94 protein-coding genes and 6 pseudogenes (2 of these 100 running past the window's edge) are annotated in these 115,343 nt (G+C 42.1%); 54 read left to right on the plus strand and 46 right to left on the minus strand.

Going from position 1 to position 115,343, the window contains the following annotated elements; genetic code table 11:
• Together EGC80_RS06485 and EGC80_RS06490 are read left to right on the plus strand one after the other, a co-directional pair.
• Positions 1–435: the 3' portion of a hypothetical protein gene (locus EGC80_RS06485; RefSeq protein ID WP_164839430.1), read on the plus strand. The gene continues 36 nt to the left of window position 1, outside the view; the window shows 435 of its 471 coding nt (coding positions 37–471); its start codon lies off the left edge, out of view; its stop codon occupies positions 433–435.
• A gap of 133 nt (positions 436–568) precedes the next feature.
• Positions 569–1,728 (plus strand): IS3 family transposase gene (locus EGC80_RS06490; RefSeq protein WP_407695556.1). Its coding sequence is split into 2 segments (ribosomal slippage): positions 569–842 and positions 842–1,728, totalling 1,161 coding nucleotides; the frame shifts between segments, so codons are not numbered across the junction.
• Here EGC80_RS06490 and EGC80_RS06495 read toward each other — a convergent pair.
• Positions 1,725–3,271 (minus strand): IS3 family transposase gene (locus EGC80_RS06495; protein WP_233768604.1). Its coding sequence is split into 2 segments (ribosomal slippage): positions 1,725–2,809 and positions 2,809–3,271, totalling 1,548 coding nucleotides; the frame shifts between segments, so codons are not numbered across the junction. The genes EGC80_RS06490 and EGC80_RS06495 overlap by 4 nt on opposite strands.
• A gap of 641 nt (positions 3,272–3,912) precedes the next feature.
• Here EGC80_RS06495 and EGC80_RS06505 point away from each other — a divergent pair.
• Positions 3,913–4,500, plus strand: a complete 588-nt coding sequence (locus EGC80_RS06505; protein WP_124014354.1) for a hypothetical protein — start codon at positions 3,913–3,915, stop codon at positions 4,498–4,500.
• Here EGC80_RS06505 and EGC80_RS06510 read toward each other — a convergent pair.
• Positions 4,497–5,656 (minus strand): IS3 family transposase gene (locus EGC80_RS06510; protein WP_407695556.1). Its coding sequence is split into 2 segments (ribosomal slippage): positions 4,497–5,383 and positions 5,383–5,656, totalling 1,161 coding nucleotides; the frame shifts between segments, so codons are not numbered across the junction. The two genes, EGC80_RS06505 and EGC80_RS06510, sit on opposite strands and share 4 nt — an antisense overlap.
• 145 nt (positions 5,657–5,801) lie before the next feature.
• Here EGC80_RS06510 and EGC80_RS06515 point away from each other — a divergent pair.
• From EGC80_RS06515 to EGC80_RS06550, 8 genes and pseudogenes are all read left to right on the plus strand, one after another.
• On the plus strand, positions 5,802–6,278 hold the full coding sequence (locus EGC80_RS06515; protein WP_124014068.1) for a hypothetical protein: 477 nt from the start codon (positions 5,802–5,804) through the stop codon (positions 6,276–6,278).
• 4 nt (positions 6,279–6,282) lie between these two features.
• Positions 6,283–8,022, plus strand: a complete 1,740-nt coding sequence (locus EGC80_RS06520; RefSeq protein WP_124014069.1) for a hypothetical protein — start codon at positions 6,283–6,285, stop codon at positions 8,020–8,022.
• Between the two features lie 84 nt (positions 8,023–8,106).
• Complete coding sequence (locus EGC80_RS06525; RefSeq protein ID WP_124014070.1) at positions 8,107–9,147, plus strand: hypothetical protein; 1,041 nt, start codon at positions 8,107–8,109, stop codon at positions 9,145–9,147.
• Between the two features lie 1,064 nt (positions 9,148–10,211).
• Positions 10,212–11,687, plus strand: a complete 1,476-nt coding sequence (locus EGC80_RS06530) for a TolC family protein (protein WP_124014071.1) — start codon at positions 10,212–10,214, stop codon at positions 11,685–11,687.
• A 1-nt stretch (position 11,688) separates the two neighbouring features.
• Positions 11,689–12,660, plus strand: a complete 972-nt coding sequence (locus EGC80_RS06535; protein WP_124014072.1) for an HlyD family secretion protein — start codon at positions 11,689–11,691, stop codon at positions 12,658–12,660.
• A gap of 6 nt (positions 12,661–12,666) precedes the next feature.
• Positions 12,667–13,863, plus strand: coding sequence for an ABC transporter permease (locus tag EGC80_RS06540; protein ID WP_101033837.1), 1,197 nt, complete (start codon positions 12,667–12,669; stop codon positions 13,861–13,863).
• Positions 13,863–15,017 carry an ABC transporter permease gene (locus tag EGC80_RS06545; RefSeq protein ID WP_124014073.1) on the plus strand — a complete coding sequence of 385 codons (1,155 nt, stop codon included), beginning with the start codon at positions 13,863–13,865 and terminating at the stop codon, positions 15,015–15,017. Before EGC80_RS06540 ends, EGC80_RS06545 begins: the two co-directional genes overlap by 1 nt.
• 73 nt (positions 15,018–15,090) lie before the next feature.
• Positions 15,091–15,249, plus strand: a pseudogene (locus EGC80_RS06550) (DUF2238 domain-containing protein); the annotation flags it as partial.
• Positions 15,250–15,415: 166 nt separating this feature from the next.
• On the opposite strand, the gene EGC80_RS06555 reads toward EGC80_RS06550, so the two are convergent.
• From EGC80_RS06555 to EGC80_RS06605, 11 genes are all read right to left on the minus strand, one after another.
• Positions 15,416–16,204 carry an alpha/beta fold hydrolase gene (locus tag EGC80_RS06555; RefSeq protein WP_124014074.1) on the minus strand — a complete coding sequence of 263 codons (789 nt, stop codon included), beginning with the start codon at positions 16,202–16,204 and terminating at the stop codon, positions 15,416–15,418.
• A 119-nt stretch (positions 16,205–16,323) separates the two neighbouring features.
• On the minus strand, positions 16,324–17,820 hold the full coding sequence (locus EGC80_RS06560) for a methyl-accepting chemotaxis protein (RefSeq protein WP_124014075.1): 1,497 nt from the start codon (positions 17,818–17,820) through the stop codon (positions 16,324–16,326).
• A 69-nt stretch (positions 17,821–17,889) separates the two neighbouring features.
• Entirely contained in the window at positions 17,890–18,453 is a 564-nt protein-coding gene (locus tag EGC80_RS06565; RefSeq protein ID WP_124014076.1) for a chalcone isomerase family protein, read from the minus strand.
• Positions 18,454–18,595: 142 nt separating this feature from the next.
• The gene (locus EGC80_RS06570) at positions 18,596–19,456 is read right to left on the minus strand and encodes a hypothetical protein (RefSeq protein ID WP_124014077.1); all 861 of its coding nucleotides are present in this window, start codon (positions 19,454–19,456) and stop codon (positions 18,596–18,598) included.
• Between the two features lie 102 nt (positions 19,457–19,558).
• Positions 19,559–20,728, minus strand: coding sequence for a DUF5692 family protein (locus tag EGC80_RS06575; RefSeq protein ID WP_124014078.1), 1,170 nt, complete (start codon positions 20,726–20,728; stop codon positions 19,559–19,561).
• A gap of 80 nt (positions 20,729–20,808) precedes the next feature.
• On the minus strand, positions 20,809–21,699 hold the full coding sequence (locus EGC80_RS06580; protein ID WP_124014079.1) for a hypothetical protein: 891 nt from the start codon (positions 21,697–21,699) through the stop codon (positions 20,809–20,811).
• 1,058 nt (positions 21,700–22,757) lie between these two features.
• A complete protein-coding gene (locus EGC80_RS06585) occupies positions 22,758–23,774 on the minus strand; it encodes a formate dehydrogenase subunit gamma (protein ID WP_124014080.1) in 1,017 nt (338 codons plus the stop codon).
• 48 nt (positions 23,775–23,822) lie between these two features.
• Positions 23,823–24,419, minus strand: a complete 597-nt coding sequence (fdh3B, locus tag EGC80_RS06590; protein ID WP_101033847.1) for a formate dehydrogenase FDH3 subunit beta — start codon at positions 24,417–24,419, stop codon at positions 23,823–23,825.
• Between the two features lie 28 nt (positions 24,420–24,447).
• Positions 24,448–27,306, minus strand: a complete 2,859-nt coding sequence (locus EGC80_RS06595) for a molybdopterin-dependent oxidoreductase (RefSeq protein ID WP_124014081.1) — start codon at positions 27,304–27,306, stop codon at positions 24,448–24,450.
• Between the two features lie 18 nt (positions 27,307–27,324).
• Positions 27,325–27,522 (minus strand): twin-arginine translocation signal domain-containing protein, encoded by a 198-nt coding sequence (locus tag EGC80_RS06600; RefSeq protein ID WP_101033849.1) that lies wholly within the window; start codon positions 27,520–27,522, stop codon positions 27,325–27,327.
• 726 nt (positions 27,523–28,248) lie between these two features.
• The gene (locus EGC80_RS06605; protein ID WP_206191884.1) at positions 28,249–29,322 is read right to left on the minus strand and encodes an alcohol dehydrogenase family protein; all 1,074 of its coding nucleotides are present in this window, start codon (positions 29,320–29,322) and stop codon (positions 28,249–28,251) included.
• A gap of 69 nt (positions 29,323–29,391) precedes the next feature.
• On the opposite strand from EGC80_RS06605, the gene EGC80_RS06610 reads away from it, so the two are divergent.
• The 11 genes from EGC80_RS06610 (at position 29,392) to EGC80_RS06660 (ending at position 37,906) form a co-directional block, all read left to right on the plus strand.
• Positions 29,392–29,955 carry a TetR/AcrR family transcriptional regulator gene (locus EGC80_RS06610; RefSeq protein WP_124014082.1) on the plus strand — a complete coding sequence of 188 codons (564 nt, stop codon included), beginning with the start codon at positions 29,392–29,394 and terminating at the stop codon, positions 29,953–29,955.
• 239 nt (positions 29,956–30,194) lie between these two features.
• Positions 30,195–30,413, plus strand: coding sequence for a DUF6500 family protein (locus EGC80_RS06615; protein ID WP_101034791.1), 219 nt, complete (start codon positions 30,195–30,197; stop codon positions 30,411–30,413).
• Positions 30,414–30,740: 327 nt separating this feature from the next.
• Entirely contained in the window at positions 30,741–31,634 is an 894-nt protein-coding gene (locus EGC80_RS06620; protein ID WP_124014083.1) for an MlaA family lipoprotein, read from the plus strand.
• A 3-nt stretch (positions 31,635–31,637) separates the two neighbouring features.
• On the plus strand, positions 31,638–32,039 hold the full coding sequence (locus EGC80_RS06625; RefSeq protein ID WP_101033852.1) for an ATP-binding protein: 402 nt from the start codon (positions 31,638–31,640) through the stop codon (positions 32,037–32,039).
• A 6-nt stretch (positions 32,040–32,045) separates the two neighbouring features.
• Positions 32,046–32,375 carry an STAS domain-containing protein gene (locus EGC80_RS06630; RefSeq protein ID WP_101033853.1) on the plus strand — a complete coding sequence of 110 codons (330 nt, stop codon included), beginning with the start codon at positions 32,046–32,048 and terminating at the stop codon, positions 32,373–32,375.
• Positions 32,368–33,165, plus strand: a complete 798-nt coding sequence (locus tag EGC80_RS06635) for an ABC transporter ATP-binding protein (protein WP_124014084.1) — start codon at positions 32,368–32,370, stop codon at positions 33,163–33,165. Before EGC80_RS06630 ends, EGC80_RS06635 begins: the two co-directional genes overlap by 8 nt.
• Entirely contained in the window at positions 33,165–33,959 is a 795-nt protein-coding gene (locus EGC80_RS06640; protein WP_101033855.1) for an MlaE family ABC transporter permease, read from the plus strand. Before EGC80_RS06635 ends, EGC80_RS06640 begins: the two co-directional genes overlap by 1 nt.
• A gap of 12 nt (positions 33,960–33,971) precedes the next feature.
• Positions 33,972–34,421, plus strand: coding sequence for an outer membrane lipid asymmetry maintenance protein MlaD (mlaD, locus tag EGC80_RS06645; RefSeq protein WP_101033856.1), 450 nt, complete (start codon positions 33,972–33,974; stop codon positions 34,419–34,421).
• The gene (locus EGC80_RS06650; protein WP_124014085.1) at positions 34,421–34,996 is read left to right on the plus strand and encodes an MlaC/ttg2D family ABC transporter substrate-binding protein; all 576 of its coding nucleotides are present in this window, start codon (positions 34,421–34,423) and stop codon (positions 34,994–34,996) included. Before mlaD ends, EGC80_RS06650 begins: the two co-directional genes overlap by 1 nt.
• Positions 34,997–35,005: 9 nt before the next feature.
• Positions 35,006–36,163, plus strand: coding sequence for a PP2C family protein-serine/threonine phosphatase (locus EGC80_RS06655; protein ID WP_124014086.1), 1,158 nt, complete (start codon positions 35,006–35,008; stop codon positions 36,161–36,163).
• A 1,407-nt stretch (positions 36,164–37,570) separates the two neighbouring features.
• The gene (locus EGC80_RS06660) at positions 37,571–37,906 is read left to right on the plus strand and encodes a hypothetical protein (RefSeq protein ID WP_124014087.1); all 336 of its coding nucleotides are present in this window, start codon (positions 37,571–37,573) and stop codon (positions 37,904–37,906) included.
• A 36-nt stretch (positions 37,907–37,942) separates the two neighbouring features.
• Here EGC80_RS06660 and EGC80_RS06665 read toward each other — a convergent pair whose 3' ends face one another.
• Complete coding sequence (locus tag EGC80_RS06665) at positions 37,943–38,893, minus strand: IS110 family RNA-guided transposase (protein ID WP_124012293.1); 951 nt, start codon at positions 38,891–38,893, stop codon at positions 37,943–37,945.
• 623 nt (positions 38,894–39,516) lie between these two features.
• On the opposite strand from EGC80_RS06665, the gene EGC80_RS06675 reads away from it, so the two are divergent.
• A complete protein-coding gene (locus tag EGC80_RS06675; RefSeq protein WP_124014088.1) occupies positions 39,517–40,185 on the plus strand; it encodes a hypothetical protein in 669 nt (222 codons plus the stop codon).
• A 672-nt stretch (positions 40,186–40,857) separates the two neighbouring features.
• Here the strand turns inward: EGC80_RS06675 and hmpA are convergent.
• A complete protein-coding gene (hmpA, locus tag EGC80_RS06680) occupies positions 40,858–42,039 on the minus strand; it encodes an NO-inducible flavohemoprotein (protein ID WP_124014089.1) in 1,182 nt (393 codons plus the stop codon).
• 186 nt (positions 42,040–42,225) lie between these two features.
• Here hmpA and norR point away from each other — a divergent pair, with 186 nt between their 5' ends.
• Positions 42,226–43,806, plus strand: a complete 1,581-nt coding sequence (gene norR / locus EGC80_RS06685) for a nitric oxide reductase transcriptional regulator NorR (protein WP_124014090.1) — start codon at positions 42,226–42,228, stop codon at positions 43,804–43,806.
• A gap of 140 nt (positions 43,807–43,946) precedes the next feature.
• Positions 43,947–44,705 carry a DUF1499 domain-containing protein gene (locus EGC80_RS06690; RefSeq protein ID WP_233768605.1) on the plus strand — a complete coding sequence of 253 codons (759 nt, stop codon included), beginning with the start codon at positions 43,947–43,949 and terminating at the stop codon, positions 44,703–44,705.
• Between the two features lie 483 nt (positions 44,706–45,188).
• Here EGC80_RS06690 and EGC80_RS06695 read toward each other — a convergent pair whose 3' ends face one another.
• The 4 genes from EGC80_RS06695 to EGC80_RS06710 form a co-directional block, all read right to left on the minus strand.
• Positions 45,189–46,433 (minus strand): MFS transporter, encoded by a 1,245-nt coding sequence (locus EGC80_RS06695; protein WP_124014092.1) that lies wholly within the window; start codon positions 46,431–46,433, stop codon positions 45,189–45,191.
• 261 nt (positions 46,434–46,694) lie between these two features.
• Positions 46,695–48,167: a group II intron reverse transcriptase/maturase gene (gene ltrA / locus EGC80_RS06700; RefSeq protein ID WP_124012858.1), complete on the minus strand. Its 1,473-nt coding sequence runs from the start codon at positions 48,165–48,167 to the stop codon at positions 46,695–46,697.
• A gap of 689 nt (positions 48,168–48,856) precedes the next feature.
• Complete coding sequence (ltrA, locus tag EGC80_RS06705) at positions 48,857–50,329, minus strand: group II intron reverse transcriptase/maturase (RefSeq protein WP_124693462.1); 1,473 nt, start codon at positions 50,327–50,329, stop codon at positions 48,857–48,859.
• A 987-nt stretch (positions 50,330–51,316) separates the two neighbouring features.
• Complete coding sequence (locus EGC80_RS06710; protein WP_124012660.1) at positions 51,317–53,107, minus strand: flavocytochrome c; 1,791 nt, start codon at positions 53,105–53,107, stop codon at positions 51,317–51,319.
• A 397-nt stretch (positions 53,108–53,504) separates the two neighbouring features.
• Here EGC80_RS06710 and EGC80_RS06715 point away from each other — a divergent pair, with 397 nt between their 5' ends.
• Entirely contained in the window at positions 53,505–55,472 is a 1,968-nt protein-coding gene (locus EGC80_RS06715) for an ATP-binding protein (RefSeq protein WP_124012659.1), read from the plus strand.
• Positions 55,473–55,475: 3 nt separating this feature from the next.
• Positions 55,476–56,855: a sigma-54-dependent transcriptional regulator gene (locus tag EGC80_RS06720; protein ID WP_124012658.1), complete on the plus strand. Its 1,380-nt coding sequence runs from the start codon at positions 55,476–55,478 to the stop codon at positions 56,853–56,855.
• A gap of 184 nt (positions 56,856–57,039) precedes the next feature.
• Here EGC80_RS06720 and EGC80_RS06725 read toward each other — a convergent pair whose 3' ends face one another.
• Positions 57,040–57,462 carry a VOC family protein gene (locus EGC80_RS06725; RefSeq protein ID WP_124012657.1) on the minus strand — a complete coding sequence of 141 codons (423 nt, stop codon included), beginning with the start codon at positions 57,460–57,462 and terminating at the stop codon, positions 57,040–57,042.
• Positions 57,463–57,521: 59 nt separating this feature from the next.
• A complete protein-coding gene (locus EGC80_RS06730) occupies positions 57,522–58,316 on the minus strand; it encodes a Crp/Fnr family transcriptional regulator (protein WP_124012656.1) in 795 nt (264 codons plus the stop codon).
• 519 nt (positions 58,317–58,835) lie between these two features.
• Between EGC80_RS06730 and EGC80_RS06735 the strand changes: the two genes are divergently transcribed.
• From EGC80_RS06735 to EGC80_RS22655, 9 genes are all read left to right on the plus strand, one after another.
• A complete protein-coding gene (locus tag EGC80_RS06735) occupies positions 58,836–59,729 on the plus strand; it encodes a DmsE family decaheme c-type cytochrome (protein WP_269801262.1) in 894 nt (297 codons plus the stop codon).
• Between the two features lie 14 nt (positions 59,730–59,743).
• Positions 59,744–61,738: an MtrB/PioB family decaheme-associated outer membrane protein gene (locus EGC80_RS06740; RefSeq protein WP_124012655.1), complete on the plus strand. Its 1,995-nt coding sequence runs from the start codon at positions 59,744–59,746 to the stop codon at positions 61,736–61,738.
• A 32-nt stretch (positions 61,739–61,770) separates the two neighbouring features.
• Positions 61,771–64,317, plus strand: coding sequence for a DMSO/selenate family reductase complex A subunit (locus EGC80_RS06745; protein ID WP_101033870.1), 2,547 nt, complete (start codon positions 61,771–61,773; stop codon positions 64,315–64,317).
• A 13-nt stretch (positions 64,318–64,330) separates the two neighbouring features.
• Positions 64,331–65,008, plus strand: coding sequence for a DMSO/selenate family reductase complex B subunit (locus EGC80_RS06750; protein ID WP_101033871.1), 678 nt, complete (start codon positions 64,331–64,333; stop codon positions 65,006–65,008).
• A 75-nt stretch (positions 65,009–65,083) separates the two neighbouring features.
• Positions 65,084–65,740, plus strand: a complete 657-nt coding sequence (locus EGC80_RS06755) for a TorD/DmsD family molecular chaperone (protein WP_233768606.1) — start codon at positions 65,084–65,086, stop codon at positions 65,738–65,740.
• A 10-nt stretch (positions 65,741–65,750) separates the two neighbouring features.
• The gene (locus EGC80_RS06760) at positions 65,751–66,203 is read left to right on the plus strand and encodes a hypothetical protein (RefSeq protein WP_124012653.1); all 453 of its coding nucleotides are present in this window, start codon (positions 65,751–65,753) and stop codon (positions 66,201–66,203) included.
• Between the two features lie 1,001 nt (positions 66,204–67,204).
• Positions 67,205–68,113 carry a haloalkane dehalogenase gene (locus EGC80_RS06765; protein ID WP_124012652.1) on the plus strand — a complete coding sequence of 303 codons (909 nt, stop codon included), beginning with the start codon at positions 67,205–67,207 and terminating at the stop codon, positions 68,111–68,113.
• 288 nt (positions 68,114–68,401) lie between these two features.
• A complete protein-coding gene (locus EGC80_RS06770) occupies positions 68,402–69,013 on the plus strand; it encodes a sigma 54-interacting transcriptional regulator (RefSeq protein WP_267898641.1) in 612 nt (203 codons plus the stop codon).
• Positions 69,014–69,049: 36 nt separating this feature from the next.
• The gene (locus EGC80_RS22655; RefSeq protein ID WP_233768608.1) at positions 69,050–69,166 is read left to right on the plus strand and encodes a helix-turn-helix domain-containing protein; all 117 of its coding nucleotides are present in this window, start codon (positions 69,050–69,052) and stop codon (positions 69,164–69,166) included.
• Positions 69,167–69,333: 167 nt separating this feature from the next.
• Here the strand turns inward: EGC80_RS22655 and EGC80_RS06775 are convergent, their stop codons facing one another.
• Both EGC80_RS06775 and EGC80_RS06780 read right to left on the minus strand, forming a co-directional pair.
• Positions 69,334–72,429 (minus strand): efflux RND transporter permease subunit, encoded by a 3,096-nt coding sequence (locus EGC80_RS06775; protein WP_124012651.1) that lies wholly within the window; start codon positions 72,427–72,429, stop codon positions 69,334–69,336.
• Between the two features lie 4 nt (positions 72,430–72,433).
• The gene (locus EGC80_RS06780; protein ID WP_124012650.1) at positions 72,434–73,624 is read right to left on the minus strand and encodes an efflux RND transporter periplasmic adaptor subunit; all 1,191 of its coding nucleotides are present in this window, start codon (positions 73,622–73,624) and stop codon (positions 72,434–72,436) included.
• Positions 73,625–73,829: 205 nt separating this feature from the next.
• Between EGC80_RS06780 and EGC80_RS22390 the strand changes: the two genes are divergently transcribed.
• The 5 genes and pseudogenes from EGC80_RS22390 to EGC80_RS06795 all read left to right on the plus strand — a co-directional run.
• Positions 73,830–73,979, plus strand: a complete 150-nt coding sequence (locus tag EGC80_RS22390; protein WP_164839431.1) for a hypothetical protein — start codon at positions 73,830–73,832, stop codon at positions 73,977–73,979.
• Between the two features lie 188 nt (positions 73,980–74,167).
• Positions 74,168–75,004, plus strand: a complete 837-nt coding sequence (locus tag EGC80_RS22880; protein WP_308199818.1) for a TolC family protein — start codon at positions 74,168–74,170, stop codon at positions 75,002–75,004.
• A gap of 24 nt (positions 75,005–75,028) precedes the next feature.
• Positions 75,029–75,562, plus strand: a pseudogene (locus EGC80_RS22885) (TolC family protein); the annotation flags it as partial.
• Complete coding sequence (locus EGC80_RS06790) at positions 75,559–76,767, plus strand: efflux RND transporter periplasmic adaptor subunit (protein ID WP_124012649.1); 1,209 nt, start codon at positions 75,559–75,561, stop codon at positions 76,765–76,767. The pseudogene EGC80_RS22885 and the gene EGC80_RS06790, both read left to right, overlap by 4 nt.
• Before the next feature lie 3 nt (positions 76,768–76,770).
• Positions 76,771–77,097: pseudogene (locus tag EGC80_RS06795) on the plus strand (efflux RND transporter permease subunit); the annotation flags it as partial.
• A 13-nt stretch (positions 77,098–77,110) separates the two neighbouring features.
• Here EGC80_RS06795 and EGC80_RS06800 read toward each other — a convergent pair.
• On the minus strand, positions 77,111–78,142 hold the full coding sequence (locus EGC80_RS06800) for an IS630 family transposase (protein WP_124012034.1): 1,032 nt from the start codon (positions 78,140–78,142) through the stop codon (positions 77,111–77,113).
• Positions 78,143–78,185: 43 nt separating this feature from the next.
• Between EGC80_RS06800 and EGC80_RS06805 the strand changes: the two genes are divergently transcribed.
• From EGC80_RS06805 to dauA, 4 genes are all read left to right on the plus strand, one after another.
• Entirely contained in the window at positions 78,186–81,056 is a 2,871-nt protein-coding gene (locus tag EGC80_RS06805; RefSeq protein ID WP_124012648.1) for an efflux RND transporter permease subunit, read from the plus strand.
• A 123-nt stretch (positions 81,057–81,179) separates the two neighbouring features.
• The gene (locus EGC80_RS06810; RefSeq protein ID WP_124012647.1) at positions 81,180–81,875 is read left to right on the plus strand and encodes a response regulator transcription factor; all 696 of its coding nucleotides are present in this window, start codon (positions 81,180–81,182) and stop codon (positions 81,873–81,875) included.
• Positions 81,876–83,192, plus strand: coding sequence for a sensor histidine kinase (locus tag EGC80_RS06815; RefSeq protein WP_124012646.1), 1,317 nt, complete (start codon positions 81,876–81,878; stop codon positions 83,190–83,192).
• Positions 83,193–83,571: 379 nt separating this feature from the next.
• Positions 83,572–85,314 carry a C4-dicarboxylic acid transporter DauA gene (gene dauA / locus EGC80_RS06820; RefSeq protein ID WP_124012645.1) on the plus strand — a complete coding sequence of 581 codons (1,743 nt, stop codon included), beginning with the start codon at positions 83,572–83,574 and terminating at the stop codon, positions 85,312–85,314.
• Between the two features lie 175 nt (positions 85,315–85,489).
• Here the strand turns inward: dauA and EGC80_RS22530 are convergent.
• A pseudogene (locus EGC80_RS22530) lies at positions 85,490–85,678 on the minus strand (hypothetical protein); the annotation flags it as partial.
• Positions 85,679–85,838: 160 nt separating this feature from the next.
• Positions 85,839–86,630: a substrate-binding periplasmic protein gene (locus EGC80_RS06830; RefSeq protein ID WP_164839432.1), complete on the minus strand. Its 792-nt coding sequence runs from the start codon at positions 86,628–86,630 to the stop codon at positions 85,839–85,841.
• A 196-nt stretch (positions 86,631–86,826) separates the two neighbouring features.
• On the opposite strand from EGC80_RS06830, the gene EGC80_RS06835 reads away from it, so the two are divergent.
• A complete protein-coding gene (locus EGC80_RS06835) occupies positions 86,827–87,840 on the plus strand; it encodes an NAD(P)H-quinone oxidoreductase (RefSeq protein WP_124012642.1) in 1,014 nt (337 codons plus the stop codon).
• Positions 87,841–88,200: 360 nt separating this feature from the next.
• Positions 88,201–88,635: a hypothetical protein gene (locus EGC80_RS06840; RefSeq protein WP_124012641.1), complete on the plus strand. Its 435-nt coding sequence runs from the start codon at positions 88,201–88,203 to the stop codon at positions 88,633–88,635.
• 118 nt (positions 88,636–88,753) lie between these two features.
• Here the strand turns inward: EGC80_RS06840 and EGC80_RS06845 are convergent, their stop codons facing one another.
• The 6 genes from EGC80_RS06845 to cutA all read right to left on the minus strand — a co-directional run bounded on the left by EGC80_RS06845 (position 88,754) and on the right by cutA (position 95,684).
• Entirely contained in the window at positions 88,754–89,167 is a 414-nt protein-coding gene (locus tag EGC80_RS06845) for a DUF2391 family protein (protein ID WP_101033880.1), read from the minus strand.
• A complete protein-coding gene (locus EGC80_RS06850) occupies positions 89,157–90,191 on the minus strand; it encodes an aldose epimerase family protein (protein ID WP_124012640.1) in 1,035 nt (344 codons plus the stop codon). Before EGC80_RS06850 ends, EGC80_RS06845 begins: the two co-directional genes overlap by 11 nt.
• A 31-nt stretch (positions 90,192–90,222) precedes the next feature.
• Positions 90,223–91,365: a galactokinase gene (galK, locus tag EGC80_RS06855; RefSeq protein ID WP_124012639.1), complete on the minus strand. Its 1,143-nt coding sequence runs from the start codon at positions 91,363–91,365 to the stop codon at positions 90,223–90,225.
• Between the two features lie 235 nt (positions 91,366–91,600).
• Positions 91,601–93,265 carry a cation:proton antiporter family protein gene (locus EGC80_RS06860; RefSeq protein WP_124012638.1) on the minus strand — a complete coding sequence of 555 codons (1,665 nt, stop codon included), beginning with the start codon at positions 93,263–93,265 and terminating at the stop codon, positions 91,601–91,603.
• Between the two features lie 236 nt (positions 93,266–93,501).
• Positions 93,502–95,361: a protein-disulfide reductase DsbD gene (locus tag EGC80_RS06865; RefSeq protein WP_124012637.1), complete on the minus strand. Its 1,860-nt coding sequence runs from the start codon at positions 95,359–95,361 to the stop codon at positions 93,502–93,504.
• Positions 95,358–95,684 (minus strand): divalent-cation tolerance protein CutA, encoded by a 327-nt coding sequence (gene cutA / locus EGC80_RS06870; protein ID WP_101033885.1) that lies wholly within the window; start codon positions 95,682–95,684, stop codon positions 95,358–95,360. Before cutA ends, EGC80_RS06865 begins: the two co-directional genes overlap by 4 nt.
• A gap of 205 nt (positions 95,685–95,889) precedes the next feature.
• On the opposite strand from cutA, the gene EGC80_RS06875 reads away from it, so the two are divergent.
• Positions 95,890–96,540, plus strand: a complete 651-nt coding sequence (locus EGC80_RS06875; RefSeq protein ID WP_124693463.1) for an FxsA family protein — start codon at positions 95,890–95,892, stop codon at positions 96,538–96,540.
• Between the two features lie 164 nt (positions 96,541–96,704).
• Here the strand turns inward: EGC80_RS06875 and EGC80_RS06880 are convergent, their stop codons facing one another.
• Together EGC80_RS06880 and EGC80_RS06885 are read right to left on the minus strand one after the other, a co-directional pair.
• Positions 96,705–97,085 (minus strand): hypothetical protein, encoded by a 381-nt coding sequence (locus EGC80_RS06880; protein WP_233768610.1) that lies wholly within the window; start codon positions 97,083–97,085, stop codon positions 96,705–96,707.
• Between the two features lie 87 nt (positions 97,086–97,172).
• Positions 97,173–98,615 carry an MATE family efflux transporter gene (locus EGC80_RS06885; RefSeq protein WP_124012635.1) on the minus strand — a complete coding sequence of 481 codons (1,443 nt, stop codon included), beginning with the start codon at positions 98,613–98,615 and terminating at the stop codon, positions 97,173–97,175.
• Positions 98,616–98,826: 211 nt separating this feature from the next.
• Between EGC80_RS06885 and EGC80_RS06890 the strand changes: the two genes are divergently transcribed.
• Together EGC80_RS06890 and groL are read left to right on the plus strand one after the other, a co-directional pair.
• Positions 98,827–99,117, plus strand: coding sequence for a co-chaperone GroES (locus EGC80_RS06890; protein WP_101033888.1), 291 nt, complete (start codon positions 98,827–98,829; stop codon positions 99,115–99,117).
• A gap of 57 nt (positions 99,118–99,174) precedes the next feature.
• The gene (gene groL, locus EGC80_RS06895; protein ID WP_124012634.1) at positions 99,175–100,815 is read left to right on the plus strand and encodes a chaperonin GroEL; all 1,641 of its coding nucleotides are present in this window, start codon (positions 99,175–99,177) and stop codon (positions 100,813–100,815) included.
• 447 nt (positions 100,816–101,262) lie between these two features.
• On the opposite strand, the gene EGC80_RS06900 is transcribed toward groL, so the two are convergent.
• From EGC80_RS06900 to EGC80_RS06925, 7 genes and pseudogenes are all read right to left on the minus strand, one after another.
• The gene (locus EGC80_RS06900; protein ID WP_124012633.1) at positions 101,263–102,723 is read right to left on the minus strand and encodes an anti-phage dCTP deaminase; all 1,461 of its coding nucleotides are present in this window, start codon (positions 102,721–102,723) and stop codon (positions 101,263–101,265) included.
• A 188-nt stretch (positions 102,724–102,911) separates the two neighbouring features.
• A pseudogene (locus EGC80_RS06905) lies at positions 102,912–103,066 on the minus strand (IS4 family transposase); the annotation flags it as partial.
• Positions 103,067–103,360: 294 nt separating this feature from the next.
• Complete coding sequence (locus EGC80_RS06910) at positions 103,361–104,332, minus strand: retron St85 family RNA-directed DNA polymerase (protein ID WP_124012632.1); 972 nt, start codon at positions 104,330–104,332, stop codon at positions 103,361–103,363.
• 121 nt (positions 104,333–104,453) lie between these two features.
• Positions 104,454–105,407, minus strand: a complete 954-nt coding sequence (locus EGC80_RS06915; protein WP_206191832.1) for a retron St85 family effector protein — start codon at positions 105,405–105,407, stop codon at positions 104,454–104,456.
• Positions 105,408–105,680: 273 nt separating this feature from the next.
• Positions 105,681–106,013, minus strand: a pseudogene (locus EGC80_RS06920) (IS4 family transposase); the annotation flags it as partial.
• A 122-nt stretch (positions 106,014–106,135) separates the two neighbouring features.
• Entirely contained in the window at positions 106,136–106,264 is a 129-nt protein-coding gene (locus EGC80_RS22820; protein WP_267898633.1) for a hypothetical protein, read from the minus strand.
• A 235-nt stretch (positions 106,265–106,499) separates the two neighbouring features.
• The gene (locus EGC80_RS06925) at positions 106,500–107,567 is read right to left on the minus strand and encodes a nuclease-related domain-containing protein (RefSeq protein ID WP_124012631.1); all 1,068 of its coding nucleotides are present in this window, start codon (positions 107,565–107,567) and stop codon (positions 106,500–106,502) included.
• A gap of 189 nt (positions 107,568–107,756) precedes the next feature.
• On the opposite strand from EGC80_RS06925, the gene EGC80_RS06930 reads away from it, so the two are divergent.
• Entirely contained in the window at positions 107,757–107,993 is a 237-nt protein-coding gene (locus EGC80_RS06930) for a helix-turn-helix domain-containing protein (protein ID WP_124012630.1), read from the plus strand.
• Positions 107,994–108,071: 78 nt separating this feature from the next.
• On the opposite strand, the gene EGC80_RS06935 is transcribed toward EGC80_RS06930, so the two are convergent.
• Positions 108,072–108,560 (minus strand): TIGR00645 family protein, encoded by a 489-nt coding sequence (locus EGC80_RS06935; protein ID WP_124012629.1) that lies wholly within the window; start codon positions 108,558–108,560, stop codon positions 108,072–108,074.
• Between the two features lie 337 nt (positions 108,561–108,897).
• On the opposite strand from EGC80_RS06935, the gene EGC80_RS06940 reads away from it, so the two are divergent.
• The gene (locus tag EGC80_RS06940) at positions 108,898–109,302 is read left to right on the plus strand and encodes a hypothetical protein (protein ID WP_124012628.1); all 405 of its coding nucleotides are present in this window, start codon (positions 108,898–108,900) and stop codon (positions 109,300–109,302) included.
• 268 nt (positions 109,303–109,570) lie between these two features.
• Here the strand turns inward: EGC80_RS06940 and EGC80_RS06945 are convergent, their stop codons facing one another.
• From EGC80_RS06945 to EGC80_RS06960, 4 genes are all read right to left on the minus strand, one after another.
• Positions 109,571–109,849, minus strand: coding sequence for a DNA polymerase III subunit epsilon (locus EGC80_RS06945; RefSeq protein ID WP_101033900.1), 279 nt, complete (start codon positions 109,847–109,849; stop codon positions 109,571–109,573).
• Between the two features lie 185 nt (positions 109,850–110,034).
• Positions 110,035–111,135 carry an alpha/beta hydrolase gene (locus tag EGC80_RS06950; protein WP_124012627.1) on the minus strand — a complete coding sequence of 367 codons (1,101 nt, stop codon included), beginning with the start codon at positions 111,133–111,135 and terminating at the stop codon, positions 110,035–110,037.
• A 42-nt stretch (positions 111,136–111,177) separates the two neighbouring features.
• Complete coding sequence (locus EGC80_RS06955) at positions 111,178–111,951, minus strand: SDR family oxidoreductase (RefSeq protein ID WP_233768611.1); 774 nt, start codon at positions 111,949–111,951, stop codon at positions 111,178–111,180.
• 33 nt (positions 111,952–111,984) lie between these two features.
• Positions 111,985–113,451: a flavin-containing monooxygenase gene (locus EGC80_RS06960; protein WP_124012626.1), complete on the minus strand. Its 1,467-nt coding sequence runs from the start codon at positions 113,449–113,451 to the stop codon at positions 111,985–111,987.
• 198 nt (positions 113,452–113,649) lie between these two features.
• Here EGC80_RS06960 and EGC80_RS06965 point away from each other — a divergent pair, with 198 nt between their 5' ends.
• Together EGC80_RS06965 and EGC80_RS06970 are read left to right on the plus strand one after the other, a co-directional pair.
• Positions 113,650–114,657 carry an AraC family transcriptional regulator gene (locus EGC80_RS06965; protein WP_124012625.1) on the plus strand — a complete coding sequence of 336 codons (1,008 nt, stop codon included), beginning with the start codon at positions 113,650–113,652 and terminating at the stop codon, positions 114,655–114,657.
• 292 nt (positions 114,658–114,949) lie between these two features.
• On the plus strand, positions 114,950–115,343 hold the 5' portion of the coding sequence (locus EGC80_RS06970; protein WP_101033905.1) for a hypothetical protein. The gene runs 122 nt beyond the window's last position; 394 of the gene's 516 nt are visible here — the first part of the coding sequence; the start codon lies at positions 114,950–114,952; its stop codon lies off the right edge, out of view.

Here is a 115,343-nt window from a genome sequence, read left to right on the forward strand (position 1 = left end):
AGAATAGTGGCTATTGATTCATTCGACCAAGCCGACTGGATAGCGATTGGCGATAGAACCGACTGTCAACATATAATAGAGAACCATCCTAGGCTGTTGAGATCGTTGGACTTCGGTGATACTGATTATCCGAGTGCTGTAGGTGCAGTATTGAAAAGTATGTATACCTACCAGCGTCACGCTATTGATGACGTAATTTCATTCCTTGATGAGCACTTTCCTGAACCAAATACAGTTTCTGTTTCAACTTCGCCAACGTCATCTACAAAAAAAGTGTTTTTCATCCCTACTATATTTGAACTTCCTGACTCAGAGGTTGAAAGCGATCTTGTATCTATAATGATGCCATTCGCTGGTTTTGATGGCGTTCATCAAGGAATCATTAAAGCCTGTACTAATGCAGGGTATCGTTGCCAACGGTGTTTTTCAAGGTAGTTGGCACTCTTTACTTAAATTTTAAGCTGCATTTCTTGTTTCTGTTTCAGACTTCTTATCTGGGTTTGTAATGGTCTAATGAAACTGTAGAGATTTATAGCTTAAAATAAGCAAAATCTTAAAGGTATTTATTATGATTAGAAAAACTAAAATCACTGTCAGCCCTCTTCAAAAATTAGAATATGCCAAGCTGATGGTCGAACAGGGTTACACGAACAAGCAAATTGAAGATATGTCAGGTGCAGGTAAATCTGCGGTGTCTAGATGGAAAGTGCAGTACCAGGCTGAATTAGCCGGTAAAACACCGAAAAATGTCAAAGCATTAACTGAAGAACAACGAAGAATACAGCTTCTAGAAGCCCAACTAAAACAAGCCATGAGGGATAATGATATCTTAAAAAAGGCTGCAGCTTTCTTCATTCGAGACAATCAAAACTTAAAATGATGCGCGAAGTAAAGAAAGCAAACCCAGGCTTTAAAATGAGTGAATTATGCCGAGTATTCGAGATCAGTTGTAGTAGTCTCTATTACAAACCGATCCCAAAAAGCGTTGAAAAACAGGCTCAGATACAATTGATAGAGCAAGCTTTCTCTGAGTCACACTCGACGTATGGCAAACGTCGAATACAGGCTGATTTATTAGATTTAAATTGTAAGGTTGGGGTTTACGCCATAGCTAGCGTAATGAAAAAATTGGGATTAATAGCGATTAAGCCAAAGAAAAAGCATTACTATCCAAATCAAGGTGAGGAGCAAGTTTACGCACCTAATTTGCTTAGACGACAGTTTAACCCTACGACTTATAATACCCATTGGGTGGGTGATATTACCTATATAAAATCACATCAGGGGTGGAGTTATTTAGCCTGTGTACTTGATTTAGGGACCAAAGAAATCGTTGGGTATGCCTTATCAAGCCAACCCAATGCAGCGTTAGCGACAGCGGCATTAAATAACGCGATACAACGTCAGAGGCCAAATACACAGGAGTTGATGTTTCACTCAGACCAGGGTTGTCAGTACTCAGCTAAGGTGTTCAGAGAAAAGCTAAAGCACTTAGGCATTGAACAAAGTATGAGTCGTAGAGGAAATTGTTGGGATAATGCGGTGATGGAACGATTTTTTAGGAGTTTAAAGACTGAAAGATTAAACCGTTTAGCTTTTACCAATCACAGCGCAGTAGTGAGCGTGGTTGAGCAATATATTCAGTTCTACAATTACAAACGCAGACATTCGGCAATAGATTATAAGACGCCACATCAGAAATATAATGAGTTAAAAAAAGCGGCTTAAAATCTCTCCAGAAATACTTGACCATTACAGTTCAGTGTGACTTCACCTACAGCGTCACAATTCCTTATACCGTTTGGCCAGCGTTTAGGATTTCTTGACCTCGCTTCCTCTAGCACTATCTCACGCTTAGATAAAATAGTCCTGTCTTGCATCGCATGACGCTCACTCGGTGACACAAAGTTGAGCTTGCTGTGTTTATGCTTAGTATTGTACCAAGTCACAAATACTTCGACCCATTCTCGTGCTTCGGTGATGCTTTTAAAGCCAGAGCTAGGCCATTCTGGCCGATACTTTAATGTTCTAAACAGCGACTCGGAGTAAGGGTTATCGTTACTGACACTCGGGCGGCTTAATGACGCGGTAACGCCTAACTCTTCAAGCTTGGCTTTCATTGTTAACGACTTCATCGGAGCACCATTATCTGAGTGCAATACCAGTGGCTTCTTAAAGCATTGCTCACGCAGCATATTGCGTTGCATTAACTCGGCCGCTAGCTCACCACATTCACGTTCATGGACTTCATAACCCACAACCTTACGGCTATAAATATCCTCAAACATATATAGATAATAAAAGCGTCCTTTGATGACCGAAGCTAAATAAGTGATATCCCAAGACCACACTTTGTTCGGCCCATCTGCAACATAAGCATCTGGTTTACTTCTTTTTGTTATGCTTTGGCTTCGTCCACGTCGATTTAATTGAGCATTGGCTTTTAACACTCGGTAAAAACTCGACTCTGAAGCGATATAGACCCCTTCATCAAGCAGCGTCGGCACGATTTGTGAGGGAGGTAGACTCGCAAACCTTGCCTCATTCGAGGTTGCCAGTATCAGCTTTTCCTCGTCATCACTAAGCTTGTTGGCTGGCTCCTGTCTTACCGCCGAGGGCCTTAAATCAGCTTGTACTTTTCCTGCTCGATACCAGCGCCGATACGTCCGCTTACTTAGCTCTGCTTCAGCGCAAGCCTTGTAAAGACGTGCACCGTGGGCATACGCTTCTTGTATTAAATTCACCAATGTTATGCGCTTAGGCAAAGGCGTTAACTCTCCTCGTTGTCGTCCTCCCAAAGCGCATTGAGCTTTTTTCTAAGCACCAGTAAAGCCGCTGTTTCTGCTAACGCCTTCTCTTTGTAGCGTAGCTCTCGTTGCAGGGATTTGATTTCTGCTTTGTCTGATTTGGCTTGCTGCTTAATCGTTTTGGCTTGAACTTCACTTGTCGTAAAGCCCCCTAAACAATCTTGTTTCCACTGCTGAACTTGTTCTCGAAACAAACCATTTTCTCGGCAATATTGGCTTACTTCAGCTTCAGACATTGGCGCTGTTTCAATGAGAACGGCAAACTTAGCTTCGGCCGACCAATCATTACTGGTCAATTTTTTACCTGGCACTGGGCGACCCTCTTTTTTAGCTTTATCGCGCCAATGATACAGGGTTTGGTAGGCGATCCCTTCACTACGTGCCACTTCCATGACGGTCATATTGTGGGGAGGCAATAACTTCTTTAAAACTGCTTCTTTACGTTCAGATGAATATCGTGCCATTGAGCTCTCATTGACCGCCCCCTCTATTTAATTATTGGATGATTTTAAGGGGTGACAACAATCCTGACACAGGGGGCCAAAGAGCTGACGATATATGGGAGCACTCCTCAATACTTCAAGACATTTTCTCATTGATATACAGGTCTAAAATTGTAATAGCTGATTTTTCAAATCGAAATCCAAATGTTATGTATGAAGTGGGGATTGCACATACTCTTGGGAAAATCGTTATACCAATAAGTCAAACTCTAGAGCATATTCCATCAGATTTACAGGGGCATCGGGTTCAGGTATACCTAAAAAATGGAGAAGGGATTGGTAATTTAACGGATAAATTAACTCAAAAGCTAAAATGTATATAGAGTACTTGTATGGTGCCTAAGCTGTTGCATGTTTTTGTTTTTCAATAAACGATATGTTCTAGCAGATTCAGGGCTATGAAAACGCCAACATAAGTAAAATGTGTCCGAATCTCTAGCTGCTTGACTTATAAACCAAGAATTGTTGCTGTTACGCAGGATTTTATGCTGATGTTTACTACTTCCTGTTTTTTATTGACTTTTTTGCATGTAGTCACTGTATAATTTGTGCAGAGCGAGTAATATGCGCAAATAATAATCATCGAATACTAAGGTAGTAAAATGGAATTAGCTATGTCTGAAGAGCCTAAAGCGAGTGCTCAACCTCAACCTCAACCTCAACCTCAACGGATTGTAAGTACCGTTTTACATCAGATTGATGTGGAATCGAAAAACTGCCATCTCATACCTATATCGGGTGTGGATTCAGATTTAGAGGGGTACTTGTCTGAATTACTTGAGGAGATTAATGAAAAAGAACAGAAGCGTGCTTACGGTTTTGTCAGAGAAACCACTGAGTTTTATAGAGCGCTTGAATCATACAATCAAGATCAAGACCTATCTATTAATCTATTTGCTTCCAACATTGCAAATCGGTTACTTGATAAAGAGGTGGAGACGGATAAGAATTATGGTCATTTAGGTAAGAGTGGTAAAGGTCATGTAAAAAAGGGAAGTTTTTTACAGTTTTTGTATCGAGAGGGTTCATTAATATCTTATCTGGGTGTAAAACTGGAACATCAGGTTTTCCTTGATGAAGTTGATTTTAAAAAGAAAATAGGTCTTTCTGTCGCTAATAAAATATATAAAGCTTGTAAAGTCGATTATGATGCGGATTGTAATGGTCAAGTATTTCTGGAGAGATTTTAAGCCGCTTTTTTTAACTCATTATATTTCTGATGTGGCGTCTTATAATCTATTGCCGAATGTCTGCGTTTGTAATTGTAGAACTGAATATATTGCTCAACCACGCTCACTACTGCGCTGTGATTGGTAAAAGCTAAACGGTTTAATCTTTCAGTCTTTAAACTCCTAAAAAATCGTTCCATCACCGCATTATCCCAACAATTTCCTCTACGACTCATACTTTGTTCAATGCCTAAGTGCTTTAGCTTTTCTCTGAACACCTTAGCTGAGTACTGACAACCCTGGTCTGAGTGAAACATCAACTCCTGTGTATTTGGCCTCTGACGTTGTATCGCGTTATTTAATGCCGCTGTCGCTAACGCTGCATTGGGTTGGCTTGATAAGGCATACCCAACGATTTCTTTGGTCCCTAAATCAAGTACACAGGCTAAATAACTCCACCCCTGATGTGATTTTATATAGGTAATATCACCCACCCAATGGGTATTATAAGTCGTAGGGTTAAACTGTCGTCTAAGCAAATTAGGTGCGTAAACTTGCTCCTCACCTTGATTTGGATAGTAATGCTTTTTCTTTGGCTTAATCGCTATTAATCCCAATTTTTTCATTACGCTAGCTATGGCGTAAACCCCAACCTTACAATTTAAATCTAATAAATCAGCCTGTATTCGACGTTTGCCATACGTCGAGTGTGACTCAGAGAAAGCTTGCTCTATCAATTGTATCTGAGCCTGTTTTTCAACGCTTTTTGGGATCGGTTTGTAATAGAGACTACTACAACTGATCTCGAATACTCGGCATAATTCACTCATTTTAAAGCCTGGGTTTGCTTTCTTTACTTCGCGCATCATTTTAAGTTTTGATTGTCTCGAATGAAGAAAGCTGCAGCCTTTTTTAAGATATCATTATCCCTCATGGCTTGTTTTAGTTGGGCTTCTAGAAGCTGTATTCTTCGTTGTTCTTCAGTTAATGCTTTGACATTTTTCGGTGTTTTACCGGCTAATTCAGCCTGGTACTGCACTTTCCATCTAGACACCGCAGATTTACCTGCACCTGACATATCTTCAATTTGCTTGTTCGTGTAACCCTGTTCGACCATCAGCTTGGCATATTCTAATTTTTGAAGAGGGCTGACAGTGATTTTAGTTTTTCTAATCATAATAAATACCTTTAAGATTTTGCTTATTTTAAGCTATAAATCTCTACAGTTTCATTAGACCATTACAGATGGAATCCCTCAGAGTGTCTTTGTTTATGATACCAACACTAAACCTTCTCATTATTGGTGGAGTGACTTCCTTGAATTGAAAGAGCTGCGAACTAATGCTCTAAATACCGAAACTGCCTCTAAGGAAGTTTTGAGGGAAGTAGATAGACTTAAAAAATCCTTCCCTGTAGACCATAATATTCTCAGAAATGCAACTATCGCAGCTTTTAAGCAAAATGGTGAAATGAAATATGATGAGTTTATAGAAAATACGTTTGGTAACTACGAACCAGTAGATAAAGAACTAAAAATAAAGCTGCCAAAATTAAAGGAAAAGTTAGGCAAGTTGCCTGAGAAAAAAAACTTTGACACTCGGTTTACTTTGGCTCCAGAGCTGGTTAATTTCAAGCGGTCAAACTACGTATTGTCAACGGAAATATCTCTTGTTGTTGAGGGGGGGATTGAAAATATGGACGATAAAATTTGGTCAGAAATAACAGCTTCAGGTAAAGAGTTGGTTGTCATAAACTCACCTGAAGGGTTTAAACGTTTCACTAAGAAAGAAAGAGTTTAGATTAATGCTTTACGACTTTTTTTCTGTAAATACCTCTCCATTTAACCTAGAGGTTAAAGAGACCTTTGAGCAGCTCTATATAAAGGCTGTTTTTAATAGGCCGCAAGGTGCATTTGTCACAAAGCTGTTCGATGAACTGAAATCGCTCTCTATTAGGGATAGCTTTGAGCTGTTCTTGGATATTTCTGGCGCTTCCGTCAGAATATCGAATACATCACCAGAAAGTCTGCAAGTGTTGACTAAACACCTCGAAGACAATGACGATGACGATGACGATGAATGTGAAATTATAGTTAATATTAAAAAGGTCATTAACGACAACACTGTGTCTGTGTATTTTATGGGGGTCTTCGCAAAGTATCTGAGCATTTCTCCACTGAAAGATATGTTTGTGACACTTTCGGCCATTCACAATGGGAAGTTGTTGTTTGAAGTTTTTTCAACAATTATGCCGTTTTATTCAAGTGGGATGTATTTTTACCAGTCTGGTCAGCCAATAGTTAAATCAGATTTTTTGAATGACAAGAAAAGATATGCTTTCTTGGAGATGCTTAGTGAGAACTCCAATGTAATGGATGTTAATTTAAAAGTTCTACCTAGTGATTTTTATTTGGTGGTTAATGCTGAAAATCAGGTGATTAACAAATTCTTTAGTAAGGCTTGTGGGGTGCTATCCCTGATGTTTATGGCTAATACTTCAGGATTCAAATCTGAGAATGAGCTTGCCTACAGAATTTGTGGCTTTAAAACTATATCTTGTGAGTCGGTGGTATTCTCGGATGTGGAAGTTGATAGTGAAGTGCTTTACAAACTAATGTCATGGTCATTCGAAGGTGGAAGTTGCGCAGATAAAATTGGTTTATTGAGAAATGTACTTTCTATTCACCTAGATGATAGTGGCAGCATAAAATTTGATAATGAGGTTTGGAATACCGTTAGATCTAATTACCAAATATATCTCAAGGGAAATATTCAAAATTATTTGGATGTGAAGAATAAAATTGGCGAGATTATCATTGAATCAACAACTAAAACGTACGCTATTGCGGATGATTTGCTGGATGTTTTCAAGAACAATGTATTTGTTATATTAACATTTATATTGACAGTGGTTGTTGTCAATGGAGTTAAGGACAACGGGAGTGAAAATATTTTTTCTGGTGTCTACTTAGCTGTTGTCGTCATACTTTGCCTAGTATCATCGATGTGGTTAGTAATGACAGCGCATGAGGCTAAAAAACGATTTGAAGCTGCTTCAAAAACAATCAAGGAAATCCTAAATCTTAATTACAAAAAGATAATAATGGATAGTGAAATTGATGACTCTGTTGACCCAGTGTTAGCAAATAATAAAGATTATCTTGATACCCAGATAAAAAGGTATGTTCGATGGTGGATGGCAACGGCTTCAATTGTCGTTATCTCTTTTATTATTGGATATTTTACTCTGGGAAAGCCTAAGTCAGCAGACTCACTAAATGATGCTAATAAAGAGAAGGCCGTTTTAACTTCTCAGAAGGCAGGCGATACTAAGACGGTAGCAGACACCCTGAAGGCTGTAGACCCCCAGAAGGTAGTAGATATCCCGAAGGTAGTAGAAACCCCGAAGGTAGTAGAAACCCCGAAGGTAGTAGACCCCCAGAAGGTAGTAGACCCCCAGAAGGTAGCAGATGCGAAGAAGTTAGCAGATACCAAGACGGTAGCAGATACTAAGACGGTAACAAATACTAAGACGGTAGATTGAGAACCAATAGAGTCTTTATTGTGTCAGTTTAGCTAAATTGTTCTTAATGCCTGCTTTCACTATAAATCAAATGGTGGTGGTTTTATGAGGTATGTATATTTTCCATCAAGTGACGATATCGTTGTTGGATATAGTTTTGAGCCTGAACATAGTCGTAATGATTTCTATTATGTGAAGGTCTTAGTTATAAAGCCAGATTATAAGCTTAAGTGGTACGATTATAAGTTTGGTTATCAAGTCGCTCATTTCAAATCTTATAAAGAAATCATTGAGTTTGTTGACAAAAGCAATCTGGAATTGGATGTGGCCAGCTCTCTTGACTCTGTGCAACTAGATGGCGCTATTTTGAATTCCATTAAGTTGAAGATCGAAAAAGAGGTTACTAGAAGTTTAAGGTTAGCTAATGAAGAGCAGTTGATGCTTAGTCAGGCACTCTTAAGAAATCAAAATTACCCACGACCTAATAGTGAAGACTTGATTGTAAAATACGAATCTAGCAGGGAGCCATTGATGGCGGCTTTGAGTACTTATCCGTATACAACCGTTGTTTCTATTCCTAAGTACAAATTAACTCTGTTTAGATATGGTGAATATGATTGGACTACAACCAAGAGAACAACTCAAAAAGAGTTAAAATTATTTCACAGAGCAAAAATCGCTGAAGGTTTTGGTATTAAACCCGATGTTCACTGGGGGAGAGCCAAAGCCGAAATCCGTAATATTCTGCTGCCTAGGGCGAATAAGCTCTTACAGCTTGCAGGTGTTAAGAGAATGCTTGATGACGCCTTAAGAGAGGGGAAAAAAGTTTTAGTTTGTGGAGGTTTTATATTTTGGTATGAAGATAATTTGCTTGAATGGCAAATCAAATCAACGCCAGAAAATTCAGCAAGCGATTCAATGGAAACGATTTGGCATGAGGGAACTATTGTATCTAAGAATCACGGTAGGATTGTTGTGCTTCCTCATATCAAGAGTTGTGGTGAAAAGGTAAACGGTTATACAAAAAATGCACCAAATGATGGAGAAGCGATAAAGCGTCACACCAGTGATTATGTCGAATTACCATTTGAAGTCTTAAAAGGTGATCTAATGTTCGATTTATTTGGTGAATTAAAGTACGAATAGATGCAGAAGGAAGTAGCTAGTCTATTATCCATTGTGTAAATCTAAAGCCATAAATTTAAAGGTTATGCCCTTGATATTTACGACTTCAATTAAAGTGTAAGTATTGGTAGCTCCTATTTGGTCTTGAGTTCCTTATTTGATGACGCATTCACTCACTCACTCTCTCTTTATTTTTCTAATTTACCGTGAACTACCTTTTTAACCAAAGACAAACTTGAAAATGTAAAGACAAATTTAACATAGAATGATTTAAGCCACGCCAGTCGTGGCTTTTTTGTGTTTGAAAATCAATATCGGTTGTGTGTGTTATGTGGGGTGTAAAGTAAATGAGTCTTATATGCTTCGTTTTGTAAAAAAACGACCGATGAGCTGCAAAGCAAAAATGGTAAGCTCGATGATACGAGTGATTTAGCCATACTCATTGTTGATGAGATTGGCAATTCGGTTGATTTACCCTATCGTTATTTATTCGCTATACGCGAGATGTTTGCGACTCAAACAGTGCTCAATCTCGGCAAGAATATCTTTAAACTATATTACTGGGCTGACGAGAACCCTTGCAAGGTCTATGAATGTATTCGTTCGGGGTATGTTGTTATTATGTTGCCAGCAAGCGTAAAATGCATAACGAAGATGATCTAAATAAAGTTCGACTTTAGTACTAAATTAGCGGTCAAGTTGAGGCTGCAGATGTTTCAAAACCTGTTAGTAATGTACTGTGATAGTTAACACTCGCGGGTCGTGTTTAAAGATTTGGATATTCTGGTTAATATACAGAAAACAACTCCTCTAAACGCCTGTGATTGCTACCGCATTACGCCACTCGCTTTACGTTGGTCAATCGCGTTTTGGCGACTAGCTGCAACATGGTTTACTATTACTCCTGATATTCGTTCTTGTCAGTTGCCACAGCTTATAGGTGGTAATTTAGGTGTCAAGGTCGTCAATTTTGGAAAAAAGTAGCAACTAAAAACTGACCTATTGATTTAACATATGGAGCTGCATGGCCTATGGGAGTATACTTGGCGCTATATTTAGAGTTTAAGCTCTAAAAAAGGATGAGTATGAATTTTTATGATCAAAGCCGCGCCCTACTTGGGCGCTTTAATTTAGCCAAAGTGCAGCTTAAAAGCCTTACTCGTCGTCTGTTTAGCAGTCCAACGAGGAATCTGGCTACTTTAGCATTTACGGGTGTTTTGACTGTTGTCAGTCAGCCGCTGCTTGCCGATGAGGTAGTCGCTTTGTCATTTGCTAAGGCGTGGCAACAAGTACAAAGAGTCAGTGATTCACAGCAGGCCCAATCGGCTCAAGTCGCCCGAGCAAAAGGGCTCGAAGAGGCTGGTGAAGACATGGACTGGCCATCGTTACAGCTCACTAGCAGTTATTCCTTACTAGAAAAACCCTTAGCTCTGGATGTGGCCGATCTTGGGATCGATGCGACAAGCTTACCGCCAGCTCTGGGTCAGATGTTAGGGGCACTGCCGAGTCAGTTTGCCTTTTCAGAGCAAGATATTTTTCGCACTAGCTTAAAAGCCATGTGGCCTATTTATACCGGTGGTCAGATCACCGCGGCTCAAGGGATACATAAGGCCAAAGTGGAGGAGAAAAAACAGCAGCAGGCCTTGGCGACAAGAGAGTTATTTCTTCTTCTCGTGAATCGCTATTACGGTGTTGCTGTCGCTAAAGCTACGGTGGAAACTAACCAGACCTTAGTCGATTCCTTAGCTGTGCATTTAGATCATGCCACTAAGCGCGAACAGCAAGGGCAAATCGCCAGAGTCGAAGTGCTCAATGCTGAAGTGGCATACAACAATGGCAAAATTAATTTAGCCAGCGCAGTTCGCCAATGGGAAATGGCCAATATTGCTATGGCACGTATGCTAAAGCTGCCTTCGGTAAATTTATATTCGGCACTTTTCATGCTCGATGAGTCGCCTTCTTTGCCTTATTTGTCGCAACTAACCCTAACGCAGCACCCAGCACTAAAATTACTTCAAGCGAAGGAAGCTCAAGCGGAAGGGCTGATTGATGTGGAAAAAGGCTTGTATAAGCCTAAGGTGTTTCTGTACGGTAACTATACCTTGTATGAAGATGACAGCACTTTATCCCATATTGAGCCAGACTGGATGGTAGGTGTTGGCCTGACTATGCCGCTTATTAGCCGAGACGGGCGCAGTGGTAAGGTTCGGGCGGCCAAGAGTGCGTTGCTGCAAGCTCGTTATACTAAGGCACAAACTCAGCAAGATCTCAGTTTGCTGCTCGATCAAAACTACCGTCAACTGTTACAGGCCGAGGAAGAAAGTCAGTCCCTCGATACCAGCTTAGCTTTAGCGAAGGAAAACCTACGATTAAGAGACATTGCCTTTAATCAGGGATTATCGACTTCCATAGACAGGGTTGATGCTGAAATCAAACTCAAAGCCGTGCACACTCAGCAATTAGCTGCCAAATATCGCTACCTACAGGCCTATGCGAGTCTGATGACGATAAGTGGTCAGCTTGATAAATTTATTAATAATAGCAACAGCTTGGAGAAATGATATGCAAGCTAACCGTATTCTAGCCCCCGTGGCGTTAGTGGCTTTAGGCTGTATTCTTGCCTACGGCCTGCACCTTGCATTTGTGCCAAAACCTTTATTGTTACAGGGGCAAATTGAAGCCAGAGAATATAATATCTCTTCCAAAGTACCTGGGCGCGTAGAGCAAGTGCTGGTTAGGCGTGGGGATAAAGTTAAAGAGGGTGATCTGTTATTTGCTATTAGTAGCCCAGAGCTTGATGCTAAGTTACTGCAGGCTCAGGGTGGTCTCGACGCGGCAACGGCTATGCAGCAACAAACCATTAATGGTGCGAGGCAACAGCAAATAACGGCAGCCAAAGAGCAATGGTCAAAAGCCAAAGCTGCGACAGAACTGAGTGCCAAAACCTATCAACGAATTGAAAACCTGTTCGATGAAGGTGTTGTTGCACGGCAAAAGCGCGATGAAGCTTATACACAATGGCAGGCCGCCAAATATACCCAGCAAGCAGCCTATGCCATGTATGAAATGTCTTCCGAAGGTGCGCGCGTCGAAACCAAAGCCGCAGCAGCAGGTAAGACGCGTATGGCAGAAGGTGCGGTTAACGAGGTGAATGCGATTTTAGCCGATAGCCAAATGCGCTCACCTAAAAAAGCTGAGGTGAGTGAGGTGTTATTACAAGCCGGTGAGCTAGCACCGAGTGGATTTCCTGTGGTGAGCTTGATTGATATGCAAGATGCCTGGGCGGTATTTCAGGTGCGTGAGGATCTGCTATCTGAATTTACCTTAGGGCAAAACGTTCGCCTAGCACTGCCTGCACTCAAACAGAGTTACCCCTTTCAAGTAACACATATTAGCGTGATGGGAGATTTTGCTACTTGGCGTGCCACCGAAAGCGGCCATGATTTTGACATGCGCACCTTTGAAGTTGAACTGCGGCCTGTTGAGCCCATCTCTGGGCTACGTGTTGGCATGTCAACCTTGATCCAGTGGTAACCGATAATGCGCCCCCCCCTTAGTGCGTTAGTCATCAGAGAGCTTAAGGCCCTATGGCAAGATCCTTGGCAGCTGGCCTTGGTGAGTTATTTGCCATTAGTTGGGATCTTCATGCTCTGGTGGTTATTTAGTGCCGGACTGCCCCGAGCTTTACCTGTGGCTTTGGTTGATCAAGATATGAGTCAGCTAAGCCGCAGTTTAGGGCGTAACTTAGCGGCAAGCCCGGTGATCACCCCTATTAGTTATCCTGATTTACTCAGTGCACAACAAGCCATGAAAGAGGCGGAAGTATATGCCATGGTTGTGTTGCCCTATGGGCTTAGAAAGGATTTGCTCACAGCAAAACAGCCTGTTATCGACATTCGTTACAATGGACAATTTCTGCTGGTGGGTAAATTACTGGTAAGCCAAATCCAGCAAAGTTTAGGGGCGGGATTGTCTGAACTTGCGGGGATCAAGCAGATGGCCGCTGGGGTGCCTAAGGTCAAGGTAGAAACTCGTCTTAGGCCGGTGGCTAGCCAAGTGACGCCTTTATTTAATATGAACAAGAGTTACCTAGTGTTTTTATTGCCGCCAGTGTTAATTGCCCTCGGGCAGTTATTAGCTATGCTAGTGTTTGCCAACTGTTTAAGCCGCGAGGTGCGTTTAGGCAAGCTAACGCAATGTTATCGTGCCGGTATTTGGCGGGTAATCGGGGTTAAGTTTTTGCTGTACACTCCATTGCTTATTTTACAGGGTAAACTTATTTTAGCCGTTTTATATCAATATCTTGCCTTACCTTTGGCGGGTAAGTTTGGTCAGTTATTGTTGGCACAATTCCTTATGATTTCGGCGGTATGGTTAATTGTGTTGGCGATCTTCTTTTTACTCTTAGATGCCACCCGACTTGTGAGTTTTTGTACCGCATTATTTGCCCCAGCATTCCCCTTTATGGGCATTACCTTTCCCACTCAAAATATGCCGGTTTTAGCCCAATGGTGGCGTCAAATTATGCCTTCAAGCCACTATATTGAAACCCATGTTGGGGTGGTTAGTTATGGCCAGAGTTGGTTTAATATGCTGCAACAAGTGGCCAGTTACTGGGGGTTTTTATTGCTTGTTCCTGTGATATTTTATTTAGTTAAGCGGCAAAGAAAAGCCTTGGCTGTGATGAGCACTGCCGATAAGCCCGATGATATTACGCAACCATCAAGGGGCATCTAATGCAGTTTTGGCAGTTAGTCTACTTAGATATTAAGCACCTAATAAAAGATAAAGCCATTTCATTAACCTTATTTGGTGGGGTGATTTTTTATGCATTACTTTACCCTTTGCCTTACCTTAATCAGGTGGCGACTGAGCAAGAAATCGTTTTGGTGGACTTAGATAAATCGAGTCTTAGCCGCACTTTGGCCCGCCATGTGGATGCCAGCCCTAAGATAGCATTGGCCGCGTCATTAGATTCTATAACCAGCGCCCAGGAGTGGATTGAAGCCGATAAAGCCCATGGTTTACTGGTGATCCCTGAAGGTTTTCGTCGGAATTTAATTTTGGGTAAAGGGGTAACCTTAAGTTATAGCGGCGATGCTAACTATTTCTTAATCTATTCCGCGATTGCCGGAGGTTTAGTGGCCTCAGGGCTAGATATGGCTAAACAGGTGCAGTTTGTGGATTTATTAAGTGCAGGGGTTCAGGCCAAGCAGGCAGAATTATCCCTCAATCCAGTGACCCTTAATGCTGTGCCTGTGTTTAACCAAAGTTTAGGTTACCTTCCCTATGTGGTGCCCGCGGTATTATTACTGGTATTGCATCAGACGCTACTGATCGCCAGTGGCATTTTGGGGGCAGGCCAATGGTTGCATGACGGTTATTGGCAGCAAGTGTCGGCGCTAGAGTTAGTCTGTGGCAGAATTGTGGCACTCCTGTGTATTTATGCTTATTTAACCAGCTTTTACCTAGGATTTTGCTTTTATGCCTATGACTTGACACTGCAAGGCTCGCCCATAGAGTTAGCCCTGTTGATTAGTGTCTTTTTATTGGCAACCGCGGCCGCAAGTGTGGCGTTTAGTTGCCTATTTACTCGCAGAGATTTACCCACTCAAGTGCTGTTGCTTATTTCTATGCCGATATTGTTTGTTTCAGGCTTTGTGTGGCCATTAGAGCTTATTCCAACACCTTTGATCTGGCTGTCGCAAACCATCCCCGCCGTACCAGGCATGATGGGGCTGCTTAAGCTCACCCAAATGGGCACCGACTGGCGCAGCTTGCTAGGACTTTGGCTTCAGCTGTGGGGATTATTTGTTGTTTTCTTTGTCTTTGCTATTATCGGGGTTAAGTATCGCCAGCGGCAATTTAAGTTATCGAAAAACTATCATTAGCCTTTGAGCACAAAGAAAATAACATATCCACTCTGTTGTTCTGCTTGTTTTATTTTTTCACTCATCAAGGTTAATAGCGCTAGCAACAGGTGAAAATGCCGAGGCCTTCTTGGGCGCTCAAGGTTATATTTGGGATACACAATCAGATATGGCGTTGGCGTTAGTCGGCGCGCTCAACGCACTGGTGATATTGAGCATTCCCCATGATAAGCAATTACACGCTGTGGCCTAGATTAAACCGCGGTAAAGACTTTCAATGAGTATTGCCGAGCATAAACAAAAAAGAGGCGCATTTAATGCTCCTCTTTTTTGGTTAACTGGCGTTTTTTATGAGCAAGACGCTCAAAGCACCTATAAACAATAAATGTTTGTTATTATTCCTTTAAGGCTGAAGGCGCTTAATGCTCTAACCATTCGAGCATGACCCGATTAAACTCCTCTGGCTCTTCTGCCATGATCCAATGGCGGGTATTGAAAGGAACCACCTTATTACCTGGAATACACGCCATCTTGTGTTCCCATTCCTTAGAATGGAACATGCCGGGCTTGTTCTCGCCATACATAAATAGCAGTGGGCAGTTAACAACGAGTGGCAGATTGCCTAGGGGCTTACCGGTGAGGGTTTTGCTCCATTTCCAGTAATAGGAATAGGTCATGGAAGAGGTAATTAGCTTTTGATCTCCAGGGGCTTTTAACATCTTGGCCATCTTGCGTGTCATGGCATCACCTAAGCTGCCGCCTAGTTTCCAGGCCAACGCCAGCCACATCTGGTAGCTGAACATGAATAGCTTCACTTTAAGGCTTAATTCATGTTCTATTGATCCTGCATCACCAATGTCTACCCCAATGATTCTATTTACTTTTATTTCATTCCTTAGGTAGAACTGGTAACCAAAGAAGCAGCCCCAATCGTGCAGCAACAAAGTAACGGGCTGACCATCGCTAACAGCATCGACGACTGAATTAATTTTGCTAATAATTTCTTCTAGTGAATACATGCCTCTGTTGGAGTCGAGTTCATAGCCTGGCAAGGTAAAGCGCACACAGCGGTATTTATCTTTGAGCACCTCAACTTGTTTGTCCCACAGCCTGTAGGTATCGGGCCAACCATGGATCATGACGATGGTTTCTTCGCCGCTGCCTTCTATGATGACGTCAAGATCATCGACTTTTATTATGTTACTCATCCTCTTCCCTTTCTATTGAGTAAATGCCTGCATTATTTGCTTAAATCCGCTTGATAGGGATTGGCATTAAAAATTTTATTTAACGTAACCTAATGGTGTAGCACTGATGTTATTCACTCTTATGAGCCATTAGCCGATGAACTTTTATCTTTTACTAGGGGCTTGTTGGCACTGCTATTGACGCAGGCATCTAAGCTTTCAGCCAGTACATTTAAGGCGCTCACTTGTTGAGTGAGCGCGGTCCCTTGGGCTGCTACTGAGTCTGAAATATGGTGTGTATTAACCACGCTGGTGGCCACGTGACTGCTGGCACAATTTAATTCGTTTAAGGCAAGCACTTGCTGGGACATAATATCTGCAAGCTGGTTGATATCCCCAAGGACTGGAGTAATTTGCTCAAGGATGCCCGAAACTTCGGTGGCCGTGTGTTGTATCACCTTTTGACCTTGAAGTACTTGCTCCTTGCTATTGTCCAGAAGTGTGCGAATTTCAATAGCTGAGTGTCTACTCTTAGCTGACAGCTCTCGTACTTGATCTGCAACCACAGAAAAGCTTCGGCCCTTGTCACCTGCTCTGGCGGCTTCGATAGCAGCATTGAGTGCCAGCAAGTTAGTTTGATCGGCAACCGAGGAGATAAGATCCGCGACGGACATAATTGCTAGGTTGCTATCAAGAATATGGTCAATTGCCTGGGTTGATGCCAGTAAAGAGCTAGCACTTCGTTCAGCTTGAGTGCTAATGACTTGGCTGCGCTCTTTAAGGCCGCAAACAAATTGCTCTGACTGGGCGATGTCTTGAGTCATCTGCTGTAATTGTTGGTTCATTTGCTCTGTGGCACTGGCTTGGGCATCACAGTTAGTGTTTAGTGAGGTCACTTGGCTGTGAAGTGCATTGGCTTGCAAGGCAAGCGACCCGGCCACTTGGTTTAATTGGTTTGCATTATCACCGGCACTGCTTAGCACCCCCGAGAGTTGTTCTTCCCCAGCTAAAGATTTCGCTGCAGCTTGCTGCATTTGTTGCTGAGATTCTTGAGTGAGCTTATGGGCTTTTTGTCGCTGAATCGCGGTAAAACCTTGGGCGATGACAATCACAATAAGCGGCAACAATACACCAGCCCAGGTTTCCAATTTGGCTTGGTCTGCAGTCAGGATTAGATGAGGTAGTGGGATATCAGCTAATACGCGCATTAACATAGCACTGGTTGCAGCTATGACGACTAGGCTCCAGATGACGGCGTTGATTAATCGAGTTGTAAGAAAAATCGCTATGATGATCAATGGGATCCAAAAAGCTTGTGCCGATATAGGCCCACCACTTTGATACACAAGATTGAGGGCGTGTAGCACTACGCCAGCAAGGCCCAGATTAATCGCCAGCCAAGGGCTGCGAAGCCACTTAATTAACAAACCTGCGCCAATTTGTGTGATGACCACACCAACAGAGGTGTATAACAACAGTTGGTTTTCGTATTGGTTCCACTTCATTATGCTGTAAAGGCCAGTACAGATGGAGAGTAAAGTGAAAAACAACAGCGTGTCGATATTGCGAAGCTCATCAGAGCCCCAGCTGTGGAATTTGGGTAAAAAGGCACTGCGCCAGAGGGTGAAGGGGGTCATGGCTTATCCTTTTCCGGTGGTAAAAAGTGAGCAAGTCGCCTTGCTCACTCACTTATAGGGCAGGTATGGTTATAGATCTAACATGGCCTCTTTTAGATCATCATCAGTAGGATCTTCACCCAGCCAGATAGCCAGTAAAGCTTTTCTAAAGTCTTCGCCTTTGGTGACAGAGAGTTGCTTGTCGTTTTTATAGCTAATTACCCCTTGGCCAACGATGCTGACTAAGGTGAATTTATCTCCGGTTTTAATCGGCTCAGCAAAAGTGGCAATAAAGGCACTAATACCACTATCTATGGCCGAAGTATCGCCATGGGTAGCGAGCTGGAAACCATCATTCATGGCATCGGTCATTTTTTCTGAGGTGATCATATCTGAGGTGATATTGAGCTGGATAACCACAGGCGTTTGGCCATTAATCACCATTTTGGCATTGTCTGTTTGGGTTAAGGTAAATAGCGAGCCTACATATAAATCCATGAAGAATTTACTGCGAACGCCGGCACCATTGAGTTGCAAATGTTGTTCTTGCACTGTGAGGGTGTCGGGCAAGGTAACATCGCCGATCTGAGTATCGGCAAAGGCTGAGCTGCTACATAAGAGGACTAGGGCTAACCCAAGAGATTTTTTTATCATGATGAACTCCAATTTATAGATAAAACAAGGTTTTGATAACAAACGTTTTAGACTGCTAACTGCATAGACAACATAAGATCTAGCTAACAATTATGTTGAAACTCGTCAAGGTGGGCAGCACTGATGCTGCCCACCTTGATGATTAAAATGCTTGGTTGTATTCAACCCAGTAAGAGTCATCAGTGTCGTCACTGTTGTCAGTTTTGTAGTTGAAACGAATGTTTTGGCGCTGGTTCATTTGATAGGCGACGGCGATTTCACCTTGGAAACTTGGCATTTGTAGGCCGCCATCGCTCACGTCATCATGCCAAGATTTACCTTGTAGTTCTTCGGTGTAACAAGTGCTTAACAGTACCCAGAAGTGCTCAGAAAGGGTGTAACGGGTGTAGATCATACCTGTCATCACTGTTGATGCTATGTCGATACCACTGCTAGACATGTTAGTGGCGGCAGCCTCTTCTGGTGGCAGCAGTTGCGACATATTGTCTTCAACTACCACGGCGCCGGCATACAGAATTGGCCATATGTATAGGTCTTTGGTGACGGGAATGGTCATCACAGGACCCGCTTGGATGACAGCATAGTTACCGTAGAAGGGATGGTCACCAAACACGGCATCGGCTGACCAGCCTATACCATTGTTAGTGTTAATTGTGCCGTAACGTAGACGGAAAGACCGTTCAATCTTAGTATCGTTAAAGGTTGGAACTGATCCATAGGTAGGGTGAGAGACCATGCCACTAAACTTAGGGGTGTCGGCATCTTCATCGAAGACGTTTTTCGCTTCGAAAATTATCCCGCTTTTTTGACCGCTGGTGGCGGTCTTTTTAGACAACATCAACTGACCTTTGATGTTAAAACCATCGTTACCATAGGATGCGCCAACTGAGGTAGACACGTCTGTGGGGTCAGACATGTCAATATCATTTTTTATCTCTTCGGCAATGGCGCTAGCAGAAATTATTGAAGAAAGGATTGCTATAGTAAGTAATTGTTTTTTCATGTTTTACTCCAGAATCTTATCATTATTATTAATGTGTTTTATTAACGTATGGTCAAGCAGTGGAACGGTGGCATCAGCAGGGGAAGTGACTGATGCCCTGAGTTAAGCTAAGTTAAGTTGGTGATTTTTCCATTTTTTACTAAAGAAAACATAAGCATAAGCACTATTGATTAGGAAGCTGGCAAGGCCTGCCGCTAACATAAGTTCATCATTACGGGGTAAAGGCACTACGTTGCTTTCGTACATAAACGGAAAGCAGAAGTAGTACATAAACGAGCCTGCCAACGTAAATGCGCGGGCTTGTAACCAAGTGCCTTTTTTCACAAACAGGGCCGGTAGGGTCGCCGCAAGCAACACCATGGCTTGGGCTGTGGCAGAACCGGGGAAATTAAGGTAGACAAAAACGATATTCCACACGTCGTAGGCGATGATCCAGAAGGTGGTCATGGCAGGCCAGATCATGTCTTGTTGTTTGCTCTTGTCGGCGGCAATCATGGCCCAGCCAGTCAAGGTGATGATGGAGAGCACGCCACCAATGGCATTTAAGATATTGGCCATATTACCCATAGTGAAATCTTGGGTCACGGCTTCGGCAATGTTAACGGCTAGGAAGGCAGCTGCGCCGAACTTAGCCCATTTTATATTCCCCATCTTAGTGAATCGTATTAAGGTGAATAGTCCAGCAGCGAAGATAACTGAATAGAGTTTTACCCATTTAAACCAGTAGGTGATGCCGTAGCTTGACCAGAGTGGAATAAGGACGATGGGCAGCAGGAACCAGAGTACGTAGTTACTCCATTTATAGCGGCGACATATTTCATTGAGTAGCATCAAACCACACAATACAAACAGAACATGGATGACAGCACGAACCATGTGCCATTCGTGGATCTTAAACTTGTCACCATCGAGGCTAAATTGGATTTGGCTGTCGTCGATGAACGTTAAACGGGCACCATCAAAATCAGTGATTTCATTGCCTGGGGTGCTAGTAATGACTAGCTCGCCTAAATGTTCATGCCATTGTTGTTGCTCAACCTTGTTAAACCCGCCAGATTGTTTCATGACGTTAACGTGGTTATTTTCAGTGAACTCTAGGCGATAGAATAAACTGCCTTCACCGGGTTTTCCGTCTCTTGTGCCTTGCCAGACTTCCCCTTGAAGCTGCAGTGCATCTTGGCTTTGGGTGTCTGCAATGGCTTGCTGAGCACTGCCGGTGCCAAGGAGCAATAGCAGAGACAAGGCCATGGATTTGAGTGTGATAAATTTCATATGCTTCCCCTCTTAGCGTGAACTCTTGGCAGTGTTGGCGTTGGCTTAAGCGTTTTGGCTTAAGCCAACGCCTTGCAGTACTAGGCCGTTTGTTTAACGAGTTTTGGTTCAAGGTCGCTAATTAAGGGCGCAGGATTGTCACCGCAGGGAGGTTCGTTTGTTGGGCTGGTTTTCTGCTTGTAGAAGTACCAGATTGCAAACGGGATATGCAGAGCCAAGTTGACAGCGCCCCAAACCCATAACACATTGTCATTAGCCCAGCTGCTGGAATCCATCAGGGGAGTGAATATGTCGGAATTGGATCTTATCAAGATGTGAAAAGCTAAGGTGTAAACTCGCGCTATGATATATAGCTCTGGACGGCCTTTGATGATGGGGTAAAGCTCAGCCGCCATCAAAATACAGAAGGAGCTAGCGAAGAAACCAGGGTTTTCACCGAAGACGAAAGCTAAGTTCCAAGTGGTGTAGAGGAAGTTCCACGCCGCCGTTGAATAGAGCAGAAGATCATTTGGCTTGTCTCTGCCTATAACCCAGAACTGACGCTTACCATTCTTATAGCGAGGGAATGGAATTGTGATACATAAGATGAAACCACAAATAGCGTTGAAGTAGTTTGCCGTTGCAAAGTCTTTTAGCGTCGCTTCAGCAATGTTAAGGAATAACACTGCATAGAGCACTTTAAGTACCCAATCACCACGGAAGAAAGACAGCACCCGGTTTGGGTTATCGTTATAGAGCCAGGCAATCCTAGCACCACCGACAACAATAGCCGTTGGTAATAAAACGCTAACTGATTTTGCCCAGCGAAACCAGCCGTCTAAGTGATCAACCCATAAAGGGGCGGTGAGTAGGGACAGCACCCAAAACACTGCCGTTAGTCTTGGTGTCCGGCGCATGCCTTCAACCAATAAGAGTAAGAAAACGATGTAACCACTCATAGATACAACATATTGCCACACGGGGATTTCCATAATGCCTCCAGATAGCCCATTGAAAGAGTTTAACAACTCTATAACTAATTAGAGCTTATACTCTAAATTAGAGCATATACTCTAGTTTGTTGGAGGTTATGACTGTGATCTAGCTCTCATTCGTTATATCTCTGTTTGTATTTTTAGGTTGATTTTGAAATTTTGTGATCTAGTGTTGGTTTTTTGGTGGTAAATGTACTTTAAACGTTACTTTATTAGGTTTAACTTAGGTTTAACTTAGGTTGAACTTAGGTTTTTTTAGTGTGTTTAAGAGATATCTTTGGAGGCGGTAGGAAGGGATCGGTATTATATTTAAGCGCCAATAGGTACAAAAGGAGCCCTTAGGCTCCTTTTTTGATCTACAGGATTAATCTCGAGGATTGACCATATTGTTTCTTGGTTTGCATAGACGATGCTCGCGGCACCTGCTGAGCGGTCACGTTGAGGAGCTCAACGACCAAAGTCTTTAGCGTTCTCACCACCAGAGTTTTTAGCGTTCTCACCACCAGCTTCACCAATGTTCTGCGCTCTGTCACATACGTGAACTTTACGTAGATGCTGTAGAGCGTCTTTAGCCTACTTTCTGGTAAATCAGCGGTTGTTACTTGATCCTATTACTGGATTTGACCAATATAACGGCTGTCTATGTTAACTTCGTTAGCGATAGCACTAACGATATTACCCACACCATGTTCACGACCCATATCGATAACATAAGGTTTTATCTTCACATCTGGGTTATTGTTAAGGCTGTCGGCGTTGCCAAAACCTGTCTATGAAGTTTATATAATCCATTTTTATATTGCCTATTAACTACAATGATATTGGCAAGTAACATGTTTGTGTCCTAGCAACAGGCTGACGCTTAACCAATATAACTTATTGAATCGTTCTGCCAGTGAAAAAGTTTATTAAGCAGTTGATTAAATTCATCTTATACTTGCTCTCTTTTTGAACTAAAACCATTAGCTCCTGTCATAAAAAAACACCTTGCCAGTGACCTGACAAGGTGTTTGATTTATGCAATAAACGTGTGTGTTAACACCAGTATTATTGGTTTACTCTTTGTATTTTAATGTGCCATTGGCTTTAATTTCGTCGTACCACAAGTTATGGTGCTGTGAAGCCCAGTTTTCGTCGCAATAGCCCGAGACCATACACTCCATACCGCCTTCACTGAGTACGGTCGCCATCCAAATATGCACTATGGTAAACGCGACAATAATCACAGCGCTGACGCCATGTATAAGCAGCGCAAGCATTGACCATATTCGTGGTAAATCAAGTGTAGGGAAGACTAACATTATCCCGGTCACACTGATGCAAAGACCGAAAATAGCTAAGCTCCAGAACCACATTTTTTCACCCGCATTGGCAAACCCACTGTCTGGGTGTTTACCTTTAAACGGGCCAAAGTTAATGTAGCCACCGACTACTAAAAACCATTTTAAATCATACAGTTTAACGGTTTGTAGTGGCATCCACTTGATAACACACGCCAGCCAAGACACCATAAAAATGGGGCTAGACCAATCGTGGCTAAACTTGCTAAAGGCGATTATTCCTGCCCAAATATCGTCGCCGACATACGGGGCTAAGAAATGGCGTCCAAGCATAATGACCAAACCAGTTAACATCATGATTAGGCACGATACGGCCATAATCCAATGCAACCAAAGATCCGCTTTGCTCCAACGAAAGACCATTTTGCCGGAAAAGCCTTTACTCAGTGTAGATGGACCATTAACAAAGTAAAAGACTAAAAAGGCTACAAAAACCCCGACAAAAGCTAGGCCTAGTAACGGTTTTAGATAAGTATTTCGTAATATTTTGCCTTCATTACCCGCGACATTTATTAGAATATCAGCATCTACACCTTTATATGTGCTGTAGCCTGATTCACCGGCTTTTATTGCACGCCAGAGATCGGCATCACTGGTCATCGACTTTGCTTGTTGCTGGCTTGATTGTTCATCGGCGGCATACACAGGCACTGTAGCCAACCCCAATCCCATACACAGAACCAACAGAGCAAATATCCTGCGCAATGATTTGTTTAACATTAACGTTAACATTGTCACTCCTTAAAATGGCTGCGAACAAGGTCGCAGCCCATGCTCTGATTAGATTATTTCGCCTGTTTTAGGATCGTAACCCCAAATTGCATTGGGATTACCACGTGCTGCCATGCGCTGACGATAAATGTCAGATACTATGCCAGCGTCGCCCGCAAGTAATGCCTTAGTCGCACATAACTCGGCACACATGGGTAATTTACCTTCTGCGATACGGTTTGAACCGTATTTTAGATGCTCAGCTTCTGAATGATCTTCTTCTGGGCCACCGGCACAGAAGGTACATTTATCCATTTTGCCGCGGCCACCATAAGTACTCTTTTGCGGGAACTGCGGCGCACCAAATGGGCAGGCATAGAAGCAATAACCACAACCGATACACGTATCTTTGTTGTGTAGCACGATGCCGTCTTCGGTACGGTAGAAACAATCTGCCGGACACACCGCCATACAAGGTGCATCGGTACAATGCATACATGCGACTGAGATAGACACTTCACCAGGAACACCGTCGTTCAGTGTCACCACGCGACGACGTTGAATACCCCACTCTAAAGCAGAGTCGTTTTCGTTTTTACAAGCTGTGACACAACCGTTACATTCGATGCAGCGCTTGGTATCACATAAAAATTTCATTGTAGCCATATTGGCAATTCTCCTCGCTTAACTGCAATTACGCTTTTTCAATCTGACAAAGCGATGCCTTGGTTTCCTGCATTTGAGTTACAGGGTCATAACCATAAGTCAATGCCGTGTTAGCAGATTCACCAATAACGTAAGGCACTGTGCCTTCTGGGTAGTTAGCCGCTAAACTTTCGCCATGCATGACACCGGCAAAGTGATAAGGCATCCAAGTCACACCAGGCTTAACGCGTGGCGTTACCATGGCCTTAATCTTAATGCGTCCACCTTCAGCGCCTTCTAACCATATTGAGTCACCATCGCGTAGTCCGCGATCCGCTGCATCCGCTGGGTTAATTTCAACAAACATTTCTTGCTGTAATTCTGCCAACCAAGGGTTAGAACGCGACTCTTCACCACCGCCCTCATACTCAACTAAACGGCCAGAAGTCAGTATTAAAGGATATTTAATAGAACTATCATGCTGTTGAATTGATTTATATAAGGTCGGTAAACGGTGAACTTGCATATCATCGTAAGTGGGATATTTAGCGACTAAGTCACGACGCGGGGTATACAAGGGTTCACGGTGGATAGGCACTTGATCGGGGAAATTCCACACGATACAACGCGCTTTAGCGTTACCATAAGGGCTACAACCATGCTTCACCGCGACACGCTGAATACCGCCAGAAATATCGGTTTTCCAGTTTTTGCCTTCAGCATATTGTTTCTCTTCAGCCGTTAAATCATCCCACCAGCCAAGCTGTTTAAGCATGCCTGAAGTGAACTCAGGGTAACCGTCTTGGATTTCTGCACCTTTAGAGAAGCTATCTTCTGCTAATAGATTTTTTCCTTGGTATTCAACACCGTAACGGGCGCGGAAGTTACCACCACCCTTTGACACATGTTTACTTGTGTCATACAAAATTTGAGTACCTGGATGTTTCTGTTCTGGTGTTCCCCAACATGGCCAAGGTAAACCGTAGGTTTCACCTTTTACTTCGCCACCGGCAGCTTCTAGGGTCTTATTGCTGAATAAGCCCCAGTTTTGGGTGTGTTGCTTAATACGCTCAGGGCTTTGGCCCGTCATACCAATAGTCCACATACCACGGTTAATTTCGCGAGTAATGTCTTCTATCACCAACATGTCGCTTGAATCTTTAGCGATACGCTTGGTGTACTCTTTATCAAAGCCCAGCTTTTGCGATAAGCGGTACATGATTTCAAGGTCAGTTTTCGATTCAAATAATGGCTCGATCACTTTTTCACGCCATTGTTGGCTACGACCAGAGTTAGAGACTGAACCCTCTGTTTCAAATTGAGTCGTTGCAGGTAACAAGTACACGCCATCTTGACGACGGTGCATAACTGCTGCCATGGTTGGGAATGGATCAACCACTACCACAGTGTCCATCTTGTCTAGTGCATCACGTACATCAGCCTGACGAGTTTCAGTGTTAACCGATTGTCCCCAGAAGAAGCCCATACGCACACGGTCTTTCTGAGCTAAATGCTCAGGCGTTTCTAACACACCATCGTGCCAGCGAGAACATGGAATACCCGGGGTATTCATTGGTACACGGCCTAAATATTTGTTTTGATCAAAGCGTGATTTAACCCAATCTAAATCTAGGCTCCAGACATTGGTCCAATGTTCCCATGCGCCAGAGGTTAAACCGTAGTAACCCGGTAGATTATCGAATAATAAACCTAAGTCAGTCGCGCCTTGTACATTATCGTGACCACGGAAGATGTTAGTACCACCACCTGAGACACCCATGTTGCCAAGCGCAAGCTGTAAAATACAATAAGCACGTGTGTTAGCATTACCCACGTGATGCTGAGTACCACCCATACACCAAATAACGGTACCTGGACGGTTATCAGCCATTAGTTTAGCGGCTTGGTAAACTTCTTCTTCGCTACAACCTGTGACACTGGCCACTTCTTTAGGTGGGAACTTCTTGGCTTCTGCACGAATGGATTCCATTTCGAAAACACGTTCTTTAATAAAGGTTTTATCTTCCCAACCATTTTCAAAGATGTGCCATAACATCCCGTAGATAAACGGAATGTCAGTACCAGGACGTAGGCCACAATGTAGGTCTGCGTGTGCAGCAGTACGGGTAAAGCGAGGATCGACAACGATTAATTTAGCGTTGTTTTTCTCTTTTGCGATCATGATATGTTGCATTGCAACCGGATGCGCCTCTGCAGGGTTAGCACCGATAAAGAAGATTGCATTGGCATTTTGAATATCATTAAAAGAGTTAGTTTGCGCACCGTAACCCCAAGTGTTAGCAACACCGGCTACCGTGGTAGAGTGACAAATACGAGCACAATGGTCGATGTTGTTCGTGCCCCACATGGCGGCAAATTTGCGATACATGTAGCAGCCTTCGTTCGAAAACTTAGCGCTACCCATAAAGTAGATCGAATCAGGACCTGACTCTTTACGAATATCCGTCATCTTGTCGCCTACTTCGTTAAAAGCTTGCTCCCAAGATATTTTTTTCCACTTGCCGCCGACCAATTTCATTGGGTATTTAAGGCGTTTTTCACCGTGACCATGTTCGCGTAATGCCGCACCTTTAGCGCAATGTCCACCATTGTTAAATGGGTGATCGAATGCAGGCTCTTGACCAGTCCACACGCCATTTTGTACTTCGGCATATACACCACACCCTACGGCACACGCACTACATACAGTACGTTTGATTTCAGTGGGTGCATTGTGGGGCACATCTTTGGCTTCAGCACGACGGATCATGCCAGTGCCCATCATTGATGCTGCCGCAATACCGCCGGTGGCAACACTCATTTGCTTCATAAATTGACGACGATTAATACCAAGCTTGTTTGAAGCTTCATTGGTAGGAGCCGTGATTGATTTGCGAGTTAATTTCATCGCTTAAATTCTCCTAAACTAGCCGCGTAAGCTATCGTAATAATTGCGAATGTGAGTTGTTTCTTGATAGCCTTTAGTGCGAGAAGTGCTAGCACTTTTTTCTGTTGCATTAGCAATATTCATGCCAGTTGCGGCAATCGCGACACTTGCTGTACCACCAATAGTGATGGCTTTTAGTAAAGACCTGCGATTCAAATCAAGTTGTTGCTTACTCATTAAATCTCCCATCGAAACGACTATTTTCTGCAACATGTTGTAGAGGTTGCATTTTTGTTGTATAAAAATGAATAATCACTACATATATATGTAGTGCTTATTTTCGCGGTCATACTAAAAGAATGAGAATAGGCTTAATTGATCTATATTAAGAATGTGGAGGTTTATTCATAAAAAAGCTAAAAATGTTTGCCAGATCACACTGGTGACTGTTCACTAAAACAGCAGCGATATAAAATCAATAGTCAGCGTCTGGCGAACGACGTCTTGCCTAGATTAATGCACCAGGGAAAGAGGCTGTTGAGATCGCAGTTTGGGTAGGATAATAGCTCTAAGCAGGGTTAAATGTTATCGAATGGTGTTAGCCCATTCGCTTTAGCCGCAAGCGTCTTAAGCAAGCATTGCTTAAGACAATCAACATCTTTGGGTAGGCTATCAGGTACAATTTTCTTAGAATGATTATATCAAATATCAGCCTAAACAAGACCAATACCGTGATCTATATGCTGGCGTTAAGCATAGATGCTGTTAAGGATCTCTTGAGTAGCGCGGCCGGATTGCTGTGTAGCAGGCTGATTGATTAGCTATCGGTATTAGTCGGTAATTGGCCCTGCGATTAACCATCTTAATCAGCAAATACACAGCCGTATAGTACCAGCGAGAAGTGCGTTGCATTCTTGTTTAACACTAGCGGGTTAGCAATAGCGGGTTAACACTAGCGATAAATTAGCTTGGCAGTAGGACGAATTTGCCAAAATGCTGTTTTTTCAAAAACTCAGTTTGAGCTTCTACAATATTTTCCAAAGCATATGTTCTTGCGACCAAAGGTTTTATTTCATTGTTTTCAATGTACCTTATTAGGTTGGGGAACACGGGTTCATCCCATGCCGTTGTACCGATCAACCCAATATCTTTTAAATAGAGTTGGCGAAGGTCTAATGACACAATCGGTCCAGCTATAGCTCCTGAAGTCACCAAGCGTCCACCGCGTTTTAATATTTGCAGAGCACGGCCGAACTTATCACCGGCCACATTATCAATAACGACATCTATTGATGATTCACCCAACTCCTTAACGAGATTTGCCTCACGATCAAAGACACTATCTGCGCCCATTTTTTTCAGCTGGGCATGGTTTTTTAATGATGCGACCGCAATGATGTGCGCGCCTCGACGTTTCGCTAACTGAACAGCCGCTGAACCTACGCCGCCAGAGGCTCCCATAATTAACACTCGCTCACCTTGGATAACCTGTGCTCTATGAAGCATGTTTTCTGCGGTGCCGTAAGCACACGGTATGCTCGCCAATTCATCATTTTGCCATGTTGAATCAATAGGGAAAACTTCTGTAGCCCGCACTTTCACGTATTGGGCGAATGCACCATCAAAGTCAGATGCCATCCAGATATTGTCCAACGAATCAAATCCATTTACCCGGATACAAGGTCGAATTAACACTCTCTTGCCAACAAGATGTTGATCGTGGTTCTCTGCTGTTTTTAAGACCTCACCACAACAATCTGTTCCCTGGATCAGCGGAAATGGTGTTGCCGCATTCCAGCCTCCATCAGCTAACGCTTGTTGATCCACGTTGTCGGCCATATTATTGGTTGACTCACTCACCTTGGCAGAATACCAGCCTAAACGGGTATTAATTTCGGTGTTGTTCACACCCGCTGCGAGCACACGAACGAGAACTTCATTTGCTTGCAGTTCTGGAATGGGGACATCTTTATAGACCAGTTGCTCCATTCCGCCACTGCCCATGGTCACAACGGCTTTCATTGTTTTATTCATCATTAGCACATCTTTCCTATAGAATGGTATTCGTTGTATAGTGGTCACTATACTTGCATGTAGAGGCGAAAATTGTCAAAAAAAAATGATATAATGCACACCGCTGAAAAGTTATTTTATGAAGAGGGTTTTCATCGCACAGGTGTTGCAAGGATAGCTTCAAAAGCAGGGACAACGCAGAGAACGCTCTATAAGCACTTCCCGTCCAAGGAAGACTTAGTTCTATGCATTATGGGTGAACGTGAGTCTCGCTACTTTCAAGATTTTGCTAGATTAGCGCGCTTAAATACATCTCACTTCCATGCACTGATCCCGTTTTATTCATTGCTGAATTGGTTAGAGAAAGAGGCTAGTCATGGCTGCTTTTACATGCACGCTTTAGCAGAATATAAGGGTAAGCACTCACGTATCGAGAATTTCGTCTTGGAGCACAAGCAGCGAATGCGAGTCGACCTTACTCAACGCTTACAGCATGACGGTATTTCTGATGACGATTTGGTTTCAATATTGATAATACTACTCGAGGGCGTAACCGCTATATCTGCAATTGGCTCACCTCGTGAGAACTGCCTGCAGGTGATCAAACAGGCTGAATGGATAATTAAGCAGAGTGCTAAAATCAAACACAATCAATAGCCTTGAGTATGACTGCAATTATGTTCAATGAGTTAATGTCGATTTTATAGCAGTCATAACCGTGGCGGTAGCTTTTTGGGCGCGACGCTAACGAAGAATTGACCGTGATATACCACTTTTTAAAATATCTGCAGATAATTTTTTGCGATGGCGATATCCTATAAACACCATCTGCTGATGGCTATACACTATCCGAGACAAACTATCCGAGACCCGAGGCAAACTACCCGAGATAAATGATGAGAGATGAATTAAGAGCTAAAATTATCGACGTTTGTGATAAAAAAATTGCCAGTAAAGGCGATAATGTGGGGTTGTCATTTTATGCTTTTTTTGCCAATAAAAATGATAATCCTGAGCTACTGATGGAAGTGGCGACATGGTGGATCCAGACTCATCAATTAGATCATTTCGTTAAGGCTGATAAAATTAAACAAATGATTAATAATGGCTTGTAATGATCTGCAGCACTTATGCGCGTTAAGTTATTCACAATCGGTTATGAACAACCCATCATGAACAACCCGTCATCAACCAACTAGTCATCAACAAACGATCAACGAGCATGTTAAGCCATACCTTAATGGATAAGGTGGGTCATTTAGCTGATTCGATCACGACATAAGTTATTTTTGAACGATCAATCAAACTTGTATTAATGGTTTCAGTGGTTTTAATGTTATATTTCCAATCTTGAGTATCGTAAACGATAGTAAATGTTGTGCTCAATACCAATATAGAGAGCAGATACTTTTGAATAAAAGCCGGAGGAATGGGTGGCAGTAATGGGTCGACTATTAGTTATTATGTTCACGCTACTGTTTTTAAGTGGATGTGCTAGCACCTCCACACCGGGTGATCCACTAGAATCGGTTAATCGAAAAAGTTGGTATTTCAATTACCAGATAATGGATAAACATCTGCTAAAACCCGCCGCCGAAGGTTATGAATATGTTCCTCTTTCTATCCGAAATGGTGTGACGAACCTGCTATCGAATTTAAGTGAACCGCTCTACGCCGTGAACAATCTTCTACAAGGTAAAGTGACCGACAGTGGCAGCACAGTGTTACGATTTGTATTGAACACAACAATTGGTCTTGTCGGTATTTTTGACCCCGCCACTGGCATGGGATTACCTAAGAAAGAAGAGACCTTTGCGCAAACATTTGGTGCATGGGGGATCGGTAATGGGCCTTATATTATGTGGCCTGTTTATGGCGCCAGCACGGCACGCAATACCGTCGGTGATTTTGTTGATATTTTTGTCTATCCTTTATCTATTCTTTCATTTGAGCAAAGAGCCGGTAAATTTGTAGTGGAAGGTTTAGACAGTAGGATTGAATTTCAGCAATATGAACCCATATTAGACGGGTCGTTAGATCCCTATGGCTATGTTAAAGATGTCTATCTGCAACGGGATGCGCACTTGGTCAATGATGGCCAGACCGATGAGATTGAGACTGATGAGTTTGACTTAGAGTTTGACATGGAGCTTGATGACGAACTATTAGGTGACGAACCACTTGATAACGAATTAGTAGATGAACAACCTTTAGATATTAAAACGTTAGAGACCAAACCATTAAATAACCAAGCAGTAGACGATAAACCGATAGACGACAAACCAATAGATGACAAAAAAGTAGACGACAAAACTCATTTCGAGATAACGGACTAGCCAATGTCAAACATCAAAACGTTTTCCTCTTGTACGAGTGAATTAAAAAATATTCGCGGATTTGTGATAGATGCTTGCCGCGACTTTCCTTTTAGCGAAGGTAAAGTCAATGAAATCGTATTAGCCGTTGATGAGGCTTGCGCCAATGTTATTCGTCATGGTTACCACATGTCGAGCAAAGGCTGTTTAGAACTAGTGATTAGCAGTCATGATGATCATGCGCTATTTGTGATTAAAGATGTGTGTTCGCAGATTACTGACAAGCAATTAACACCGACAGAAAATGATTTATGTAAACCCGGTGGATTAGGCCTTTGCCTGATCCATTATGTGGCAGAGAAAGTACGACTTATCCCGCATAAAGGTAAAGGCAATTGGTTAGAACTGACGGTTAAATTTAAGTGATATAAAATGAATATTGAAATTGAAACACAGAACAATTACCAAGTGATTAAGCTTTATGGTGAAGTGGATCTGAACAATTCGCGCAGTATCAAACTCGACATTATAAAATTAATTAAGAGTAAAAATAACATCATTGTCGATTTCACCCATCTGCAATATATCGACAGCTCAGGTATGGCGTCACTGGTTGAGGCGTTCAATGAAGCCAGAGAAAACGACACTGAGTTTCATATAGCTGGTGCCAACGGTTCCCCTCTTCAAGTACTGCAATTAACCCGGTTAAACACAGTATTTAACTTAGTAGATTCAGTAGCAGCTGTGAGTAACAATGGTTAAACCAATCATTACCGTAGAACATTTGTTTGCCCAATATGGCGACACCCATGTACTCAAAGATGTCAATTTAGAGGTCAAACCCGGAGAAATTCTGGTGGTGATGGGCGGATCTGGCTCAGGAAAAAGCACCTTGTTCAACCATATGCTTGGGCTTAAAACCCCGACTTCAGGCACTATCATGATTGATGGTGTGAATATTTTTACGGCCAAAAATAAGCCATTACGCAACTTACGTCAAAAAATGGGCGTGGCGTTCCAAGGCGGCGCACTGCTCAGTTCATTGACGGTGGCCGATAATGTCAGGCTACCCTTAGAGCAAAATACCGCTTTAGATACTCAAACCATTGATATTATGGTGCGGATGAAGCTTGAATTAATGAATATGGCTGGCACTGGTCATCTTATGCCCTCTGAGCTGTCTGGCGGCATGCTCAAGCGAGCCGGATTAGCTCGGGCGGTGATTATGGACCCTAAGTTACTGTTTTTTGATGAACCTTCTGCAGGGCTTGATCCCACCACCGCGGTAGAATTGGATGAGCTTATTTTAACCCTAAGAGATGCGATGAACATGACCATAGTGGTGGTGACTCATGAGCTTGAAAGTGTGTTTAAAATTGCCGATCGCGTGGTGGTATTATTTGCCGGAGAAGTAGTGGCTAACGGCACCGTTGATGAGATTAAAAATTCGCCAGATGAACGCATTCAACACATGATCAACCGTCAACCTAATACTCACAGAGATGATGGTGAGGTTTACCTTAATCGATTGTTAGATAAGGAAAAAACTTGATGTCGACCTTATTTGATTCGGTTAGTAAATTGGGCGCGGCAACCCGAAAAAACATTGATAGTTTAGGCTTAGCGACGTTATTTTTACTGCGCATTGTTAGCAGCCTATTCACTGGGCGGGTGTCATTTAAGCAAGTGATTAAGCAAATATATTTTATTGGTAATCGATCGTTAATCGTCATTATTGTGGCAGCATTATTTACCGGTATGGTCGTGGCACTGCAGTTTTACGATACCTTAGTGCGATTCGGCTCGGTAGATTTATTAGGGTCGGCAGTAGCCTTGAGCCTGATTAAAGAATTGGGCCCGGTGATGACCGCGTTAATGGTGATTGCACGGGTAGGGTCTGCGACCTGTTCAGAAATTGGCATTATGCGTAATGAGCAACAATTTGATGCGCTTGATTGCATGGCGATTAACAGTTACCGCTATGTAATGTTGCCAAGACTGCTGGCTGCGTTGATTTGTGTCCCTATCCTGACGGCCGTGTTTGACTTGGTGGGTATTGGCGGTGGTTATATTGTCGGCATACACATTCAAGGAGAAAGTCCTGGTGCGTATATTCAAGGTGTGATGGATACGATTAGCTTTAAAGATGTGTTAGTCGGTCAAATAAAGTCGTTGGTATTTGGTTTATTCATTATGTGGATACCCTTGTATTACGGCTATTATTTACACCGGAATCAAAAGAATATGGGCGCAGAGGGGGTCAGCAATGGCACCACTCAGGCGGTGGTAATGAGTGCAATTATTATGTTGTTTAGTGACTATATCGTTAGCTCATTAGCGCTTTAACTAGAGGTAACAATGAAAAACAATTACGTCAATTTTCTCGTCGGCCTATTTGTGTTAATCGGGAGCGGGGCCTTGGTATTTATGTCTGTTACCATTGGCGGGGCATCCATTTCTAATAGTGGTCAATATACCTTAGTTGCTAAATTTGAAAATTCTTCAGGTTTGAAAGAAGGTGCCTTTGTTGAAATGTCTGGTGTACGTGTTGGATTAATTCAATCAATTAATTACGACCCCAAAGCGTATGAATCTGTCGTTAAGGTGTCATTAGATAATTCGATTACCGTGCCTGATGATTCCGTGGCCGCTATTCGTACATCCGGTATTATCGGCGACAGATTTCTTAAAATTGCCAGCGGTGGCTCAGATATCAATATGACCGATGGTGATGAGTTTATTGATACTGAATCATCAATCAGTATCGAAGAGTTAATTAGCAAGTATATGTTTAGTCAGGATAAATAATGAAATCGATAATTTTTTTAATCATGTTGTTAGTGATGCCGTCTTTAGCTTTAGCGGCTCAAGAACCAACGGATCGCGTTAAATTAGGTGTGGCTGATATTATAGGTATTGCATCTGATAGTGCATTGTCAGCGGAACAGAAAAAACAATCACTCAGTAATGTGATTGAAAAGCATGTTGATCTACAAGCCTCAGCCCAACGGGTGTTAGGTAAGTATTGGAGACAAGCAAACGATACCGAAAAACGCCAATTTATGCTGCTATTAAAAGGTGTGTTAGTCGATACCTATATTATATTATTAGAGGAATATGATAACCAAACGGTCGATTACACCAGTGAAACTATTAAGAAAAAAGTCTATGCGACGGTTGATACTGAAATTCATACCAAAGAGAATATTATTCCGGTTTCGTATCGACTTTATCAACGTAATAATGAATGGAAAATTTACGATTTTGTCGCCGAGGGCTTGTCGATGATCCGTACATTTAGCAATGACTATCGAAGAACGTTGAAACAAAGTGGTGTCAGTGGGTTAAATGAAGCCCTTGCTGCTAAATTAGCCCAAAAGTAAGGTTTTCCTTTGAGCATAGATAAAGCGCTAGCCAACAATATCATTGATGAAACCTTATGGTTTAAAACCACTTTGGCAGCCACATTAAGTGAGTTTAATTATTACTTAATTAAGAAGAATGGCCAAATTAGCTGTAATTTTTCATCCCTGTGTGATGATCATTACAGCAGACTCTATACGCAGTTTACCGCCATGTCGTTGCAACATAGCCTTGCTGAAATAATGCCATTAAATGATGATGGCAAGACATGTTGGGCGCTGCCCTTTGGTAAAGAATCGAGCTTATTTGATTGTATCATTTTGCTCGATTTACCTGCCGGCGTTGAGTCGCATCATGTTAGTGCCTTGTATTTCAAGCTACTGTACCAGTTAAAAAGTTTTCAATTTTCAGAAGCCTCTTCACAGCTTAATGCTGCTCAAGTGTGGATCCGCGACGAAATAGATGAGATTTCGCGCTTGCAACAGCTAATGTTGCCAGACAAAGGTATCGAACTCAGTTCGGTCAAAATGGCTTATACCTATAAAGCGATGAAAGGCGCCGGAGGCGATTATCTAGATATTGTCGATTTGGGTAAAAGTCGCCCGGACGTCCGAGGCGATGTAGGAATGATTATTGCCGACGTATCGGGTCACGGCCCCGCCGCGGCAGTAGAAACCGCCATGATAGACGCCATACTGCGAACCTTTGAGCCAAAAGATTTAAACAGCAGTTCTTCTGAAGTACTCAATTATATCAATCAACATTTTTTCACTAAAAAGCCTCGCGGCAGTTTTCTAACCGCGACAGTGTTACGTTATAATTTCAAAGAAAAAGAACTTATTTATGCTAATGCCGGTCATCCCCACGCGTATTTGAAAAAAGCCAATAGACTCGTAGCCCTAGATCAAGGCGGCATTCCCATTGGTGTGCTGCGTGAACAAAACTGGGATACCTATAGTGTCAGCGTTGATGTAGGTGATATTTTGTTTGTGTATACCGATGTGGTTATTGAAACACAAAATGCTCAAAAAGAGTTATTCGGTTTCGATCGTTTAGAAAAAGCCATCAGTGCTGCGCCCGATCAACCCGAGGCGATGCTGGAATATCTTGAACAGCAAATGAAACTGTTTTGCGGTTATTCCGAATTTCAGGATGATTTGACCATGTGTGCTATCCAGTTTATTTAAGCTCAACTAACCAGTAGTGCGCGCAATAGCAGGCTTCTAATATCTCATCACAAGGTGGCTGACTTTGCATAAACTAAACAAATTGAATACGATTATGTGGTTTATTAAAAACCTCTGTTAGCGTGTACATCCATGCCGAGTGCTTGGAAGTCATGTTGCCAAATTGATAGCAATAGTGGACGATCCTTATATAAGGGTATATTTCAACATCAGTTTTACGCATGGATGCCGTATTAGGGATGGTTCCTCTCATCACCCATTTGTAGGTAATTTATCATTTTCCGATACTAGACGTTATTCGGGTAAGCAGTCTGCCAGTAATCTGATAACACAGTGAACCAGAAATGTGTTCATTCTAACTGGAAGTTTAGGCTATGGCCTGCGGCCACTAACGTCGTGGCGCTTCGCCCACACCAGACCAAGAGGAAACCAACGGCTGTTCCCTCTTAACTCTTTTTAAATGAATTGGCCCAGCCGCCCCGCAACATTTTCCCAATTGACTTAAACAACAGAGCGAAAAGGTCGCCATGGGGATTGATCCAGCTTTTAACTTCGTTTGTAGGCTGCTTCGGACCATCTTGTAATAAAAAGTGAAAATGCTAACGCTTCCGATGGTACATCCTGTACCGCGAAAGCTAGCCTGACATCCATGTCAGGCTCACGCATTCTTTTATAAAGAGTCTTCAACGTCCTCAAGTTCAGAGTTGAATCACACCAATTGCAAGCAAGGTATGCAAATCATTTATGCCCTATTATGTGTTTAGGCTATGGCCTGCGGCCACTAACGTCGTGGCGCTTCGCCCACACCAGACCAAGAGGAAACCAACGGCTGTTCCCTCTTAACGCTTTTTAAATGAATTGGCCCAGCCGCCCCGCAACATTTTCCCAATTGACTTAAACAACAGAGCGAAAAGGTCGCCATGGGGATTGATCTAGCTTTTAACTTTATTTGTAGGCTGCTTCGGCCCATCTTGTAGTAAAGAGTGAAAATGCTAACGCTTCCGATGGTACATCCTGTACCGCGAAAGCTAAGCTCACATCCATGTGAGCTTCACGCTATTTTCTTCAACGCCCTCAAGTTTAAAGTTGAATTTGTACATTTTTAAGTCAAAAACCAACTCGGTTTTGCCCCGTTCCGTGTCAGTAAGATATATCAGGGGCAAGGCAATAATCGATCAATGAAAAAGATTAAACATCATCAATCCCACCTTAAAAGGTGTTATCAAAACAGATAATTAGCCTAAAGGTTGTACAAATACCACTACCGCAAAAAAGTAAATTCCTATAGCATAAAACATACCGATTAATATGGATGTGGCATTGGCCAAGTCCAACAAGCGATTTGTGCAATGCAAACGGCGCAACGCACAAATACTAAAACGTTATGTTGCAAAAGGAAGATTCGAAATGAATGATGTTGCATTAGAAGGAAAACAAAATTTCGTCAAAAAACTATTTTTCGGTGGTTTTAGATTAGTTGATGTCTTTTGGGCTGGATTCGTTTTAATAAGCGCAATTATTAGTTTAATTGTTTCAAAATTAACAACGGTAGAGTCGCTAATTATCGGAGATTGTTTAAAGTCCGTTTATTTTATCTTGATTAGTATTGCAGTCTGGAAGTCTGCGAGTACATATCAAGGGAAAAAAACATGGTCAGTTTTAGCTAAAATTTTTTCAATACTAACCATTTTTGGCAGTATTTTTGCTCTTGGATCTTGGGCTATGTATGTTTCTTCAAACTAGCAACATAACAAGAGACTATGGCGTCAATAGTTAATTTTATGCTTTTGGCGCTTCCCATAAAACACCATCTCTTAGCATCGAATTTAAGATCACAACCATCTTCCTGATGCAGGCAATAATAGCCACTTTCTTTGGTTTTCCTGCAGCCACTAATCGCTGATAAGTCCCTTTAAAAACGGGGTTAGACTGTATCGCTGACATCATGGCCATGTATAAAACGGTTCTAACTTGATGTCGTCCTCCTTGGATTTTTCGGTGGCCTTTGAAGCGTCCACTTTCTTTATTCATTGGTGCTACACCGACTAACGAACTGGCTTCTTTGTTATTGATATAGCCTAATTCCGGTAGATTGCTGATGATTGACGCTGCGGCAATTTTACCTATCCCTTTCATGCTTTGCAGGATGAGGTTTTTAGCTTGATAGTCAGGGTTTGACTCGATGAGATTGACGATTTTAGTTTCAATTTTTGCAATCTGATTTTTAAACACCGTCAGGATAGGTTTGATGGTCATCGCAAGTTCTTTCGGAAGAATTTGAAGTCTATTCTTCTCCATAGTTTGCATGACCAGTAGTTGATTTCGTCTTCCGACCAAATCGCTCATAGCCTGCATGATATCGGGTTTTAGCGTTGATAGACGAGGTTTGATGGCCTCACTGTAATGAGCGATAAGTTGTGCATCTAGCTTATCGGTTTTAGCTCGTTGGCCAATTGCACCAGCAAAGCGTTTTATGTGTACAGGATTAGCGATAACGAAGGGTAAATTGGCATTAGCACAAGCGATGATAAAGGGCATTTCAAGCCTCCCAGTCGCTTCTATAACAATACGTTCAGGGTTGTGTTTTTTTATGAGTCTCACGGCTTCTTTGATGCCTTTATCATCGTTAGACACGGTAAAATAGATATCGAGTGGTCGAATATAAATGTCGAGTTGGTACTTGCCAGTATCGACACCGACGTTAATGTTTTGATTAGTTTTTGTTTTCATAATAAGCTAACTCTTGCTTGCAAATGCGGGTTCGAGACCCAGTAGACTATTCGAGTATTTTGCTTGGAGTCGTTTGTCGCGTTCTTTCTTGTTATCGGTCTCTCAATAGAGGATCCGTCATTCAATCGAACTACGACAAATGAAAGCTTTAGTTGCAGCTAAAGCCTGGGTCTCACATTACCCGAAACTGGGAATTATGTGTAATTAGGTGGGTTTATTATCCATACAAGAAAATAAATAAGGTCAAATACTGCTTGGCTTTTGTCACTACGTTCCAAAATTTTAGCCAAGCACCATTTGCCTGTTATTTTGGAGTTTAACTAAGCCGCTGCGCGGAGCCAAATCAAGCTTCAATTGACTGTATTACTCATATTGAATCAGCTAGACTTAAAAAAGATGTGATGGAACACCACAACGACAAAGGAATTTCAATGGAATACATACAAATCACGCAATATAAGCAGTTCGAAACTGCTCTACAGCCCAGAGCTAGCATCAAAAAAAGCAAATTCCTATAGCATAAAGCGTACCAATTAACCTGGACTCGGCATCGGCCAAGTCCAACAAACGATTTGTGCCATACAAACGGCGCAACGCATAAATACTAAAACGTTAGGTTTAAAATGGAATTTGTTAAACTTCTCATATTCACATTAAGCACTATTTTTCTTTCAAGCTGCGCAAATGTAAGTTACCACGTAGGTAGTGTTGCGGGTTTAACAGAAGAGTCAAAATTTGATCCCAATAAAACCTATACAAATTATGATAAAGCTGTTTCAAATACTTTAGAGTTTGATGAATTCGAAATCATGGTATGGCCTTATAACTATGTCAAAACGAATGGGCATTTTGAATTATTTTTTATTCCTATAGATCAACAAGGTTCAAATTCAGGCTCTGTAGGCGAAACTCCTTTTCAAGTTAGCATTAGTGTAAAAGGTGAGCTAAATACAATAAAGTTCATCCCTTTTAAATCTGTATTAAATAATGATGTCGGAGTTCAGTTGGTTAAATGGCGAGATCCCAAACCGTCTTGTAATTACCATTACACCGACTGGATCACTTTAGAGCCAAATACTATTCATGTAGTTAAAGATAGACAGAGAAACCAAGAAGAAAAATGTATGAAGCCAGGCTGGGTTGAATATTTACTTGCATTCAATTTAAAAACACCTAATCCTACAGAAAGGTTTAGTTTAGCTTTATCGTTTCAAGATATTAAAACTAATCAAATAATAAATAAAAAGCTATTTTTTAATGGTGCTAAGTTTGTTTCAACTCAGACGCATTAAACCTAACAAGAGACTATGGTTGAAATCATCATTTTTTAATCAAAATATCTACTAGAAAAGACTGAAGTTCTAGCTCATTTTTGTCCAAAAGTAAGTCAGCTAATTAGATTTGAGATTTTCCTATTTAGCTTTCATCTACAGACAACCATGCGGCTAAATCGAAGAGAGTTAAATTACCGGTGTAGATGAGTCAGCGAGTATCCAAAACAGGGATGTTTTGATTAAGCCCACATGGATGCGGATTGTAAAATCAAGAGCTGGCGCCGCGCTTAATCATCTGCACTAAGGTCACTCTTTCACATCCCTATGATCGCGACATTTACTACGTCCTGTAGCTCACATGTTGCAGGCAATTAGTAACAATGACGCTATGGTTTGAGTCAAGCTAAACCAATACCAAGTAAGCTGAGTTAATCAATACCTCAAACACACATTGGTCCAATAAGTGAGTTAGGGGAAGATCTCGATAAGCATATTAAAGATATAGGAGGATTTACTCGTGCCTCCTATATTTTTTGACCATTGGCATTACTTGATAATCTATATGTTCGGTATGTCATCATAACCGTTTTGGGACTAGATAAGATCAATTCTAAAGATTACTAAAAAGCCCTGACTGAATAGTCAGGGCTTTCTTATACTTTCTTATACTCTGTTATATTTGTTGGGCTCTTAAGCGGTTAACGCTTCAGCTGGGCCGAAGAATTCATAATGAATTTGGCTTTCTGGTACACCTAAGCTGGTGGCGATGGCCAATGCTGCTTTCATAAAACCAGTAGGGCCAAGCAGATAGAATTCTACATCGCGGTCTGCGGGTAGCTGCTCTGCAATCATTGAGGCATCAATAAACCCAGTCGCATGAGGTTGGCAATGAGGTTCTGGTTGACTGTAAACATACAGCGGCTTGATATGTTCATGGACAGAGGCCAGTTGGTCAACATGTTGTTTAAAGGCGTGCACATCGCTATTAAGGGCCGCATGAATAAAGCGAATATCACGGCCTGAACCGGCTTCAGTATTGAGCATACTGATCGCAGGAGTAATGCCCACACCGCCAGTCAATAAAATTAACGGTTTGGTGTTTTTACGTAAGGTGAAATCGCCACTGGGTGCACGTAACTTCACTTTATCGCCTAACTGAATCTTGTCATGTAAGTGATTTGATACCACACCATTGGGTTCAAGTTTGACACTAATTCTTAAGTGATCTTTACCGGCCGCGTCAGACAAGCTGTAGTTACGACGCATCGGTATTCCGCCGATATCATCAAATACCAGCGTCAGGAATTGTCCCGCTTCAAAGCTTGGAATGCCGTTGTCATCTTGTGGTTGAAAGTAAAATGAGCTGATTACTGAGCTTTCATCCACGCGTTTGACTAAAATAAACTCTCGCTCGCCACGCCAACCACCTGGCTGTTGCTCTTTAGCTGTATAAATTGACTCTTCTGCGGCAATCAAAATGTTGGCTAATTGGCCATAAGCTTTGGCCCAAGCGTCCATCACTTCATCTGTCGCAGCATCACCGAGTACGGCTTTAATGGCTTGTAATAAACAACTGCCAACAGCGTCATATTGTTCAGGTAAAATGCCTAATGCAACATGCTTTTGAACGATTTTACTGACCGCTTCGCTTAGGTTTCCCAATTCATCAATATTGGCGCCATAAGCAATAACCGCATTTGCCAGTGCTTTAGGCTGAGTGCCTTTGCCTTGGTTCGTTTTATTGAAAAATGGCAATACTTCTGGATACTGGGCAAACAGTAATGGGTAAAAATGGCTAGTGATGTCATTAGCGTAAATTTGCAGAGCCGGAACGGTGGCTTTAATGATTTGAACAGTTGCAGTGTCTAACATTAATGATTTCCTTTAGGGAGTAAAATAGCGATAAGCTTCAATCAATTACCTTGTCTATCCAGACACTGCACAGAACACGCCAATATTTATCCACCTGATTTATAAGGTGTAATTTTGTTAAGGGTTAATTTGACCTAGATCAATATATGTGTCAAATTAACCTAAATTGGGTTAATTTGACTTATTATGAATATTGCTCCCTTTATAGACATTGTAGAAGACTTAAATCGTGATCTTGTAAAATCTGAACGTTACTTGCGCCTGATTTTGGCGATTCAACGCGCGATACCATGTGATGTGGTGGCCTTGTTGAAGCTTAAACACGATCATTTGGTGCCTGTTGCGGTCGTAGGCCTTAAACAAGAGGCACTTGCGCGGCAATTTGCCATTAGTCATCATCCACGCTTACAGCAAATTTTAGCTAATCCACACATTACCCGCTTTGATGCTGAGTCGACACTGCCCGATCCCTACGACGGTTTAGTCGATGATGACAGTGAACAATTGCATGTCCATGACTGCATGGGCAGCACTATTTACATCGATGGTAAACCTTGGGGCGTGCTGACCTTAGATGCGATGCAAGCGGGTAGCTTTGATACGCTTAACCCAACAGAAACCCGTGCTTATATTGCCGCAGTGGCCGCTGCGATTAATACCAGTGAACATATTGAAGCGTTAGAAGTTAAAGTTGAGCGCAACCATCAAGTGGCGCAATACATGCTAGCGACCACGGGACCGTCGAGTATTATTGGTAACAGTGTCGCGGTCCGGGATTTATTGTCAGAGATAAATACCGTTGCCGGCAGTGACCTATCGGTATTAATTACTGGTGAAACCGGTGTGGGTAAAGAGCTGGTTGCCAAAAGCATTCATCAGCAATCACGTCGAAGTGAGCAACCGCTAGTGCAAATTAACTGTGCTGCATTGCCTGAAAACATCGTCGAAAGTGAACTCTTTGGCCATGTAAAAGGCGCATATTCTGGGGCAGTAAGTGATCGTCGTGGCCGTTTTGAACTGGCAGATGGTGGTACGTTATTTTTAGATGAAGTGGGTGAGTTGCCACTAGCGGTACAAGCTAAATTACTGCGTACTTTACAAAATGGTGAGATCCAGCGCGTCGGCAGTGACGATACCATTGTTGTTGATGTCAGGATTGTGGCGGCAACCAATCGTAATTTGCAGCTAGAAGTTAAAGAAGGCCGCTTTAGGGCTGACTTATACCATCGCTTGAGTGTGTATCCTTTGCCAGTGCCACCATTACGCGATCGCGGTAAAGACGTTATTTTACTGGCGGGCTATTTTCTAGAGAAAAATCAACATCAGCTTGGGGTGACTAAACTCAGGCTGCAACAAACCGCGATAGATCAGTTAACCCAATATCATTGGCCCGGCAATGTGCGCGAGTTAGAACACGTACTAAGCCGTGCGGCGCTTCGTGCCACTAGCGAGCAAGGTCGTCATGCCAGCATTATTAGTATCAGTCGTGTTCATCTCGGTTCCGAGTTTTCCCCGAGTCATTCTGTCGCACCAGCGATAGCCGAGGTTGATAACATCAGCGATAATCATTCAACTATCGAGTTATCACAGGTGTTAACCCTAGGATTACGTGATTCAACCGATGAGTACCAGCGGCAAGTGATCCAGACAGTATTAGCGGCCGAACGAGGTAATTTAGCCGCCGTTGCTAGGTGTTTAAAGCTGGATAGAAGTAATTTAATTCGCACCATGCAGCGCTTAGAGCTTGATCCTAACGCTGCGTATTAATCGTAAAAGAGCTACAAAGTCAGCCAGATTATTTGGCAAAATTATTTTTTATGTTTTGTTAGAAATTTATATCGATAATTTCAGGTCAATATAAGTTGGATTAAGTTAGCTCAACTAGAGTCTTCTAAAGGATAGGTGTGATGCAAAAAGATAATTTAGGCAAGGTCGCGTTAGTGGTTGCATTGGTCGCAGTGGCGATAGCGGCTTTAATGGTGTTTGGATCGTCAATGGGATTGTGGGAACCCATCGTCGGCTTTATGGCCAGCCGTAATTACAATAACCTGTTGGGTTATGTGGTAGTGGTTTTTTCGGTGCTGGCATTAGTCACCAGCTTTAGTGCTAAAAGTAGTGCTAAGCAAAACAGTCGCGCTAAGGTCAAAGGCATATTAACCTCGACAATAGCGTTATTACTGGGTTTAGCTATATTGTCACCGCGCATTATGGCGTTGGTTATCGAGCCGGTGAAATATCCACCCATTCACGATATTACTACCAATACTCAATCACCGCCGCAGTTTGAATTTTTAACTGACAGCCGCATTGGAGCAAGAAATAGTTTGGTTTATGGTGGAGAAGAGATTGCCGCGCAGCAACTAAAAGCTTTCCCCACTATTGGGCCTATAGCATCAGACTTATCGGTTGAAGCAGCTTATCAAAAGGCATTAACTGTCGCTAAAACCATGGGCTGGACTATTGTCGCTCAAGACCCAAAAGCACTGCGCTTTGAAAGTACGGCAACAACACCTTTTTTCAATTTTGCAGATGATGTAGTCATCGTTGTGTCTGCACTAGAGCAGGGCAGTCGTATTGATTTACGCAGCGTGTCACGGATTGGTATTGGCGATGCGGGTGTCAACGCGAAACGCATTCAAGAATTTAGTCAGCGATTCTCAAGATGATTTAAACGGTAGATTGTTACTCGGGAAGGGAGCATGAAAATGCTCCTTTTTTGTAGGTTTGATTAATGGGGTTTAACATAAAGATAAAATGAAATAGAGTCCCCATTCTGACATTGTATTGTGCATAGAATATACTTTAATGCTAAGGCATTTATGGACAAAAGTGCATTAGATCTCATACTCAAAATCTTATAATTCACATTACGGTAAGTATGGTAAAACTCTAAAGCTTAAGCCTGCTGGATGGTCTTTACTGAAAAAGGGATGGATCGACGTTCACTCTCGAAACAAAGAAGCTAACCAGAAAGTGTAACTTAGGATTTGCATTGCCGTAAGTCCTCGGCGCAAGCATTCTGCTTCGCTTATCGCCTAAAATCGTGGTCAAATTTAGTTAACCATAGATATCATGGTTAACATTTAATTTGGATTAATGGGCATTAGAACGCCATATCTTTTAATGTCTAAATGGTTGGTTTTTATTTTTTATTGGCAGAGATTTTGTTCCAGTGATTTATTTTTTTCGCCTGCTTTCCAGCCTGTTTCAGTTAAGAATAAAGCAAAGAGAGCAAATAGAATTGGAGCGAAACATGTCAACGACAAGGCGGTCTTGAGACCATATAGAGAGCCCAGCCAGCCTGTCAGAGCGCCGCCAACAGCACCTCCTAAACCACTCAATGAAAAGATAAACCCAGTCCCCATTGATACCGCGCGAGGAGACATGCCTGTCTTATAAAGTGTCGTTAACGCTAGAGGAACAAAGTTGTATGCGGCATACCCAGTGACAAAAGAGACTAAGGACAGTACTGTAATATTGTCGGACAACATCAAGCCATAGTACGAGAAAGGCAATACTACGCCGGAAGCAACAATAAGTGGCTTGTCATAGCCCAATGTTTGCGCAATTACAGGTGAAACTAAGCAAGCAATAGCAGAGCCAATAGGTATAAAACCAAGGATCATGCCCGCTTCCGCGGTTGATAATCCAATATTTTCAACCGCGTAGGTGGCCCAGAATGTGTATATTGCAATCCACGTTAACGACGTTGCAGGCCAGGCCAAAGCCAGAAGCCAGGTATTTTTATAAGCCAATGCCTCTTTCAGAGGCTGGAGTATAGGCACTTTTTCATAATGGGTTGATTGCCAAGGTTGATTGCACTCTTTCGCCACAAACATCCAAACGAACGCCAGCAAAAAAGCAAAGACCCCCATAGCTACCATGACTTCACGCCAGCCTGCCATCATAGCCAAAAACATCGGAAATGCGGCAGTTCCCAGAAGCTGTCCTGCAGGACCGGTAAACATTTCTATGCCGTTCACTGCACCCATTTTTTCTGTTGGGATCCACTGGATCTTAAACACCACCAACACAGAAACAATTCCTGCCGTTACCCCCATCACAAGCAGTCGACCAACAAACAGCATAAATGTGTTTGTTGCAAAACCTTGCAGAAACATACCAATGCCGAGAAGAACAAAAATGCTAAGCAAAACTATCTTCGGTTTTCCTTTACTGATCAGGCAAGTAATTGGAATGGTTAAAAGTCCCTTACCAATCCAGGCTATTGCACTCAGATACCCCGCGGTCTGCAGATCAAAGCCAATATCAGATCTCATATCAGGTAAGATCACACCAAAGGCAAAGTTTGTTAAATTAGCGACCATAAAGGCTAACCATGCTATCCATAAGATAGACCAGCCTCGGACAGGTATTTTACCCCCTCTGTTCATTGCCTCTGTTTCCCTTAGTCAATATTCAAATTAAACAGTCTGTAATGGTCAAGTTATTTTGGCCAATATGCTATAAATCAATCAGTCACTGATTCGGTGTTTATCATTAGATATAATGATGTCACTGGCAATAGCGCGTCACTCACTTTGGTCGGATAGGCGACACCTGTTACCAAGTGCCGCCCTCCTAAGAACCGTACGTGCAACTTTCACTGCATACGGCTCAAGCCTCCGCTAAGGCGTGTTCTGTTACCCAGCACCCTATATCGCAGCCAAGACGGGTTCGAACCATGAGTTTCTACCTTCCTTTGCCCGCTTGCGCGTACCTAAGTAAGCTGCATATTCGGGGTCGTAAGGTGTCGCTGCACTCCTGATTTTCACATGTCTTTGTATTAGCGTTTGAGCTATTTGGACAAGGTTAAACCGACAATCCATGTTCGCTATTTTCTGCCAACCATGAAATTGCCACTGTCCCTTACCATCCAAATAATATTTACGCCTCACCCAGTCTTTACTTTTAGACGGATGACGCCTAACTGCCCAACGCCATAACAACCAGAAAAGTTGATGGCCTACATAACCGAAAACTTGCTTAGCAACACAATGGCGATAATAGTTCGCCCACCCCCTCAGTTTCGGATTCAGTATTTTGATTAAATCGTTAACGGGTATTGTTGGATGTTTTCTGATGAATTCACGTAAGTTGCTCAGAAATGACAGAACGTTGCTCTTGCTCGGTTTAATGAGCAGTTTGCCGTTGTACTTCCTGATATTGAATCCCAGAAAGTCAAAACCATCATTGATATGAGTAATGTGTGTTTTCTCATCAGAGAGTGTTAAGCCCCTTTCCTGTAGAAAGCCAATGAGTTGCGGCTTGATTTCATTAACTAGGACTTCTTGCGAAGAACCTGTGATGACAAAATCGTCTGCGTATCCGATAAAGTTGACTCTATTCCCTGTTTTACGGGCAATAGACTTAACCAACTGTTCTAACCCAGCCAGCGTGAGCAACATAAGCGTAGGCGATATGATCCCACCTTGTGGTGTTCCTTCAGCTGTTTTATAGAACAATCCTTTATCAATATAACCACATCCAAGCCATTGTTTCAGCATTCGTTTATCTAATTGAATGTTGTCGATAAGCCATTGATGACCAATCTTATCGAAACAGGCTTTGATGTCACCCTCAAGAACCCATTGGCTAGAGCGCTTCATACATAAACATTTGAAGCACTGTGCAATTGCATCTGCTGCGCTTCGATTAGGTCGAAAGCCATAGCTATTAAGGTCGGCTACCGTTTCCGAAATAGGCTCCAAAGCGAGAAGATGAAGCGCTTGCTGCGCTCTGTCTATCATGCAGGGAATGCCTAAAGGTCTGAGTTTGCCGTTTTTCTTGGGGATGTAGATACGCCTGAGCGGTTTGGCATGATAGCCTTTTCGACTCAGTTGATTGACCGCAGTCATACAACGAGCATCACTGTTCCAAATGATGCCGTCAATTCCTGGTGTTTTGCTGCCTTTATTTTGAGAAACTCTTTTAACAGCAAGCAATTTTGCTGATGTAGAGTGGGTGAGTATCCACTGCAACGCTTTCGCCTTGCCGTGTTTACCTTCTCGGGTTGCTTTTGCAATGCGCATTTGAAGCTTTAATACATGTTGCTTAACCACTCTCCAGTTAATGGATTGCCATTGAGCATTGTCAGGAGATGCACTAACTTCGTTTGAAGCCATCATTTGCGTTTATCCTTGAATAAAGTTCTTCAAATCATCTTGCAACGGGAGACCAGCTAGAAGTCAGCTCGCTTTCGCGCCAGATAAAATCAGTATCCGCATTATTACAATGCGGCATTCGCTTTTTCTAGCCTCCTTTACCTGCATTACTATCGGTAGCCTTCACAGGTCACTTTCCCCAAAGGGAGTGATACAGGCTTACCCTGTTCCGTATGTCGCGCAACGTCAGGTTAGATGCCCACTCTAGTGCGGAGAGTTATTTGATCACGAAAGAGCACTGCCCAATCTCTTTCCAACTCTCGTGCCTTTTTGGCCACAGCGTATTAACCACTTCCGCTGATTCACGTATAACGCACCTTATATGGATTCACTTATGTTCATCGTACTGACACCCTAGCACTTACCCGATTGTGGTTATCAGGAGGAACGTCCTCTCACGATTTTGTTCCCATTCGGTATAAAACCGAATTTCGTTACATTGTCAGACTCGCTGCTTTATTCAGAGTCTTAGGGGCATCTGGTGATACAGATGGTTCACTCTTATCGCGGTGAACAGCGCTTCATACGACCTCAGGTCGCACGTCGGATAGGCGACACCTGTTACCAAGTGCCGCCCTCCTAAGAACCGTACGTGCAACTTTCACTGCATACGGCTCAAGCCTCCGCTAAGGCGTGTTCTGTTACCCAGCACCCTATATCGCAGCCAAGACGGGTTCGAACCATGAGTTTCTACCTTCCTTTGCCCGCTTGCGCGTACCTAAGTAAGCTGCATATTCGGGGTCGTAAGGTGTCGCTGCACTCCTGATTTTCACATGTCTTTGTATTAGCGTTTGAGCTATTTGGACAAGGTTAAACCGACAATCCATGTTCGCTATTTTCTGCCAACCATGAAATTGCCACTGTCCCTTACCATCCAAATAATATTTACGCCTCACCCAGTCTTTACTTTTAGACGGATGACGCCTTACCGCCCATCGCCATAAAAGCCAGAAAAGTTGATGGCCTACATAACCGAAAACTTGCTTTGCAACACTGTGGCGATAATAGTTCGCCCATCCTCTCAGTTTCGGATTCAATATTTTGATTAAATCATTAACAGGTATTGTGGGATGTTTTCTGATGAATTCACGTAGATTGCTCAAAAATAATAGAACGTTGCTCTTGCTCGGTTTAATGAGCAGTTTGCCTTTGTACTTCCTGATATTGAATCCCAGAAAGTCAAAACCATCATTGATATGAGTAATGTGTGTTTTCTCATCAGAGAGTGTTAAGCCCCTTTCCTGTAGAAAGCCAATGAGTTGCGGCTTGATTTCATTAACTAGGACTTCTTGCGAAGAACCTGTGATGACAAAATCGTCTGCGTATCCGATAAAGTTGACTCTATTCCCTGTTTTACAGGCAATAGACTTAACCAACTGTTCTAACCCAGCCAGCGTGAGCAACATCAGCGTTGGGGAGATTATCCCACCTTGTGGTGTTCCTTCAGCTGTTTTATAGAACAATCCTTTATCAATATAACCACATCCAAGCCATTGTTTCAGCATTCGTTTATCTAATTGAATGTTGTCGATAAGCCATTGATGACCAATCTTATCGAAACAGGCTTTGATGTCACCCTCAAGAACCCATTGGCTAGAGCGCTTCATACATAAACATTTGAAGCACTGTGCAATTGCATCTGCTGCGCTTCGATTAGGTCGAAAGCCATAGCTATTGAGGTCGGCTACCGTTTCCGAAATAGGCTCCAAAGCGAGAAGATGAAGCGCTTGCTGCGCTCTATCTATCATGCAGGGTATGCCTAAAGGTCTGAGTTTGCCGTTTTTCTTGGGGATGTAGATACGCCTGAGCGGTTTGGCATGATAGCCTTTTCGACTCAGTTGATTCACCGCAGTCATACAACGAGCATCAGTGTTCCAAATGATGCCGTCAATTCCTGGTGTTTTGCTGCCTTTATTTTGAGAAACTCTTTTAACAGCAAGCAATTTTGCTGATGTAGAGTGGGTGAGTATCCACTGCAATGCTTTCGACTTACCGTGTTTACCTTCTCGGGTTGCTTTTGCAATGCGCATTTGAAGCTTTAATACATGTTGCTTAACAGCCTTCCAGTTAATGGATTGCCATTGAGTGCTGTCAGAAGAGGCACTAACTTCGTTTGAAGCCATCATTTGCGTTTCTCCTTGAATAAAGTTCTTCAAATCATCTTGCAACGGGAGACCAGCTAGAAGTCAGCTCGCTTTCGCGCCAGATAACAACCTGTATCCATATCATTACAATGCGGCATTTGCTTTTTCTAGCCTCCTTTACCTGCATTACTATCGGCAGTCTTCGCAGACCACTTTCCCAAAGGGAGCAATACAGGCTTACCCTGTTCCGTATGTCACGCAACGTCAGGTTAGATGCCCACTATAGTGCGGAGAGCGTATCGATCACGAAAGAATACTGGACAATTTCTTTCCAACTCTCATTGCCATTTTGGCCACAGCGTATAAACCACTTCCGCTGTTTCTCGTATAACGCACCTTACATGGATTCACTTACGTTCATCATACTGACACCCTAGCACTTACCCGATTTGTGGTTATCAGGAAGAACATCCTCTCACGATTCTGTTCCCATTCGGCAAAAGCCGAATATCGTTACATTGTCAGACTCGCTGCTTTATTCAGAGTCTTAGGGGCATCTGGTGATACAGATGGTTCACTCTTATCGCGGTGAACAGCGCTTCATACGACCTCAGGTCGCACGGGCATGAACGTGTTAGTTGTTGTTTTGCTCATTTTAGTCAGTTCGATATCATCAGTATTCCATCGGTTAAAAATATCCCAAATAGAATCCTTGAGGCATTCAAGTTCGGTGAGCTTTATGTTTAATCTACTTACAGGATTGATTACTCATACATTTCCCTCTACATAACAAACATACACATTCCTCACCATGAAATAATAGACCTATACCGCGCTTCGGTTAATGAGCGGGATGAGTAATGATTTGCGGGGAACTGATATCAATCGTTAAATACGCATCTTAAATCAATCAACTCACTGAGAGTACGATGGAGATAAGTGCATTTATGTAAAAATTCGCCTATAAAAAAAGCCACAGCAATGAACTGTGGCTTACTGATACTAGCGAGTCAGTTAATTCTAAATCGATTAGTTCTTCTTAGAATATTTCGCTGCTTCTTCACCCGCTAAACGACCAAAGGTGACGATGTCTGAAATGGCGTTACCACCTAAGCGGTTTGCACCATGAACACCACCGGTTACTTCACCAGCGCCATATAGGCCAGGAATAACTTGCTTCTTAGCATCCATGACTTCTGCTTTAGTATCGATCATCACACCACCCATGGTGTGGTGAACACCAGGTGTTACTTCGATCGCGTAGTAGTTACCTTCGTTTAGTGCACGAGGTAAGTTTGGACGCTCAAAATCAGTGTCTTTACCGCTAGCGACTAAGCTGTTGTAACGCGCAACGGTTTCAGTCAACGCTTTACCGTCAATGCCTTCCATCTTGCCTAACTTAACTAAAGTATCCGCAGAAGGTGCAACACCTAAACCAATATACTTATCAATTTTAGACAGTGATTTACGAACAGAATCTTCGAAGATTAAAAACGCTGATTTGCCGGTTTGCCCCAAGATAGCCGCAGACGCTTTATCACGTGTAGTGATTTCGTTTACGAAACGCTTACCTTCACGGTTAACCAAAATAGCACCATTACCACGAACCGCTTCAGTGACCATTACGCCACCTTTAACAGATAGGGTTGGGTGAGCTTGGATATACTGCATGTCTTTCAATGCTGCGCCCGCATTTTCGGCAACATCAAGACCATCACCTACCGCACCAGGTTGGTTAGTAGAGATAAAGCCTTTTAGCTTAGGATCAAGCTTAGCGACACGTTCGTTATTTTTAGCGAAACCACCGGTTGCTAATACTACAGCATCCGCTTTCACCCAGTAGTAGCCTTTGTACATACCCTTAACGAGGATACCTTTGACATTACCACTGTCATCTTTAAGGATTTCGATACCACGAGTGTTCATGCGTATGTCGATATTGCGTTTCACGGCATTATCATAAAGCACTTGAACAATATGAGCACCAACACCAGCACCACCAGTTGGACGGTGTGCACGGTTAGCAGATGCGCCGCCCATACGACCGACATCATTTAAATCGGCGCCCATTGCGGTCATCCAATTAACAGAGTCTTTAGAGTGCGAGGTTAAGATTTTAACCAATGCAGGATCGTTTAGGTTACGGCCACCTTTCATGGTGTCTTTGTACATTAATTCAGGGCTATCAGTAATGTCTTTCGCTTTTTGTTGATCAGTCCAAGCAGCGTTCATGCCACCTGCGGCCAATTTAGCGTTACCACCGATAACCGGCTCTTTCTCAATAATAATGACTTTAGCGTCATTATCATATGCAGAGATTGCCGCAGAGAAGCCTGCGCCGCCAGAACCGACAACAATGACGTCAACGGTATCTTGAGGTGCGCTAGCAAGGGCTGCTTGACGTTCTGATTTATCTTTGGCCAATTCTGCAATAGTCGGTTCGTCACGTTGCCATTTTTTAGCATATGGCATGTTGAAATCGAAGCTGTGGCACGAGTCGCAGTACACCATAGATTTTTCGTGAGCGCTGTGACATGTGGTACATGATACATCGCCAGGAAAATGCGAGTCATGAGCATTGTAATGTTCATGCTTAGTGGTTTCAGCCACTTCTGCTAGTGTTCCATGACAAGAAACACATTGGGCATTTTCATAAGTTAAGCTGTCGTTTGATAGTTCACCATCTGGTGTATGGCAGCTGTCACATTCTTGGTTTTGAGCGTGGAATTCGGCTAAGTCATCAGCCGCAACTGCATTGCCCATTAGACCTGCTGTGCCCATTAATGTGGCTAGACAGACTGCAAGTTTCATCTTTTTCATTTTTGCTCCCCCCTCTACATTTAATGACGCTTAGTCGATTAACTATAGAAGTACTCTCATTATTTTATTAAGGTTGAAGTGGTGTTCACTTTCAAAAGTATCGGCAAAACTCATCTCGATTTTATCGGCGATTACTTTTACTCGATTTAATCTTCACCTATGACACTAAGGCCAGCAATAAGATAATCAACAGGGGGGTCAGAAATGTTTCCTCAATCACAAGCAAAAAAATTAACTATGCAAAGATGCATAGTTATAAAGGGGTATATGCGATTTTGCATAGCCTATGTAGAGATAGATCACAGTCTCTAAATATCATCGAAAAAGCTACTTAACGATCTGCTAATTCGCGTAATGCTGCACAGTTTAAGCTGCGGGTGGTGTGTATCATCGCAACATGAGATTTTTATTGCTATTACTTATCATCCTCTCCTTACCTGTGCTCGCTCAAGAAAGCATTGTCTTTGGGGTACACTCAAAAACGGCGCCATTAGAATGGCGTAAAAATGGTGTCGATCAAGGCTTTAATGTCGAGTTGATGAATCGAATCGGTCAGCTCACTAATAAGCGCATCATCGTTCGGCGTAAAAGTTTTCAGCAATTAGTAAAAGATGTTCATAATCCTAACAGTGATATCGATGTGATTGCTGTGGTTAGCCCAGTCAATTTGGACCGCAAGTTAAGCCAATCCGATCCTATCTATGCCACCCATGCTAGAGCCTATACCTTGCAGGGCAAGGCGTTAATAAACAATTGGGCTGATCTCGTTGGTAAGCGTGTTGCCATCAAAATAGGGGCTTTTGTCGATGTATACCTGTCAGGCTATCCGCAAAATTTCGAACGCGTGGATGTCGATCTCTATGAGACAGGCTTTCAACAACTGATTAGCAACCAAGTCGACGTGGTTATTGCTGAAAGCTTTGTTGCGCGGCGTTTACTCCCTTTGTATCCATCGGTTCGCAGTTCAAGTGATGCACTGATCTACGGTGACTTTAATTTTGTTGGTAATGTTAAGAAAACATTATTAATGTACAAAATCAACGAGGCGCTTAGGCAACTAAAACTATCAGGTGAATACGACAAACTAGTCAATAAATGGTTTGGTATTGGGCGAGAGAAAGTGGATTTAACCTCTAATGAACAGCGAATGCTTTCAGTCGCGATGTTGGTCGCGCTTGTCTGTGCAGTAGGCATGGTATACACCGGGTTTATTAGTGCCAGTTTGCGCCGCCACACTAAGGCGCTCGATGCCGAATTAATTCAACGCCGGCGCATTGAAGCTGAGATATTTGAACTGTCGAAACAGTTTCAGTCTGTTCTCGATGGGATCCCCAATGGCGTGACCATAGTAAACCAGGACCTCCAGCATTTATGGAGTAACGATAACAATATTCACCTGTTAGATTCAGATGAGTTTTACTATGTCGACAACGATGTTTTTAAGCTTAAAGGCGCAGTATTAGACGTGTTATCGACCCAAAAGTCGTTTACTGCCGATATGCGGTATCAGCAGCAGTGTTGGCAATTACAAATTCATCCTATTGCCGCAGATCAGGTGGTGATCCTGCTTGAAGAATCAACCGAGCAGCATCACCTGCGACAAGCCAATGAAGAAGCCAGCCGCCTAGCCTCACTAGGAGAACTGTCTGCCGGTATTGCTCACGAAATCAATAATCCAACGGGTCTTATCGTACATGCAGTAGCACTATTTACTTCTGCAATGAAAGACTTAACACCAGCAGCTAGGCATTATCAGAAACAAAACCCCTTCTGGCTTATTGCAGGGCTAAACCCAGACATTGCTATAGAAGAATTACAGTATAGTTGTGGCTCTATTGAAGAGGGCGCCAAACGTATCAGCCGTATCGTTAATGATCTTAAACGTTATGCCATGCCTCATATTGCCAATGAATATACCCAAGTTTGCCTAAATGATGTGGTGCAAGTGGCACTTCGCCTAACCGCGAGTCAAACTAAATTCCATCAGATCACTCCCACGCTGTGTGAACCAAGCCCCAAAATTGAGGGTGATGCTCAGCAGTTACATCAAGTATTAATTAACCTCATTCAAAATGCTTGTCATGCCTGTTCTGAGCAATCGGGATCAATAGTGATAGAGACCCATGTTGAAGGTGATAAGGCTATTTTGAGTATCACCGACAATGGCTGCGGGATGGATAGCGCCACATTAACGCGTATAACAGAGCCCTTTTTCACCACCAGGCGAAACGAAGGGGGCAGTGGGCTAGGATTATCGGTCTGCAGCAAAATTATAAAAGAGCATCAAGGCGAAATGCAGATGCTGTCGAGTGTAGGTAAAGGCACCCGAATTCGCCTAACCTTTGCATTGGAATCACAGGATTAGAAAATGAAACTAGCCAGAAATATTCTTTTAGTCGACGATGAAGCCGCTTGGTTAAGAACGTTAGCGGTCACCCTTAATCGTCTGGTTCCTGAAGCTGATATTGACAGCTGCGTTGATAGTCGCCAAGTGAAGAATAGATTACAAGTTGGCGACTATGCGCTAGTGTTACTCGATCTCACCATGCCATTTCACTCTGGCGAAGAGTTATTAGCGATGATCCGTAGTGATTTCCCCAACACCCGAGTCATTATTGTGACGGGTGTTAACGAAGTCGACACCGCAGTACGTTGCATTAAAAAAGGCGCCTATGACTACTTTATTAAAACCGACAATGTCGATGACCTCGGGCATACAGTGCGCCGAGCACTGGAAGTCGTCGGGCTGGAAAGAAACTACCTCTATATCAAAGAGAAATTTTTAAGTCGTACTTTAGACACCCCGCAAGCGTTCAATAATATTTTAACTTGCGAGCCACAGCTACTGGATCAGTTCCGCTATCTCGAAGCCGTCTCATGCAGTCCTGAGCCCTTATTAATGTATGGCGCTAGCGGCACAGGTAAAAGCGAATTTGCCAAATCTTGCCATACACTTTATAGCCCTAACGAACCGTTCATCAGTCTCAACCTCGCGGGCATTAGTAGCGAGTTCTTCGAGCAGAAAATGTGTGGTCAACTGTATCATCACAGTAATGGTGAATTAGACGCGGTTGTAGGCTTACTGCATCAAGTCGGTAGCGGGGTGATCTATCTTAACGAGATAGGAGCCCTGCCGCTAAACGCACAAGTTAGACTATTAGAGTTTTTAGAGACCAAACAATATTACCCCTTAGGAAGCGACACAGCCTACCCAGTAAAATGTAAGTTTGTGGTCTCAACTCAAGATGATTTACGTAAACTTCACCAAGCGGGTGAGTTTAGGAGCGATCTACTCTACCGTTTACGCGCCCATAAAATTAAATTACCGCCATTAGCGGCCCGGCAACTCGATATCGCTATGTTGATCAATCATTTCATCGCCCTAGCGGCAGCAGAAATGAATTTACCCGCACCGATCCAACCCGCAGACTTGGCGCCTAGCTTAGCCGGTTATGACTTTCCCGGTAATCTACATGAGCTAAAAGGGATGGTATTCGATGCGGTAAGTAGAAGTGATGGTATCGCGCTTAACACTTCTGCTTTTATGGAAGCGATTAATGAACACAAATTATTGACTGAAGGCCCTCAAGATCTCATCATCTTCCCTAAGGTGTTGCCAACACTCGCGCAGATGAATCAAGCCTTAATGGATGAAGCGATGAGCCGCACAGCCAACAATCAAACTGCCGCTGCGCAGGTGCTTGGGATCAGTCAAAGTGCATTGAGTCGACGACTCAAAGGACATTAGCGCTGAATGTGCAGCAGTTTAGTTAACATGTATAAATAGTGGTGATTGAGTGCAGGTCTTGTAATATGTTAACGATACATATTTCAACATTAGTATTAGTGCTACACAAAAGCTTGTTAATGCCATTGTGCGGCCTTAAAAGCTGGCTAAACAATAGCCAATGTAATACACCAATTAATGCTTTTTACGAGGTTTTGATTGATATTGGATGATCATCATTTAACTGCAGTAAGTCCCAAAGATTGCCATAGAGATCTTCAAATACTGCCACCGTGCCATAATCTTGTTCTTGTGGCGGCCTAACGAACTTTATCCCGTCTGCTACCATGCGGTGATAGTCTCGCCAAAAATCATCGGTGTTCAAAAAAAGAAAAACACGTCCGCCAGTTTGGTTACCGATAACATCATTCTGCTCCGGCTTCGATGCCCGTGCTAACAGTAACGACACTCCGCTTGAACCTGGAGGGGAAACAACTACCCAACGTTTGTCCTGTTCTGCTTGATAGGTATCTTCGATTAACTCAAATTTCAATTTATTGACATAAAAATCGATAGCTTCATCATAATCTCTCACGACTAAAGCAATGTGAACTATTGATTGTTTCATTGTTATTCCATTGAATTTATTATCGTATTTCTAATAGATGTTCTCGTGTAAAAGTTTCACTAGACATTATTGATTTCAATCATGTTTTTCATTTTGAACTTTAGCATGTTATTAGACTTACATCCTTGCGCGTCTTCTCTTCCTAAAGGGCATGGCGAAAGTTCACTAAATAATGCTGTATTAATACTAAATAGTCCTTTTTCTTTTTTTAACATGCCTTGCTTCTTTAAGCTTCCTAACATTAAGTCCAACTTTATGATGCTAATATGTAATATATCTGCAATCTCTTCTCGGGTTAGTTTTATATCAATGGTAAGCCACATTGATATAAATTCTGTTTTAAAAGCAACGAGAATATCAAAAAGAAACTTAATGAGTTTATCTTCTGGTGAAGAGGTTAATAAGAAAATAGCCAGTGCAGTTTGTCTTTCAGTAAAATAGTTTGCATCAAACATAAAACGAGTAAAAAGCTCAATATCTTCTTTTATTAGGTTTTTTATCAACGATTTTTCAACAATCGTTATCTGACTGTCTCTTGCGACCTTAATGCTTTTACAGCAAGTACAATTATTCTCTAATAGTAAATGATAATCAGTCAATCTATGTGGGATAATGACATTTACAAATTTAGGTTTGGTATAGTTGTTTGTTCGTTTTATATAAAATATCAAGCCTGTATTTAAATAGATAAAATTGTTAAGTAGGATGCTTTTTGGGATTAACTCACCTTTGCTTAAGGTTATTAGTTCACCATTTTCTTTAATGAAACTCATTATGTCGGGTTTAACTATGTCAGGAAAGAATATAGTAGATTTGCCTTTCATTTCAGGGCTTAAGGACATAACGCGAGCCATATAAATACACCTTAATGTTTAATTATCATTACATAAATTACTAATCACATATGTACCAGTATAAACCCAAACCGCATAGAACAAGTTTAAATTCTATACATATTAATATTGTGTGGTGCTAATCACATGTTTTTCTAAGTTGTGATTAACACAGCTAATAATTAACAAATACCATTAGTTTTATTTTTTGTTAAGTTAATCACATGTTATTTACAATTGTTTATACCTGTATAAAGGTTTTTGGGTGGATGATTTGGTTAAATTAGCTCAAGGAATTTGAAGGTGCTAACAAAATATTAAGTAGAGTCCCCCGACTGGTTGACATTGTTTGGCTTCGATAGTGATGTAATAAAATAAGTTTATGATTTTATTTTATATAATAAATATAAAAACTTAATTTAAAGAAGTAATTATTTTACAGGTAATAAAATGAAAGTAAAAATTTCAGATTTTGGGAGGTATTTAAAAATGAGATCTATCTATCAACTAGCCATACTCATAGGTTGCGGATTATTCGTAATGCAAAGTTCTCATGCGTTACCTTGGGACGATTTAACCACAGAACAATTAGAAATACAGCTACAACAAAAGTTTGATGAAGGGAAATATTCTTCTAAAGGGGCAGACTCCTGCCTTATGTGTCATAAAAAAAATGAACAGGTGATGGACTTATTTAAGGGCACCCATGGAAAAGTTATTTCCGAGGATTCCCCAATGGCAGGTTTGCAATGCGAAGCATGTCATGGCCCTCAAGGCCAGCATAACCGAGGTGGTAAGGAGCCCATGATTGCTTTTGGTCCTCAAAGTAAGCTGCCGGCAAGTTCTCAAAACAGCGTATGTGAAGGTTGCCATAACGATGCACAGCAGATGAGTTGGCATAATAGTACTCATAATCTTGAAGAAGTTGCCTGTGTAGATTGCCATAAGATCCATGCGGCAAAAGATCCTGTTATGGATAAACTGACTATCAATGACACCTGTGTCAGCTGTCATACCAGCCAAAAAGGCGATATGAATAAGCGCTCTTCACATCCCTTGAAGTGGAACAGCATGACATGTGTTGATTGCCATTCACCTCATGGCTCAATGAGTGAGAATGCGTTAGTTAAACCCACAGTAAATGATACTTGTTATAGCTGTCATGCTGAAAAACGCGGTCCTTTCTTATGGGAACATGCGCCAGTAACTGAAAATTGCGTTACCTGTCATAACCCTCACGGCAGTGTTAATGAATCCTTAGTCAAGCATCGTGCACCGCAATTATGTCAGCAATGTCATGCTAATGATGGACATGCTAGTCGAGTCGTCGCTGAGTCAGGTATTGATGCTTTTGGTGGCGGTAAAAGTTGCCTGAATTGCCATAGTCAAATTCATGGTTCAAATCATCCCTCAGGCAGCTTGCTGCAACGCTAATGGAGAGCAAGATTATGTCATTCAAAATCAATCTTATTACTGTATCGATATTAGTGGCGATATCTGGACCCAGTTTCGCAGCGAATTTTGGTGTGAACAATGCCAACACCAATAATGTAAATAGTAGCAACTATGAATGTAACCGTTGTGTTGAAAATTCAGCTTATAGCGGCAAGCTAGATGTTGCTCTTGGCTATAACGACATTGATGATATACATGCAGGTAACGCACTCGGTACTTCAGAGGATGGCGCTATTGGTTCAGTGAGCAGTGATATTCTGTTTCAAAATAAATCTGGATATCAAGCTCAATTAATCGCACATCAGTTGGGTTTCGATAATAGCTTTGCCAGTTTACAAATCGGCGATTCAGGTTTATATGAGTTGGTCTTAGATTACGCTTCAATAAAAACCATTAAAGCAGGCGATGTGAATAGTCAGCTTTGGCATAACGACGGCATGCTAACCCCAAGTGCTGATGTGAATACGTTTAACTTAGCACTAGAAAGAGAGAAGCTGGGGGTAGGGGTTGTCTATAAAAATGACGAATACAATAGTTTTGTCAGTTACAACCAAGAAGATAAAACCGGCCACCGTTCAAGCAGTATCGTGACGCCTAGCCCTATCAATATCGGCTTACCCGTTAACGCGACTACTTCGCAATGGGATGCGGGGATAGGTCTTAATGGCGATAACTGGACCACTGATCTGAGTTATTCTGGGAGCATTTACAATAATAAAATAAGTGACTTAAGCCTACCTTATTTAAATGATGTCTATGCTGCAGCTCCAGATAGTCAAGCTCATCAAATATCACTTTCTGGCAATTATCGCATTGATCAGACCGTGATGAGCGGACGTGTTGCGACTGGACGAATGATCCAAGATGAAAATTTAATTCAAATGAGTGGTAATCCACTGCAAAGCTGGGACGGTCAAGTCGATACTATCGATGGCCGGTTTGCGGTGACATCCATGCTAAGTAATCGACTTCGCTTGGGTGGGAAAATCGATTATAACAAGCGTGATAATAAGAGTTCGACTGCAGAATTTGCCCAATACAACTTCAATAGTTTAACCGGTGCGTTTAGACAAAATACGCCTTTAGATTATGAACGTAACAATTATGGTGTGAATGCGAGTTACAGAATCGCCAGCGGTTATCGTTTACAGGCAGGTTATGACAGTAAAGAAATTACTCGTAATTATAGTGAACGTGAACAAACTCAAGATGACACATTATGGGTGAAATTAAACATACGTAAGTTTGAAATGTTCAATATCAATTTAAAATCTGAGTATGCTAATAGAGATGGTTCAAAATTTGAATCAGATATTTTAACCGCATCCGAAGAAAATGCATTACTCAGAAAATATTATTTAGCTGACCGAACTCGTAATGCTTATGAATTAAAATTATCCCATACACCTAATGATTGGATGAGTGTTGATGTGACATCTCGATATGCCAAAGATGAATATAAACATACCGAAGTTGGATTATTAGATTCAGAAGATTATGGCTATGACGCCAATATAAGTATTCAGATTAGTAAAAATGTTGATACTTATGGTTTTATCGGTCAGCAATGGATTAATTCGTCTCAAGCAGGCAGTCAAGTCAGTAATTCATATTGGTATACAGATGTAGAAGATGAATTTATTAACGTTGGTGCTGGATTTAATTATAGAGGGTTAATGCAAGATAAATTAACAATAGGTATGGATTATCTATTTGCTAATTCAACGAGTAATACCAATGTGAATGTAGATAATAGTCTCCCATATGGTGATTATTACAGTTATAACCACAGTGCCAGTGTATATGCTGATTATGCATTAAATCCACAAATGGCACTTAAACTAAGTTATCGATACGAGCGTTATTACGACACCGATGCTGCATCTGTTGAGATCGCCAGTATACCCGGACTAATAACACTTCAAGATATAAACCATGACTATAACGCACACCAAGTGATGTTGTCATTTAGCTACAAATTGCATTAAACGTATCGTAAATACTACGCGAGGATATAGAAATGGAACGTAGAAATTTCTTAAAAATGAGTGCAGCAATTGGCGCTGCAGCAACTATCACTGGGTGTGAAGATAGTGCGAAAGAAATCAATGTAATACCGCCTGGAGTACCAGAAAGTTCGCTTGAACAACTTAACTGGTCTGCATGCTTGGTAAACTGTGGTTCAAATTGCCCTATTAAAGTATTCAGTAAAGACGGGGTTATCACTCGAATTGAAACTGACCATGAAACAACCGATGAATATGGTGTAAACCATCAGGCTCGAGCATGTCCACGTGGTCGTTCACTTCGTCAAAGAACCTATGCAACTGACCGACTACGTTCACCAATGAAACGTGTGGGTAAACGAGGCGAGGCAAAATTTGTCCCTATCAGTTGGGAACAAGCTTATTCAGAAATAGGCTCAAAATTACAAGCCATTAAAGATAACTACGGCCCTGAATCCATTTATATGCATTACGGTACAGGCGCTTATTATGGTTTCTCATCGAATACCGCCACCTGGGGTCGATTACTGAATTTAAATGGCGGTTTTCTAGACCATCATTGGGATTATTCATGGGCCGGTGTGTATCCAGCGTGTATGGCTACTTATGGCGATCAATGGGATAGCATTGGCGGCAGCTCATTAAGCGAAATCGTTAACTCTGATTTATTTGTTGGCTTTGGTTTTAATCCAAACGAAACACGCATGAGTGGTAGCGGTGAAGGCTATGATTTTGTTAAGTCTCTAGAAAATAATAAAAAGAATATTAAAGTCTGGATGGTAGAACCAAGATACACAGATTCAATGCGTGGCAATGAAGATGAGTGGCTTGCGATCCGCCCTGGTACTGATGCCGCGTTAATTGAAGCGGTTATTTATCAAATGATTAATAGTGGCTGGGTTGACCAAAACGCGAAACCATTTTTAGATAAATATGCTGTGGGTTATGACAAAGCATCGCTAGTCAATACTAAGGCGTCTGTTACGCTAAACGCCGATCCGTTCATTGCTTCACATGCTGAATTTATCGACCCAGACCAAAATTACCATGATTACATTATGGGCCAAGGCATATTTGAGCAAGATGGCGCTAAAACGCCAGATTGGGCTGCAGTGGTATGCGGAGTCCCAGCGTATAAAATTGAACAGTTAGCTACAGCTATGATGGCCGCTGAAGCCCCCTATATTTCTGCAGGTGCAGGTATTAGTCGACATGCCAATGGCGACCAAGCCACTAGAGCCGTTTACACGTTAGCCATTATGACCGGAAAAATAGGTCGTGCTGGTGTCAATAGTGGTGCAATGCCTTCAAGCTATAGCTTTGGTGTTGCAGGTATGCAAGCAGGTAGCAATCCAGTAGATGTTACCATCCCTGTTTTCACATGGTCTGATGCCGTTGTGCGCGGTGAAGACTTTAGCGGAACGTCAGATGGCGTTCGCTTTAAATCTAGCGGTAGCCAAGAGCGGGTTGATAACAATCCAGCTAAACTGGGTACCAATATTAAGGCTATTATCAACTGCGCGGGTAACGCTTTACTGAATCAACACTCAGACAGTAATGGCACCGCTCAAATCTTACAAGATGACAGTAAGTGTGAACTGATTATTGTCAGTGATTGCTGGATGACATCGTCAGCTAAATTTGCCGATTACTTACTGCCAGATAGCACTTGGCTAGAATCAGTAGATTATGCAAACGATTCATATGCATCTGGTCAAATGGCCTATGCAACCTTTATGAGTACCTCACTGAAGCCGTTAGGCGAATCGCAATCTATGTATGAAATCTGTGCTGGTATTGCTAACGCTATGGGTAATGGTGCTGCATACACTGAAGGGCTTACCGGTGAACAATGGTGTGAAAAGCTTTATCAAGAAACTAAGTCGATGAATGCCGATGTCGATATGCCTGATACATATCAAGAAGCCCAGAAAGTGGGGGTTTTCCGTAAATATATGTCTTCACCAGTTATCGCATTCCAATCCTATATTCAAGATCCCATTGCGAATCCAAGACCAACAATATCAGGAAAATTTGAGATTTTCTCATTATCACTGGCACGAAAAGCGGCAACGTGGTCTCTGCCTACTGGAGATGAAATTACCCCATTACCGCAATATGTTGTGACTTGGGATGGCTATCAAGATCAACAAGCTATTGATGCAGGATACCCATTGCAATTATGTGGCTACCACACTAAAGGCAGAACGCACTCAAGCTATCATAACGTGCCGTGGCTTCGCGAAGCGGTCGAAGATGCGGTATGGATGAACCCCAAAGATGCCTCTGCTCGAGGATTATCTGATGGTGATATGGTTCATGTTTATAACGGTAGAGGAACAATTGAAATGCCGATAAAACTCACGCCCAGAGTCACTCCTGGAGTATGTGCTTTAGGGCAAGGTGCTTGGTATAAACCAGATGCGAGTGGAAAAGTCGGTCCATCTGGCCATGTTGTAGATATTGGAGGCTGTATTAACACACTAACAAAATATCATCCTTCCCCAATATCAAAGGGAAATCCACAGCACACCAATCGTGTTCAGGTAGTCAAGGCTTGAGGGGTAAATTAAAATGACACAAGAAACTCAATTAGGATTCTATTTCGATAGCAGTAAATGTACTGGCTGTAAAACTTGCCACATAGCCTGTAAAGATCGAATGGTTGGTATAACGCGTAATAAAGATGATGTCAGCACTCAAGGTGTATCCGCATTACCCGGCATGCTATGGCGAAGAGTCTATGAATATGGCGGTGGTACGTGGGAGCAAAATAGCGATGAGAGTTATGAGCAAAATATATTTGCCTATTATGCCTCTATCGGTTGTAACCATTGTAACGAACCTGTGTGTGTAAAAGCATGTCCCACAGGAGCCATGCATAAAAGAAAAGAAGATGGTTTGGTACTGGTTCAAGAGTCGTTATGTATTGGCTGCGAAAGCTGTTCAAGAGCTTGCCCGTACGATGCGCCTCAGATTGATATTGAACGCAAAGTCATGACCAAATGTGACGGTTGTTCTGATAGGCTAGCAGAAGGTAAAAAACCGATTTGTGTTGAGTCATGCCCATTACGAGCGCTGGACTTTGATACGATGGAAAACCTTCGTGCTAAATATGGCAACGGCGATGGCCACTTTGCTCCATTACCATCAGAATCGATTACATCGCCTAACTTAATTGTTAAGGGGTCTAGGAAAGCACAACCCGTTGGTTCGAGCATGGGTCGGATCTTAAACGTTCGAGAAGTATAAATTAGTAAATACAGGGTGTAATAATGTTATTACACCCTTCTTTCCTAGTTAAATTTATAACCAAATGTGAATGATATGAACATTGAAAAGCTTCAAGATTTACAGGCAATTGCCAATGTATTGCATTCTGTACTGACCGTTTATCCCGAGTCAGACTTAATCAATACCTTTAAACAGCAAGATATTGTTGAAAACTGGCCTAAGTTGTTAGCCACAGATCCCGACAATAAAGGATTAACGCACCTAAAAGCTTATATTGATCAATGGACCGATAACGAAGAAGAGCTACTTAAGCTGAAACTCGAATATGGAGTACTATTCTATGGCCCAGGTACGCCTTTAGCCGCGCCTTGGGGCTCAGCCTATACAAGTTCTTCACAGTTGCTTAATGACCACAGTACCATTACTTTAAAACGGTTTTATGCCGCTAACAATATCAATATCGACATGAAAATGAATGAACCTGTCGATCATATTGGGCTAATATTTGCGGTGCTGTCATTTTTATTGAACAAAGCGGCTGAAGAACCACAGCAAGTGCATTTTCAAAAAGCGATCAATGAGCTATTAGAACAACATTTACTCCCTTGGGCTTACCGATGTCTGGAGCTCGCCTATACCCATGCGGAAACAGATTATTATAGAGGATTCTCCATTTTAGCGAGAGATTATCTGTTGTATCTTGAACAAACATTTGAACTAACACCCAAAAAAATCGCAATTTATCGGTAGGTTAATATCAATGGCATTTCTTAAATCATTAGTACAACAATGGCACAAAGCTGATTTAGGTTATAGCTTGTTGTTAAACTTTCGGCGTTCAGAAGAAATAATCCAATTATTTAATGGTGCTACTGATATTAAGACGGTAACTAACTTAATCGCCGCGTTAGTGTACTGTGAGGGTGAACCAATATGGTTAACAAAAGAGAATCAAGATACTGAAAGTCCTCTAAAAGATGAATTAGTTTTTAAATGCCTAGTCATAAACTGCCAAATTTTATTTATAAAAGTATCTCAACAAAGCAATTTAAACCAGGCAGAAAGACTCATTCTTACCCTGTCTAATGTATGGGTTAACCAAAAACGTGATGATCAAAGTAGTGATGATTTGATTGTTCTCATTAAAAAAATTTATAGTCAAGTGTATTCAATAGAGTTAGAAAGTAGAAATGTGATTAAAAATATGAAATAGAAAGTAACCAGATAGCGCCGTTACTTATATTGGCACCGATGACAATAAAGATGAATCTTTACATTGGCTGTTTGGTTTTATTTATCTGCTTTAAACGTCAATTCCAGTTCCATCATCCTATCTTAACCCTACCTTAAACCGTCGATTACTATGTTGCGGCTATTGTTGTTAAGATACAACGACTGGATGCATAACGAATGAGCCCTTCATCAGCCTCTATCTAGCGGGCATTAGTGACAAATCCTTCGAGCAGAAAATGTGTGGTTAACTGTTTATAATAGTCATATTTAAATTGTGCGGTATTCATCACACATTTTATTTAGTTGTAATGAATAATAATTAAATAAAATAGGTTTTTATTTATTGCTAAGTAAATCACAAATTATTGATTATTGTTTATATCTATATATAGGTATTGGCAAGGATAGTCTGATTAAATTAGCTCAATAGATTTATAGGTGTTAACTGAGAGTCAAATAGAGTCTAGGCTAGTTAATGTTAAATCTAAGTGATTAATAAGATTATACAAGATATTCGTAATTTGAATAAATATTGTTTAATATTTATTTATAAACCCCCGGTTTTTTGTGACAATAAGTTGTTTTTGATTAATAGAAATAAATTTCATTTAACTTTGTCAGTATATGGTTGGGTAAAGAGGTGGTAGTAAATTATCGATGATTTTGATTTTATCAAAAAAATAACTTGCAATTAGTTTTTTATTCTCCCCTTTGGACACTTGTTTTTATTAACACATAAATAATCCAACCTAAACTGTGTTCTAGAATAAAGTTCTAGAATAAAAAATATTTAATTAATGTTTTTCCTGAAATGGCCAGATTTACGATTGTAATACTATTCGTAAATTACTCAAATAAACTAAATTTCAGATCTTTCCAATCACTCCCCGTTACTTAACGATTAGCGTTGTAGTGCATGCAATTGAGTAAATAAACTAATAGAGTTGATTCATTTTATATAGAAGTAGGAAGTAGAGAATTATGGAATTTTTACGAACTGATGATAGTAATTTTGTTAATTTACCAGACTATCCGTTTACCGCTAATTACTTATTAGTGGACGATAGTGAAGGAGGCCAGTTACGAATTCATTATCTTGATGAAGGAGATAAAGATGCTGAGCCAATATTATTATTACATGGCGAGCCTTCATGGAGTTTTTTATATCGTAAAATAATCCCGATACTTGTTAAAGCTGGCCATCGAGTGATTGTGCCTGATCTTGTTGGATTTGGGCGTTCAGATAAACCAAGTAAACGCTCTGATTATACCTATCAACGTCATGTTGATTGGATAAAGTCATTCGTTTTACAACTCGAATTAACCAAGATTACTTTGGTATGCCAAGATTGGGGCGGGTTAATCGGACTGCGTATGGCAGCTGAAGATACTTCACGCTATAGCCGTATTGTTGCAGCGAACACCATGTTACCTACTGGCGATGACAAACTAAATGATGCATTTGCACAATGGGTAAATTATTCTCAAGAAGTTGAATTGTTCCCAACAGGAAACATGATAAATGGGGCATCTGTGTCTGATTTATCTGATGATGTAATTGCTGCCTATGACGCACCATTCCCTGAAGAGAAATACACACAAGGTGCGCGTCAGTTCCCTCTGTTAGTACCTGCTACGCCAAATGATCCAGCAACCGAAAAAAACCGTGCTGCATGGAAGGTATTGTCTCAATGGAATAAACCTTTTTTAACGGCGTTTAGCGACTCAGACCCTATAACCGCTGGCGGAGATAAAATGATGCAACAAATGATACCGGGTGCAAAGGGACAAAAACATACAACAATTATTAATGCTGGCCATTATTTACAAGAGGAACAAGGCGAGGTATTAGCTGAGGTTATTGTTAGTTTTATTGCTGATAATCGTTAACTTGTCCTACAGCCAAATATTGATAACTGACTAACAATATTGATGGTATCAATTATTCAAATGCTTATTTTAGTGGCTATATGTTCTGTAGGGGCATATAGCTGCCATTTATCATTATTAGTTTATGGTTAATTGAACCATCTTGACGCCTAATTCTGACGTTTCACCTCGATATTCAATTTCACTATTTATCCCCACCTTAACCTCTCCTTAACCCGTCGATTGCTATGCTGCGGCTATTGTTGTTTAAGACACAACGGCTGGAGGCATAACGAATGACCCATCAGCATCAATCTAGCGGGTATTAGTAGCGAATCCTTTAAGCAAAAAATGTGTGGTCAACGGTATCATCACAGTAATGGTGAATTAGACGCGGTTGTAGGCTTACTGCATCAAGTCGGTAGCGGGGTGATCTATCTTATCGAGATAGGAGCCCTGCCGCTAAACGCACAAGTTAGACTATTAGAGTTTTTAGAGACCAAACAATATTACCCCTTAGGAAGCGACACAGCCTACCCAGTAAAATGTAAGTTTGTGGTCTCAACTCAAGATGATTTACGTAAACTTCACCAAGCGGGTGAGTTTAGGAGCGATCTACTCTACCGTTTACGCGCCCATAAAATTAAATTACCGCCATTAGCCGAACGGCAACTCAATATCGCTTTGCTGATCAATCATTTCATCGCCCTAGCGGCAGTAGAAATGAATTTACCTTTACCCATTCAACCCGCTGATTTAAAGCTAAAATTAACTAGCTATGATTTTCCGGGTAACCTTCATGAGTTGAAAGGCATGGTATTTGATGCGGTTAGCCGCAGCGATGGTATCGCGCTTAACACCTCTGCTTTTATGGAAGCGATTAATGAACACAAGTCATTAACGGCAGCGCCGCAAGACTGAATTATCTTTCCCAAAATACTGCCAACCATTGCCCAAATGAACCAAGCGCTTTTAGATGAAGCCATGAGCCGCACAGCCCACAATCAAACCGCCGCAGCGCAAATATTGGGGATCAGTCAAAGTGCATTGAGTCGAAGACTCAAAGCCGATTAAAGCAAATAGAAATGGCTTTATAATAAGATTAATGGGCGATTAAGCGTCAATGTTAATTTAACTCTGAACGCTACTGCTGGACTATGTAATCAGAACTGAGATTATTTGTATAAAACGCGCTGAGTTAATAACTCAGCGCGTAGTGTATTTAACTGTCTAGAGTAAGCTTACCCTTTTGGTTTGAATAATTTAATAATTAAAGTAAAAAACAACGGGGCAAAATATACCACCAGTAATGTAGCACCAATCATCCCCCCCATGACCGAAGTACCAATAGCATTACGTGCATTTGCACCCGCTCCAGTGCTTATTACTAATGGTAATACACCTAATCCAAACGCAAGTGAAGTCATAATGATTGGGCGCAAACGCATTTCACAGGCTTGTACTGTTGCATCAATCAAATTGGTGCCTTTTTCATACAATTCTTTTGCAAACTCTACAATTAAAATAGCATTTTTTGCTGTCAGCCCTATGGTCGTAAGGACACCAACCTGAAAATAAACATCATTTTCAAGCCCTCGCACCATAATCGCAGCTAATGCACCTAATATGCCTAATGGCACAACTAGAATGATGGCTATCGGAATACTCCAACTTTCATAAAGAGCCGCTAAACACAGGAATACCATCAATATTGAGATGCCGTATAAAATAGGCGCTTGGTTACCTGCTTCACGTTCTTGATATGACATACCTGTCCAACTCACTTGTACATCACTAGAAAGCTCTGCAGCTATTCTATCGACTTCAGCCATTGCATCACCGGTACTGTAACCTGATGCTGCCTCACCTAATAGTTCTACGGCAGAGTTACCATTAAAGCGTATTAACTGTGGAGAGCCTGTCCCCCAGTGTGATGAACTAAAAGCAGATACAGGCACCATTTCATCTTGGTCATTACGTATAAACCAAAGATTAAGATCTTCAGGTGTCATACGGTATTGAGCATCTGCTTGAATATAAACTTTTTTAGAACGGCCACGGTCTATAAAGTCATTGACATAAGAAGAGCCCCAAGCAATTGATAATGAGTCATTGATATCATCAATATCAAGACCAAAAACTTTAGCTTTTTCATAATCGATATCAAGATAAAACTGTGCATTATCTTCTAAACCATTAGGTCTTACGTTTTGTAAAATTGGATTTTGTGCCATTTTTTCTAGTAATTGGTTACGTACTTCAATTAATTTTTTATGCCCAATACTGCCAACATCTTGAAGATAAAAGTCAAAACCAGTTGCTTGCCCTAACGCTCTAATCGGTGGGCTACTAAAAGCAAATACAGATGCCTTTTTGTAGTTAGAAAAATAAGCCATACTTCGTTGAATAATTGAGTCTACATCTGTTCCTGATGCAGTTCTTTCACCCCAATCTTTTAAACCAATGAACCCCATGCCTGCATTTTGTCCGTGGCCCGAAAAATTGAAACCAGCAACGGTAAATACAGAAGTAACAAGATCCGGTTCATTTTCTTCAAAGTAATCTTTTACTTCGCTCATTACTGCGTTTGTTTTTCTTAAAGTAGAGCCTGTTGGTAGTTGCACCATGACCATAAATGAGCCTTGGTCTTCATTAGGTAAAAAAGAGCTTGGTATTACGTTATACAGATAAACAGTACCGCCAAATAATAAGATATAGATTAATGTAAAACGGATTGGACGTAATAACACATGCTTAATAGAACCGTGATATTTACCTAATAGTTTGTTAAATAATTGATTGAAAACTCTGAATAATATGAAGTTTTTCTCTTTATCAACAGGTTTTAACAAGGTTGCACAAAGTACCGGAGTGAGCACTAAAGCAACTAATACTGATAAGCCCATTGCAGAAACAATGGTTAACGAAAATTGTTTATAGATAACGCCTGTTGAACCTGACATAAAGGCCATCGGAATAAATACCACCATTAACACCATGGTAATACCTACTAGTGCACTGGTGATTTGTCCCATTGATTTTTTAGTGGCTTCTAATGGAGAAAGCTTTTCTTCATGCATGATCCGTTCGACGTTTTCTACCACCACAATCGCATCATCAACTAATAAGCCGATAGCGAGTACTAAACCAAACATGGTTAAGGTATTAATAGAAAAGCCTAATACGGACATGATGCCAAAAGTACCAAGTAAGACTACAGGTACCGCAATTGTTGGTATTAACGTTGCATGGAAGTTTTGTAAAAATAACAGCATGACTAAGAAAACTAAAACAATCGCTTCAATTAATGTATGAACTACCTCGGTAATAGATAAGCGAATAAAGTCATTATTATCTAGAGCTTTAGCCATGGCTAAACCTGCAGGAAATGACTCTGATAATTGTGCTAATTTTGCATCTACACCTGCTTGTGTATCGAGTGAGTTCGCACCTGATGCAAGCGTAATTGCAATCCCTGATGACTCATAACCATTAAAAGTAGGGATAACACTAGCGCTTTCACTTGCCAGTTCAACACGCGCAACATCTTGAAGTCGAACTTGAGAGCCATCAGAGTTAACCTTAAGTAAAATCTGTTTAAACTCATCTACCGTAGTTAATAGACTTTGTGCCGTGATGGTTGCATTAATTAATTGTGACTCTGTAGCAGGTGTTCCACCTAATTGTCCTACGGTTACTTGGCTGTTTTGTGCTGATACTGCGCTAGACAGATCCACCGGTGTTAAGTTATAACTATTTAATTTAGCGGGATCTAACCAGATACGCATGGCGTAAGATGGCCCAAAGATAGTTACACTACCTACACCGTTAACACGGCTTATAATATCTTTGATACTTGAGTTCGCATAATCTTGAATATCGCCTGCACTCATGCTGCCATCAGGTGAGTAAATATTAGTAACAGACATAAAACCAGAAGTGCTTTTAGTCACCGAAGTTCCTGCATTTTGCACGGCAGTTGGTAAACGACTCGTTGCTTGCTGTAAGCTATTTTGTACTTGGACCTGTGCTGTATCTGGATCGGTATCTGCACTAAATGTAAGTGTTATTTCTGCTCTACCTGAAGAAGCGCTGCTTGATGACATATACAGTAAGTTATCTAACCCGGTCATACTCTGCTCAATAACTTGGGTTACACTATCTTCAATTGTTTTTGCAGATGCACCATTATAGGTCGCTTTAATAGTGATGGCTGGCGGCGCTATGGTTGGATATTGCGCTACGGGTAGCGTTAAAATTGAAGCGATACCCGCCATCATAATGACAATTGACAGGGCCCAAGCAAAGATGGGTCTGTGAATAAAAAAGTTAGACATATAATTAATCCAGATTCTTTGAGTTAGTGCCAGGGTTTATTATTGAAGTATCGCTTTCAATATCAGTTTCAGTCGCATTATCTAAAATGACAGTTAGGCCATCTTTAATTTTATTTAAATTATTTATGACTATTTTATTACCTACCGTTAACCCTTCTTTAACTACCCAAGCATTGCCGACTTCACTGCCTAAAATTATGGATTTTTTAGCGACTTTATTATTGTCGTCAACAACAAATACTGAAGGTTTCCCTGATTGACTTCTTACGACAGTTGATTGTGAGACAACAAGATATTTACGAGCTTCTGGCATTGAAATATGAGCTCTAACATACATACCAGCTAGTAACGAATTCTCTGGATTTGGCATAATCGCACGTAAAGCCACCGAGCCTGTTGATCCATCAGTTTGAGTATCGGTAAACTCTAGTTGACCTGTTTGGTTATATGTTGTGCCATCTTCTAATGTTATTGAGACAGGAATATTGGGTTTTTTTATAATAGAGTTTTGAAACTCTTGTTGTATCTTATAAAAAGCAAGGGCTGACTGCTGCATATCAATATATACATTATCAGTTTGAATAATGGTGGTGATGTAATCTGATTGATTTGCTGTTAGTAAAGAACCGTCAGATACTTGAGAGAATCCCGCTTTACCTGAGATAGGTGCTTTAATCTTAGTATAAGATAGTTGAAGGTTAGCATCATCTAATGCTGCCTGACGAACCGCGACTTCGGCTTTGGCTTGTTGATAAGCAGAATCGGCTTCATCATAGTGTTCTTGACTTGTGAGACTCTTTTTCAGTAATTCAGCGTAACGAATAGCCGCTTTTTGAGTAGAGGTTTGACTCGCAATTGCTTTTGCTAATTGTGCTTCTGCACTGTTTACTGCAGATTGATAGTTTGTCGGATCAATTTGAAATAGCACATCGCCAGCTTCAACATAACTGCCTTCTTTATACAAACGACTTTTAACAATACCCGTTATTTGGGGACGAACCTCTGCCTCTTTAAAGGCGGTCACTCGTCCGGGTAAATCCTTACTTAATCGTAATATTGAGGGGGCTAACGTTATGGTGTCTACATGAATAATCTCAATGGGTTTGTTGTCAGATCCCGCCTGCTCATTACAGCCTAATACGGTTAAACAGAGTAAAATAGACAAAGGGAATTTAAATGTTCTTGCTAACAACATATGGAACCTCAAACTTAAATATAACAATGAAGTTAATGTATCAAATGGCTGGTTAAGGTTGGGTTAAGAGGAACTCATAGACAGGATCTTTAGCGCCGGCATAAAAAAATAGAAAAAAGGCGCTTGGTGTAAGCAGGTTTCAGCGCTGGGTGATGGCAAGATCAACGCTATCGCTGATCGGCATCGAAGCTTTAATGGTATCCAGATGAATACCCGTGCAGGCGTGGCCTACAAGCCATTTCACAAGAAGTTGCGGAAATCTGAGTTTGCCGATTTTATGCAGGTTGTAACTTGCCGGGCTATGGCATTGTTTAAGCAAGAACTTTGCCTAGCGTTACCCAAAACGTTAGCCTAAAATGGTAGCAAACCCCATCTACACATCACGCACAGGCGTCATTTTTCGTTAATGTTATTCACCCGATTGAGATAGCCTTGCGGCCAGAAAAATCACCATCAAGATTATGACCTTAACCTCTCCTTAACCCGTCGATTGCTATGCTGCGGCTATTGTTGTTTAAGACACAACGGCTGGAGGCATAACGAATGACCCTGATACACCCTGTACGTGTTGGTATGTTGGCATTGGTCGCGATGAGTTTATTGGGCTGCAGTTCAATGCCTTCTATGAATTTTAGCGAGTTGGCAACCAATGCCGAAACCACTGTCAGCCAAACATTATTAGCTGATTTACTGGCCCGTTCCGCGGCAAAAGATAACCCACAACCCGCGGTATTACTGACAGACTTGGTTGACTTACCTGAGCTAGAACAATTTATTACCGCGGCGATGCACAATAATCCCAGCCTGCAACAAACTGTGGTCGCGTTGAAAATGGCCTATGCCCAGCATGGGATCACCTCGGCGAGTCGTTTACCCAGCGTGGATGCCAGTTTTAGCGGTACATCAACAGAAGACGCCGCCAACAGTTACAGCAGTGAGGTGAGTGTCAGTTGGGAGTTGGATTTATGGCAGAAAATAGCCGATAGCAGCCATGCAGCCCAAAAAGACATTGCCAGTTCGCAAGCCAGTTTGCAGGGCGCGCAAGATCTCGTTGCAGCCAATATTATGCGCAGTTGGTTAACCATTAGCCTTAAACAACAACTGGTCGCCATTGAAACCGAGCGCTTAGCGGTACTCGACAATAATCAATCACTGATTTTAGCGCGCTACCGTGTGGGGCTTGGCAGTTTAGAAGACTTAGACAATGCCAACACCAGCAGCGCCTCAAAACGGGCCACATTAACCGATTACCAAGAGCAATTGGCGCAAAGTCAACGCAGTTTAGCGCTGTTATCAGGTCAGTGGACTGGGCGCGATTTACCTCTGCACATCGCGGCAGCATTTCCTAACGTGCTCGATCCCATTAGCCATTTACCTTAGCAAGATCTTGGCAGACGGCCCGATTTACAAGTGGTCTTTTATAACATTGAAGCTGAAACGTTACGCACCAAAGCCGCTTATAAAGCCATGCTGCCTTCTATCAGTTTGTCAGCCAGCTTGTCTGATATGGCGCAATCGCCAAGTGAAGCGTTACTCACGGGCCCACTGTGGAGTGCCCTGGGGCAGATTTCTGCGCCGCTATTTCAAGGTGGCAAATTGACATCACAAGCTGAACTCGCACGCTTAACCACAGAGCAGCGTTTTTGGGTGTATCAAGACACCTTATTAACCGCCGTTAATGAAGTGGAAAACGCCGTGGGTCAGGAATACTCATTGGCACAACAGCAACAACATGTGGCCGATGCATTAGAGAGTGCCGAGCGCAGTGTGGTCAGTTATCAACAAAAATATCGCCAAGGCTTAGTCGATATTTTTGACCTGCTGAGCGTGCAACAGCAAACCTATGACCTGCAGTCTCAGTTAGCCACAACCCGTTATAACCGTCTTATAAACCGAATTGATTTAGGCCTAGCGCTGGGCTTAGGGGTATCCGCATGAAACTGAACCGCAATAACGTTATCGTCACGCTTTTGTCTGTCGGCAGTATTTTTGGTGTCTTAGCGTTTAACGCCTCGCAAATGCCTGCGCCAAAAAAGCAAAATAACAGTACTGAACAAGCAGCCCCCAAATTAGAGACCGCCGCTGCGGAGATACTGCCACAGGTGGGTGTCGTGCTCGCTCTGCCACAGCAATATCAAGCGGAGGTGGTGGGTTTTGGCGCAGCTAAATCCCGTTATCAACTAACGTTTACCTCTGAGGTGAGCGGTAGAGTGATGCAACTTAGCCAGCAGTTTGAATCCGGCCAAGTGATAAAACAAGGCGATGAATTAGCCCAGATAAATGATGTGAGTTATCAACAAGCATTGACGTTAGCCCAGGCGAATGTCGCCCAAGCAGAGTTGGATTTATTAGAAGAGCAACGTCAAGGTGAGCAAGCTAAATCTGAATGGTTACGCTCTGGTGTCAGCGGAGAACCGGCATCAGCTTTAGTGTTGCGCACGCCGCAATTAGCGCAAATCACCGCGGCATTAGCCAATGCCAGACTCGCGCTCAAAAAAGCCCAGCAAGATGTTAATTATACCCACGTGAAGGCGCCGTTTGATGCCTTGGTGGTTAGCCGTGATATCCAGCCGGGCAGCTATGTGCAAGCCGGTACTCAACTGGCCACTTTGTACAGCGTGGCCGAAGTGGAAGTGAAGGTTCCCTTGTCTGAACAACAATGGCAAAACTTGCCTGAACTGACCAATCAACAACTCGACATTGCCACGCCAGCGGTGACGCTGCAAAGTTCTGACGGTCGTTATCGCTGGCAGGGGTATGTGGAAAGGGTTGAACAACATGTGACTGAACTGTCTCGCCAGCGTTCATTAGTGGTCGTGGTGGACGATCCTTTAGCACAATCTACCCAGCTCTATCCTGGCACGTTTGTTAAGGCCATTATTCAGGGAAAGTCAGTGCAAAACCTGTGGCAATTACCGTCTTCGGCTATTTCTCAGCAAGGTGATATTTGGTTTGTTGATGATGCTGGATTATTAACTAAAGCGCTGGCGACAGTATTGTTTGAGCAAAACAGTTTTGTTTATGTGCAGCCCATTAGCCAAACACTCAACAATCAGGCACGCAACTCACCCACGCAAGTGGTGAAACGACCATTAAGTAGTTTTAAAGTGGGTACCAAGGTGATGGCTAAGGTTGAGGGGTAAATCATGACGACGCAAGATTCGCAGCACACGGGTGCCATTGCTTGGTTTGCCAGAAATTCGGTCGCGGCTAATTTATTGTTAATTGGCATGATAGTGGTAGGTGTTTTTTCGCTTAATACATTACGTAAAGAAGCCTTTCCCAGTCTAGAGCCCAATAGAGTGACTGTGTCGGTGACTTATGACAGTGGCGACCCAGTATTAGCTGAAGAAGGTATCGCGATTAAGATAGAAGATGCATTAGAAACGGTGTCGGGGATTAAACGCATTACCTCAACATCGAACGCTAATGGCAGTAGTGTGATGATAGAGAAAACCAGTTCATATGATTTATACTCAAGTGAATTCAAACTGCAGTTTTTAATTTCTGAAAGTTATCATTAATTGTATCACCGAGTGTATCGGCAATATCGGGGAGGGTGATGCTAAAAAAGTCAGTGATTTTTCGTCGGAATTCTTTTGTCGTTGCGAAGTATTGCCCATTCCTCGCATGCTTATTCATTACCTTCCACAATCGTTCTATTGGGTTTAAATTTGGACTATAAGGTGGCAGGTAATGCAATGTTATATTCAGATGTTCAGCCTCTTTAACCACTAAGGCATTTCGATGGTATCCAGCGCCATCAAGCACCAAATGGATAACACCACTTGTTGAGTAACGCGCTCTAATTTGGTTTAAAAAATCGATGATGGATGCACCGTTAACCGTTTTGCTATATTGCTCAATGACCGCTTCTGTTAAGTGACCAAGTCGGATTGCACCAACCACGTTAATACGGGTTCGGCTTCCCGTCGTTTCTATCGGTTTATCAACGCCTTTTTTTATCCAGCCAGCGGTGATTTTTGTGGCTTGGGTCGGATGAACCGCATCCATAAATAATAACGGTTCATCAGGGGTTAACGAGGATTTTAGTTGCTCATAATATTCAATGAAAGCCGTTTGTTTGTCTTCATCAAATTTGTGAGGAACCCCTTTAGGGTTTTTATAGCTGAACTGATGTTTATGCAGCCATTTATTGAGGCCTGACACTGTGTACTTAATCTGAAATTGTTCTGAGATATAAGCGACTATTTGATGGCTATGCAAGTAGGTCACCTCACACAGGTGTGCAATCAATAGTTCAGTTTGCTCTTGACTCAGATAACTTAAGGAGCCGCCACTATTACACGTGAGTTTTTGGTCGTGAGCATAGGCATCAATGTATCGAACTACGGTCGTTTCGTGAATACGTAACGCTTGGGCAATCATTGGCGTTGGCCAATTTTCATCGCGTAGTAAAATGGCTTTAATGCGATCACACTCACGCCTATCACTCGAGCTTTTATGTCGAGTTTCCAATGCTACTTTTTGTTCTGGCGAGAGTGTAATTTGTTTCATGGGGCTATGATGATCCCATTTGGGACAAAATCAAGCATTTTCAATGATCACGGGTATAGACACCTTGCTCACCGATGTGAAAACCAACGTAGATGCGATCAATAACTTACCGACCGAAGCTGAAAAACCGGTTATCGATAAGATGCGCAGGCAAGATCATGCCTTGTGGGTACAGCTCTATGGCGCCGCAGACCGTGCGACCTTACACGATTTGGCCGAGCAATTGAAAACCGATTTATTGAGCCAATCTGCCATTCATGATTTGGAGATAAAAGCCCAAGCAGAGCCGATGATTTCCATCGAAATTGATGAGGAGACATTGCAATCTTATGGCTTAACGTTAGACAGCATTGCTAGCATTATTAATGCCGAATCTGCCGCGTCAATCACCACCAGTTTATACAATGACGATAAGACGGTGCGGCTTAAAGTGTCTGAGCAAGCCTATGAAATACAAGATTTCAATGCGATCCCAGTGATTACCACCAGTGATGGGTCACAGATCACCTTAGGCGACATTGCATTGGTAAGAGATGATTTTGCCGATGACACGTTTGTGCTGTCACGTTACAACCAAGCCAATGCCAGTGCGATAGAGATTGTGATGGATGAAAATGGCGACATCGTCAATCTCGTCGAGCAAGCTAAGCAGGTGGTCGAACGCTGGCAAAATAGCAATATATTACCTGCCGGTGTCCATATTGCGACGTGGAACGACAAAAGTTCAATGATTACAGAGCGCTTAGCGTTATTGGTAAAAAATGCCCTTAGTGGGATAGCACTGGTGTTTATTATTCTGGCGTTGTTTCTTAATTTACAAGTGGCATTTTGGGTGGCGGCAGGTTTGCCTTTTGTGTTTTTTGGCACCTTATTCTTTATGACCAAGCAATTTACTGGCTTAACCATCAATGAGATGACCACGTTTGGCTTCATTATGGCGCTGGGGATCGTGGTTGATGATGCGGTCGTGATAGGCGAAAGCGTTTATAGCACGCGGAAAAATAAAGGCGATTCAATAGAAAACACCATTTTAGGGACCATGAAAGTTGCCACCCCGACGGTTTTTGGGGTGCTGACAACCGTAGTCGCCTTTTTAGCATTATCCAATGTTGAAGGTCGAATGGGAGAGGTCTATGCTCAATTTGGTACCGTGGTCACCATTGCTTTACTGCTGTCCTTGGTGGAATCCAAGCTTATTCTACCCTCGCATTTAGCCCATATTAATACCCATAAACCCCGGAGTAAGAATTGGTTTAGCCGTCTTCAGTACGCCGCTGATGCTGGATTACAGTGGTTTAGTCGCGTCATTTATCAGCAGGTTATTGCCTGGGCACTGCGATTTCGCTATGCGGTCGTGATGGTGTTTGTGGCCGTGTTTCTGCTGGTGGCGGGTATGCCGTTAACTGGCAGTGTTCGGATAGCGTTTTTCCCTGATATTCCCGGTGACTCGGTCAATGCTGACATGACGATGCAAAATGATGCCAGTTTCGGTCAGACGCATAAAAATTTGCTGGCGTTAGAAGCGGCGGCCAAGCAAGTCGATGCACAATTATTGGCGCAATATCGACAAACCACGCATGATAATAACGATAACAATGACCAGCATGAAAGTGAGATTGTCAGTTTACAGGTTATCGCCTCAAGCAGTGCGTCAGGGAAGGTGCAGGTAGAGTTGTCCTCCGACAGTGTCTACAGCCTAAAAGCATTTTCCCAACAATGGGGCTTAGCGGTCGGACAGATGGAAGGGGTGAAAAAACTCAAGATATTATCCAAAAGGGACATGATGGATAACTTTAAGGTGGAACTCAAAGCGTTGGACAATACCACTGTCTCAGCCGCGGGCAATCAATTACTGGCCAATCTACAAACCATTGTTGGGGTTAGCGGTATTGACCATAATTTGGATTTGGGTGAGCCACAATATCGTTTTGAATTAACCGAGCAAGGTCGTGCCCTGGGGTTTGATACCGGGATGTTGTCGGCCCAAGTGTTACAGTCTTTTGGTGGTGGCATAGTGCAACGTTTTCAGCGTGGCAAAGATGAAATAAAAGTGCGGGTTCGTTATCCGGAATCTGCCCGTCAGACCTTAGCCGATATTCAACGCGCTAATGTGAGGACTGCCGCGGGAATCGTGGTGCCATTGAGTCATGTGGCAAAAGTGTCATCCGACTATCAACCCTCTGAAATTTCCCGTATTGATAACCAACGGGCGGTGTACATCAGTGCGGTGCTCGATAAAGATATTATCGCATCCAATGAATTAGTCAGTCAGATGCAGCAAACCTTGGTGCCACAGTTATTGGCACAGTACCCAGGGTTAACCTTGGAGTTTGCCGGTGAAGCAGAGCAGCAAGCCGAAACCACCAGTTCAATGGAGACCATGTTTGTGCTGGCATTAATCGCGATTTATGCCCTACTGGCGATCCCGTTAAAGTCCTATGGCCAACCCTTGATTATTATGGTCGCGATCCCCTTCGGCATCGTGGGCGCCATACTGGGTCATTGGTGGAATGACTTAACCATCAGCATATTATCGTTAAATGGTATCTTGGCGCTCAGTGGCGTGGTGGTTAATGATAGCCTGTTGCTGGTGTCGCGCTTTAATGAATTAATTAACGACGAAGGGATGTCGGTTCATGATGCTATTGTCGAAGCCTGTACTGGGCGTTTGCGTGCGGTGTTATTAACCTCGGTGACCACCTTTGCCGGACTGGCGCCATTATTAGGTGAAACCTCACTGCAAGCCCAATTTTTAATCCCCGCGGCGGCGGCATTAGGTTATGGTATTTTATTTGCGACTGTGATCACCTTGGTATTAACGCCATCCTTGATACTCATCCAATGCGAGTTTAATGCCTTTATTGCCAAGATACTGAGCTGGTTTCGGGTGAATAAGCAGCAGACGCCAGCATAAAACGGCGCATAAGTGATTATCAAGGCACTGTATGTAATCGATACAGTGCGTTCGATCACCGTGCCATAAAGTCTATTACCGATCCATTTAGCAATAGCACCGCCACGGTAAAGAGGTTAAAACATGTTCACCGATAAGTTACAGCTACTCCTGGTAGAAGACGATCTTGATTTAGCGATAGCGGTGATCGAGTACCTAGAGTTGGAAGATATTCTCTGTGATCATGCTGCCAATGGCAGCGCCGGGCTTAATCTGATTTTACACCATCACTTTGATGCGGTGATCTTGGATTTAAACTTACCTAAAATGAATGGTCTGCAAGTGTGTGAGTCTTTGCGACTCCAAGGGATTGATGTACCAGTGTTAATGCTGACCGCTCGTGACACCCTTGACGATAAGCTCAATGGGTTTGCCAAAGGGGCGGATGATTACTTAGTTAAGCCGTTTGCAATGGAAGAGCTTATCATGCGTATTCGGGTGTTAGCCCGTCGCCGGAGTGGCCAAGTGAGACGCTTGTCTGTGGGCGACTTAGTGCTCGATTTACAGCAAAAGCAGGCGAGTCGAGGCCATTGTGGCTTAAAACTGTCGCCAACTGCGTTGAAAATTTTAGAGGTGCTGATGCGGGCAAGTCCGAATCCCGTGTCGCGTGAAAAGTTGATGCAAAGTGTTTGGGGCGATGAGCAACCTGACAGTAATAGTCTAAAAGTACACATGTTTAATTTACGAAAACACCTAGATGGCGGTAAGGACATCAAGTTACTGCATACGATCAGTGGCCATGGTTTTGCCATCAAACTCAACCAGCAGGATAGCCAATAAATGAAATTAACCCCCAGCCTGCGAATAGACGTGCTGATTATTATGCTGCTAACGGGTATTAGCACTATTTTAATTTTATCGGTACTCAGTGTGCACTATTTCATTTCTGGTATGGAGAAAACCATGCAATCAGTGATGTATTCTCAAGCACAAGATCAACAGGTCACAGATGGTCAGCCGCAAACATCACATCTTTTTACTGTTGCAACGCGTTGGCAAGACTTACCCGCAGCGATCAAACAAAATATTCAGCTTGAACCTAGTGAGTTTAATGTGTTGTATAAAGCCATTATCGGCGGCTCACCTATTAAGCCACCCGAAAAAGGCTTTTTTGTCATCAAAGTCCTTAAAGGTGATGAGGTGCGCTATGTGTCGAGTACCTTAGATAGCAAGGCAGGCAACAAGGCTCCACCGAGGGGGATGCCCTTTTTTGTGGTGATAGTGGCGACCGCTATTTTGGGGATTGCGATGTTTACCTTAGTGTTGATGTTGATGATGCGAAAAGTGGCGCGGCCGATGAAGCGTTTGAAAAACTGGGCCAAAGGATTAAATAACCAGCAATTGGCTCAGCCGATCCCCGACTTTCATTACAGTGAATTAAACACCTTAGCGGAAATTGTTAAAACTAGTTTAGGTACAGTGCAGGAAAGCCTAGAGCGGGAGCAACAATTTTTAGGGTATGCCAGCCATGAATTACGCACACCCATCGCGGTGATCCGCACCAATAGCGAACTACTGCAGAAATTGATCCACAAAGGCGCAAGCCCAGAGAAACAAGCGGAAGTGTTGAACCGGATTGAGCGCGCCGGATTCACCATGACAGATTTAACCGAAACCTTGTTATGGTTAAATCGCCAAGAAGGTAAACGTTTATCGCTTACCTCAGTATCATTAGGTCAATTAATCACCCAGCTTATGCAAGATTTACGTTATCTTTCCTTTGGCAAGGCGGTCGAGGTTATTGTTAATACCGATGATACCGAGCAGTTATTGCCCAACACATTATGCCGCATTATCATGACCAACTTAATTCGCAATGCATTACAGCATACTGCCGAAGGCCGAGTGATCATTGCGCAATCTGGCTGCAAGGTGACTATTGAGAATTACTGTAATTCAGACACCTTTGATGCAGAAGATCTTGGGTTTGGTTTAGGCTTAGAGCTGACTAAAAGATTGATCACTCAATATGAATGGCACTATCAATCCACGGGCTTGGGCAGTGGCAGAAAGGTGTCAGTGGTATTTGGTGACGGTTCAATAGATGGCACCGATGAGGTTGCAAATGACGGCTTAGCATCATCATCAACCAGATAATCAATAAGGCATGTTTAATGCCGAGTGCCTTTTATTGCCTTATTGAAGCCATTAGCTCAGTGATTTACCCGCCAGCAGAATAAGGCGGTTCGCGCGGGTCGTCGAGGTGTTTTTTCGATAGCACTTGGGATTTATACGCTTTTTTTGCCGAGATCTGAGGGCTATTTATTGCTCAAATCCTCATATCCTTTTATTATAATTTCATTATAACACCATTATAATTTTGATATAATTAAGTTGTAATTTGGTTATAGTTTAATTATTCCAAGATAGTAATCTTATTATAATCAGTAGCGGTTGAATTGTAGGTTAATGAGCATATAATCGCGGTATCTCTTTGCACGCCGAAGACAGTTTGGTTTTACGAGGTTACTTGACGATGAAATATAGAAAGCATTTATTTTCTTTGCGAATTGGTCATGCACTTAGAGAGTCCTTAAAAGATGTTCCTTACAAGGCTACTGCATTTTATAAAGATTTATTAGCAGGTTTGACCGTAGGTATTATTGCCATTCCGTTGTCGATGGCGTTGGCTATTGCCATTGGTGTTGCGCCCCAATACGGTTTATATACTGCCATTATTGCCGGTTTTATTACCCCATTTACGGGGGGGTCGCGTTATAGCGTATCGGGTCCTACCGCTGCGTTTGTGGTAATTTTATATCCTATAGTCCAACAATATGGCTTATCAGGTTTACTGCTTGCCAGTCTCTTATCTGGGCTTATTTTGATCGTTATGGCGCTGTTTCGGCTAGGACGATATATTCAATATATCCCAGAGTCCGTCACGTTAGGCTTTACCGGCGGTATTGCCGTGGTGATTGCTGTGCTGCAAGTTAAAGGGTTTTTCGGCTTAAGCATTACCGAGATGCCCGAAAGTTTTGTGGGTAAAGTTGTTGCGTTAGCACAAGCATTACCGGCATTTTCAGTACCGACATTGCTGGTGGGATTAAGCGCGTTAGGGGTGTTTATTCTATGGCCTAAGCTCAAAATCGCTGTTCCTGCCCATCTTCCTGCTGTGGTTATCGCCAGTCTGGTGGCGGCGGTATTTAACCAGCAAGGCTTTAATGTGGCCACCATAGGTTCTACTTTTAGTTTTACCTTGCCTGATGGCACCTTGGGGGCTGGCATTCCATCAATGTTGCCCGACTTTCAATGGCCTTGGCTACGCACGCAAGCAGATGAATCGTCTTTGGTGTTGAGTTGGGCAGTAGCCAAAGACCTATTGTCAGCGGCATTTGCGATTGCCATGTTAGGTGCGATTGAATCGTTACTGTGCGCCGTGGTGCTCGACGGCATGTCAGGTAAAAAGCACAGTGCCAACAGTGAATTACTTGGCCAAGGCATTGGTAACATTATCACGCCATTTTTTGGCGGTATTACCGCAACAGCCGCCATTGCACGCTCTGCCGCTAACTATAAAGCCGGCGCAGTAAGCCCGATTGCGGCCATGTGTCATGCGGTTGTGGTGTTGGTGTCTTTATTATCGTTAAGTACTATTTTGGCTTATATCCCGATGGCAGGCATGTCGGCATTGCTGATCATGGTGGCATGGAACATGAGCGAAGCCCACAAGATTGTCCACTTGGTGAAAAAAGCCCCCGCCAGCGAAGTGTTGGTGTTGATGGTGTGTTTGTCTCTGACCATTTTCTTCGACATGGTGATCGCCATCAGTGCGGGGATTATTTTGGCGTCGTTATTGTTTATGAAGCAAGTGGCCGACATGACCAAGGTGAAAGACATCAGTGGACAGAAAAAGCACATACATGTTGAGTTACCCCCACGATGGAAAGTGTTTAAGATTAATGGCCCGTTATTTTTTGCGGCCGCCGACACTGTGTTTGGTGAGTTAGGGCATTTAAGCACGAGCCAAGATGGGGTGATTCTATACCTAGATGGGGTATCGATACTCGATTCCGGCGGAGTGGCAGCGCTGTACAAATTCCTCGGTAAATGTCGACATAATAACACTCGGGTATTGTTGGCCGATTTCCAATTTCAGCCACTTAAAACCTTAGCTAAAGCGGGCTTTGCACCAGATGGCGTTCATTGCGAGACCTATTCAACCTTGGCTGATGCGCTAGATGATGTGGTTAGTGAGATTGCGGTTAGTAAAATATAAGAAACGCCATACTGACGGATTAATACCAGAAGTATTGGTTGGTCAGTATGGCGCTTGCTATTTTGTCATTAGCTGACGGTGATGGTGTTTATTTGCTAGCCGGTGCCACTTCAATATACTGCCAAGCGTCTGCTATGTGCAGTCTTGCTGAAGTAACGTGCTTATTACGCTCAACATTAATGTGGTAAGTAATCACTTGCTCACCTTGAATACGACGCTTTGGTTCATCAAGTGTGACATTGATTTTATAATCAACTTGCTGTTGCCAGTAATCGACTCCCGGTTCACCAGCGGCATTGCGATAATCATTTGGCGTGGGTAGGCTCTCTTCAAGTTGACGATACACGCGCACAAATACTCCTTTGACAGTAGAAAACTGATGCCAATAAACCCAAAATGATGATTGATATCTTTTTTTTGGGGCAGTGTAACTAACTTAATAAGGTTATGCAGTGAGAAGAGGGTTATGAAGTTTTGCACCTTGCTGATGCCAATTCCCTATGGCATAAAAACGGCTAGCAGTATTAATTGAAGCTAGGCAGAAACTTTTGCAGGTTTTTGTGGCGGACTTCGCCTGAGGTTAATTCAGGTAAAATTTTGTACTTATTGATAATCTGTTGATATTCACCATTAGCTTTTAGTATATCTATGCCGTTAGCAAAGGTGATCGCATGGGCTTTATTTTGCTGACTAAAACCAACATACAAGGGCACAGGTTTTCCTATGGTGCCAGCATAGCGAAGCTGTTTACTTAAATTTAATTGACTCGCGGTGTACTCAATGACATTTCTGTTGTCGACGATTACGGAATGACGGCCTTTTACAAGGCGAATAATATTCATCGCTAATGGATCGCTACCTGAGGCAAAGTACGTATTAGCATGCGCGTTAAACCAGGCGTCAAGTGCTGCGCCATAGCCGTAACCATTCACTATCGCCGCTTGTTGAGTTTTATTCAGGTCGCTAATCTGCTTAAATGACTCATTACTGTCAACAAGAGTATAAAAGTCGTTGCTGTTATAGCCCAAAATCACATCAGCACTGAGTAATTTATTGTCGGCTATCGCGCTTGCGGTCAGTGCAAGCACTGCATCAATATTGTTTCTTTGCAGTTCAATCAATGCCCGCTTAAACGGAAGCTTTCGAAATTCAACGGCTTGACCTTGGATCTCAAAAGCGCGACGGGTTAGTTCTACAACGTATCCAGTTTGATTTTCGCAGATATACGGACACCAAATATCTGAGGCGATTCGAAGAGGCGCAGAGTGGGCATTAATACTGAAAAGAGACAGTAAAACGATAAAGTACTTTAACAAGTATTTTGCTCCATGATTTGAATGGGCGAGTATAGTAATTGTTTAAAGTGTATAGACAACCTTTTTTGATTAAAAAAGATACTAGTTTAGTTGTTCCTTAATAAACATGTCTGTTTTGTGAACAGATCCCAGAGCCCTATAACAGGTTATTAATTCTGGTTACTTTTTGATAACAACCAACCGAGATAATATTTTTATGGCGACATTAAATAGACAATTTACCCATGTGGTTGTTGAACAAACCGGCGAACCCAGTGTGATGACCATGACTCAGTCAACGCTTGCGATGCCAACCGCGGGCCAAGTGACGATTAAAGTGTATGCTGCTGGCGTTAATGGCCCAGATATCAAACAGCGCGCTGGTGCTTACCCACCTCCAGCAGATGCCAGCCCTATTCTTGGTTTAGAAGTGGCGGGTGAAATTGTTGCTGTAGCCGACGATGTCACTCAGTGGCGAGTAGGCGATAAAGTGTGTGCATTAGTGCCCGGTGGCGGCTATGGCGAGTTAGTCAATACTTACGCAGCTCATTGCTTACCTATTCCCACCGGTTACAGTTACGTACAAGCTGCTGCTCTGCCAGAAACCTTTTTTACTGTTTGGGGTAACTTATTTATTCGCGGCGGGCTTAAAGCAGGTGAAACCGTGCTTATTCATGGTGGTTCTGGCGGAATTGGTACTACTGCGATTCAAATGGCGAGTTGTCTAGGCGCGACCGTTTTTGCTACCTCGGGCAGTGCAGAAAAATGCCAATATTGTCTTGAGCAAGGCGCCAGTGTGGCGATTAATTATAACCAGCAGCATTTTGTTGAACCCATCTTAGAGGCGACGGGTGGCCAAGGGGTTAATGTGATTATGGACATTGCCGGTGGCGACTTTATTAATGAGAACTTAAAAGCCATCGCAGTAGACGGGCGCATGGTATCGGTATCAATGGAGCGTGGTGCACAGGCCAACGTGGATATTTTCCGCATTATGGCGAAGCGGGTAGTGTGGACAGGTTCAACCCTTCGACCACAAAGTGTGGCTAATAAAGCCCAAATTGCACAAGGCTTGGCTCAATATGTATGGCCATTATTGAATAACGGTGAAATGAGTATCCCTGTCGACAGCGTATTTGCTTTTTCACAGGTGGTTGAGGCGCACCAGCGAATGGAGTCTGGGCAACATAAAGGCAAAATAGTGTTAGCTCTGCAAGCGCAAGCTGGTTAAGTCATGCACAGAGTAGCGATTGGGTCTTAATCAGCGATATATTTTGATAAAAAACTTGAAGCTTGGTTTTTTTAAGCTAAAGTCGTGATGACATAGTGATTGGCCTGAAAGTGGTTAATCACTTTTTTGGGACGTTTATTTGGTGAGAAAAATGACAGTAAAGTGTAAAAAACTGACTACAACCGACATTTTTATGCGATTACGCGAAAATTCATCGTTTTAGGCATTGATTATCAGAAATATTCTGGTTAAATACCCACACAAATACAGAACAGATAATCGTGGCGCAGTATGAAGATGTTATCTTCAATAATCCTGCATCATTTTTAGAATATGTGTTGATTAAGGGCGTTAGCATATATGTATAACACGGCAAAAAAACAAGTTTGGTTTGGTGAATTAAGAACATCGAAAGGTAACACTATCGTCGTTCATGATAACCAATTGCCAGAAGCGTCTCCAGGACGCATCTACTTATACAATACAATTCGAAACACAATTGTTGAGTATGTAGAAGACATCGTTAAAGTTAATTTATATGACTTGGATGATGAACAAACAAAAGTCGCTATCGCTGAGTTAAATGAAGCTTGGAAAGCGGAGCGTGCTGAGTTTATGTTAAAACATCAATCACGTATCGATTTGTCAAAAGTACCTGATACTGCGCCTTCTCGTAAGGCTAAACCTGTACCAGAGCCAGATGAAATTGTTGACACAGATGATGACATCCCAGAATTAGATGACGATGATGATGACGATAGCTTTGATGAAATGGGGGATAGCGTAGACGATTAAACAAGCAGATAACTTTAAGTCTCCGACTCAAGATGTTTCTGTGGTTAATCTTATCATCCTATTTTTTATTTGTTATAGATGACTAACGGCATAAAGAATAATCCATTCTTTATGCCGTTTATTCTTTGTCGAAACTGTCGACAATTATCGCCCCCATGGATGCGGGCATCGCAATCAAAATAATCCGTTTTAATGCTAAAATGGGATCGTCCCATAAGGGCAATTTATTTAATGCCAATAGCACAATACCCACCACTAATAACGTCAATATATACGCCGCTATCACCCGCAAAAAAAAGGCTCCTCTGCGCTTAACAATATTTGCCTGAAATACACTTTGGTAAGCAAACAGAGTAATAAATGCTAGCGATAACACCACCACCAGAACCAAATTTAATGTCGGTAAGCTTGCCGATAAGCGCCATGCTTCTTCAGAAAATGCTATCGGCACCGACAAGGCAAAAGCGCCCACGGCAATTTGGCCAATATCTTCGGCGTTAAATGTCGTCTTTCCCGGCGGATTACTCGGCATCGAACTGGTATCGAGTTATGTGGTGATACACTTGGCCAGGTGTTATCCACACATCGCCAGGTAAGTCGGGTTGATTAGGTGAATCAGGTAGCATTTGCGGTTCAATACACACAGCTTGATGGTCGTTCAATATTCGCTGTTTTTTGCCAATAGTGCCTTGTAAAAAGTTAGCGCCATACACTTGTACCCCAGGTTGATTGGTATAAACCGTCATGCTACGACCGCTATTGGGACTGGCTAAACAGCCAAAACGTTGCAAGTCTGCCCCTGGGTTATCTAACACATAGCAATGATCAAACCCCTTGGTAGCGGCTAATGCAGCGCGCTCCGTTTGTACCGACATTGGCGTAGGTACAGCCATGTCTAAGTCGCTGCCCGCAGTCGCTTGCATTGACGTTGGTATGCCAACATCGTTCATGGTGAGGTAGGTTTTCGCATCCACTTGCAAGGTATGTTGTTGGTTGGTGTCGCTGCGATTGCCGTCTAAATTAAAGTAGCTGTGTTGGGTTAAACTGATTGGACAGGCTTTATCGGTGCTGGCGAGCATTTCAACGTACAAGTTGTTAGCCACCAAACGGTAATCGATTTGCACAGTACAATTGCCCGGAAATCCCATGTCGCCGTCTGGGCTTTTTAAGGTTAAGCGCATGCCATCACTTAATGCCCCAAGCTGCCACAACTTGCGATTGAAGCCCTCAATGCCGCCATGTAAACAATTACTCGCTTGGTTAACGCTAAGATGATACTCGTTACCATTATATTGCGTTTTGCCATTGGCAATACGATTGCTATAACGTCCTGCAATGGCGCCTAAATGGGCTTGTTGGACTAAATAGTCTTCGACACTGTCGCAACCTAGGACAATATTCTTACGCTCACCACTGCGATCTGGGGTCCATAATGATCGAATAATGCCACCTAAACTTAAGACTTCAAGTGCGATGATGCCATTATCAATTATAACTCGTTCAATCTCACCACCACGGGGATCTTGCCAAGGTTCCAGCACACTAAAACGTACCATTTATGCCTCTCTGATCTAGATACATTACCGATTAACCGATGCGTCCTGCACCGCCACTGGCGGAACATAAGTGTATAGTTGCTTCGATGCCGGTTTGCTTAAAGTATTGGTTTTCAACCACATTAATCACCTTATCGGTGAGGTCGTGATTGACCAAGGCTAATACACAACCATCGCTCATACGCACACCGCCTTGCTCACCGATAAGTGTTGCAATCATAGTGACTAAGGTGTCTATCTCGACAGTGATAATATCAAAATCATCACGCATTGATGCTTGAGACTGAGCCATTAACTGACTAAAACGAGGGATGTTATTCTGTTGCAAGGCTCTGGCGGCATTACTGGTGCGTTGGTTTTCAGTGATGATATGGCGCGCTCGTCGAAACTGCTCATTACTTAGCACATCTTTATTTTGGGTCAGTTGGCTTAGTGATAAATCTCGCAGTGAGTCGAGGCCAAGCAACGCGGTGATCTGGTTGCATTCTTGTTTGCGTTGTTCAAATTGCTGGGTAAACCCATGGCGGTCTTGTTTTAAATCAATCACGATCAAGCTTAACTCTTCTGGCAATAAAACCGCTTCGCTTTCTAATTCTAAACAATCAATTAATAAGGCGTGATCGGGTTGTGCCATCGCGCTGATAATTTGGTCCATCATGCCGCAATTTAACTGCATAAATTGGCTTTGGCCGCGCTGAGCCAATTGGGCAATAGCTAAAGGTGACAAGTGTAATTGGCTGGCATAACTGATGGCCGTACCGAAAGCGATTTCAAGTGCTGCCGACGACGATAAACCTGCTCCGAGTGGCACGTCACCCACTATGGCTAAGTCTAAGCCATTTGCGCGTAAACCCGATTGGTTCATGGCTGCTGTCACGCCTTTGAGGTAATGACACCAATCATCACCTGCCGCAACTGCACCTTCTTCACCAAAGTGCCATTGTTTGATTTGTCCTGGAAAAGCTGTGGTCACGGCGCGAAATAAATTATCATCGCGATGTTTTACTGCAATCACAGTGTGAAAGTTAATTGCTGCAGGTAGTACGAGTCCTTCGTTATAGTCGGTATGCTCGCCCATAATATTCACTCGCCCAGGGGCTTGGTATAAGTCGTCAGGCTTGGTACCAAATGTTTGAACAAATAATTTAGTCGCGCGTTGAGCAGGGTTTGACATACTTCAAAAAATCCAACAAAAGGGTGACAAAAAAAGTCTTATTAATGAGTTATAGCATGACTTTACTGTGTATGTAACGGAGATTTTTAATCCGCAGCAATACGCGGCAATAAACAAAAACGCCTAGAAAGTTATCTAGGCGTCGGTAAGTTAACCTCAACTCGGTATAAGAAATGGGATAATTCGATAAAAACCGGTTTATTATCCCGAGCTGAGGCGACTGTTCGTTTTATTATCACGACTCGGAAGAGACTTCATCGGTCACTGCCCGTGTTGGCTGAAGACTATTCTTCGTCAATGAGTCTGGGGTGATTTCTGGCGGAGAGTCGAGTAACTCTTTGATCACATGATCAACAAAACCGGCACCCGCCGCTTCATACAAGTTATATACAGTGTGCACACCTGAATCTTTCAACGATTCAGCATCTTCAGCGTACTGTACAATGGCACTGATTTTTCCTTGGTAGTTTAATTTTTGCAGTTGTTGTACCGCAAATAAATTACCTACGTGATTAGGCATCGCCAACAAGACTAATTCTAAATCTGGCGCCCGCTCGAGCTTCTCCCAAAAATCAGTATCGCCAGCGTCACCTTGGACGACATTACGGTTTTGGCTACGATGAAAATCAACCAATTCTTGTTTATGCTCAATCCCTAAAATTTCGCCGGTATATTTTGAATGCAGTTCATCATAAGCACCGCAACCAATTCGTCCCATACCTAAGATTAAGAAGCGCGGATTACCGATGCGGATTTGACGATCTTCAGGGTGTAATGGGTGACGTTCTAGCTTCATCAGCTTGGCTTGATAGCGCAAGTAAATTTTTGCGACGCTGCTATTCAAGGGCGCTGCAAATAAGAAACTGATGCTTAACGCGACCGCGATAATGATCAGCCATTCTGGCGGTAACCAGCCTTTATGCGCCGCAACAGCGGCGACAATTAACCCAAATTCACTGTAGTTACCTAAGTTAAATGAGGCTAATAATGAGGTGCGCGAGCGCAGTTTAAAGCGGGTGAGCAAGTAGATAAACATCAAAATCTTAACCGGGATCAACAGCACTAAAATACTGGCTAAGCCGATATCAGCTAATGTTGGTAATCCGTTTAAGCCAATGGTTAAGAAAAAGGCGATTAAAAATATTTCTTTAAAGTAATAAATCGATTTGGCTAATTCCGATGATTTAGCATGCCCTGCTAATAAAATACCCACAATAAGCGCGCCTAAATCAGGTTTTAGCCCCACGGCTTCAAATAACCATGCACCCACCACTAATGCCATCACCAGGCCAAACAATACCAGCATTTCACCGTGGCCGACGCGATCAAACACTTTATAAATAAGCGGCCTTGCTAACGGCAACAAGAGTAAAGCAAAAGCCCAAACAGACGGAATATCACCTTTAGAAATGGTTAAAAATATCACGGCGAAGATGTCTTCCATAATCAAGATACCAATCGCCACGCGGCCATAAAGCGACTGCATATCACCGCTATCTTCAAGCACTTTTACGGCAAACACGGTACTGGAAAAACTTAATGCAAACGAAATCAACATCAGTTGATTAAAGCTAAATCCGTCCAGCTGCTCGATGCCTAAAAAGCCCAATAACTTGAGCATGGGCACAAAAAATAAGAGCGAACCAATTAAATGTAAGCTTGAGCCTGCCCATACTTCGGCTTTAAAAAGGCTCTTAAGATCAAGTTTAAGGCCAATGGAAAATAGCAGTAAGGTGACACCTAAGTCAGCCAATTGCTGCAAAATAGGTAAGCTAGTGTCTTTAATGCCTAAGGTGAACAATACAAAACCAGCAGCAAGATAACCAATGAGTGGTGGTAAACCTACTCGGCTGACAAGCATGCCGCACAATAGGGTTATGATCAGGATTGCGGGTTCCATAAAGCGCCTTAAATAAACAATAAAAACGTATTGTATAAGAAAAAGGTTAACTTTCGATGACTTTCGTTGCTTAAATGCAAAAACAGCATCTTTAGTGACTAAAGATACTGTTTTACATTGTTTTTTACGGAATGATTTTACGAACTCGTTTTACGCTATAAGATCACTGATTGAGTGAATTTCATTAACGTACTTAATTTAGCGCATTAACTTATGCGCTAAATGAGTCGGTTAATTTACTTTGCTAACAGTAAATCTAAGTGAGCGGCAAAGTCTTTCGGGCCCATAAAGCCGGTAACGCGTAAGTCTTTACGTTGTTCGCCATCGCTATTAAACATTAACAAGGTGGGTAAACCTAATACGCCATAATGTTCTAAAAGAGTAATATCAATATCATCGCTGGCGGTCACGTCGGCTTGCAATAACACCATTTGACTCATGCGCGCTGCAACCTCGGCATTTTTAAAGGTAATGGCTTCAAATTCTTTACAGGCCACACACCAGTCGGCATATAAATCTAACATCACTGTTTTACCGCTAATACTGGCTTTATCCAATTCAAGTTCTAAGTCTTCCAGCGACTTAATATGGATAAAGTGATTGGCTTCGGTGTTGGCTTTGCCATCTATACCGGTTTGGGTCATATTTGAGGATTGATGACCAAAGCTGGTCATTAATGCTTGGAAGCCATAGGAGAAACTTGCCATCAAAGCCAGCAATAACAACACCCCACGAGTGCTTTGTTTCCAGTTAAATGCTGACAACCTGTTTTGATGCATTAAGTAAGCGATTAAGCTTATTGCCCATACTGACCAAAGTAAATCGGACACTAAACCAGGCCAAATACGGCCAATCATCACAATCGATACTGAAATCAGTAAGAAGCCAAAGACGGTTTTAATGATGTCCATCCAAGCCCCTGCGCGCGGTAAGATTTTACCACCCGAAGTGCCAATAATTAATAACGGTACTCCCATCCCCATGCTCAATACATACAGGGCTAAAAAGCCTTGCAGTAAGTCGCCAGACTGCGCCACGTAAATGAGCACCCCAGATAATGGCGCTGTGGTACAAGGCGAAGCGACTAAACCAGAAATCACTCCCATCATAAACACACCAATGAGGTTGCCACCTTTTTGGTTGTTCGACATCGAGTTCATTTTTTGTTGCCATTTTGATGGCAGTTTTAAATCGTACATGCCAAACATCGACAAGCTCAGCAATACAAACATCACCGCTAAGAAAATCAAAATGGCCGGGTGTTGTAAGGCCGCTTGAAACTTAAGTCCGGCAGAGGCCACCACTAACCCGAGTAAGGAATAGGTAATCGCCATCCCTTGCACATAGGCCATTGATAGGGTGAAGGCTTTGGCTGTAGACAGCTTCTTGCCTTGACCAACAATAATGCCAGACAAAATAGGGTACATTGGGAATACACAAGGCGTTAATGCTAAGCCTATTCCCAAACCAAAGAAAATCACTAAGGTCCATAATAGACTGTCGTTTTGTAGTCTTTGGTTTAAGGTGTCTTGTTGGGTAATCGGTGCGGCTGGGGCATCGGTCGCCGTTGATGATTGTGCTTCATCAGGTGCGCCAATCACTTTTTTGCTGGTTAACTTGCCATCATTAGCCTCAATAGCGGATAAGGTAACATCGTGTTTGGTGGGTGGATAACACAAGGTCCCTTCAGCACAACCCATAAAGGTGACATGAAATACCGCATCGGCTTGCGCTTCTTTAAAAGCAATCGGGATTTCAACAAACGAGTAAAACACCTCTTGGTCGCCAAAGTATTCGTCATGATGGTTTTTGCCATGGGGTAATGCAATATCACCAATCACCGCACCGTCGACGGAAAACTGTAGCTTGTCGCGGTATAAATAATAGCCTTCGGCGATCACAAAATTGATTTTGAGTTGATTACCTTGTTGTTGGTAATCAAACACAAAAGCATCGTTCACCTTCATTAATTCTGGTTCACTGCTTAAAAAACTGAATTTACTACTCAAGACATCAGCACTGTGTGCTGCTGGCGCGAGTATGATTGATGACATCATTAACAATGATGTGAGGCATATTGCGACGATTTTTTTCATGATGGTGAGTTGTCTTTTATCCATTGTAAATAAGGGCCAAAACCAACGATAATCGGAGTGGCAATGAATTCTGGTACTTCATAAGGATGCATTTGGATCACGAGTTGTTCAATTGCATGATAATCAGTTGCCATGCATTTTATCTGCATCGGCACTTCATTTGACTGACAAATGTTATTGTCCCAGTGATATATTGACTCAACGGCTTGGCCTATTTGTACACAAGCCGCTAATTGGGCCGCTACTAATGCAGTCGCAATACGTGAAGCGATTTCAACATCGGGACAAGTGGTTAAAATAAGTAGCTGTTCGGGTTTATACATAAGTTGTCTTAAAGTTTACTTAAGTTAATGCTGTTATCATGCTAAAAGTCATCACAGTACGCTTTTTTAAACGCATTTTCATTAAACTGAGGTGATATTCGTGACCTGTCTTGAAATCAGACCTGCTCACCCCCATTTAAGTTTCATCGGCAACAGTTATTTTATCGGTCGCCACTCTATCAAAAAGCGATCATTAGAGGCCAATATGTTTTTTATTTTATTGTTAATATTTGTTTTAATACCGGTTATAGAGCTCGATGTGATCATTGAAGTTGCCAGTTCGATTGGCTCGTGGCCCACGGTTGGTTTGGTGCTCTTTACTGCCGTAGTCGGGGTGTCGTTGGTGCGTAGCCAAGGTTTAAGCACCCTAATGTCAGTGCAACAAAAGTTAGCTCGAGGCGAAGCGCCTGGGCAAGAAATTGTCGAAGGCATGATGCTAGCTGCCGCAGGGGTATTATTACTGATCCCCGGCTTTGTGACCGATTTTATCGGCTTAATTTTATTAACACCGTTAACCCGTGCACCCATTGCGGCATTTTTTTACAAGCGCATGCAATTACGCGTAGTGGCTAATGGTGGTTTTAAATCAGGTTTTGGCGGTGGACAAAGTCCTTTTGGGCCATCGGGTCCATTTGCGGAACAAAAACCATCTGATCACCCCGGCAACACCTTCGACGGTGATTTTGAACATAGAAATGAGCAACCTCGTAGCCATCAAATTGAGCATGACGCTGTTGATGACAACCTTAATGAAGACAAGCATCAAAACAGTCATAAAGATAACCATGACGACAAGCGTGACGACATTATTGATGTTGAGCCCATTAACCCTAAAGATGACAACAAACCGACGTAGTGTTACCCAGCAATTCAATGTCCATTGAGTCTTACGTTGAGGTCATTAGGTTTAGGGCATTATTGTTAAAATAGTCGCTTTGGGGTTCAATTTTTAGAGCGTGTTCGATTGGGTGTGGCGTTTACGCCCTAATGAAAGAAACACAAAAACAGCCGAGAGATGTATTATTCGGCTGTTTTTGTGTCTGTTTGTAGCTGAAGTTGTTTATCCTGCTGAGCACCAAACCAAAATGCACTAATGATACTCAAGCCCCAATTGGCCAAAAATACCCAGGTTAACGCCGACATGCTTGAGCTGCCGGTGTCGAGCGCGACCTCTGATACTGCAGCATAAATTGAGGCTAAATCGTTGCCGATATTGCCCGCTAAAATTTGCTCTGCAATGACTTGTGCTCGACTGATCATCTGGTCCATAAGCACCATAATGCAGACCACACTGATACTGATAAACCCCCAGCCCTGTAATTTTTTACCTAACCAGAGTTGACCACTGCCAGGGCAAATAATGCCAGAGAGCATGGCGGCATAAATGGATTTTTTCATCATAGCTTAATTGTATTTTCGATTAATATACTGCTATTAATCCTCTGACAGCGATTAAAAAGCAAGTTTGGTCGGCATCATTAACACAGTTTAATATTCGCCAAGGTGAGTTGCTGAGTCTTTTGCATCAACTTGTTTGTCGGCTGCGTCAGCGTCAGTTGGCTCGGATTTGTCGGGACAAGGTACAGCATGCTTAATGTTGTCTGGCTCGCTAATTTTAGTCGCCAAATAATAACAAGCTAAGCCCATAAGCGTATTGGTAATGGGCAGTGCCAGTAAAATACCTTTTACCCCACCAACATAAGATCCTAAAACCGCTAGCGGTAACATCAATAACATTAACCGACACAAGTTAATCACCAGTGAACTCAACGGCCTATGGTAAGCGTTTAAGCTAGTGGCAAAAATAATCACAATACCCAGAGGCCCATAAGCGACAGGTAACACTAGGATATAAAAACTCAGCCACTCGATAACAAGCGGGTCGTGAGTAAACAATCCAGCAATAAAATCGGCATTAAAATACAGTGGAATATACAGCAATGTTTGAAATACAAACACGAATTGCAACGACATCAATAAGGCTTTTTTAGCGCGTTCAGGCTGGCCAGCACCTAAATTTTGCGCAATAAAGGGCATTAAACTCGACGACAGCGCCATCACCACAATTAGCGACACCGACTCAAGGCGAATACCTGCGCCAAACGCTGCAACGCCGGTATTATCAATCCGGGCTAACATCGCCATGATAATGCCGTTAGTAATAGGGTTAATCACATTCATTAATGCCGCTGGGCGAGCAATATGAGCTAATACCTTCCAATGCAAAATTAATCGACCAACATCAAAGCGAGCAAACTTGACCAGTTTACGCTTAACAATAATCAGGTAGCCCGACAACGACATTGCCATCACCCAGGAAAGCGTTGTCGCAATGGCTGCGCCTTGTATTTCTAATCGAGGAAAAGGGCCAATGCCAAAGATAAGTAGCGGGTCGAGTACTAAGTTTACAATGGCGGCGAGCATCATAATTTTAGCCGGTGAGCGGGTATCACCCGTGGCACGTAATCCCTGATTACCCACCATCACTAACACTAATGCAGGGGCACCTAAATACCAGTACCACATGTAGTCATGTATTAATGGCAAACTGGCACTATTGGCACCCAGTAAACTAAAAGTAGGTTCAATCAAGACACAACCGAGTATCGATAACCCCCAAATAATAACTAAGGTCATGCACAAGGTGTCATATAAAAACACTCTAGACTCGGGCGCATGCCCAGAACCAATCAAGCGCCCCAGATTGGTCGACACGCCAGCACCAATGCCGATACCGATACTCGAAATGACCAAGGTTACCGGGAAGGTAAAACTCACCGCCGCCAGTGCTTCAGTGCCCAACTTACTGATAAAAAAGATGTCTACCAGACTGCCACCGAGAATGGTCATAATGCCAATCAGGTTAGGCAAGGTCATGTTAAGCAGAACACGACCAATTGGGGCTGTGAGCAACCCATGTCTGTCTTTCATCTATTCTCGATCTTAATATTTCAAAGGAACAGAATTCTATCAGGATTAGTGCAGCATTAATAAATCAGACTTAAAAAAGTAGAGTTTTTTTTTTAAGTCCCCTTGGATCTGTGATCAATCACCCCCATATCACATGCATTAAGGGGGAAACCCTTATTTGTTAGTCAATAGCCTCGTTTTCTGGGCATCACATCATTAGGAGAGTTCATAGATGAATATTCGTCCATTACATGACCGCGTTATCGTTAAACGTTTAGAAGTTGAATCAAAATCAGCCGGCGGTATTGTGCTTACAGGCAGCGCAGCTGAGAAATCAACTCGTGGTGAAATCCTTGCTGTAGGCAACGGTCGCATCTTAGAAAACGGTTCAGTTACTCCGCTTGACGTTAAAGTGGGCGACGTTGTGATCTTCAATGAAGGTTATGGCGTCAAGAAAGAAAAAATTGACGGAGAAGAAGTCTTAATCCTGTCAGAAGCTGACCTGATGGCAGTAGTAGGCTAAGCCTCTTGCATCAACTCGACTTTCCAGTTAATCAACAAATTTAAAGGAACATCAAAAATGGCAGCAAAAGAAGTCTTATTTGGTAACGACGCACGCGTAAAAATGCTTGCGGGCGTTAACATCCTAGCCAACGCAGTTAAAGTGACCTTAGGCCCTAAAGGTCGTAACGTTGTTTTAGATAAAAGCTTTGGTTCGCCAATGATCACCAAAGACGGTGTGTCAGTTGCGAGAGAAATCGAACTGACAGACAAGTTCGAAAACATGGGCGCACAAATGGTTAAAGAAGTTGCTTCTAAATCAAATGATGCAGCCGGTGACGGTACTACTACTGCAACAGTATTAGCTCAAGCTATTGTTGTTGAAGGCTTAAAAGCAGTTGCAGCGGGTATGAACCCAATGGACCTTAAGCGTGGTATCGACAAAGCAGTTATCGCAGCCGTTGCTGAGCTTAAATTACTTTCTCAAGAATGTTCTGACACTAAAGCGATTGCCCAAGTCGGTACTATCTCTGCTAACTCTGATGAGTCAATCGGCGAAATCATTGCAACAGCAATGGAAAAAGTCGGTAAAGAAGGCGTTATCACCGTTGAAGAAGGCCAAGCGCTTGAAAACGAATTAGACGTTGTTGAAGGTATGCAGTTTGATCGTGGTTACCTATCACCATACTTCATCAACAAGCCAGAAACTGGCAGCATTGAATTAGACAGCCCATTCATTTTATTAGTAGACAAAAAAGTGTCTAATATCCGTGAATTGCTGCCAATCCTTGAAGGTCTAGCTAAAACAGGTAAGCCTTTGCTTATCGTTGCAGAAGACGTTGAAGGCGAAGCATTAGCAACATTGGTTGTCAACAACATGCGTGGCATCGTTAAAGTGGCTGCAGTTAAAGCTCCTGGTTTTGGTGACCGTCGTAAAGCCATGCTTCAAGATGTAGCCATCTTAACTGGCGGTACTGTTATCGCTGAAGAAATCGGCCTAGAACTTGAAAAAGCGACACTAGAAGATTTAGGTACTGCTAAGCGCGTTATCATTACTAAAGATAACACCACCATCATCGATGGTAACGGCGACCAAGTGCAGATTTCAGCTCGCGTTTCGCAAATCAAACAACAAGTTGAAGAGTCAACATCAGACTACGACAAAGAAAAGCTACAAGAGCGTATGGCTAAGTTAGCTGGCGGTGTTGCAGTCATTAAAGTTGGCGCAGCAACTGAAGTTGAAATGAAAGAGAAAAAAGCCCGCGTTGAAGATGCATTAAATGCTACTCGCGCAGCGGTTGAAGAAGGTGTTGTAGCCGGTGGTGGTGTAGCCCTTGTTCGCGTTGCAAGCATGATTAAAGATATTGACGTGCTTAACGAAGACCAAAAGCACGGTGTGCTTATTGCGCTACGTGCGATGGAAGCGCCTTTACGTCAAATCGCGACTAACGCAGGTCAAGAAGCATCAGTTGTGGCTAACACTGTTAAAAACGGTGAAGGTAACTTCGGTTACAACGCAGGTAACGACACTTACGGCGACATGTTAGAAATGGGTATCCTTGACCCAACTAAAGTGACCCGTAGTGCATTACAGTTCGCAGCGTCTATCGCGGGCTTAATGATCACGACTGAAGCGATGATCGCTGAAATACCACAAGAGTCTGCGCCAGATATGGGCGGAATGGGCGGTGGTATGGGCGGAATGGGCGGCATGATGTAATCTAGCTTGTCTAAATCGGTGATAACTGCGTTGCTTCACCACTCGTTTAAGAAAGCTAAACGTCGTGGTAAAGCGCCTTGTTCTAACCCGATTTATCCTGCGCTATATTGCTTGTCGTTCTAAAGCCTAGAAGCTTAGAGCTGAATTTCTTGTAAAAGAAAAGAGAAAGCCCCGATACCTAACAGTATCGGGGCTTTTTGTTATTGTAATGAGCAGTTATTTTTAGGATTAAAGGTCATTATAAACTTCAGTTATACACCTAATGTTCTAATGCTTTAGTTTCCTTAAATAGTTTTTATTCACAGCTGTTTGACTTGTAGTCTAGAGTTGTTGGATTCAATTTTCTTCGCTGGTTTATATTTTGTCAATTGAACACTTTTTTTCCAATCAGGCCAACTATCTAAAATTTGCTTTGCACGTACAATGTTCTTATCAGTACTAGTCATTTTAATCATCCTTATCTGACTTTAGCTCGTCTAGCTGGTTTACTAACATAATCTCTGCTTCTAAATATGACAAGGGTGTCATTGGAACCCTGAGCTCTGCTTCACTTCTGACCCATTCTTTAACAACCCCGTCTTGTTTACGTTTCAGCTTTCTACCACTACTTAAATTCATTGAAAATAAGTCTACAAATCTTCTAGGGCCAATACCAACAAATGGTTCGAATGAAACTTTATGTTCATCATTTGAAGCCCCATCTGAATTAATCGAATCATCATGCAAAATTGTAGCAAAGCTTTTGGGGTATGGCTCAATATATAAAACACGGCTGACACCCGCAGCTACAATATGCTTCGCACAGTTATGGCATGGGTAAGTTGTTGTATATAGAGTTGAGTTTCGTGTTGAGATACCATTTCGTGCAGAAGACATTAATGCTTCCATCTCAGCATGAACGGCCCGTCCATATTCAGTTATATCTAATAATCCTGTATCTTTAAGAATTTCTTTTCCACTTGCTAATAGCACTTTAAGATCAACTTCATTCTTAGTGTTGAATTTCTGCATAATATTCAGAATTATTTGATTTTTCTGCTCTTCATTTGAATCTTTACCAAGCTTGTAATCTCTTTGATCTGCATCTGTAGGCCAATATAGTCCACCACCGTATTTTGGTACATCATTTGCACCTGTCGCTAATATGTCAGATTGGTCATTGGTTAGAACTGCTCCAACCTGTCTTGATAAGTCTGCAGAGCGAAGAGAAGCTGCATATGCCATAAACATTGCGTATTCATCAGAAGTTGGTGGAACCACAGGCTTAGAATAAAGAAGGTCTAAAATTCTACTTATTTGACCAGAGAGTGACTCAGTGTCGTCAGATGTTATGAAAGCATCAGCCATTTGGAATACATCTCGAGTTCTTTGCCCAAGTCCTTTAGGGTGTGCTTCTTTATCATCTCTCTCAATAAGGTCGTCAATTTGATCTTGTGGAACCCCTTTCTCATCTCTTAGATATCTTTTTCGGCTCTCTATGCTAGAAGATATGCCTAACAAGACAAAACCAGGGCCATAGACTTGCCTAAGAGTTTCAACTTCATCAGGGTGTTTTAATGAGCGAATAACATGAGTATGTCTTGGAAGGGGTGATGGTAATTCTCCTTTCCTTTTTTTATTGATTGCGTTTATCGCGAGGAGAGCGAAAAGGTCGCCTCTTTTACTGTTTTGACGAAGATTATTGCCAATATTCATCGCTGCATTTAATCTTGTCTCCTCAGTGTTTGGGCCAGTCGTTACACCTTCAAACTCCTTTGCTACTTGTGAAAGGTGAATGAAATTAGTTTTATACCTAAATTGGCTAAAATATGACGATAATCTATTCTGTACATCGTCCAAATTCACACCAATGGGAGCGACTAATCCTATAACTAGTTCGCAATTTTTTGAGTGTTCTTCAATATCCATATCAAACTCTTATTGTTATTTTTAGTATCGTTACTTATCTTAAGTGGCAGGCTTTTTAAGTGTTCTGTAGTTGCCAAAAATGACAGTTTTTTAACTGTAGGGATGACATTATATTATTACCATAGCTCTGGACAGCATTATAGATATAATTATTGCTGAATTATCGGTACTAGCCATTAATTTGTTATTTTTTCCTTCGCTTTGTTAGTTATGTTACGGCCGAGTCCCGCGATAGAAAGTGGACCACCATTCATTGAGCTTTCAATGGCAGCAAACAAACTGTTTTGTGCATTAATGGAGTGGCAAGTGAGAGGCATTTTGATAAAACGTGTTTAGCATTCATGGTATTTACTCGTGGTAATATTTGTTTGGCGATAAATTTGATCACCAAATGCCATGAATGTTCCTCATTTTTTAGCCTATCTCATTATTTAAATACATTTTTTTGTGGGGATTCGTCAGACTCTGACCCCATTTATTGAGTTTTTATTTATGTATCTTAATCGTTTCGGGGCTTTATCATGGATGACGAGAAAGTGTTGTTTTATCTATCCGCTGGGAAGATAGTGCAGTTATTATCAGAACCCTTGCTTTTAGTTGGAGTTTATTTTTTATTTTTTTAACCAATATATAGAACTTAATTTTTTTTGATTGCAGGGATTAAATTAAAAACTTCAGAGTCAGGAAAAATCTTTTTTAGTGTTCTAATATATTTAATTAATCGGGCATAATTCGTTGTATCTACGCTTTTTATGTAAGCAAGCCAACCGTTTATGTGCGCGAGTTTAGATGGATCAGATTGAAGCATTGTATAAATTTCAGCGCGCATCTTTCGGTATTCTTCGCGACCAATTCCCACACCATTCGCCGATACAATTAGTCCAGTAACTTCTTTTCGTTTTCTGGTACCACAAAGTTTTGTTTTTTTATGGTTAATTGAAAAGCCTTCATCTAACACTATCTTTTCTATCATAGGCTTTGCTTTTCTTATTTTCGACTCGTTAAAAGCAGATAATGTTATGTCATCAGCATACCTAGTATACATAATACCTTTTGAGCCTGCGTAGCCTTGTATTCGTGAGTCTAAGCGTTGACATGCCAAATTTGAGAGTTTCGGCGATGTTGGTGCGCCTTGGGGAAGTCGGCCCTTAAATATGCATAAACTGGTCAGTTTTTGGCTAATTAATTTGTTATAACCTATAGAATGAAAGATGCTGTATACATGCGATGCAGGAACGGAATGAAAGAAATCTTCTAGGTCAATATTTAATAAAATATGGGCACCAATATGAGGGGCGGCATTACTAAGGATTGATTCACCAATTTCAAACCCTTTAGAGTTTTGAGATGAATTTAGTCTATACAGAATTTTTCTTAAAATCCAAGACTGGGCAGCTTTCATTGCTCGAGAAGGTTGAGCTATTTCTCTTTCACCACCACTTTTTTTGTCTAAAAAATATACTCTGTAGTGTTCGTTTGATTTAAATACTAGCGTTTGAACGAGGCCAACAGATAGACGCATTTGGCTAGCAAGTTCGGCAAGATTAGTAATAGCAGGTAAGCCAAGATTTTTGAGCTGGCTTAGGTTGTTTGTATATTGTGAACCCATTTAAAATTACGCACCTTTACGTCACAAGTTCGCATTTAGAACTTGCGAGTCAAAAACGGAGTTTTTGCGAGCAAGAACTAAATGAGCTATTCATCTGGTTTTGTTGAAGGATAGCGAATCACTACCCAGTTGCTTTATTGATAGTTTCAAAAAACAACTCGCTAAAGGTGCGTTGGCTCATCCTATCATAGTTAATTCCTGATTTTCCACGGTTTTGGAAGTTCATGAGCTCAACACGTACTAAATCTAGTCTGTGATCGGTAAAAATAGACATAATATGCTTTTCACCACTACTAGTAATATCGTAACCATTAGTAGTTTTCATTATCATTCGCTCTGATTGTAACTTAGTTAATGCAGAGCGGGTTGCTATATCTGACATTACCTCATCTTGTTCTGTAGCAATTTTAAGTAGTTTTTTTAGACTTAAAAAATCAATTTTTTCAACTAGATATATACATGGTAGGATGAAGTTCTGTGCTTCTAAAATATTTGTAACATTCTTTTTGACAGGATTTTTATTTTGAATCTTTGTTATTGAATCTGATATCAGCCTAAAAGTTTTAGTGCTCTGTTTTGGGCAATCTAAGCGATCATAGTCGAGATGAAATACTTTTCCGGTTGATGAGGCTTTTATCAGTCTATTTGGACCATAATTCAGGAAGCTTCTTTTATTTTTAAATTTTTGGTTTGAAATACATATTATTTTATCTACTAAATTAGGATTACTAGAAAATGCTCCCAATTCAGCAAATGACCCAGGACTTTCAGGTAGCAGAATAATCGCGTCTACTGAGTTTGCTAAAATATTCTCTAGTGCAAGTAAACTATGCTGGCCTTGGCCAGCTAGTAGATCATCAAAAAGACTCTCCGGATAGAGTATTTCATATTGGATGCGGCTTTGTTGCTGTGTGAGAAGTTTTGCTACCTTTGAGCGACCTTTTGTTTTGTCTTTGATATCAGCACCACATAGAAAAATTGTTCTCTTTCTTTGATATACAGGAACATAGATTCTTTCTTTGATGACGCTCGCAATGTCAGCGAGTTGTGATACTGAAAATTTTTTAATCACCATATGCTCCTAAATCACGTTATTTTTAGATTCTAACACTATATCTACTGCTTAGAGTATGATTTAAAATTGAATTGAATTAACTTTGCCCGCCATTATTAAATCTTGAATTTAGTGAGGTAATATAGGGATCCCCAGGGCCAAAGTATACTTTCAGCCCCACTTATTTACCTTTGCTATTCACACCAAGTAACTCAACATATAAGTGAGCTCAGAGTAAAACTTTTACCATCTATAGAATTTAGTGGGGTCAGTGTCTGAGGGATCCCCACGAATTTAATAGCATGCTTGTGGATCCTTGATTAACGATTGTAGCATCTTAATTCCTGCTAGCCAGTGAGACTTCAGTAGCCTCAAAGACTTATCTTTGTAGGCCCTTAATCCTATAAATTGGTTTGAGAGCACGTTGCGATGCTTTATTGAGTTAGCTTGATATTGCCTGTGCTTATCAGCTGATTTTACTGCCAAACCAAGCAGGTAAAGTATAAATTGTGATAAGCAAGCTATCAGCAGGAGTACGCCTAATTTACGGTGAATCCTTGTTCCGCTATCATTCATTTTCAACCCTGTTTTAACATCTCTAAAACTCTCTTCTATCTGTAAGTAAGTGGGGTCAGATCAAACTTTTACCTCACTATTTATAGTATCTGTGAATTTAGTGAGGTCAGTGTAAACTTTCTGTCTGGGAATTAAGCGATTTTACAAATAGTTTATAATGCTACTATTTTTCTCTACTTCCAAACATCAGGATTTTGATATTTTTTATTAACGGGTTGTTCTATATCGCCATGTTCTAGTTTGTGTAATTCATTAGAATAGGCTTCCTCAATTTGAGTCAATTCTTCTTCTGAACATGGCATTAGCGAGCAACCACAATAGCGACACTTTTTAGCCTCGATTTTTATACCCTCAGCACATTCAGGACAAATGCGGCATCGTTGTACTGTAGATTTTGCTAAATGTAGGTCACTCTTCTTTTTATTGCTAAAAACAGCTCTCATAGCGAAATAAATAACAGCAAATCATATTATCCAAAAAAACATCTTAATAACTCCTAAAAACTTTTAAGTCGGGCACAGAGTAAAATTCTACCATCTAAATTATCTGCTTTTCAAACCCACAATCCACACAATTCAATGTGTAGGTTTCTTTGCGCTTGGTGACTTTGGTATTTTTACTCTGGCATTGTGGGCAGGGTAATTTCATTGATGTATTTTTGCTGCATTGATTGCAGTTGATGTAGTAACCGAACTTGCCATACATCGGTGTATATTGTGTTGATTCACCGCAATATTTACAGTTTAGTATTGGTAGTTGGTCTGGCGCTAATGTGTTTACTGGTAAAAGCGGTGCAAGTGTTGCCACACTTGCACCATTAGATTGAACTAGATGATTAGTGGGCGCTAACACTGGTTGAAGTTCTGGTTTAAGCTCTGGCTCAAGCTCTAGTGTGTTTGCTATCGCTTGGGTTTGCTTTAGTTGTGCCGGAGCAGTGTCAACTTGCTGAGTATTTGAGTCGATATGTTGGCTAATAAGAAATTGGCCGATTGAATTGAGTTCTCGTTGGCTAAAGTCTGGACGGGTGTCGGTGACGCTGACCAAGCGGAGCAGTTTGTGTTTAAGGTTCATGATATTTTTGAGTTCATCGACCAAAAACTCAGTTTTATAAAGTTTGTCCGAAATCACTTTGGGCATGGTTTTTCTGTCGATCACAGCATTACTGGATACCGCACATAAATAGTGCCAACAGCGTCCATTGAAGCCTTGCTGCTTTATACCCAGTAACTTACTTAATATGTTATTTCTATGATGCATGAACATTTCTTTTAATAAATCTTGTTGCAGCTCGACTTGCTTAATGGGTGAGGGCATCCCAGCCCATTGGCTGTTATAGCTACGTGTCCATTCACCCTGGTTGTTAACTTTAACGTGACCTTTTATGCTTTTTGATTCAATTAGCACGAAGCCATAGGTATACACGATCAAGTGATCGATTTGAGCCGTTTCATCATTAAAGCTGAATTTGAAGTCGTTGATAACCAGTACTTCGGGGTTGTCTTTAAACGCACGGCGTAAGAAGAAGGCCACATCCTGTTCTTGTTTTTGACCCGCTATCGTTTGCGGTGTTTTGGTCATTTGCAGTGTTTTAGTTTTAAGAATCATTTATCAACAGCATCCATTCATAACTTGATAATAATCAATCTCATAATAACTATGATATGGATAAAAAAGCCAGTGTTAAATTTAAAAGCAGGGAGTAATCAATTCGATAGTGTAACAACCTACACTTTTGTTGATCTTGACAGGGGAAATTACAGTAAAGTGTAGCAATGTACACTTTGGACTAACGTGATGACATCAGCACTCAATCAACAATCCTTGGGTTTACTCATTAAAGAAACCAGAAACAACGCGGCATTGACTCAAGACGTGGCGGCGATGTTGTGTGGCGTGACCAAAAAGACGTTAATCCGTGTCGAGAAAGGTAATGATGTTTATATCTCGACAGTGTTCAAAATTCTTAATGGTCTGGGGATTAGTATTGATGCAGCACAGAATAATAACGCTGATCCTAAAGTGTGGTACTAATCAATGGTAAACAAAAAGCCCTGATACTGTTATGTATCAGGGCTTTTTATTTGGATATGGATGCTTACTTGCGGGTAATTACTTGCGGGTAATTTTATCCAGATATCCCATGGCAAAGGCCGATAACACAAACGTGATGTGGATGAGTAGATACCACATGATCTTGTCGTTCGCGATATTTTCGGCATTCATAAATACTTTAAGTAGGTGAATGGATGAAATCGCTACAATAGATGCGGCCACCTTGTTTTTAAGCGAACCGGCGTCCATCTTGCCAAGCCAGTTTAGTTTCTCACTGTTTTCACCCACATCAAGCTGTGATACGAAGTTTTCGTAGCCTGAAAACATCACCATGATGAGCAGACCACCGACTAAGGTGATATCGATAAGTGATAGTGTGATTAGCACCAAATCAACTTCTGCTATCGAGAAGATATTGGGTAGGAGATGAAAGATCTCCTGAAAGAACTTTATGCCTAAGGCTAATAAGATTAGGCTTAATCCCAGATAAATAGGCGCCATGATCCAGCGTGATGCATACATCAATCTTTCAAACACTTTTTCCATAAAAAATTTAATCCTTAAAATAAAAAACGCTATAAATCAACTGAACCACTTATTTTAAAATATTAACATAATCAACTTTATCTGCGCTTGCATACAGTGGTGAGCTTGATGATGTATCATCTGTGCACTTTGCATGATGCATAGTGTATTGCATTATGTCTTTAGACGTTGGAATTTAGTTGGGTCAGAATTTGGTTAAGTCAGAGTATGCATTATTGCCGTCTAAATCATCTACTGTTTATTTATCGCAACAATTTTTAATCTAGGCCTCAGCTTTATTAATTATACTGAGTTGCTTGGCTATGTACTTCAACCGTTAAAAGAGGGACCTATTATTATGGATAAACATAATTCAAACGCGACGCGTAAAATGCCTTGGATTACGATAAGTGTTATTGCATCCATCGTCTTGCTGTTTGGACTGTTGCTAATGGTGATGCCCAAGGGGTTTAAGGCGACCCACGAACAAATCGGAACGGGTAAGCCTTCGGTAGTATTTGTTTATGATCCTAACCTTGTTGCGAGTATCAGCCAGACTGAGCAGATGAATGAAGCTCGTGCTCATCTTGGTGATAATGTGTTCTTTCTTCTTGCCAGAGTGGGTACTCCTGAGGGAAAGACGTTCATCACTAAACATCGTGCCAGCGCTTCAGAGTTATTACTCTTTGACTCAGCAGGGATCCTAACTAAAAGGCAGCTCGCGGTGATAGATGCTAACGAGCTCATGCGGTGGGTACGTTAGTCATTTTGGAGTGATCGTTATCAGGGGTCGTCAGGGGCGAAGTAAACTTTATCTCTTTTGAATAAATGGGCTAAGAGTCTAGGAGCTCCCCCATAAATTTAATCGCATGCTTGCTAGTCGCTGACTAAGAATTGCAGTGTTTTCATTGCTGTAAGTCAGTAAGCTTTTTTGCCGCTTCAAATGCCTATCTTTATCGATTTTAGTTTATAAAAATAAGCATTTGAGTGTGGGCGAGCCATCATCATTAACAATGGCTGTTGAAAGGGGCTTACTGTGCGGTATCAGTAAATTCTGCTTGAACCTTGTCTAATTCTTGCTGGTTTTTAAGCTCGATTTGTTGCTGTCTTTTAATACTGACGTCTTCTGCAAGCGCTGCTTGTCTTTCCTTAAGGCTATGTTTCTCGTCTTTGGTCAGAAACTTAAACGCTTTATCATTGGCAAGTGCATACGCAACAACATCTTCGCCCTTTACCCTGCGTTCATCCACTCGTTGTGAAAAACGTTCGTTATCACGGGCTTTACGTTCTTCGGCATTTAACTTACTCATTGTTGTATCCTCATTAGTTAATCACGGTAGCGTTTCACTACGCTCAGTCAAACAAATGAGAGTTGCACATTCATAAAGCTGATTGGTGCATTTTAGCATAAGTTGTCTCGCTAGCTGGAAATACGTGATGTTTGAGTAAACTTTCCATCAATCCATCAATCCATCAATCAATTATCAATCAATCATTAATCATTAAAGCGGTTTAATGCCATTGCTATGTTATGAGTGGCTTGTTTGGCACGCGCGCTGAGCTTTGTTATTGAAATAAAGCCATGCATGCAATCGTCATAATGCTGGTGTTGTGTATTGATGCCTGCCGCTTTTAGGCGTTGCACATACGCAATGCCATCGTCCCTTAATGGATCAAAACCAAGGGTTAATATGTAGCTTTTGGGCGATTCGCTGATGTCTTTTGCTTGCAGTGGACTCACTAAGGGCAGGGTGACTTCGTCGAGAGAATTTAAATAATGCAACCTGAAATAATCCATTAAATCGCGGGTGAGTATTAACTGCTTATTGAAACCTTGATAAGACTCAGTTAAGCCTTGCAGATCTGCCATTGGATAGATTAAAAACTGAAATGCGGGTTTTACTTTTGTCTTTACTGGCAGCGATGTTTGCAGTGAATGTAAACCGATGATACACGCTAGATATCCGCCTGCGCTGTCACCACCCACGCCTATGTGTTCTGGGTTAATGTTAAATTGTTGATGATTGCCATTGATATAGTTCCACGCTTCAATGGCATCACAAATCGGGATTGGAAATTTATGTTCTGGGGCCAGTCGATAACCGACTGAGATAATGTTCATCTTGCCATGTTTAGCCAGGTAGCGGCAAAAGCGATCATGAGTGTTTATACTGCCAATGACGCAGCCGCCACCATGAAAGTACACCAGTGTTTTTTGGGGTGTTTTGGCGCTGGGATGGTAGATGCGAAGCTTTATTGTGCTATCACTGCTATTGCTAGTACCGCTGGCGCTATGTTCGTTCAAAGGAATAGTGCCCATAAGAGGAGTGCCAGCGCTCACTGGGACAGTTAAATTAACCACCTTATCCATTTCAATTTTAGTCAGCCCAAGTACTCGGTCCATCGCGAGAAATACATATCTGAATAATGTTACTGGCAACTTGTATAACGGTGCTAATGACAACATCTTTGCGGCCATTAATTGTTTAGCTTCAAGTTGGCGGGCTTGTAGTGGTTTGCCTTGTAATTGCTCGATGGGTAGCCGTTTTTTGTGTGATTGAATGCCTTGTGCCGGTGGCTTGTTGAAACTGTCCATTTTAATAGGCCTTGTTGTTATTGTTACGCATTTAAAAAAGCTTTATCGACTTAACCACTTCATTGCTAGGCGATTGATAAGCGCTGGTGATACGTTACTTAATCTATGTAATAGGCCATAAAAAACACTCACCGTTCTGTGGGTTTTAGGCTGCCTTACTTGCTTATCTATCACTGCTACCACATCTTCTGCGGTGATATTAACGCCTAATCGTTGCATGACTTTTGCAGTGTTTTTCTGTGACTTAAGCATATTGGTGGCCACAAAGGGTGGCATAACATCGCATACACTGATGCCATATTTTTGCCATTCTAGTTCTAACGCCTCGGTAAGCGCTTTTACGGCAAATTTACTGGCCGAATAGCTGGCCAATTCTGGCACTCCGTAATCGCTGCTGGCTGACGACATATTGATAATGGTACTTGTGCCATTGTTGTTTAAATATGGCCATGCAGCATGACATAGGTTCATTACACCGATGACATTGACACTTAGCGTGCGCTGATGCTGTTCGATAGGTATGTCTTCAAAAGGACCTATCTCCAATATGCCGGCGTTATTGAGTAATACCGCTAAGCTATTATTATGTTCAGCACAAAATTCGGCCACAACATTTTGTGCTTGGGTAAAATCACTGACATCAAGTTGAAATAGCCGCACCCGAGCGTGATCCCATGGTTTGGTGACGTCTTTTAATAGCGCTAAATTTAGGTCGGCCATACCGACCCAGTAGCCCATTTTATGAAAGTGCCGTGCTGCCGCTAAGCCAATGCCGGAAGCCGCTCCGGTAATCAAGATGGTGTTTTTGTTCATCATAAAATCCAGTTAATCGTTACTATTAGTCGCCAACTAAAATGATCGGGTATTAAGGTGTTCCATCTGCGGCTGTTTCATTTCATCCACCCATCGCTGCCAGGTATAGGGCCATAAAATTGGGTCGCCATCGACATCTAAATACCAACTTTGGCATCCACCGACCCAGCTCGTGCCCTTTAACCCTTCCTTTACGTAGGCATTAAAATCGTCAATGGCTTGTTGCTTGGCTTCAAATTCATCAAATTCATGGTCACGCCATTTATCGATCAATTTGATCACATAATCTGTTTGAACTTCACTCATGGCGATAACTGAAAAGTTACCAATGGGGGTGTTGGGGCCGAGCATTAAAAAGAAGTTAGGGTAGTCGCTGAGTAACATTGATCGATAGGCTTTAATTTTATGTTGCCAGGCTTTATCAATGTGCAAATTGTTACGACCAATAAGATTCATGGGGCGCATAAAATTAAATGCATTAAACCCAGTGGATAACACCAACACGTCTAGATCATGGTGTTTACCGTCTTTAGTGATAATGCCCGTTGCAGTAATGCACTCAATGGCCGCTGTTATTAACTCAGCATTGGTTTTTTGAATGGCTTTATAAAAGGTGGTGTTGATAATGACCCGTTTGCAGCCTACTTGATATTCAGGTCGCAGCTTTTCCCGTAAGGCTTTGTCTTTGATGCTTAATCGTAAATTGGCTTTACACAAAAAATTTAACGCATACTTTTGGATAAAGTGTCCCGTGACTGCTTTGGTAAAAAAATGTTCTAGAAAAAACTTGCCCATATTGCGATGAATTTTGGTGATGATGGGAAAGCGAGCCATTAACTTTCTGCTGGTTTTTGAAAAGGTAAAATCGGGCAGGTGCATTAGCCATTGTGGTGTGCGCTGAAAAACCGAGACCTTAGCACCCGTGTTAATCAATTCGGGTATGGCTTGTGCGGCGGTTGACCCTGTACCTATCACCCCAACCCGGGTTGCAGCGGATATGTTGACGTCGTGGTTCCATTGGGCGGTATGAAATGTCGTACCTTTAAAATCTGCTAATCCGGGAATGTCTGGAAATTGCGGATGATGCAAAATGCCCGTGGCGCACACTATAAAATCGGCAATATAGGTTTGCTGTTGGCTGGTTTTTACGGTCCATTTGCCATTGGCATATTGTGCGTCAGTAACCGCTTCGTTAAAGCGTATGTCTCGTTTAACCTTATACTTATCTGCCACGTTCTCGAAGTATTGTTTAATCTCTGGTCCATGGGCAAAAAAGCGACTCCAGTTGGGATTGGGTTCAAATGAATAGGTATACATGTGAGCGGGTACATCGCAGGCAGCCCCTGGATAGGTGTTTTCTCGCCACGTTCCGCCCACGCAGTCTTTTTTCTCTAGAACTACAATGTCAGTGATACCAGCTTGGCGCAGTTTAATGGTCATTAAGATGCCCGTCATGCCTGCGCCAATGATGACAACCGAAGGGTTTCGCTTTACTTGGTTCATCGGGACCCTCAATGATAACTATCGTTATTCGTTATTCGCTATCGCTGTTGTTATTGCTGATTTGAGTAATAATGCCTCTAAGCATTCAAAGAGTGTTAACGATTTGTATTATCTTTCCAGCATAGGAAACTATTGTTAATTGATCTACACGCTAAAGGGACGTATATTTGTGATTTTAAGACATGGCGGCCATCAGTTATGACATTTCGCAGCATTACCAGTGTGCAAATTATTGTTTCTTATGGCATCGAGCTGGGTATTGATCAAGATCGGTTGCTGCAAGGGTCTGGGCTGGTAAGCGCCCAATTAGCAGATCACGACCAACTAGTTGAAGACAAACAAGAATTACAGGTGTTAAATAACCTCATGCTCAATACCCCATGCCCATTCAAGGTAGGAATGGCGTTAGGTTGCCGTTATCACCTGACCAGTTATGGCATCATGGGCTATGCCCTATTGGCTAGCAGTACTGCGAGAAAGGCGATTGAATTAGGCTTACGTTATCTAGATTTAACCTATGTTTTTTCACAGATAACATTAACTGAGCTTAAAGACGATTTATCCCTAAGGTTCTCATGCGACATTCCTGGCGAGTTAGGCGAACTGGTGTTAGTCAGAGACATGTTGGGCGCCGCTATGCTCCAACGAGAAGTATTTGAAAGTAACGACTGGCCGATACAATTGCAGTTTACGTCGCCCCAGCCCCCAGGCTTGTCACTCGAGGATATAAAGCAAAGACTGGGCGCTGAGATTGAGTTTAATGCCAGCTATAACGGTTTTGCTGGATTGGCACCGCTATTAGATTTGCCATTGATAAAAGCCAATGAAGCCACCGCCAGACTATGTGAAGCGCAATGCAGCCAACTACTGCAACAAAAGCAAAACTGGCAGCCTGTCGCTAAGTTGGTAAAAGACACCTTAGTACACTTAGGCTTAACAGCATCAATGCAAGACATCGCCCAGCATTTAGCGCGAACCACTCGCACTTTACATCGTCAACTAACACTAGAACAAACCAGTTGGCGCCAAGTGCGTGATGATGTTCGTTTTGGCATCGCCGAAGCGTTATTATTAACGCCGATACAACTTGATGAAATTGCTGAACGCCTTGGTTTTAGTGATGGGGCTAATTTTAGCCACAGCTTTAAGCGCTGCAAAAACATGACCCCAAGCCAGTATCGAAAGCAGGTAAAAAAACAGCGATAGCCACCTGTGCGACATAAGCAAAGAGCCGCTAAAATTTAAAACATAGAGCTTAAAATATAGAGCTTAGAGCCAAAATAAGTGGGTGCGAGCTTATAAAAACTTGGCTAAACTGTTAATCGACTTAGTAAAAAGAGTGAGTGTATATCGGCGTAACCAAGATGGCAGCTTTGAAGATGTCTTTAGGGTAACGTTATTTGAGCCCGAAAAATAAAGATCTCAATTAGCTTAATAAAATCCTTTTGCCGTTTAGCAGCGTACAAAGGGATAAGGAATTTATCAAAAAGGACTACAGATGCGTTATTTAATGATTATTGCAAGTTTATTGCTACTTAGTGCTTGTAGCACTAGTTATCCAAATCAGGCTATTACAGGGCAAGCTTTCCCGTCTGTATCAGGGCAAAACCTTGAAGAAAAGTCTATGACCTTGCCTGACGATTTAAAAGGTGAAGTGGCGTTATTATTGATCGGTTACAAGCAAGACTCTCAGTTTGACATTGATCGCTGGTTGATTGGTTTAGATATGACCCAAACTCAAGTTTCGGTATTTGAGGTTCCGACAATACAGGGACTGTTTCCTAGAATGTTCAGTACATTTATTGATAATGGCATGCGTTCAGGAATACCTAAACCGCTTTGGAAAGGCGTAGTTACTGTCTATAAAGATGGTGAAAAAGTACAAGCCTTTA

Source organism: Shewanella psychromarinicola (genome assembly GCF_003855155.1).
Classification (GTDB): domain Bacteria; phylum Pseudomonadota; class Gammaproteobacteria; order Enterobacterales; family Shewanellaceae; genus Shewanella; species Shewanella psychromarinicola.

Excerpts from the sequence above, each read along its gene's own strand:
- EGC80_RS06505 (WP_124014354.1), top strand. The coding sequence starts at position 3,913 with ATGGAATTAGCTATGTCTGAAGAGCCTAAAGCGAGTGCTCAACCTCAA.
- EGC80_RS06520 (WP_124014069.1), top strand. The coding sequence starts at position 6,283 with ATGCTTTACGACTTTTTTTCTGTAAATACCTCTCCATTTAACCTAGAG.
- EGC80_RS06525 (WP_124014070.1), top strand. The coding sequence starts at position 8,107 with ATGAGGTATGTATATTTTCCATCAAGTGACGATATCGTTGTTGGATAT.
- EGC80_RS06530 (WP_124014071.1), top strand. The coding sequence starts at position 10,212 with ATGAATTTTTATGATCAAAGCCGCGCCCTACTTGGGCGCTTTAATTTA.
- EGC80_RS06535 (WP_124014072.1), top strand. The coding sequence starts at position 11,689 with ATGCAAGCTAACCGTATTCTAGCCCCCGTGGCGTTAGTGGCTTTAGGC.
- EGC80_RS06540 (WP_101033837.1), top strand. The coding sequence starts at position 12,667 with ATGCGCCCCCCCCTTAGTGCGTTAGTCATCAGAGAGCTTAAGGCCCTA.
- EGC80_RS06545 (WP_124014073.1), top strand. The coding sequence starts at position 13,863 with ATGCAGTTTTGGCAGTTAGTCTACTTAGATATTAAGCACCTAATAAAA.
- EGC80_RS06555 (WP_124014074.1), bottom strand. The coding sequence starts at position 16,204 with ATGAGTAACATAATAAAAGTCGATGATCTTGACGTCATCATAGAAGGC.
- EGC80_RS06560 (WP_124014075.1), bottom strand. The coding sequence starts at position 17,820 with ATGACCCCCTTCACCCTCTGGCGCAGTGCCTTTTTACCCAAATTCCAC.
- EGC80_RS06565 (WP_124014076.1), bottom strand. The coding sequence starts at position 18,453 with ATGATAAAAAAATCTCTTGGGTTAGCCCTAGTCCTCTTATGTAGCAGC.
- EGC80_RS06570 (WP_124014077.1), bottom strand. The coding sequence starts at position 19,456 with ATGAAAAAACAATTACTTACTATAGCAATCCTTTCTTCAATAATTTCT.
- EGC80_RS06575 (WP_124014078.1), bottom strand. The coding sequence starts at position 20,728 with ATGAAATTTATCACACTCAAATCCATGGCCTTGTCTCTGCTATTGCTC.
- EGC80_RS06580 (WP_124014079.1), bottom strand. The coding sequence starts at position 21,699 with ATGGAAATCCCCGTGTGGCAATATGTTGTATCTATGAGTGGTTACATC.
- EGC80_RS06585 (WP_124014080.1), bottom strand. The coding sequence starts at position 23,774 with ATGTTAACGTTAATGTTAAACAAATCATTGCGCAGGATATTTGCTCTG.
- fdh3B (WP_101033847.1), bottom strand. The coding sequence starts at position 24,419 with ATGGCTACAATGAAATTTTTATGTGATACCAAGCGCTGCATCGAATGT.
- EGC80_RS06595 (WP_124014081.1), bottom strand. The coding sequence starts at position 27,306 with ATGAAATTAACTCGCAAATCAATCACGGCTCCTACCAATGAAGCTTCA.
- EGC80_RS06600 (WP_101033849.1), bottom strand. The coding sequence starts at position 27,522 with ATGAGTAAGCAACAACTTGATTTGAATCGCAGGTCTTTACTAAAAGCC.
- EGC80_RS06605 (WP_206191884.1), bottom strand. The coding sequence starts at position 29,322 with ATGATGAATAAAACAATGAAAGCCGTTGTGACCATGGGCAGTGGCGGA.
- EGC80_RS06615 (WP_101034791.1), top strand. The coding sequence starts at position 30,195 with ATGAGAGATGAATTAAGAGCTAAAATTATCGACGTTTGTGATAAAAAA.
- EGC80_RS06620 (WP_124014083.1), top strand. The coding sequence starts at position 30,741 with ATGGGTCGACTATTAGTTATTATGTTCACGCTACTGTTTTTAAGTGGA.
- EGC80_RS06625 (WP_101033852.1), top strand. The coding sequence starts at position 31,638 with ATGTCAAACATCAAAACGTTTTCCTCTTGTACGAGTGAATTAAAAAAT.
- EGC80_RS06630 (WP_101033853.1), top strand. The coding sequence starts at position 32,046 with ATGAATATTGAAATTGAAACACAGAACAATTACCAAGTGATTAAGCTT.
- EGC80_RS06635 (WP_124014084.1), top strand. The coding sequence starts at position 32,368 with ATGGTTAAACCAATCATTACCGTAGAACATTTGTTTGCCCAATATGGC.
- EGC80_RS06640 (WP_101033855.1), top strand. The coding sequence starts at position 33,165 with ATGTCGACCTTATTTGATTCGGTTAGTAAATTGGGCGCGGCAACCCGA.
- mlaD (WP_101033856.1), top strand. The coding sequence starts at position 33,972 with ATGAAAAACAATTACGTCAATTTTCTCGTCGGCCTATTTGTGTTAATC.
- EGC80_RS06650 (WP_124014085.1), top strand. The coding sequence starts at position 34,421 with ATGAAATCGATAATTTTTTTAATCATGTTGTTAGTGATGCCGTCTTTA.
- EGC80_RS06660 (WP_124014087.1), top strand. The coding sequence starts at position 37,571 with ATGAATGATGTTGCATTAGAAGGAAAACAAAATTTCGTCAAAAAACTA.
- EGC80_RS06665 (WP_124012293.1), bottom strand. The coding sequence starts at position 38,893 with ATGAAAACAAAAACTAATCAAAACATTAACGTCGGTGTCGATACTGGC.
- EGC80_RS06675 (WP_124014088.1), top strand. The coding sequence starts at position 39,517 with ATGGAATTTGTTAAACTTCTCATATTCACATTAAGCACTATTTTTCTT.
- hmpA (WP_124014089.1), bottom strand. The coding sequence starts at position 42,039 with ATGTTAGACACTGCAACTGTTCAAATCATTAAAGCCACCGTTCCGGCT.
- norR (WP_124014090.1), top strand. The coding sequence starts at position 42,226 with ATGAATATTGCTCCCTTTATAGACATTGTAGAAGACTTAAATCGTGAT.
- EGC80_RS06690 (WP_233768605.1), top strand. The coding sequence starts at position 43,947 with ATGCAAAAAGATAATTTAGGCAAGGTCGCGTTAGTGGTTGCATTGGTC.
- EGC80_RS06695 (WP_124014092.1), bottom strand. The coding sequence starts at position 46,433 with ATGAACAGAGGGGGTAAAATACCTGTCCGAGGCTGGTCTATCTTATGG.
- ltrA (WP_124012858.1), bottom strand. The coding sequence starts at position 48,167 with ATGATGGCTTCAAACGAAGTTAGTGCATCTCCTGACAATGCTCAATGG.
- ltrA (WP_124693462.1), bottom strand. The coding sequence starts at position 50,329 with ATGATGGCTTCAAACGAAGTTAGTGCCTCTTCTGACAGCACTCAATGG.
- EGC80_RS06710 (WP_124012660.1), bottom strand. The coding sequence starts at position 53,107 with ATGAAAAAGATGAAACTTGCAGTCTGTCTAGCCACATTAATGGGCACA.
- EGC80_RS06715 (WP_124012659.1), top strand. The coding sequence starts at position 53,505 with ATGAGATTTTTATTGCTATTACTTATCATCCTCTCCTTACCTGTGCTC.
- EGC80_RS06720 (WP_124012658.1), top strand. The coding sequence starts at position 55,476 with ATGAAACTAGCCAGAAATATTCTTTTAGTCGACGATGAAGCCGCTTGG.
- EGC80_RS06725 (WP_124012657.1), bottom strand. The coding sequence starts at position 57,462 with ATGAAACAATCAATAGTTCACATTGCTTTAGTCGTGAGAGATTATGAT.
- EGC80_RS06730 (WP_124012656.1), bottom strand. The coding sequence starts at position 58,316 with ATGGCTCGCGTTATGTCCTTAAGCCCTGAAATGAAAGGCAAATCTACT.
- EGC80_RS06735 (WP_269801262.1), top strand. The coding sequence starts at position 58,836 with ATGCAAAGTTCTCATGCGTTACCTTGGGACGATTTAACCACAGAACAA.
- EGC80_RS06740 (WP_124012655.1), top strand. The coding sequence starts at position 59,744 with ATGTCATTCAAAATCAATCTTATTACTGTATCGATATTAGTGGCGATA.
- EGC80_RS06745 (WP_101033870.1), top strand. The coding sequence starts at position 61,771 with ATGGAACGTAGAAATTTCTTAAAAATGAGTGCAGCAATTGGCGCTGCA.
- EGC80_RS06750 (WP_101033871.1), top strand. The coding sequence starts at position 64,331 with ATGACACAAGAAACTCAATTAGGATTCTATTTCGATAGCAGTAAATGT.
- EGC80_RS06755 (WP_233768606.1), top strand. The coding sequence starts at position 65,084 with ATGAACATTGAAAAGCTTCAAGATTTACAGGCAATTGCCAATGTATTG.
- EGC80_RS06760 (WP_124012653.1), top strand. The coding sequence starts at position 65,751 with ATGGCATTTCTTAAATCATTAGTACAACAATGGCACAAAGCTGATTTA.
- EGC80_RS06765 (WP_124012652.1), top strand. The coding sequence starts at position 67,205 with ATGGAATTTTTACGAACTGATGATAGTAATTTTGTTAATTTACCAGAC.
- EGC80_RS22655 (WP_233768608.1), top strand. The coding sequence starts at position 69,050 with ATGAACCAAGCGCTTTTAGATGAAGCCATGAGCCGCACAGCCCACAAT.
- EGC80_RS06775 (WP_124012651.1), bottom strand. The coding sequence starts at position 72,429 with ATGTCTAACTTTTTTATTCACAGACCCATCTTTGCTTGGGCCCTGTCA.
- EGC80_RS06780 (WP_124012650.1), bottom strand. The coding sequence starts at position 73,624 with ATGTTGTTAGCAAGAACATTTAAATTCCCTTTGTCTATTTTACTCTGT.
- EGC80_RS22390 (WP_164839431.1), top strand. The coding sequence starts at position 73,830 with ATGAATACCCGTGCAGGCGTGGCCTACAAGCCATTTCACAAGAAGTTG.
- EGC80_RS22880 (WP_308199818.1), top strand. The coding sequence starts at position 74,168 with ATGACCCTGATACACCCTGTACGTGTTGGTATGTTGGCATTGGTCGCG.
- EGC80_RS06790 (WP_124012649.1), top strand. The coding sequence starts at position 75,559 with ATGAAACTGAACCGCAATAACGTTATCGTCACGCTTTTGTCTGTCGGC.
- EGC80_RS06800 (WP_124012034.1), bottom strand. The coding sequence starts at position 78,142 with ATGAAACAAATTACACTCTCGCCAGAACAAAAAGTAGCATTGGAAACT.
- EGC80_RS06805 (WP_124012648.1), top strand. The coding sequence starts at position 78,186 with ATGATCACGGGTATAGACACCTTGCTCACCGATGTGAAAACCAACGTA.
- EGC80_RS06810 (WP_124012647.1), top strand. The coding sequence starts at position 81,180 with ATGTTCACCGATAAGTTACAGCTACTCCTGGTAGAAGACGATCTTGAT.
- EGC80_RS06815 (WP_124012646.1), top strand. The coding sequence starts at position 81,876 with ATGAAATTAACCCCCAGCCTGCGAATAGACGTGCTGATTATTATGCTG.
- dauA (WP_124012645.1), top strand. The coding sequence starts at position 83,572 with ATGAAATATAGAAAGCATTTATTTTCTTTGCGAATTGGTCATGCACTT.
- EGC80_RS06835 (WP_124012642.1), top strand. The coding sequence starts at position 86,827 with ATGGCGACATTAAATAGACAATTTACCCATGTGGTTGTTGAACAAACC.
- EGC80_RS06840 (WP_124012641.1), top strand. The coding sequence starts at position 88,201 with ATGTATAACACGGCAAAAAAACAAGTTTGGTTTGGTGAATTAAGAACA.
- EGC80_RS06845 (WP_101033880.1), bottom strand. The coding sequence starts at position 89,167 with ATGCCGAGTAATCCGCCGGGAAAGACGACATTTAACGCCGAAGATATT.
- EGC80_RS06850 (WP_124012640.1), bottom strand. The coding sequence starts at position 90,191 with ATGGTACGTTTTAGTGTGCTGGAACCTTGGCAAGATCCCCGTGGTGGT.
- galK (WP_124012639.1), bottom strand. The coding sequence starts at position 91,365 with ATGTCAAACCCTGCTCAACGCGCGACTAAATTATTTGTTCAAACATTT.
- EGC80_RS06860 (WP_124012638.1), bottom strand. The coding sequence starts at position 93,265 with ATGGAACCCGCAATCCTGATCATAACCCTATTGTGCGGCATGCTTGTC.
- EGC80_RS06865 (WP_124012637.1), bottom strand. The coding sequence starts at position 95,361 with ATGAAAAAAATCGTCGCAATATGCCTCACATCATTGTTAATGATGTCA.
- cutA (WP_101033885.1), bottom strand. The coding sequence starts at position 95,684 with ATGTATAAACCCGAACAGCTACTTATTTTAACCACTTGTCCCGATGTT.
- EGC80_RS06875 (WP_124693463.1), top strand. The coding sequence starts at position 95,890 with ATGTTTTTTATTTTATTGTTAATATTTGTTTTAATACCGGTTATAGAG.
- EGC80_RS06880 (WP_233768610.1), bottom strand. The coding sequence starts at position 97,085 with ATGATGAAAAAATCCATTTATGCCGCCATGCTCTCTGGCATTATTTGC.
- EGC80_RS06885 (WP_124012635.1), bottom strand. The coding sequence starts at position 98,615 with ATGAAAGACAGACATGGGTTGCTCACAGCCCCAATTGGTCGTGTTCTG.
- EGC80_RS06890 (WP_101033888.1), top strand. The coding sequence starts at position 98,827 with ATGAATATTCGTCCATTACATGACCGCGTTATCGTTAAACGTTTAGAA.
- groL (WP_124012634.1), top strand. The coding sequence starts at position 99,175 with ATGGCAGCAAAAGAAGTCTTATTTGGTAACGACGCACGCGTAAAAATG.
- EGC80_RS06900 (WP_124012633.1), bottom strand. The coding sequence starts at position 102,723 with ATGGATATTGAAGAACACTCAAAAAATTGCGAACTAGTTATAGGATTA.
- EGC80_RS06910 (WP_124012632.1), bottom strand. The coding sequence starts at position 104,332 with ATGGGTTCACAATATACAAACAACCTAAGCCAGCTCAAAAATCTTGGC.
- EGC80_RS06915 (WP_206191832.1), bottom strand. The coding sequence starts at position 105,407 with ATGGTGATTAAAAAATTTTCAGTATCACAACTCGCTGACATTGCGAGC.
- EGC80_RS22820 (WP_267898633.1), bottom strand. The coding sequence starts at position 106,264 with ATGCCATGTTCAGAAGAAGAATTGACTCAAATTGAGGAAGCCTATTCT.
- EGC80_RS06925 (WP_124012631.1), bottom strand. The coding sequence starts at position 107,567 with ATGATTCTTAAAACTAAAACACTGCAAATGACCAAAACACCGCAAACG.
- EGC80_RS06930 (WP_124012630.1), top strand. The coding sequence starts at position 107,757 with ATGACATCAGCACTCAATCAACAATCCTTGGGTTTACTCATTAAAGAA.
- EGC80_RS06935 (WP_124012629.1), bottom strand. The coding sequence starts at position 108,560 with ATGGAAAAAGTGTTTGAAAGATTGATGTATGCATCACGCTGGATCATG.
- EGC80_RS06940 (WP_124012628.1), top strand. The coding sequence starts at position 108,898 with ATGGATAAACATAATTCAAACGCGACGCGTAAAATGCCTTGGATTACG.
- EGC80_RS06945 (WP_101033900.1), bottom strand. The coding sequence starts at position 109,849 with ATGAGTAAGTTAAATGCCGAAGAACGTAAAGCCCGTGATAACGAACGT.
- EGC80_RS06950 (WP_124012627.1), bottom strand. The coding sequence starts at position 111,135 with ATGGACAGTTTCAACAAGCCACCGGCACAAGGCATTCAATCACACAAA.
- EGC80_RS06955 (WP_233768611.1), bottom strand. The coding sequence starts at position 111,951 with ATGATGAACAAAAACACCATCTTGATTACCGGAGCGGCTTCCGGCATT.
- EGC80_RS06960 (WP_124012626.1), bottom strand. The coding sequence starts at position 113,451 with ATGAACCAAGTAAAGCGAAACCCTTCGGTTGTCATCATTGGCGCAGGC.
- EGC80_RS06965 (WP_124012625.1), top strand. The coding sequence starts at position 113,650 with ATGACATTTCGCAGCATTACCAGTGTGCAAATTATTGTTTCTTATGGC.